The organism is Sorangium sp. So ce426 (genome assembly GCF_051475585.1).
Classification (GTDB): domain Bacteria; phylum Myxococcota_A; class Polyangia; order Polyangiales; family Polyangiaceae; genus Sorangium; species Sorangium cellulosum_B.
In genome coordinates this window covers 6,593,949-6,709,291 of the sequence record NZ_CP150341.1, presented here as the reverse complement: position 1 = coordinate 6,709,291, position 115,343 = coordinate 6,593,949, and the positions used below count along the sequence as shown (strand labels likewise).

The 115,343-nt window shown below is 72.0% G+C and carries 76 protein-coding genes and 1 pseudogene (2 of these 77 cut by a window edge); 34 read left to right on the top strand and 43 right to left on the bottom strand.

Going from position 1 to position 115,343, the window contains the following annotated elements; translation table 11 throughout:
• A protein-coding gene (locus WMF44_RS24855) for a serine/threonine-protein kinase (RefSeq protein WP_437292511.1) crosses the window boundary here: on the top strand, positions 1-812 show its 3' portion. Its footprint begins 670 nt before the window's first position; the window shows 812 of its 1,482 coding nt (coding positions 671-1,482); its start codon lies off the left edge, out of view; the stop codon is at positions 810-812.
• A 632-nt stretch (positions 813-1,444) separates the two neighbouring features.
• Positions 1,445-3,148, top strand: coding sequence for an alpha/beta hydrolase family protein (locus tag WMF44_RS24850; protein ID WP_437292510.1), 1,704 nt, complete (start codon positions 1,445-1,447; stop codon positions 3,146-3,148).
• A gap of 12 nt (positions 3,149-3,160) precedes the next feature.
• Here the strand turns inward: WMF44_RS24850 and WMF44_RS24845 are convergent, their stop codons facing one another.
• Positions 3,161-3,904 carry an SGNH/GDSL hydrolase family protein gene (locus WMF44_RS24845; RefSeq protein WP_437301607.1) on the bottom strand — a complete coding sequence of 248 codons (744 nt, stop codon included), beginning with the start codon at positions 3,902-3,904 and terminating at the stop codon, positions 3,161-3,163.
• Positions 3,905-4,442: 538 nt separating this feature from the next.
• Here WMF44_RS24845 and WMF44_RS24840 point away from each other — a divergent pair.
• Positions 4,443-5,108, top strand: coding sequence for a hypothetical protein (locus WMF44_RS24840; RefSeq protein WP_437292509.1), 666 nt, complete (start codon positions 4,443-4,445; stop codon positions 5,106-5,108).
• A gap of 112 nt (positions 5,109-5,220) precedes the next feature.
• Here WMF44_RS24840 and WMF44_RS24835 read toward each other — a convergent pair whose 3' ends face one another.
• The 4 genes from WMF44_RS24835 to WMF44_RS24820 form a co-directional block, all read right to left on the bottom strand.
• Positions 5,221-6,708: an amino acid permease gene (locus WMF44_RS24835; RefSeq protein ID WP_437292508.1), complete on the bottom strand. Its 1,488-nt coding sequence runs from the start codon at positions 6,706-6,708 to the stop codon at positions 5,221-5,223.
• Between the two features lie 320 nt (positions 6,709-7,028).
• Entirely contained in the window at positions 7,029-7,481 is a 453-nt protein-coding gene (locus tag WMF44_RS24830) for a multicopper oxidase domain-containing protein (RefSeq protein WP_437292507.1), read from the bottom strand.
• Positions 7,420-8,823, bottom strand: coding sequence for a hypothetical protein (locus WMF44_RS24825; RefSeq protein WP_437292506.1), 1,404 nt, complete (start codon positions 8,821-8,823; stop codon positions 7,420-7,422). Before WMF44_RS24825 ends, WMF44_RS24830 begins: the two co-directional genes overlap by 62 nt.
• An 806-nt stretch (positions 8,824-9,629) precedes the next feature.
• Complete coding sequence (locus tag WMF44_RS24820) at positions 9,630-10,505, bottom strand: hypothetical protein (RefSeq protein ID WP_437292505.1); 876 nt, start codon at positions 10,503-10,505, stop codon at positions 9,630-9,632.
• 488 nt (positions 10,506-10,993) lie between these two features.
• Between WMF44_RS24820 and WMF44_RS24815 the strand changes: the two genes are divergently transcribed.
• The gene (locus WMF44_RS24815; RefSeq protein ID WP_437292504.1) at positions 10,994-12,343 is read left to right on the top strand and encodes a hypothetical protein; all 1,350 of its coding nucleotides are present in this window, start codon (positions 10,994-10,996) and stop codon (positions 12,341-12,343) included.
• A gap of 130 nt (positions 12,344-12,473) precedes the next feature.
• On the top strand, positions 12,474-14,030 hold the full coding sequence (locus tag WMF44_RS24810; protein WP_437301606.1) for a tetratricopeptide repeat protein: 1,557 nt from the start codon (positions 12,474-12,476) through the stop codon (positions 14,028-14,030).
• A gap of 47 nt (positions 14,031-14,077) precedes the next feature.
• Here WMF44_RS24810 and WMF44_RS24805 read toward each other — a convergent pair whose 3' ends face one another.
• The gene (locus tag WMF44_RS24805; RefSeq protein ID WP_437292503.1) at positions 14,078-14,479 is read right to left on the bottom strand and encodes an RCC1 domain-containing protein; all 402 of its coding nucleotides are present in this window, start codon (positions 14,477-14,479) and stop codon (positions 14,078-14,080) included.
• A gap of 233 nt (positions 14,480-14,712) precedes the next feature.
• On the opposite strand from WMF44_RS24805, the gene WMF44_RS24800 reads away from it, so the two are divergent.
• From WMF44_RS24800 to WMF44_RS24780, 5 genes and pseudogenes are all read left to right on the top strand, one after another.
• Complete coding sequence (locus WMF44_RS24800; protein WP_437292502.1) at positions 14,713-15,666, top strand: hypothetical protein; 954 nt, start codon at positions 14,713-14,715, stop codon at positions 15,664-15,666.
• A complete protein-coding gene (locus WMF44_RS24795) occupies positions 15,660-17,234 on the top strand; it encodes a protein kinase (protein WP_437292501.1) in 1,575 nt (524 codons plus the stop codon). The genes WMF44_RS24800 and WMF44_RS24795 overlap by 7 nt, the downstream gene beginning before the upstream one ends.
• Before the next feature lie 54 nt (positions 17,235-17,288).
• Positions 17,289-18,149 (top strand): hypothetical protein, encoded by an 861-nt coding sequence (locus WMF44_RS24790; RefSeq protein WP_437292500.1) that lies wholly within the window; start codon positions 17,289-17,291, stop codon positions 18,147-18,149.
• 15 nt (positions 18,150-18,164) lie between these two features.
• On the top strand, positions 18,165-19,043 hold the full coding sequence (locus WMF44_RS24785) for a hypothetical protein (RefSeq protein WP_437292499.1): 879 nt from the start codon (positions 18,165-18,167) through the stop codon (positions 19,041-19,043).
• A gap of 107 nt (positions 19,044-19,150) precedes the next feature.
• Positions 19,151-19,742: pseudogene (locus WMF44_RS24780) on the top strand (Uma2 family endonuclease).
• 73 nt (positions 19,743-19,815) lie between these two features.
• Here WMF44_RS24780 and WMF44_RS24775 read toward each other — a convergent pair.
• A complete protein-coding gene (locus WMF44_RS24775; RefSeq protein ID WP_437292498.1) occupies positions 19,816-21,036 on the bottom strand; it encodes a serine/threonine-protein kinase in 1,221 nt (406 codons plus the stop codon).
• Between the two features lie 374 nt (positions 21,037-21,410).
• Here WMF44_RS24775 and WMF44_RS24770 point away from each other — a divergent pair, with 374 nt between their 5' ends.
• Positions 21,411-25,010: a DEAD/DEAH box helicase gene (locus WMF44_RS24770; RefSeq protein WP_437292497.1), complete on the top strand. Its 3,600-nt coding sequence runs from the start codon at positions 21,411-21,413 to the stop codon at positions 25,008-25,010.
• Between the two features lie 147 nt (positions 25,011-25,157).
• Here WMF44_RS24770 and WMF44_RS24765 read toward each other — a convergent pair whose 3' ends face one another.
• Positions 25,158-25,748: a Uma2 family endonuclease gene (locus tag WMF44_RS24765; RefSeq protein ID WP_437292496.1), complete on the bottom strand. Its 591-nt coding sequence runs from the start codon at positions 25,746-25,748 to the stop codon at positions 25,158-25,160.
• A 371-nt stretch (positions 25,749-26,119) separates the two neighbouring features.
• On the opposite strand from WMF44_RS24765, the gene WMF44_RS24760 reads away from it, so the two are divergent.
• The 4 genes from WMF44_RS24760 to WMF44_RS24745 all read left to right on the top strand — a co-directional run bounded on the left by WMF44_RS24760 (position 26,120) and on the right by WMF44_RS24745 (position 43,487).
• Positions 26,120-27,013, top strand: a complete 894-nt coding sequence (locus WMF44_RS24760) for a hypothetical protein (RefSeq protein WP_437292495.1) — start codon at positions 26,120-26,122, stop codon at positions 27,011-27,013.
• Positions 27,014-27,960: 947 nt separating this feature from the next.
• Positions 27,961-32,949: an nSTAND1 domain-containing NTPase gene (locus tag WMF44_RS24755; RefSeq protein WP_437292494.1), complete on the top strand. Its 4,989-nt coding sequence runs from the start codon at positions 27,961-27,963 to the stop codon at positions 32,947-32,949.
• Positions 32,950-33,258: 309 nt separating this feature from the next.
• Complete coding sequence (locus tag WMF44_RS24750; RefSeq protein WP_437292493.1) at positions 33,259-38,391, top strand: nSTAND1 domain-containing NTPase; 5,133 nt, start codon at positions 33,259-33,261, stop codon at positions 38,389-38,391.
• A 506-nt stretch (positions 38,392-38,897) separates the two neighbouring features.
• A complete protein-coding gene (locus WMF44_RS24745) occupies positions 38,898-43,487 on the top strand; it encodes an nSTAND1 domain-containing NTPase (protein WP_437301605.1) in 4,590 nt (1,529 codons plus the stop codon).
• A gap of 25 nt (positions 43,488-43,512) precedes the next feature.
• Here the strand turns inward: WMF44_RS24745 and WMF44_RS24740 are convergent, their stop codons facing one another.
• Positions 43,513-44,763 (bottom strand): MFS transporter, encoded by a 1,251-nt coding sequence (locus tag WMF44_RS24740; protein WP_437292492.1) that lies wholly within the window; start codon positions 44,761-44,763, stop codon positions 43,513-43,515.
• A 242-nt stretch (positions 44,764-45,005) separates the two neighbouring features.
• Between WMF44_RS24740 and WMF44_RS24735 the strand changes: the two genes are divergently transcribed.
• Both WMF44_RS24735 and WMF44_RS24730 read left to right on the top strand, forming a co-directional pair.
• On the top strand, positions 45,006-47,408 hold the full coding sequence (locus tag WMF44_RS24735; RefSeq protein WP_437292491.1) for a hypothetical protein: 2,403 nt from the start codon (positions 45,006-45,008) through the stop codon (positions 47,406-47,408).
• A 47-nt stretch (positions 47,409-47,455) separates the two neighbouring features.
• On the top strand, positions 47,456-49,675 hold the full coding sequence (locus tag WMF44_RS24730) for a hybrid sensor histidine kinase/response regulator (RefSeq protein ID WP_437301604.1): 2,220 nt from the start codon (positions 47,456-47,458) through the stop codon (positions 49,673-49,675).
• 102 nt (positions 49,676-49,777) lie between these two features.
• On the opposite strand, the gene WMF44_RS24725 is transcribed toward WMF44_RS24730, so the two are convergent.
• Genes WMF44_RS24725 through hisS form a run of 3 tightly spaced genes read right to left on the bottom strand, consistent with a single transcriptional unit; the run spans position 49,778 to position 53,456 of the window.
• A complete protein-coding gene (locus tag WMF44_RS24725; RefSeq protein ID WP_437292490.1) occupies positions 49,778-50,389 on the bottom strand; it encodes a COMM domain-containing protein in 612 nt (203 codons plus the stop codon).
• Positions 50,386-52,173 (bottom strand): hypothetical protein, encoded by a 1,788-nt coding sequence (locus WMF44_RS24720; RefSeq protein ID WP_437292489.1) that lies wholly within the window; start codon positions 52,171-52,173, stop codon positions 50,386-50,388. Before WMF44_RS24720 ends, WMF44_RS24725 begins: the two co-directional genes overlap by 4 nt.
• A complete protein-coding gene (hisS, locus tag WMF44_RS24715; protein WP_437292488.1) occupies positions 52,170-53,456 on the bottom strand; it encodes a histidine--tRNA ligase in 1,287 nt (428 codons plus the stop codon). The genes WMF44_RS24720 and hisS overlap by 4 nt, the downstream gene beginning before the upstream one ends.
• Before the next feature lie 114 nt (positions 53,457-53,570).
• On the opposite strand from hisS, the gene ruvX reads away from it, so the two are divergent.
• Entirely contained in the window at positions 53,571-53,993 is a 423-nt protein-coding gene (gene ruvX, locus WMF44_RS24710) for a Holliday junction resolvase RuvX (RefSeq protein WP_437292487.1), read from the top strand.
• A 7-nt stretch (positions 53,994-54,000) separates the two neighbouring features.
• Here the strand turns inward: ruvX and WMF44_RS24705 are convergent, their stop codons facing one another.
• The gene (locus WMF44_RS24705; RefSeq protein WP_437292486.1) at positions 54,001-55,569 is read right to left on the bottom strand and encodes a serine/threonine-protein kinase; all 1,569 of its coding nucleotides are present in this window, start codon (positions 55,567-55,569) and stop codon (positions 54,001-54,003) included.
• A gap of 355 nt (positions 55,570-55,924) precedes the next feature.
• Here WMF44_RS24705 and rpsO point away from each other — a divergent pair, with 355 nt between their 5' ends.
• The 5 genes from rpsO (at position 55,925) to WMF44_RS24680 (ending at position 63,811) form a co-directional block, all read left to right on the top strand.
• Entirely contained in the window at positions 55,925-56,191 is a 267-nt protein-coding gene (rpsO, locus tag WMF44_RS24700; RefSeq protein WP_012237174.1) for a 30S ribosomal protein S15, read from the top strand.
• 564 nt (positions 56,192-56,755) lie between these two features.
• Complete coding sequence (pnp, locus tag WMF44_RS24695) at positions 56,756-59,029, top strand: polyribonucleotide nucleotidyltransferase (protein ID WP_437292485.1); 2,274 nt, start codon at positions 56,756-56,758, stop codon at positions 59,027-59,029.
• Between the two features lie 288 nt (positions 59,030-59,317).
• Positions 59,318-60,745 carry a pyruvate kinase gene (pyk, locus tag WMF44_RS24690; protein ID WP_437292484.1) on the top strand — a complete coding sequence of 476 codons (1,428 nt, stop codon included), beginning with the start codon at positions 59,318-59,320 and terminating at the stop codon, positions 60,743-60,745.
• Positions 60,742-62,664: a serine/threonine-protein kinase gene (locus tag WMF44_RS24685; RefSeq protein ID WP_437292483.1), complete on the top strand. Its 1,923-nt coding sequence runs from the start codon at positions 60,742-60,744 to the stop codon at positions 62,662-62,664. Before pyk ends, WMF44_RS24685 begins: the two co-directional genes overlap by 4 nt.
• Positions 62,665-62,749: 85 nt before the next feature.
• Entirely contained in the window at positions 62,750-63,811 is a 1,062-nt protein-coding gene (locus WMF44_RS24680) for a hypothetical protein (RefSeq protein WP_437292482.1), read from the top strand.
• Positions 63,812-63,829: 18 nt separating this feature from the next.
• On the opposite strand, the gene WMF44_RS24675 is transcribed toward WMF44_RS24680, so the two are convergent.
• On the bottom strand, positions 63,830-64,588 hold the full coding sequence (locus tag WMF44_RS24675) for a class I SAM-dependent methyltransferase (RefSeq protein WP_437292481.1): 759 nt from the start codon (positions 64,586-64,588) through the stop codon (positions 63,830-63,832).
• A 96-nt stretch (positions 64,589-64,684) separates the two neighbouring features.
• On the opposite strand from WMF44_RS24675, the gene WMF44_RS24670 reads away from it, so the two are divergent.
• On the top strand, positions 64,685-65,182 hold the full coding sequence (locus WMF44_RS24670; RefSeq protein ID WP_272093455.1) for a hypothetical protein: 498 nt from the start codon (positions 64,685-64,687) through the stop codon (positions 65,180-65,182).
• Between the two features lie 64 nt (positions 65,183-65,246).
• Here WMF44_RS24670 and WMF44_RS24665 read toward each other — a convergent pair whose 3' ends face one another.
• Complete coding sequence (locus WMF44_RS24665) at positions 65,247-70,325, bottom strand: translocation/assembly module TamB domain-containing protein (protein ID WP_437292480.1); 5,079 nt, start codon at positions 70,323-70,325, stop codon at positions 65,247-65,249.
• 210 nt (positions 70,326-70,535) lie between these two features.
• Positions 70,536-72,242: a protein kinase domain-containing protein gene (locus WMF44_RS24660; RefSeq protein ID WP_437292479.1), complete on the bottom strand. Its 1,707-nt coding sequence runs from the start codon at positions 72,240-72,242 to the stop codon at positions 70,536-70,538.
• A gap of 329 nt (positions 72,243-72,571) precedes the next feature.
• Between WMF44_RS24660 and WMF44_RS24655 the strand changes: the two genes are divergently transcribed.
• Positions 72,572-74,095 carry a phytoene desaturase family protein gene (locus WMF44_RS24655; protein ID WP_437292478.1) on the top strand — a complete coding sequence of 508 codons (1,524 nt, stop codon included), beginning with the start codon at positions 72,572-72,574 and terminating at the stop codon, positions 74,093-74,095.
• Between the two features lie 181 nt (positions 74,096-74,276).
• Here WMF44_RS24655 and WMF44_RS24650 read toward each other — a convergent pair whose 3' ends face one another.
• Both WMF44_RS24650 and WMF44_RS24645 read right to left on the bottom strand, forming a co-directional pair.
• Entirely contained in the window at positions 74,277-75,569 is a 1,293-nt protein-coding gene (locus WMF44_RS24650; RefSeq protein WP_437292477.1) for a hypothetical protein, read from the bottom strand.
• Between the two features lie 449 nt (positions 75,570-76,018).
• Positions 76,019-76,612 (bottom strand): hypothetical protein, encoded by a 594-nt coding sequence (locus tag WMF44_RS24645; RefSeq protein WP_012237163.1) that lies wholly within the window; start codon positions 76,610-76,612, stop codon positions 76,019-76,021.
• A 525-nt stretch (positions 76,613-77,137) separates the two neighbouring features.
• Between WMF44_RS24645 and WMF44_RS24640 the strand changes: the two genes are divergently transcribed.
• Positions 77,138-77,650, top strand: coding sequence for a GNAT family N-acetyltransferase (locus tag WMF44_RS24640; RefSeq protein WP_437292476.1), 513 nt, complete (start codon positions 77,138-77,140; stop codon positions 77,648-77,650).
• A gap of 66 nt (positions 77,651-77,716) precedes the next feature.
• Here the strand turns inward: WMF44_RS24640 and WMF44_RS24635 are convergent, their stop codons facing one another.
• The 14 genes from WMF44_RS24635 to WMF44_RS24570 all read right to left on the bottom strand — a co-directional run bounded on the left by WMF44_RS24635 (position 77,717) and on the right by WMF44_RS24570 (position 92,443).
• A complete protein-coding gene (locus tag WMF44_RS24635; RefSeq protein ID WP_437292475.1) occupies positions 77,717-78,523 on the bottom strand; it encodes a ferritin-like domain-containing protein in 807 nt (268 codons plus the stop codon).
• Between the two features lie 70 nt (positions 78,524-78,593).
• Positions 78,594-79,631, bottom strand: a complete 1,038-nt coding sequence (locus WMF44_RS24630) for a hypothetical protein (RefSeq protein WP_437292474.1) — start codon at positions 79,629-79,631, stop codon at positions 78,594-78,596.
• A gap of 309 nt (positions 79,632-79,940) precedes the next feature.
• Positions 79,941-80,273, bottom strand: a complete 333-nt coding sequence (locus tag WMF44_RS24625; protein WP_437292473.1) for a cytochrome C oxidase subunit IV family protein — start codon at positions 80,271-80,273, stop codon at positions 79,941-79,943.
• Positions 80,274-80,299: 26 nt separating this feature from the next.
• Positions 80,300-80,962, bottom strand: a complete 663-nt coding sequence (locus WMF44_RS24620; RefSeq protein WP_437292472.1) for a cytochrome c oxidase subunit 3 — start codon at positions 80,960-80,962, stop codon at positions 80,300-80,302.
• Positions 80,937-82,595: a cytochrome c oxidase subunit I gene (locus WMF44_RS24615; protein ID WP_437292471.1), complete on the bottom strand. Its 1,659-nt coding sequence runs from the start codon at positions 82,593-82,595 to the stop codon at positions 80,937-80,939. The genes WMF44_RS24620 and WMF44_RS24615 overlap by 26 nt, the downstream gene beginning before the upstream one ends.
• Complete coding sequence (gene coxB, locus WMF44_RS24610; RefSeq protein WP_437292470.1) at positions 82,592-83,680, bottom strand: cytochrome c oxidase subunit II; 1,089 nt, start codon at positions 83,678-83,680, stop codon at positions 82,592-82,594. The genes WMF44_RS24615 and coxB overlap by 4 nt, the downstream gene beginning before the upstream one ends.
• On the bottom strand, positions 83,677-84,513 hold the full coding sequence (locus WMF44_RS24605; RefSeq protein ID WP_437292469.1) for an SCO family protein: 837 nt from the start codon (positions 84,511-84,513) through the stop codon (positions 83,677-83,679). The genes coxB and WMF44_RS24605 overlap by 4 nt, the downstream gene beginning before the upstream one ends.
• Complete coding sequence (locus WMF44_RS24600; RefSeq protein ID WP_437292468.1) at positions 84,513-84,905, bottom strand: hypothetical protein; 393 nt, start codon at positions 84,903-84,905, stop codon at positions 84,513-84,515. Before WMF44_RS24600 ends, WMF44_RS24605 begins: the two co-directional genes overlap by 1 nt.
• Positions 84,902-86,089 (bottom strand): hypothetical protein, encoded by a 1,188-nt coding sequence (locus WMF44_RS24595; RefSeq protein WP_437292467.1) that lies wholly within the window; start codon positions 86,087-86,089, stop codon positions 84,902-84,904. The genes WMF44_RS24600 and WMF44_RS24595 overlap by 4 nt, the downstream gene beginning before the upstream one ends.
• The gene (locus WMF44_RS24590) at positions 86,086-86,718 is read right to left on the bottom strand and encodes a c-type cytochrome (protein ID WP_437292466.1); all 633 of its coding nucleotides are present in this window, start codon (positions 86,716-86,718) and stop codon (positions 86,086-86,088) included. The genes WMF44_RS24595 and WMF44_RS24590 overlap by 4 nt, the downstream gene beginning before the upstream one ends.
• On the bottom strand, positions 86,715-87,257 hold the full coding sequence (locus WMF44_RS24585; RefSeq protein WP_437292465.1) for a DUF3341 domain-containing protein: 543 nt from the start codon (positions 87,255-87,257) through the stop codon (positions 86,715-86,717). The genes WMF44_RS24590 and WMF44_RS24585 overlap by 4 nt, the downstream gene beginning before the upstream one ends.
• Before the next feature lies 1 nt (position 87,258).
• Entirely contained in the window at positions 87,259-88,605 is a 1,347-nt protein-coding gene (gene nrfD / locus WMF44_RS24580) for an NrfD/PsrC family molybdoenzyme membrane anchor subunit (RefSeq protein WP_437292464.1), read from the bottom strand.
• Positions 88,602-91,637, bottom strand: a complete 3,036-nt coding sequence (locus tag WMF44_RS24575; protein ID WP_437292463.1) for a TAT-variant-translocated molybdopterin oxidoreductase — start codon at positions 91,635-91,637, stop codon at positions 88,602-88,604. Before WMF44_RS24575 ends, nrfD begins: the two co-directional genes overlap by 4 nt.
• 155 nt (positions 91,638-91,792) lie before the next feature.
• Complete coding sequence (locus WMF44_RS24570) at positions 91,793-92,443, bottom strand: cytochrome c3 family protein (RefSeq protein WP_437292462.1); 651 nt, start codon at positions 92,441-92,443, stop codon at positions 91,793-91,795.
• Positions 92,444-92,677: 234 nt separating this feature from the next.
• Here WMF44_RS24570 and WMF44_RS24565 point away from each other — a divergent pair, with 234 nt between their 5' ends.
• Positions 92,678-94,102, top strand: coding sequence for a PQQ-dependent sugar dehydrogenase (locus WMF44_RS24565; protein WP_437292461.1), 1,425 nt, complete (start codon positions 92,678-92,680; stop codon positions 94,100-94,102).
• A gap of 15 nt (positions 94,103-94,117) precedes the next feature.
• Here WMF44_RS24565 and WMF44_RS24560 read toward each other — a convergent pair whose 3' ends face one another.
• Both WMF44_RS24560 and WMF44_RS24555 read right to left on the bottom strand, forming a co-directional pair.
• The gene (locus tag WMF44_RS24560; RefSeq protein WP_437292460.1) at positions 94,118-95,206 is read right to left on the bottom strand and encodes a hypothetical protein; all 1,089 of its coding nucleotides are present in this window, start codon (positions 95,204-95,206) and stop codon (positions 94,118-94,120) included.
• Between the two features lie 10 nt (positions 95,207-95,216).
• Positions 95,217-96,707, bottom strand: coding sequence for a serine/threonine-protein kinase (locus tag WMF44_RS24555; protein WP_437292459.1), 1,491 nt, complete (start codon positions 96,705-96,707; stop codon positions 95,217-95,219).
• 290 nt (positions 96,708-96,997) lie between these two features.
• Between WMF44_RS24555 and WMF44_RS24550 the strand changes: the two genes are divergently transcribed.
• Positions 96,998-97,621 (top strand): TetR/AcrR family transcriptional regulator, encoded by a 624-nt coding sequence (locus tag WMF44_RS24550; RefSeq protein WP_437292458.1) that lies wholly within the window; start codon positions 96,998-97,000, stop codon positions 97,619-97,621.
• A 10-nt stretch (positions 97,622-97,631) separates the two neighbouring features.
• Here the strand turns inward: WMF44_RS24550 and gcvA are convergent, their stop codons facing one another.
• The gene (gene gcvA / locus WMF44_RS24545; RefSeq protein ID WP_437292457.1) at positions 97,632-98,567 is read right to left on the bottom strand and encodes a transcriptional regulator GcvA; all 936 of its coding nucleotides are present in this window, start codon (positions 98,565-98,567) and stop codon (positions 97,632-97,634) included.
• Between the two features lie 69 nt (positions 98,568-98,636).
• Here gcvA and WMF44_RS24540 point away from each other — a divergent pair, with 69 nt between their 5' ends.
• Positions 98,637-99,287 (top strand): glutathione S-transferase family protein, encoded by a 651-nt coding sequence (locus tag WMF44_RS24540; RefSeq protein WP_437292456.1) that lies wholly within the window; start codon positions 98,637-98,639, stop codon positions 99,285-99,287.
• Positions 99,288-99,444: 157 nt separating this feature from the next.
• Here WMF44_RS24540 and WMF44_RS24535 read toward each other — a convergent pair whose 3' ends face one another.
• The gene (locus tag WMF44_RS24535; RefSeq protein WP_437292455.1) at positions 99,445-99,987 is read right to left on the bottom strand and encodes a hypothetical protein; all 543 of its coding nucleotides are present in this window, start codon (positions 99,985-99,987) and stop codon (positions 99,445-99,447) included.
• A gap of 472 nt (positions 99,988-100,459) precedes the next feature.
• On the opposite strand from WMF44_RS24535, the gene WMF44_RS24530 reads away from it, so the two are divergent.
• The 4 genes from WMF44_RS24530 (at position 100,460) to lon (ending at position 106,403) form a co-directional block, all read left to right on the top strand.
• Positions 100,460-101,062 (top strand): RNA polymerase sigma factor, encoded by a 603-nt coding sequence (locus WMF44_RS24530; protein WP_437292454.1) that lies wholly within the window; start codon positions 100,460-100,462, stop codon positions 101,060-101,062.
• Positions 101,059-101,919 carry a tetratricopeptide repeat protein gene (locus WMF44_RS24525; RefSeq protein ID WP_437292453.1) on the top strand — a complete coding sequence of 287 codons (861 nt, stop codon included), beginning with the start codon at positions 101,059-101,061 and terminating at the stop codon, positions 101,917-101,919. The genes WMF44_RS24530 and WMF44_RS24525 overlap by 4 nt, the downstream gene beginning before the upstream one ends.
• Before the next feature lie 49 nt (positions 101,920-101,968).
• Positions 101,969-103,768 (top strand): hypothetical protein, encoded by a 1,800-nt coding sequence (locus WMF44_RS24520; protein ID WP_437292452.1) that lies wholly within the window; start codon positions 101,969-101,971, stop codon positions 103,766-103,768.
• 235 nt (positions 103,769-104,003) lie between these two features.
• Entirely contained in the window at positions 104,004-106,403 is a 2,400-nt protein-coding gene (gene lon, locus WMF44_RS24515) for an endopeptidase La (protein ID WP_437301512.1), read from the top strand.
• A gap of 563 nt (positions 106,404-106,966) precedes the next feature.
• Here the strand turns inward: lon and WMF44_RS24510 are convergent.
• The 3 genes from WMF44_RS24510 to WMF44_RS24500 form a co-directional block, all read right to left on the bottom strand.
• A complete protein-coding gene (locus WMF44_RS24510) occupies positions 106,967-107,302 on the bottom strand; it encodes a hypothetical protein (protein ID WP_437301511.1) in 336 nt (111 codons plus the stop codon).
• 216 nt (positions 107,303-107,518) lie between these two features.
• Positions 107,519-107,722 (bottom strand): hypothetical protein, encoded by a 204-nt coding sequence (locus WMF44_RS24505; protein ID WP_437301510.1) that lies wholly within the window; start codon positions 107,720-107,722, stop codon positions 107,519-107,521.
• 153 nt (positions 107,723-107,875) lie between these two features.
• Complete coding sequence (locus WMF44_RS24500) at positions 107,876-109,444, bottom strand: aldehyde dehydrogenase family protein (protein WP_437301509.1); 1,569 nt, start codon at positions 109,442-109,444, stop codon at positions 107,876-107,878.
• Positions 109,445-109,792: 348 nt separating this feature from the next.
• Between WMF44_RS24500 and glgB the strand changes: the two genes are divergently transcribed.
• Positions 109,793-112,039: a 1,4-alpha-glucan branching protein GlgB gene (gene glgB / locus WMF44_RS24495; protein ID WP_437301508.1), complete on the top strand. Its 2,247-nt coding sequence runs from the start codon at positions 109,793-109,795 to the stop codon at positions 112,037-112,039.
• A 90-nt stretch (positions 112,040-112,129) separates the two neighbouring features.
• On the opposite strand, the gene WMF44_RS24490 is transcribed toward glgB, so the two are convergent.
• The 4 genes from WMF44_RS24490 to WMF44_RS24475 form a co-directional block, all read right to left on the bottom strand.
• Positions 112,130-112,759 (bottom strand): hypothetical protein, encoded by a 630-nt coding sequence (locus WMF44_RS24490; protein WP_437301507.1) that lies wholly within the window; start codon positions 112,757-112,759, stop codon positions 112,130-112,132.
• Positions 112,756-113,322 carry an FMN-binding protein gene (locus tag WMF44_RS24485; protein ID WP_437301506.1) on the bottom strand — a complete coding sequence of 189 codons (567 nt, stop codon included), beginning with the start codon at positions 113,320-113,322 and terminating at the stop codon, positions 112,756-112,758. Before WMF44_RS24485 ends, WMF44_RS24490 begins: the two co-directional genes overlap by 4 nt.
• Positions 113,323-113,405: 83 nt before the next feature.
• Positions 113,406-114,779, bottom strand: a complete 1,374-nt coding sequence (locus WMF44_RS24480; RefSeq protein WP_437301505.1) for a protoporphyrinogen/coproporphyrinogen oxidase — start codon at positions 114,777-114,779, stop codon at positions 113,406-113,408.
• Between the two features lie 22 nt (positions 114,780-114,801).
• Positions 114,802-115,343, bottom strand: the final stretch of a protein-coding gene (locus WMF44_RS24475) for a hypothetical protein (RefSeq protein ID WP_437301504.1). 850 nt of this gene lie beyond the right edge of the window; 542 of the gene's 1,392 nt are visible here — the last part of the coding sequence; the start codon falls outside the window, past its right edge; it ends in the stop codon at positions 114,802-114,804.

Genomic DNA, 115,343 nt, shown 5'->3' with positions numbered 1-115,343 from the left:
TCCTCGGCGGCGCGGTGGACGCGCGCACGGACATCTACGCGGTGGGCCTGCTCGCCTACCAGCTCGTGACGGGCGAGCTGCCGTTCCAGGGCGCCGATGCGGTCGAGACCGAGGAGATGCACCTGCGCGCGCCGCCGCCCTGCCCGAGCGACCGCGCGCCCGTGTCGGCCGCGTTCGGCGCGGTGGTGCGCCGCTGCCTCGCCAAGGAGCCGGCGGACAGGTACGCGGGCGTGCCCGAGCTGCTGGCCGCGCTCCGCCAGGCGGTCGCCCGGGCGGTCGGCGCGCCGGGCCGAAAGACCGTGGCGCCCGCGGCGCGCTCGCCGCTCGACGCTCGCCTCGCGGGCGCCCGCGCGCAGGGGCCGTGCGCCGCGCTGCTCGTCGAGGCCCGGCTCTCGGCGCCGGACGAGGCCGGCGACGAGGCGCTCGCCGACGTGGAGCGCCTGGTCCAGGCGGCGCGCGCGGCGCTCGTCCGGCTCGGGGCGACGCTCGTCGTCGAGAGCGCCGACGCGCTGCTGGCGGCGCTGCCCGCGCCGTACGATCGCGCGCCGGAGCGGGCGCTCGGCTGGGCCCTCGAGCTCTGGGCGGAGCTCGGCGCGCGGGCCGGCGCGAGCCCCGAGGTCCTCCCGCGCCTCGCGCTGCACGCGGCCGAGCCCGAGGCGCTGCGCGGCTGGGCGCCCGCCTCGACAGGGGCGGGCGTGTTCGTGACCGACGCGTTCGCCGAGGGGCTCCCCGGGGAGGTCGGGGAAGGGGAGGAGAGCGACCGCGCGCCGCTCCGGGGCGAGGGCGGCGCGCTGCGCCGGGTGGTGCCGTGAGCGCCGCGGCCTGACGCGGACGCGCGCTGCCACAGGGTGTCACAGCGGCGGTGTGACAGGGGACAGCCGGGCTGTGGCAGGCGGGGCGCCCGCGCGGCGCGGAGCCGCAACGCCGCGGCCAACGTCACGAGGATGGCCGAGCCGCGTGCCATCGAGGTGCTTGGATACATACCGGTCAACACCGCCGATGAGGTCTTGCGCTGCAATGAGCGCTTCGAGCGCGTCAATGGCCGGGCGTCGAAGCGGCGTACATCCCGACAGGGAGGTTCGAGGCCGGGTAAGACGCCCGCGCACAGCCGGACGAACAGCGGATCGGCCGCGAGGGATTCAAGCCCGAAGATGTGGAGCTCGCCCACGACGAACAGGTCGATCCGTCGGCGGAGCTAGATGCCCGTGACGTAGACCGTCCTGTCGCCGATCTTGAGATCGGTTGAAGGGCTTCTGGATCACGCGATCGACGCCCAGCTTGTACAGCTGTCCCTCGCGAATTGGCGTTCGTTTACGCTGGTCATCTCCGTGTCGCCGGGAGGCGACCGACGGCGCTCTGGCTTGACGCGCTCGACGTCGGGCACAAGAGCGGATCCATGTTGGGTATTCGAGCGCGACAATGGCTGGGTCGAACGTGGCAATGGGTGGGCGTCGGCCTCCTCGCGGCGCTCATCGTCCTCGGCACACAGCTCCTCAAGCGGCGCGCTGGAGCCCGCTCCGTGGCCACGGTGACGTACGCCTGGATGCAGCGGCGGGGGCCACATGGGCCGAACGTCAGCGTCGATCTCTACGCGCCGCCGCGCGCGAGCAAGCGCGGCCCGCTGGTCGTTCTCTTGCAGGGGAACGAGCCCTCGCAGCCCGACGAGCGGCTCGCCTTCGCTGCAAACGTAGGCGACTCCCTACAGCGAAACGGGGTCGCCGCCGCGGCCGTCTCGTTCAACATCCACACCGGCTACACGCTGCGCGCGTGCGCGGCGGACGTCGCCCGGGTCTTGCAAGAGGTCACCAGCGCGCGCAACCCGACGCGCGTGGTCCTCGTCGGTCGCGGCGTCGGCGCGTGGATGGCGTCCCTCCTTGCGCTCGATCGGCGGCTCCTCCAGGGGGCCGGCATGGATCCCGGGCGCGTGGATGGCGTCATCCTGTTGCGCGGCACCTACGACCTCGGCGAGGCGGCGCTCGAGGGGCACCCCGACGCGGCGTTCTTCGCGGCCTCGGTCGAAGATCGCAGGGAGTCCTCGCCCATCACGTACGCGCGGTCCGATGCGCCGCCGTTCTTGATGCTGTTCGGCGCGGAGGACGACATCGGCTGGGCGCGTCTCGCTCGCCCCTTCGCGCGCGCGCTCCAGAATGCGGGCGCGCCCGACATCGACCATTTCGTCGTCCCCAGGCGCGATGCGCACAGCATCGTGCACTGGGGCGGAAGGGGAGACATGGTCGGCGATCTGGTGTTCCCCTTCGTCGCCTCGGGCCTCAAGGACCTCCCCATCGACAGCCCCTTCGGCGTGCTCCGCCGCTGGGGTGCGCGGCCGCCCCTCGACATGTCGGAGCTCCGCAAGGATCCTCGGGCCATCAGCACCTACCCGGTCGACGCCGCGCTGCGGGAGACGATAAGCGCCCTCTTCGGCAAGGGGGGCCTCGAGCGCTACCCCTTGCCCGGCAGGACGTATCAGGCCATCGATCTGCTCGCCTACCTGGCCGCGCGGCCGAAGTCCGAGGTGGGCGAAGGTGACTGGCTGGTGGTCTCGAACCTTCGGGGAGAGCAACAGTACTTCCCGCGCGAGGCGCTGAAGAAGGCGCAGGCGGTCATCGTGGTCGGACTCGACGACGAGGACAATCTCTACCGCATCGTCGATTTTTACCGGCTGAAGCGCGCCTACTCGTGGATCGAGGGCGAGGAGCCAATGCCAATGATGATCCGGCCGCTCGGCGCGTTCCTGCACTTCCGGACGCCGCTGCCCGCGGGCCTGGGGAACAAGACCTACGCGGCATTCGGGCTCGACGCGGCGAGCTTTCGCTGGGTAGAGAGCGATCCGCTCGCGCCGTTCCGCTCGCTCTCCGGCGGGCTGCGCGAGGCGCTGACCGGCGAGCAAGGGTGCGTCAAGTGCCACAGCTTCCGTGGCGTCAACGTACGAGCGCACCACGCGCTGGCGCTCGACGGCACGCCGTACGGGGCGTACGCGCTGCCGCTCGAGGAGTATCCGAGCGAGGTGCTGCGGCGCTTCTTGTTCGAGCAGGACGCGGTGGCAGCGAGCTTCGGGGTCATGCCGCTCCGGGTGGACGAGACCGTCGCGGGGCAGCTCCTCGATCTGGTGAACCACGAGAAGAACGAGAAGAACGAGGAGAAGTAGCGGCCCCAAACCTCAGGGGTCTACCTGTTCGTGGAGCGCCGCCGCCCACTCGGCGTGCGCGCGCGCCGAGGGGTGCAGGCCGTCGCTGGCGAGCATCTTCGCCTCCGCCTGCTTGTGCATGAGCGGATAGAGGTCCACGTAGCGCGCGCCGGCAGCTCCTGCCTCGTCGCGCAGGATGGTGTTGAAGGCGACGATGCCCGCGCCGATCTGCCGCGGATCTCCGAACGAAGCGGCGGCCGGAGAGAGCGACCAATCGGGCTGCGGGAGCGCCACGATCCGATCCGGCGCGACGCCAGCGTCGATGATCGCCCGGAGGAGCACCCGCACGCGCGAGCGGTAGACGTCCGCGCTAAATCGACGCACGTAGTCGTTGGCGCCCACCGCGAGCGTCACGAACGTGGGGCGAAATGGCGCCACCTCCGGGATCTCCCGCTCTTGCACGTCTTCGGTGGTGTAGCCGTTGACCGCCACGTTCTTGAGGGTCACGCGGCGGCCCTGCGCGCGCCAGAGGTCAGCGAGACGCGAGGGGAACGCGTCGGACGGCGGGTTCCCGGTCCCTGCCGTGAACGAGTCGCCGAGCGCCAGATAGCGGATCTCCTGGAGCCCGCGCGTGGGCGCGACATCCTCGCTGGCACCGGTGGTCGCGCTCCGTGGATAGCCCCCGAGCAGCGGCAAGGCGAGCAGGAGAATCCCGCCGAGCAGCAGCAAAACGGGCAGGAGAAGCGGGCGGATCCAGCGCATCAAGAAGGTTAGCATCACCTCATCACCGAGCCAGATATCCGTCGAATCGCTCCTCGCGGGCTGACCACGGGCCCAGCCAAGGGGCATGATGACGTGGACGATTCGTCGATTCGCGGCGCGCCGTCCGTCCGGACGTGGCAGCGACGCCACCCGCGAGCTGCGAGGTATCCATACAATCCGCCTCACGCCGCTCGCCGAGCTTCAGGCGCTCCCGAGGGACGGAAGCCCGTTGTCCTGTGAGACGAACGATCGGAATGAGGATTGGATCGATGTCCTGACGGGGATCCGACGCTCGGTCGACACGCTCGCAGGGCGAGTCAGCGCAATCAGCGCAATCAGGGCGAGTCAGCGCAATCAGCGCAATCAGGGCGAGTCAGCGCAATCAGCGCAATCAGCGCAATCAGCGCAATCAGCGCCAGGTGACGGGAAGGACGTGCCCATCGAGCGCGCTCCCGGGCCTATCTTTCCACGGCGGGATCGTGCATCATCGAACGATGGTGCCCTGCGGATACGCCGCGATCGCGTGGCGGGGTTGGACGGAGGACGTGAGCGCATGACGACCCCCCTCCGCCCCGAGGAAGCGCTCGCGAGCCTGCGCCGCGCGGGCCTCGCGACACAGATCGACGCCGCGGCCTTCGCGGCGGCGTGCGACCAGGAGCGAGGCGGCGCGCCGCTCGACGCCGAGATCGCGCTCTCGGCGCTGGCGTCGGTCTACGGCGTGCGCGGTCCCTCGGACGCGAGCGCCGTGGACCGCGCGTTCGTGGTGGACGAGCACGCCGCGGCCGACCCGGCGGTCCTCGGCGCCGCGTGGCTCGCGCTCGAGCGATGGCTGGAGCACCCGATCCCCGTCTTGGTGGCGACGGACCTCGACGAGCTCGTCTCGTATGCGGGCGACGTGTGCTTTCTTCGCCGGCACGCCGACGCCTCGGGCGAGGCGCCGTATCTCTTCTCCATCGACCTGTGGCGCGCGGGTGATGACACGCCTTACTCGCTTTACGTGCTGCGGAGCGACGGCGCGCCGCTTTATGCGCTCGGCGTGCCGGTCCAGCTCCACGTGCACCCGGACACGGAGGCCGCGGCTGCCGGCGTCTTCCGCACGGACGGCCTCACGCCGAGCTACAGCGAGCACGCGGCGGGGTGCGCCGCGTGCCGCGACGCGCTCCGGCGCGCCGCGGACCGAGGTGTCCTGCCCGACGTGTTCCGGCCGCTCCTGAGGTAGGGTACGGACAGGTGGCCTGGTAACGGTTCAGACCGGCAGCCTGGGTAGCACCTCGACGGACGAGGGATTTGATCAGCGGGTGGCTCTCGACGAACGTGAGCTGGGAAGAGCGTCACGGGCTCGCCGTCAGCGCGCTGTGCTTGCGGCTGTAGCCGAAGTAGATCGCGAACCCGAGGAGGAGCCAGGCGGCGAGGCGCAGCCAGTTCTCGGTGGGCAGCGAGAACATGAGGAGGAGACAGATCACGATCCCGAGGATCGGGGTGAGCGGGTAGAGCGGCACCCGGAACGGGCGCGGCGCGTCCGGCGCCGTCCGGCGCATGATCAGGACCGCCGCGCAGACGAACAGGAACGCAAGGAGCGTCCCGATGTTGACGAGCTCCGCGAGGATCCGCAGCGGGAGGAGCGCCGAGAGGGTGGCGACCACGAACCCGGTGAGCAAGGTGGACTTCCACGGTGTCTTGAAGACCGGGTGCACCGATCCGAAGAAGCGCCTGGGCAGGAGCCCGTCACGGGCCATGGCGAGCAGCACGCGCGGCTGGCTGAGCATGAGCACGAGCAACACGGAGGTGATCCCGGCGACCGCCCCGAGGGAGATGATGAACTGCGCCCACGGGAGGCCGACGCGCGCGAAGGCATCGGAGACCGGCGCGTCGATGCTCAGCTCGGTGTAGGGCACCATGCCCGTCAGGATCGCCGCGACGGCGACGTAGAGGACGGTGCAGATCACGAGCGAGGCCACGATGCCCGTGGGCAGATCGCGCTGCGGGTGCTTCGCCTCCTCGGCGTGGGTCGAGACCGAATCGAACCCGATGTAGGCGAAGAAGATGGTCGCGGCGCCGGCGAGCATCCCGAGCGGCTCTCCCCCTTTACCGGTCTCGCCGAAGACCGTGTGACCGAAGAAGCTGAGCCCCGCGAGCCCGAACGGCGCGAACGGCCGCCAGTTGTCCGGGTCGACGTAAAACGCGCCCACCGCGATCACGAAGAGCACGACCGCGAGCTTGAGCGCGACCATCACGGCGTTGAGCGTCGCGCTCTCGCGGATGCCCTTGAGCAGGATCACCGTGACCGCGATCGTCACGAGAGCGGCGGGGAGATCGATGATCGACCCCGTGGACACGAGCTCGCCGAGCGCTGGTTCGTAGTCGAACGGCGCGCTCCTGAGCTCTCTCGGCAGCTCTACCCCGAAGATCCCGATGAAGTCCTGGAAATAATGGGACCACCCGTGCGCCACGGTGGCGGCGCCGACGGCGTACTCGAGGACGAGATCCCACCCGATGATCCACGCCGGCAGCTCGCCGAGCGTCACGTACGAGTACGCGTAGGCCGAGCCCGCGACCGGCACCATCGCCGCGAACTCCGCGTAACAGAGGGCCGCGAACACGCAGGCCATCCCCGCGACCACGAAGGAGAGCATCAGGGAAGGACCTGCCTTGTCGTGCGCGGCCTGACCGGTGAGCACGAAGATGCCTGTCCCGATGATGGCGCCGATCCCGAGGCTCGTGAGCTGCAGCGGCCCGAGGATCCGCCGGAGGCGGTGCTCCCCCTGCAGCTCTTCTTTCATGACCGACAGCGGTTTGCGGACGAGCAGCCGGCTCCCCATGATCTTCGGTGTGCTGGCTTTGCGGCCCGGTCCCCGGCACGTCAAGCCGGAGGCCCGTCGGGTCAGGAGCGGCCCCGCGCCGCCGGACAAGCGGAGCCTGCCGCGCCGAGCGCCCCCGCGCCCGGAGACGGCCCCGTGCGGACTCCCTGGCCGCCAGGCGGGTCAAGGAGAAGAGCCTTGCCCTGAGGAACGTGGTGACCTTGTTCCCGGACGAAGGGGAGAAATACCTGAGCGAACGATGGTTCTCGCGATGAACCGCGGCGCTCTCGTCCTGCGATCCCGCGGCCGCGCGTGGAAGGCCTCGCCCCTCGTCGCGCCCCTTAGGTCGGTTGTCCCCGCTGGACGGGGCCGATGCGGTACGGCCGCATCATCTCGTTGTCTTCGTGTTCGAGGATGTGGCAGTGCCACACGTACTGGCCGGCGGTGGCGAAACGCGCCCGGATGCGCGTCACCTCGCCTGGATAGGCGATCACCGTGTCCTTGTAGCCCGTCTCCCACGGCTCCGGCGGACGTGCTGCGCCGACGAGCGGCGGCAGCTGCCCTCCCGGCGAGGCCTCGATGTCCAGGGCCTTCCGGTTGACCACCTCGAACAGGGTCTCGTGGATGTGGATGGGATGGGCGTCGCCCGTCAAGTTGTGGAGCTCCCAGACCTCCGTGTCCCCCACCTGCGGATTCTCGGTGACATCGTCCTCCCACGTCAGCAGCTCGACCTCACCGTCCCTGCTCCTCCCGAGCATCGCCGCCACCGGCGCATCGGCGGCCCTTCGGGACACGGCCGAAGTCGACGATGAGATCCGCGCGCTCGGCCGGCGCCATGAGCAGGCGGTTGCCGTTGGTCGCGGTGAGGTTCACGGGTGAATCCAGAAAGCCGCCCTCGTTTCCAATCATCCAGACTTCCACGGCCGGGATCCGATTGAAATCCAGGATCAAGAAACGCGACTGGCAGCCGTTGAGGAAGCGGAAGCGGTAGCGGCGCTGCTTGACCGCCAGGAACGGCCAGGTAGTGCCGTTTACCATGATCATGTTGCCGAAAAACTCGGGATTCCAGAGCGGCGGGACGTCGGTTTGCGGGATGAACGGACCCGTGATGCCGTCGAAGAAGGCCCGGGTGTCCGGGTAGAACAGCGACCCGTCCGAGTTGAACGAGCGATCTTGGATCGCGATCGGGATCTCGCGATAGTGGATGTCGGGGGCGTCGCCCCGCGAAGGGGCCGGACCGGGGAGCACGGCCGGCCTGTGGGTGCGCGCGTCGAGCACCAGGTCGCTCTGGCCGCCGCGGACCAGGTAGAAGCCCGCCGGACCGGCGTACACGTTCGCGCGCGTCATCCCGAGGGTGTGATCGTGATACCATTCGGTGGAGGCTCGACCCGCGTTCGGATACTGGGCGATCGCGAATCCAGGCCCCCAGGTCACGCCGAATTTGGCGAGCGCCTTCGCCGCGAAGAAATCGTACCAGGTCCCCCTGGTAGCAAACCCCGGTGGGATGTTGGCGGCGGCGGGCAGATACCACGCCTCGGGGTAACCGTCGCTCTCGTCGCCGACTCTCACGGCGCCGTGCACGTGGGTGACGATGGGCACGGGGCCGGTGTAAGGTCCCGGCGTCTCCTCGAGCTCTGGGCGCATGTCGCGGCCCGCCGTGCCTCCCGGCGGGTTCGCCCAGTGCAAGGTCTGGTCGACCGGCAAGAGATGAGGCAAGTAGTTGCCGCCGGCGTCCACCAGCTCGTTGATCCATTTGATCCGCACCGGTCGTTCGTATTCAGCCTCGATCGTGAGCGACGGCGCGTGGAAGATCCGGGGCTCGCCCTGGGCGACCTTCGGCCCGTATCCCCACACGGTCGTCGCCGGGTAGGAAGGAGGCAGGATCTGCTGCGCGAACTGCCGCACGGCGATCTCGTAGCAGTCGATGAACCGGCCGCCGTGGAGCGTGATCTCGCCGGCTCGCGGCATCGCGGGCGGGACGAGCAGCGGCGTCACGTACTTGTCGACGCCCAGAGGGTCGAGCGTGCCGCCGGGGATCGCCGCGCACGCCGTGCGAACGGAGCCGCCGACCCTGTCGAGGAGGAGGAGGGTCGTGCCCCCCGCCCCGATCTTGAAGAACTGACGTCGTGTGAACATCCCCCCACCCTCCGTGTCGAACGCTGGCCCGCAAGCATAGAGGCTGTTCGCTTCGACGCAACCACGGTGTCCTACCACGCGACTCTCGTCGTCGAGGCCGCAAGGCCGCCACCGACACCGATGTTTGCAAGGACACGCTCGCTCGGCGCCGTCGCGAGCGGCGGGCTTCGGGGCGTCGATGAAGAGCTCTGCCGAGCGCCGCAAGCCCGCCCGGCTCGCGTCATGATCGCCGGGGAGGGGTCCTGGCGGCAGGTGGATCCTGGACGAGCCGGGGCGCCTCCACCCCGGAGACGGGCATAGGCGTTCACCAAGCCTCGCGCCGCATTCTCCTACATCCGAACGTTTACGTGGATGTGGACGTTTACGTGGACGTGGACGTTTACGTGGTCGTGGTCGTGGTCGTGGTCGTGGTCGTCAACGATAGGTCGTGAACGGCCACGTCCACGGCCACGACCACGTCCACGTCCACGTCCACGTAAACGTTCATGTAAACGTTCACGTTGGTGGTCGAACGAGCTTGGTGAACGCCTATGCCCGGAGACGGGTGCGATCCGTCTTTTCTTGGAGACCCGTCCACCGGGAGACGGTGGGCACCATCTCGTGCTGGAGCCGTGTCCACCCCGGACATGGGTGCGACCCGTCTTTTGCTGGAAGCGTGTCCACCAGGAGACGGGCGCCACCCATCTTTTGCTGGAGGCGTGTCCACCTCGGAGATGACGGCGACCCGTCTTTTGTTGGAGGCGGGTCCACCGGGAGACGGGTGCCAGGCATCTCCCGCGTGGACGCGCCGGCTCACCCGGATGGGTTCACGGCGTACCGCCCGCCTCGACCGGAGGCGCCGAGACGGCTTCGGCCTTCCTGGCTGGGGCTCTCCGGCGGGATCTCGCGAGGTCGTCGACCATCTCGACGTAGGGCGCCAGCAGGAACGCGGCCAGCGCCTCGCTCCCCGGGATCTCCGGGTCGGCGTGGCTCTCCATCTTCTGGATCAGGCTCCGCAGCGCATCCCGGGCGGCGCTCCACTGCGGCCGGCCGTCGGTCTGCCCGCGCCCGCCCTCCTCGGCGGCGGCCACGGCCGTGAACCCGTACGCGTCGCCGAAGCGCGCGTGGGCGGCGACGAGCTGGCGGTGGTGCCGGGTGCCGCCGAACCCCTCGATCACCGCCTGCGCGCGCTGCTCCTCGAGCGTCTTCATCCGCTGCACCATCGCGGTCCACTGGACCCGGGGCCGGCGCGTGATGAAGCGAAGCCCATCGGGCGCCGGGAAGAGCTGCGCATAGAGCCAGCGCGCCTCGGACGGCGCCGGCGCCTCCCCGTCGTCGGAGAGCCCGGCGGCTCCCGCGTTCCACTGCTCGAACGCGCGCCACCGGTCGTCGCTGTCGATGTTCGCGGCGCTCCGCTCGGCCTCGCTCGCCGCCGCGTGGCGACGGTCGGCCTGCGCGCTCGCCCGCATGCTGCGGAAACCCTGAAGCTCTGTCGTGGCCGCGTCGAAGCGCTTCCAGGGCCTGTCGATGTGGGGCGGCAGCGCCGCGAGGAGCTCGACCCCCCTGGGCAGCGGCGCGTCGCCCTCCCTGCGCTTGCCGCTCTTGGGCCGGAGCACGGCCGCGATTCGCGCGCTCACCTGATCTCGGACAGCGATGACATCGTCGGCGACGAGCTCCGGGGGGAGGACGAGGGTCGAAAACATCGGTGATTCACTCACGGGGAAAACCTCCTGTGATGTCTGATGGGATCCGGCCTGCCGCCGTGGCGACACGCCGTGGTTTCGTTGCGGCGTTGCGGCATGGCAACACGTGTGCCGGTGCGAGGTGAGCCCGTGGCTCGGCGCTGCCGCGCAGGACGGAGAGGAGGGGGAGAGGAGGGGAGCGCAACGCCCTGCCGTGAACCGCAACGGATTGCGCCGTTGCGCAGCGGTTCGCTGGTTGAGAAAGCGGGGGCTTCTCGAGGATCGATCGCCCCGTCGAGGAGCGGTCTACCGAGGCAAGCGAGAAGAGCGCGCTGGATGCTCGTGCCGACGCAGCGATGCGCGGAGGGGGGTTCGTGCGGCTCGGGTGCTCGCGGCCGCGAATGCGGGTAAGCCGTGGCCGTCGCGCCGGCCCGGTGGGGGACGCGGGCGGTGGTGGCGCTGCCGCGCGGCTACGCTTGTGGTAGCGTCCGCCCCGGAGCTCCCGTGCCATGAGCAGCGCCCCGATCGCCACCCTCCGCGGCCACGCGGTGTCCAGCCGCGTGCTGACCCCGCCGCCCGCGCAGAACCTGGACGATGCCGTCCGCCTCTGCGACCCCTACTCGCCGCTGGACCCCCGGGAAGACTCGAGCCTGTTCGCCAACCTGACGGCCATCCGCGGCAGCGATCGCCTCGGCCGGATCGTCCGCAACATCCGCCGGTCCGGTGGGATCCCCACCCTCCACTTCGTCAGCGGTCACCTCGGGAGCGGGAAGACCACCGAGCTCCTCCGGATGAAGGTCCAGCTGGAGACGGCCGCTCACGGCGCGCCGCTCGCGACGGTCCTGTTCCTCGACGCCGACGTGATGCTGAACCGGACCGACATCGATCTGGAGGACATCCTCCTCGCGCTGTGGAAGCTCGTTGATGAGCAGCGGAAGGCGGCGGCCGTGAAGGTGCTCATGCCGCTGTGGAAGGACCAGATCAAGGGGGCGCTCAGCAAGACGATCACCAACCTTCCCGGCGACATCTCGGAGGCGCTCACCCGGATCCTCGGCGAGGTCCGCCTGCCCAGCGCGGAGCGCCGGAAGGATATCCGCACCGCCCTGCGTTCCACGACGGCCGTGCTGATCGAGGGGCTGAACAAGGCCTTCGCCGCGACCAGGGAGGCGCCGGATGACGGCGCGGGTCCGCTGGTGGTGCTCATCGACAACATGGAGAAGCTGAGCCAGGCACACCATGAGGGGGTGGAGCGGCTCTACCGGGAGCGGATGGGCGCCCTGAAGAGCCTCGACGCGCACCTCGTCATCACGGTTCCGCTGTATCTCTGTTACGCGCCGGCCGGCGCGGGGCTGAGCGGGCTCTACGGCGGCGAGATCGTCGTCGTGCCGATGATCGAGGTCCGCCGGCGCGCCGCGGAGGGCGGTGGGGACAACCAGGGCGGCGTGACCGCGCTGGCCGACCTGCTCAGGAAGCGAGTGCGGTTCGATCGTCTGTTCGAGGAAGGCGACAGGGCGGCGGAGCGAATCGCGCGCCTCAGCGGCGGCTGCATCCGGCACGCGCTCCACATGGTGCGGGCAGCCAGCAACGAGCACGATGACCCCCCGGTGACCGCGGCCTCGGTCGAGCGGGCCGCCGCCATCTTGCAGGCCGATTTCGAGCGGGCGCTGCCCGAGGGATATGTGCCGATCCTGCGCCAGATCGCCGAGACGAATCGATTTCCGGACCAGTGCGACGTAGGGGTGAAGCGCGACCTGCTGCTCAACCTGTTCGCCCTCGAATATCAGAACGGCGGTCCGGACCCGTGGCACGCGGTCCACCCGCTCGTGGAGCGGTGCCGGAAGTACCGTGAGCACGGGTGAACCCGCGGGCGGGGGGTCGTATTTGCCAGGGTCGGCTGGCGAGCCCATCGCCAGCCTGACCGACGAGTCCGAGGAGCGGCTCAGGGCGCTCCGCCGGGGACTGCGGCGCGCGGACCGCTTCGCGTTGTTCGTGGTGCTGGCGTCCGGCGCAGCGCGGGCCGAGGTGTTGCGGCGGATGCGAGGATGGAGCGGGCAGGAGGGGCTCCCGACGCTCCAGTTCCTGCCGGATGGAGCGCAGGGCGTGCGCGCCGTGGAAGAGCTCCTGGAGACCGCGGGGCCTGTCCAGCCGCTCCGGGGTGTCGTCGTGCCTGATACAGCGTCGTTGCTCGACGCTGCGGAAGGCCGCGCGATTCAGGCGCTCAACGTCGCGCGCGACACGCTGGCGCGCGTGATCGTGGGACCGCTCGTGCTGGTGCTTTCGCCGGACCGCGCGGCCGATCTGCCGCGGGTGGCGCCTGATCTGTTCGACGTGCGATCAGGGACATGCGAGGTGGAAGCGCTCCCAGGCGCCACGCTGGGCGATGCAGCGAGGCTGGCATCGCCGCCCGATGAAGCGGGACGCCCGGCGGGATCCACCGATGAGCTGGACGAGTTGAGGGCGACAGCAGCCCGGCTTCGCGAGGCGATGGCTTCGTCGGAGGCGCCGCCGCCGGCCGCGCTGGCCGATGCATGGCTGAATCTCGGGCAGAAGCTGCTAATTCATCACCATGCCCTCGACGAGGTGCTGGCTAGCTCAAGCGAGGCGAGGCGCCTGGCGGAGGGTATCGGCTATCACGGGGCAGTTGCCGCTGCCTTGGTCCTTGAAGGCATCGTGGCGATGCTCCGTGGAGATCGCGAGCGCTCAAGGAAGGCATACGAGCATGGCCTGGAGATCTCTCGAGCGGCCCAGGATCGCCTTGGCGAGGCCACCTGCCTGAAGAGCCTCGGCGACCTCGACATGCGCGTCGATGACCTCGATACCGCTCGCGCTTCCTACACCCTTGCTTTGCCCATCTTTCGCGAGATTCGCGATCGCCTCGGAGAGGCCAACTGCCTGAAGAGCCTCGGCGACCTCGACATGCGCGTCGACGACCTGGATGCCGCTCGCGCCTCCTACACCCTCGCTCTGCCCATCTTTCGCGAGATTCGCGATCGCCTCGGAGAGGCCAACTGCCTTCAGAGCCTTGGTCTCCTGGCGCTCGCGGCCGGAGAGCCCAGGGAAGCCTTTCAGCGCTTCCTGGAGGTGCTCGCCCGCCATCGCGAGATCCGGAATCGAGTTGGCGAGCAGGCTGCTCACGGCTACCTCGCACGCGCAGCCGCGGCTGTCGGCGCTCTGGACCAGGCGTTGATCCTCGTAGAGCGCTCTCTGGACATCGGCCGGCGGATACACGCTCGCTTTGGCCAGAGAATCACACTGGAGCTCCAGCTCCGGCTCTTCTCCAGCCTAAAGGACGACCGAGCGTTCCTCGCCACCGCCCTTCTGCTCCGGGATCTCTGCACCTCCCTCCGCGAGGTCGAGCGCGCCCAGGGCTACGCTGCCCTCCTTGAAGAGGCACAGCGCACGCTGCCCGCCGAGGCGTGGGCCGACCTCCAGCAACACGCCGAAGCCATCCGCCTGGCGGCCGTCGCTGCAGCGTCTCAGCGCCTCCAGGACGCCGGCCGCGACCCCTACGCCCTCCCCAGCCCTCCTGATGCCACGACTCCGTGACTCTTCAGCCGTTCAGGGCGCGTCGCGGCCTGTGTCCGCGAGAGCGCTCAGGGCGCCCGCTCCTCGACGGGGATCGCGGAGCTCGTCCCGGTGCCGTCGCCGAGCTGACCCAGGGTGCCTCTGCCCCAGCACAGGACCTGGCCAGGGCCCGTGGGGCCGCACGCCCCCTCGACGATCGCGCACGTGTGGAAGATGCCGGCGCTCACCGCGACGACCTTGGCGAGGGGTCGGAGCTGGCTGTCGATGGCGAAGGTCGCCTGCTCGGTCAACGCGATCTGCGTGATTGTCGCCGCGCCGAGCGACGCGGGAAAAAGCACGCTCATCGGCGTGCTCGAGGAGACCGCCATCGCGCGCGGAACACCCAGCTGGCCGAACGAGTTGTCCCCCCAGCAGGTGAGAGAGCCGTCATGCCGGATCGCGCACGTATGGCTGGCGCCCGCAGCCACCATGATTCCGTGCGCCTCGCCCCTCCGCGGCCATGGACCGCCGCGTGAGCCGTCACCCGTTGCTGCGCTTTTCTCGACTACAGATGAGAAATTTCGGCGCGTGCGCGCAATGCACGGATGGAACACGCAGCGCTTCTGCACGCTCGCCCGGGTCAGCGATGTGATATCAAAGGCAACGCCGCGCTGAACGGGTCAGCGCGGCGTTGTGGTCCCCCTCGTTTGCGCCGATGTGAACCGTGCGTGCGTCTAGTCTACGAGGCCATCTGTGGCAAGCGGCCGCCCTGGCAGCCGTCCTTGCCTCCACGTTCCAAGCCGCGGCCGCGGACCCTCCCCCGCGGTCCCGCGAGGTCCAGGAGCTCATCGACGAGGCGGAGAAGGCCGCCAAGCGGCTCGAGCTCGCTCGCGCTCGCGATCTCTGGGCGCGGGTCAACGCGCTCGAGCCCTCGACGATGGCCGTGTGTCAGCTCGGGGTGTTCGACTTGCGGCTCGAGCGCATCGAGAAGGCCGCGGAGGAGCTCACCGCGTGCGTCGCGCAGATGCCCGAGCCAACCAACGACGTCGAGCGCCGTCGCTACGAGGTGAGACGCGCCGATCTCGCGGCGGTGCGGCAACGCGTGGCCGAGCTCCACGTGAGCGCCCCGCGGGGCACGGCGCGGATCCTCGTGGACGGTCGCAGGGTGAGCGAGGGCCGTTCCGTCTTCGTCGCGCCCGGACAGCACGAGGTGACGGCGACCGGACCGCAGGGGCAAGAAGCCCGTGCGGCCGTGAAGGTGGCAGCGGGCGAGTCGCAGCACGTGTCGCTCGCCTTCAAGGCCACGAAGGCTGCCGCAAGTGCTCCAGCGCAGGCGCGCAATCCTTGGATCATCGGCTCCGGCGCGGCCGCATCGGCGGCCCTGCTCGGCGCCGGCGCAGGGCTTCACGTCGCAGGCGACTTCGCCGGGCGCGAAACCGTTGCCAAGGTGGCCCGCCTGAACGACGGCTCGATGCTCCACAGCAGCGCGGAGTACCGCCAGATCTATGACGAAGCGGATGCGGCCGACACGCGAGCGAGCCTGTTCCGTGGCCTGGGCTCGGCTGCGCTCGTCGCCGGCGCCGCGCTCGGTGCCGCGACGATCGTCTACGTCGTCTGGCCGCGGAAGGCCGAGATCCGCCCGCGAGGCGCCGGCGCGGAGGTCACGCTCGTATGGTAGCGGCGGGTGAAATCTGGGAAGGCCACGAGCTGCTCAACGAGGAACGCGGCCTGGTCCGTCATTTCCTCGCGCGGCAGGTCGGCGACAAAGGAGACCTCGTCTGGTTGCACGTCCACGAGGGCTCGGGCCTCGACGCGGGCGCGTTTGCTGAGGAGCTCGCGCGCCTGCAGCGCCTCTCCGACGATGTCCCGGAGATCGTCCGCGTGCTCTATGGGGGGGTGAGCGGCTCCGTCGCGTGGGCAGCGACCCCCGTGCTCAGCGGCGCGGTCCCGCTCCTCGACGCCATGCGGGGGCAGGACCTCGGCTCGGCCGCGCTCAAGGTGCTGATCGACCTTGGCCGCTGTCTCGAGCGCGCTCATGAGCTCTCCATGATCCATGGCGCCCTCAGTCCGGACCGTGTCTTCGTCGTGAGCGAGGGCCGGTACGCGATAACGCACTTCGGATTCGTTCGGCTCTTTCAGCTCGGCCCAGACGACGCTCTGCGCGATCCGTACGGGTACGCACCGCCGGAGCGCTTCTCCGGTGGACACATAGGACTTCGCGCGGATGTCTACGGCTTCGGCACCGTCATGTACGAGCTCTTGTGCCAACGCCCCCTCTCGATGTGGACCGAGCCCACGAGCTTCCCCGTCGGGATGCCTCCGATGCTTCGGATGATGATCAAGGGGGCCCTCGAGGAGAACCCCAAGCGACGGCTGGTGAGCGTCCGAAGGATGCTCCTTGTTCTGACGCCCTTCACCCGCGCGTGGGAAGAGCTCGGCGAGCCGCCGGAGCTTCCCCACGCGGACATCTTCGCCGCGCCGTCCGGCGCGCGGCGCAAGCTGGACGAAGAAGCGCCGATCTCGATGGAGGACGAGGCGGAACCGCTCGGCTCGGGTGAACAGGTGGGCCGAGCCAGCGCGGTCCCCACGCCGCGCCCCTCGGAAGCGCCCGAGACGGCCAGGAGCGCGCCGCCGCGGGACGCGCAGGACCACGCCACCCACGCGGCGCCGGTTGCACCGCCGCGCCCTCCCGATACGCCCGACACGCTCAGGAGCGCCGTCCCGCCGCGGGACGCGCAGGATCACGTCGCCCACGCGCCGCCGGTTGCGCCGTCGGCGCCTCCAGCGCCCGAGCTCCCGGACCTCGATCCGCGGCTGCCGGTAGCGTCGGCGCCTTCGATCGCTCCGCCTTCTCCGCTGCTGCCGGTCGCGCCGGCGCCCTCGACCCCTCGGGATTCAAGCACCACCCCGGAGCGACGCTCCCGCGCGCGCTGGTACGGTGCGGTGCTCGCGCTGGCGTTCGTGCTGGGCAGCGCGGCCGCGGTCCTCTGGCGCGAGCCCCCCCGCCGAGCCGCGCCACGCCTGGGGCCGGTGGTCCAGGCTGCTGCGGTTCGAGCCACGCCGCCGCCCTCCGTTCGACCGCTCGCTCGAGGCCCTGAGCCGCTCCCCGAGGCCGCGCCGCCGCCCGTCCCGCCGCGGCCTCGCGCGACCCGCCCCGCCGCTCCCGCACGGCAGGCCATGAAGACGCCGACCCAGGAGTTCGATCCCTGCGACGGCCTGATCCCTTGTCAGAAGGACTTTTACTGAGCGGCGGGAGGGGTTCTGATGCGGTCGAGCGCTTGTTTTGTAAGTGTCGCCGTCATGCTGACAGCGTGTGGAGACGGGCTCGATGCGTACGGTGTCTATGCCCCGCGGACGGACGACAACGCCGTATGGCTCTGGGTTGACGAGAGTCCCGATGCGCCAGCATGTCCGGGGCACCGGCTGGACTTCTGGGAGGGTTGGGCTGACGTGCGTGCCGTCGAGGAGTGCGGCGTGTGCACGTGCGGACCGGCCCTGTGCACGTTGCCGTCGAGCGTGACAGCACACAGGTCGCTGCGCTGTGGCGACTACGGAACCCAGATCGTCTTCGATGAGCAAGACGCGGACGAGGATCACGGGGGCATGTGCCGCAAGGCTGCCCCTCCTGTACCAAGCGAGGTATTCGCCTCGGTCACCTTCGATCCGCCGGCACTCGCTGCCGAGTGCGCCCCATCGTCGGCGTTCGACCCGCCGCCGATCTTCGGCAACTTTGCAAAGGCCTGTCCGATGGTATTAGGCATTCGACCAGAGCGTGAATGGCGAGCGTGCATCTCCCCCGAGTATGACGGATTGTGTCCGCCAGGATTCGATGTCCGACTGGAGTTCAAGGAGCGAATCGCAGACGCACGCACGTGCACTCCATGTTCCTGCGAGGCTCCGGTGGGTGGGAGCTGCGAGGCGGAATTCCTCGTGTATGCCGAAACCAGCTGCACTACCAAGATCATCGGTGGCGGGTTCGGCGTCGACCAGAACGACAGTCGGTGCACCGACATCGATCCCCTTCCGATCGCGGCGATGCGTGCGGTGCTAACCCATCAAAAGCCGGGCACGTGCGCGCCGACGTTGCACGTCTCCCAGGTAATCGGCGATCTTGTCAGCGGAGAACCGCGCGTTTTCTGCTGCTCCGACAAATTTAACTGAAGGGCGGTACCCACGATGCGATCAAATGCATCACTTGTCCTTGCAGTGTTCGCACTGCTCGGGTGCTACTCGATAGACCTTCCACCAGAGCTACCAAAGCCCGATCCGACCAAGGAAGTATTTGTCCTCGTGGAGGGCGCTGGCGCATTCAAGCAATGCGAGGCGTTCAACGATGAGCTTGCGTGGGAAGGGTACTTCGAAGCAGAGGGGTTCAGCGCGGAGGACAAGTGTGAGCCCTGCGAGTGTACGCCGGCCGAGTGCGAACTGCCGTCGAAGGTGACCGCCAGCGCGTCGGTCTGTTCTCGCGAGGACGCCGTCGGCACGCTCGACTTCGGCGCGTCATGGGACGGTTCCTGTTCAGCGGCCGAAGAGCCGATCCCGGGAGACGCCGTCGCTACAGTGACGTTCGAGCCGTCGACCCTCGCCCCGTGCGCTCCGGTGTCTCCGGTACCGAAACCGTCGATGGGCAGCCTACAGTTCGTCAGGGCCTGCAAGTCCGATCCTCCCGGGTACGCACCGACGCTCAGCATGACGTGCTACCCTCCTCAGGAAAACGGCGAGTGCTGGAAGGGTTACGACCGCAAGTTCGAGTATCCCATGCTCAACGACACCCGCGAATGCTCTCCGTGCTCTTGCGGCGCGCCGAGCGGCGGAAGCTGCACGGCGGAAGTCATGCTGTACCAGGATCCCGACTGCATCAGCGAGGTCGCATCCGAGTACACCACCAATCACAGCAACCCTGTTTGCACCAGGGCGACGAGCGCGTCGCTTGCGGCGATGCGCTCGGTGTTCTTGAAGAGCGAGCCTGGAACGTGCGCTCCGTCGACCGACTCCGAGATCGTGAGCGGTTCCCTGGAACGCGGCGTCACACACGTCTTGTGCTGTGATCGCTAGCGGTCGCCGTCGTGCCCCCGCGTCGATGAGCGCCCCGGCCGGCGCGCCGCCGGACCCCTGCACCTCGCCGCCTTGCCGCGCCGCTCGTCCCCGGGCAGGCTTCCGCCATGGGCCCGCCCGCCGCCAAGCAGCGCCGCGCGACGTACGCCGATCTCGAGGCCGTCCCGCCGACCAAGGTGGCGGAGCTCATCGCGGGCACCTTGCACGTGTTCCCCAGGCCGGCGCCGCCTCATGCACGCGCATCGTCTCGCCTCGGCATCGAGCTCGGCGGTCCGTTCGATGCAGGGAACGGGGGGGCCTGGCGGCTGGTGGATCCTGGACGCGCCCGAACTGCATTTCCCGGACCCAGCGGTGCCGGGTGAGGTGGAGGCGGTCGTACCGGACATCGCTGGCTGGCGTCGAGAACGCATGCCCGAGCTGCCGACGACAGCTTTCTTCCCGCTCGCCCCGGATTGGGTCTGTGAGGTGCTGAGCCCTTCGACCGAGGACGTGGACCGCGACGAGAAGATGCCGATCTATGCGCGCGAGGGCGTGCGGCACGTGTGGCTGGTCGACCCGCTCGCGCGGACGTTGGAGGTCTTCTCGCTCTCCTCGGGTCGGGGGTGGGGGCCCGCCGCCGTCCACCGCGACGCCGCTCGCGTCCGCGTCGAGCCCTTCGAGGCGATCGAGCTCGATCTCTCGGTCCTCTGGGCGAGGTAGCCGGCCACCGTCCCGAGCTCCTGGACGGCCCCGCCCGCGTCCTGACGAGGCGGACGCGGCGCGAGATCCGCGATCAGGGCGCTGTGCCCTGGCGTTCCAGCAGGCGCGCCGTCATCGCCTGCGCGGCGTCCGCGACCCGGGCGGCCGCGCGCGCCGTGTCGCGGACCACCTCGTCCACGCGGCGCGCGCCGTCGCTCCCCGCCGGCCCCCAGAGCAGCGCCGCGGGCAGCGCGATCCCGAGCGCCAGCGCCGCCCCGGCCGCCGCGACGCGAAAGCGCCGCCTCCGCGGAGCTGCCGGCGGCGCCACCGGCACCCCCGCCGCGGCCTCGAAGGCAGAGATCATCGCCTGGACGCTGGGGAACCGCTCCGACGGGCTGATGGCGAAGGCGCGCGCGAACCACGCCTCCAGGGCGGGCGGCGCTCCCGGGCACAACGTGGCCAGCGGGGGGCGCCCGCTGACCAGGATGGCCGCGAGCACCGCGGCCAGGTTGCGGCCCGGGAACGGCTGCCGCCCGGTCAGCGCCTCGTGCGCGACGACCGCCAGCGACCACATGTCGAGCTGCGGGCCGCCCAGGCCGTCACACGTGTGCTCCGGGCTCAGGTAGGCCGGCGTGCCCAGCACGACGCCGTCCGCGGTGCGGCGGCGGAAGTCGGCCGGCCGATCCTGGCCGACCCACTTGGCGATCCCGAAGTCGGTGATCTTGGCGCAGAGATGGCCGTCGCTCCCCTCCACAAGAAGGATGTTCGACGGCTTGATGTCCCGGTGCACGACGCCGAGGCCGTGCGCCACCGACAGCGCCTCTCCCAGCTGCCGCAGCAGCGACGCGAGCTCGACGGCGGGGATCGTCCCTCGCTCCTCCAGCAGCTGACGCAGCGACCTGCCGCGCACGTGCTCCATCACGATGTACGGGCCCGCCGCCAGGTCCTCGCCGGCGTCGAGCACGGCGACGACGCCGCGGGTCTTCTGTCCGAGCTGCGCGGCGACCCGCGCCTCCAGGCGGAACCGCTCGATCGCGTCGACGTTCCGCCCGCCCCGCGCCACCGTGAGGAACTTCAGCGCGACATCGGCGCGCCGGACGCCGTCGTGCGCGCGCCAGACCTCGCCCATCGCGCCGCGACCGAGCAGCTGATCGACCTGGTAACGCCCGTCGATGAGGCGGCCTCGCAGCCGTACGGAGCGGCGCGAAGAGGCTGGGCGGGAGTCCGCCGGCCGATCGGCGAGCGCGACCACTCCGCGCGCGCTGTCTCTCCTCTGGGAGTCAGGTTGTGAGTCGAACGAGGAAGGATGGAACACGATCGAGCACCTCCGTGCCGCCTCTGTGTCCCAGCCACGTCGGTGTCCTTTTCGGGCGACGCGCTGGGGTCAGGGACCGGGGCATGCCCAGAGCGTATCGCGAACATACGATCCTGGGAATCCTGGACTGCGCTCCTCCAGCAGAGCGCCAATCACGGATACGCGCTCACAAGGTCATACGGCCACGCTGGATGTCGGGTCGGGCGCGCAGCGCGGCGCAGAGCCGGCGCGTCGCCTCGCGCAGCTCGCCTTCGTCGAGCGACGCGAACCCGCGCCGCGCGGCGCCGCACCCTACAGCGCGCTCGCTCCCGGGGGCCAGCGCGCCGGAACCCCTTGAACCGGGCCCTCGCACCGACGACGTTACGCCGCCCGTCATGCCCGGCGACACCCAGGCCGTCCCCCCCGTTCCCCCCGTAGCCCCTGCGGCGCCCTTCGAGACCCGCGCGGCCCTCCTCGCCTGGCTCGCGCAGCACGGCGTCGCGCACCTGGCTCGGCTGAGCCTCGAGGCGGTCGCGCCGCGCGTCGACCCCACGCTCTGGCCCGAGCTGCAGCTCCTCGGCGCGCGGCGGCGCCTCATCGACCTCGCGAGCGCCGAGTCGCTCGCGGAAGCGCGCGCGTGGCTCGCGCCCTCGCGCCTCCGCGACGTCCTGCCGCCCCTCGTGGCTCGCTTCCTGGAGGACGAGCGCGACGACGCGGCGCTCGCGCGCGCCGCGGCGCCGTCGCTCCTGCGCGCGCCCGAGGAGCCGCGGGCCCTGCCGGCGCACGAGCGGCTCTGCGAGCTGCGCGCGCGCGTGCCGGACGCGGCGGCCCCGCGCCCCGAGCGGGCGCTCCGGGCCGCCGCGCTGCGGTTCGACGCCGCGCTCCCCGGCTTTCGCCTCGACGACCCGCGGCCCTTCGAGGCGCACCGCGCAGGCGCCGGCTTCGTCAGGCCGGAGGCGCGGCTGACCCTCGCGCCCGGGGCCCTCCGCGCCGAGTGCGACTGCGGCGCGGCCGGCTGCGTCCACGCGCTCGCGGCCATCGACGCCGCGCTGCTCTGGCTCCGCCAGCCCCCGAGCGCGGCCTTCTTCCAGGCGCTCGGCGAGCTCGGCCGCCCCGCCTGGGAGCGCGCCTTGCTGGCGCTCGACAGGGCCCTCGACGAGGGCCCCGGGGCGCGCGGCGGCGTCGAGCTCTCCTTCCGGCTGGACGTCGTCGAGGCGGCCGGCGTCGTTGTCGCGCCCTGGATCCACCGGATGGGCAAGAAGGGCCAGCGCGGCGCCGGGGCGCGGCTCGGCAAGAAGCGCCTCCTGCTGGAGCACGGCGGAAAGCTCTCCCCCGAGGACGCCCGCATCGCGTCCCTCCTGCCCGAGGGCAGCGCCTTCGCCTCGCGGGCGCTGCTCGACGCGCTCATCGGCCACCCGCGCCTCTTCGTCGACGAGGCGCCCGACGTCGCCGTGCGGATCGAGCGCGCGCCGGTGGGCGTCGTGGCCGAGCAGCGCCACGGCGCCGTGCGCGTGAGCGCCGGCGTCGAGGGTACGGCGCTGCCCCCTGCGCTGCTCGATCGCGCGCGCCGGGCCCGGCCCGAGGAGGTGCTGTTCCTCTGGGACTGGGACAAGGGCGCGCGGCGGCTCACGCTGCTCGACGTCAAGGCCGAGATCCGGGCGCTGCTCGACGTGCTCGCGCGCGAGGGCGACGTCTTCCCGCCCGAGAGCCACGGCGCGCTGCTCGCCGCGCTCTCGCGGTGGGCGCTGCGCGTGCCCGTGGCCATGCCGCGCAGCGTGATGGGCGAGTCGGTCCCGCCGGAGCTGCTCCCGGTGCTGCGGCTCACGGCCCAGCCCCGCGGCGCCGTGGAGGTCGAGCTGCGCGTGCGGCCGCTCGCGGACGCCCCGCCGCTCGTGCCGGGCGCGGGCGCGCGCGACGTCCACGTGCGGCGCGGCGACCGGGCCCTGCACGCGGTGCGCGACCTGCGCCGGGAGCAGGACTTCGCCGACGCGCTCGCCGCCGCGCTCCCGCTCGCCGGGGCCGAGCCGTTCGAGGATCGCCCGTTCCACTACCGCTTCGCCAGCGCGCAGGGCGCGCTCGATCTGCTCGCGGCCTGCGCGCGGCGCGAGCCGCCCCCGGAGCTCGAGTGGGTCAGCGAGCCCCTGCGCGTCGTGGGCGACGGCGGCCCCCGCGCGCTCAAGGTCGTCCTCGAGAAGCGGCGCGAGTGGTTCGGCGCCCTCGGCGGCCTGAGCGTCGCGGGGGAGCGCGTGGAGCTGGCCCGGCTGCTCGACTCGGCGCGCCGCCACGAGCGCTACGTGCAGGTCACGGCCACCACCTACGTGGAGCTGGGCGAGGCCCTGCGCGCCCACCTCGAGCGCCTGGCCGATCACGTCCACGACTCCCCGCGCGGCCTCTCGGTGGGCCCCTCGGCCGCCGCGGTGCTGTGGGAGCTCGAGCGGGCCGGCGCCGCGATCGAGGCGGACGGCGCGTTCCGGGGGCTCGTCGAGCGGGTCGTGGCCGCCGGCGAGCTCTGCCCCGCCGCGCCGGCGGCGCTCGCGGGTGAGCTCCGCCCTTACCAGCTCGATGGGTATCGCTGGCTCGTGCGCCTCGCGGCCTGGGGCGCGGGGGGCGTGCTCGCCGACGACATGGGCCTCGGCAAGACGGTGCAGGCGCTCGCCGTCCTGATCGAGCGCGGCGAGCGCGGGCCGGCGCTCGTCGTCGCGCCGACCTCGGTGGCCTTCAACTGGCAGGACGAGGCGCGGCGCTTCGCGCCCTCTCTCCGCATCACGCTCTACGCGGACGAGGCCGATCGCGACGACGCGCTCGCGCGGCTCGGCCGGGGCGACGTGCTGGTGCTCAGCTACGGCCTGCTCGTGCGCGACGCCGCGCGCCTCGCGGCGCGGCGCTTCGCCACCGTCGTCTTCGACGAGGCGCAGAGCCTGAAGAACGCGACCACCCAGCGCTTCCGCGCCGCGAGGGCGCTAAAGGCGGACTTCAGGTTCGCGCTCTCGGGCACGCCGATCGAGAACCACCTCGGCGAGCTCTGGAGCCTCTTCGCGCTCGTCTTCCCCGGCCTCCTCGGCGGCTGGGACGCGTTCCGCGACCGCTACGCCATGCCGATCGAGCGGCAGATCGACCCTGCCGCGGGGCCCGCGCTCGCGCGCGTGCTCGCCCCGTTCCTGCTCCGGCGGACCAAGGCGCAGGTGGAGGCCGAGCTGCCGGCGCGCACCGAGGTGCGCGTGCCGGTCGTGCTCTCGGGCGCCGAGTGGCAGCTGTACGAGGACGCGCGCCTCGCGGCGCTGTCCGACCTCGAGACGCCCCGGGCGGTCCGGCGCCAGCAGGAGCGGCGCGTCGAGGTGCTGGCGGCGCTCACGCGGCTCAGGCTGCTCGCGTCGCACCCGCGCCTCTACGACGCGCGCTCGACGCTCGACTCGTCCAAGCTCGCGCGCTTCCTCGGGCTCGTCGAGGAGCTGTGCGCGGAGGGGCAGCGGGCGCTCGTGTTCAGCCAGTTCACGTCGCACCTCGCGCTGGTGCGCGAGGCGCTCGAGGCGCGCGGCGTCGCGTACGTCTACCTCGACGGCGAGACGCCCCGGAAGGCCCGGGCCGAGCGGGTGCGCGAGTTCCAGGAGGGGTCGGCGCCGCTCTTTCTGATCTCGCTGAAGGCGGGGGGGTTCGGCGTCAACCTCACGGCGGCCACCAACGTGATCCACCTCGACCCCTGGTGGAACCCCGCGGTCGAGGATCAGGCCTCGGACCGGGCGCACCGCCTGGGCCAGCGGCGGCCGGTCACCATCTATCGCCTGGTGGCGCTCGGGACGATCGAGGAGAAGATGCTGTCGCTGCACGCGGAGAAGCGCTCGCTCGTGGCGCAGGTGCTCGGCGGCAAGGACACCGCCGGCAAGCTCTCGACGCAGGAGCTCGTCGGCCTGCTCTCGGCGCAGCTCCGGGGGCCGGACGGCGGCGAGGGCGGGGACGGCGAGCTCTCGGACTCAAGCCCTCCGAGTCGCGCTCTTTGACTCGGGCTCTCTGACTCGTGCCGTACCTCCGAGAAAATTGAACAGGGAGACGGGGAGACGGGGAGGGAAATCTTCAAAATACTCCCCGTCTCCTCGCCTCCCTGTTCAATTCCCCCGCTGAAAAGGGCTGCACAATGAGGGAGTTGTTCAGGTCGCCCAGAGCACGGCGAGATCGAGCTCGATGGCCTGGAAGGGCGTGGCGCGGACGCTCGCGGTGTCGCGGTGGGTGGCGATCGGCGCCCAGCTGCGGTCCGCGGCGAGCGTGAAGATCTCCAGGGTCCGCTGGAGGGGCGCGATCAACCAGACGTGCCGCACGCCCTCGCGCGCGTAGACGGGCATCTTCTCCTTGCGATCGTGCTGCTCGGTCGAGGGGCTCAGGACCTCGCAGATCCAGTCCGGAGCGAGCGAGAAGTAGGGCGTGTCGGGGAGCTCGGGCATGCGCTCCCGGCGCCACCCGGCGAGGTCCGGCACGACGACATCCACGTCGCCTGGCGAGGCCGGATCGGGGAAGTGGATCTCGGGCGCGTCCAGGATCCACCAGCCGCCCGGGCCGTTCTTGCCGTGATCGAAGGGACCGCCGAGCTCGATGCCCAGGCTCGACGCGGCGCGCGCGTGCCGCGGCGCTGGCCGGGGGAAGCGGTGAAGCTCGCCGCCGATGAGCTCTGCCACCTTGTTCGGCGGCGCCGCCTCGAGGTCGGCGTACGTCGCGCGTCGGCGCTTCTCGGCGGGATGGCCCATGGGTCCAGCGTGCCCTGGGGGGGGCGGCGACGCAAGCCCCAGGCCTTCGCGCAGGGCGGCCGGCGCGCAGGTGATGATGCCGTTGCTCACGAACGGTGAGGGCGAAGAACACGTGACACACGCCGACGGTAGGAAGGTCCGACTCTTGGGATGCTTCCTGTCGTCAGATCGGTTCCAAACGTTCCAATCGTCGATTGCATCAGGCTCCTCGCCTGGGAGCGGGGGAGACCGGCCTCGTGGTGGGCAGTCCAATCGCGGCGTAACGTGGCGAACGCGCGGCGACCGTCCATCCCGCTGGCGCGCAGCTTGCAATCGGCCGACGCCGCTGAGCGCTCCTGCGCTGTCCACGAGCGCCAGCGAGGAGAAACGACATGCCGAAAGCGAAGTCCGCGAGCGCTTCCTGGAACCCGGGAGCGCGGCCCGCGCCGTCCGGGCCTTCCGAGGCGTCCCTGCCGCTGGCGCTCACCGCGGCCGAGCAGGACCTCCTGGGTCGCGCTCTCCGGTTCCTCGTCAACGTCCAGGCCGCGCCGTTCATCGCGCGGGCGCGTCGCGAGGGCTACGCGGCAAACGAGCACCGCGAGGGGTGGCGGCTATTCAAGCTCGCCTCGGGCGAGCAGCGCCCGCTCGAGCACCTCTTCGCGGAGGTCGCGAGCGGCGGAGGCGTCGAGGGCGCCGAGCGGATGCAGCTGCTCCGGGAGGTCGACGTCTTCGAGAACACGTGGTTCCCGCGCACGCGCGCGATCATCCGCCGCGTGGTGCCGCGCGAGCGGCGCGACGGCTTCGAGGCCGCGTTCTTCAAGCACCTGGAGCCGCAGCCGCTCGGGTCGACGGTGACCATGTCGGTCGGGACGTACCTCCGCCGCCTCGAGGGGCTCGCCAGGAACAGCGATGGCGACGCGAAGAAGGTCCACAAGGTGCTCGCGGCGCGCGGGCTGACCGAGGCGAAGGTGCAGCAGGTGCGCGATCTGCTGGCGAAGCTCGAGGCCGGCGCCGGGGCGCAGGCGCAGCCGCCCCGGGTGCCGGCGGCCGAGCTGGCGAGGGCCTGGCGGGAGCAACGGGAGGGGATCGAGGGCCTGCGGGGCTGGTTCAACGACTGGGCGACGACGCTGCGGCAGGTCTTCCCGGTGAAGGCGCAGATCCAGCTCGGCCTCACGGCCGTGAGGCGCACGGCGGCCGCCGGAGAGGTGATCGAGGAGGAGGTGTCGCTCGACGAGGACGAGGGCGCCGACGGCGAGGTCACCGGCGCGGAGCCGCCGGTCGGCTGACGCTCTCCGGCCGCCGCGATGCCGGACCGGCGCCCGCGGCGCCCGCGCTGCCAGCGCAGATCCCGCGCGCAGGCCGCACAGAGGGTGGGAGATGGGAGCCCGCGCGGCGCCAGGCCGCGGAGGCGGCTACGCAACCGCTTGCTCTCTTCCGCAATGGTTTGCGGGATCCAGCAAAAGATCGCGCTCCGAGGGCCCCGGCGGAACGTCCCGCACGGCGCGGGCACGGCTGCGTGCGGGCGGCCGCGCTGCAAGAGAGACTCGCCCCGTCGACTGGGCTCGTCGTCCGAGCCACAGCCCGGCTCCTCGCCTGATTCTGAGCGATGACTGGGCTCCTCACCTGAGCGATGACTGGGCTCCTCACCCGAGCGATGACCGGGCTCGTCGCCTGAGCCTCAGGCCGGCTCCTCGTATGCCAGGTCTCGGCACCTGGGAATTGCCGCAATGCCGAGCGGCTCGAAATGGCGGAAGAACAGGAGGAGAACGACGGGAGCGCTGGTGCGAAGGAGAGGGGCTGACGCATCCGAGGCGCCGACACCGGACGATGTGGGGGGGTATGCTATAGAACCTCCCAACAGGCAGCGACGGTTGGCTGCTTGAGCATCGGTCCGGGTACGCCGTCGGGTTCTCTCGCCAGAGCGGCGCGACGAGCTCGACATTCGGGAGCGTTGCGTGTCGACAGGGGGTGGGGACGTTTCACCCGGAGCCGCCGCGCGGGCGTGGCAGCGATCGGAGGGGCCAGGATGAGCCGCGAGACCCTCGCGCCAGGGACGGTGTTCCAGGGTCGCTATGAGATCCTGTCCTGCTGCCGAGCGAGCGGCCGAACGGTCGTTTACAGGGGCCGGCGCATCGGGGGCGGTCGGCCGATCGTCCTCCAGATTCTCCGTCTGCCTCGCGAGGGAGACCGCAGGCACCCTGCGCGGCGCTCCATCTCGCGGTTCCTGCGGGAGATGCGCTCTGGCACGCGGCTCCACCACGCTCCGATCGTCCGGCCCGTCGACTGGGGGCACGCCGGCGAGGGGCGGCTCTATACCGTCTTCGAGCTCATGCCGGGACACACCCTGCAGGAGGTGATGCCCTCGCAGGACGACCTGCAGCAACACGCGCTCGGCGCGACCCTGCCGCAGGCGACGCTCGAGCTCAAGGAGACCCCGCGCCGCGACGCCGAGGCCCAGGAGCAGAGACAGCCGGACCGGTCGGGATCGAGCGGAATGCGCGGCGAGCGTGGCGAACCGGCCGAGACCACGCTCGCGCTCGCCGGCCTGGCCCCCACGGAGGCGTCGGCCGGCGTGACGCCCGAGGAGCGAGCGCGCGAGGCCGCAGCGCCGTCGGTACACGACGCGCTCGACGCGCACGGCGCAACCGCGGCGGGGGGAGCGGCGCCGACGGGGCGCGGTCCGGGCTCCGCGCTGCCGGACGTCGGCGGCACGATCAAGCATTACGAGATCATCCGCAAGCTGGGCCGGGGCGGCATGGGGATCGTGTACCTGGCCCGCGACACCAAGCTCGGGCGCCTCGTGGCGATCAAGCTGCTGCTCGAGTTCAGCGGACAAGGAAACGAGCGCTTCCTGGACGAGGCGCGGGCCACGGCGCGCTGCCGTCACGAGAACATCGTTGTGATCCACGAGGTGGACGAGATCCGCGGACACCCGTACCTGGTGCTCGAGTACATCAAGGGCCGCACGCTGAGCGAATGGCTGACCCAGCGCGAGCACCCGAGCGCGCCAGGGCCGCTCGCCGCGATAGGGCCGTCCGGCCCGATGCCGCCCGGCCAGGTGGTGGAGCTGATGATCCCTGTGGTTCGCGCGCTGGTGTGCGCGCACGAGCTCGGGATCGTGCACCGCGATCTGAAGCCCGAGAACATCCTCATCGACGACGCGGGGAGCATCAAGGTGCTCGACTTCGGGATCGCCAAGCAGCTCGACGCCAGGGTGATGTCGACGCTCACGGGCACGCAGGCGACGCTCGCGCGAGGCCACGTCGACGGCCACCGGAGCGGGCTCATCGGCACGCCGGCCTACATGTCGCCCGAGCAATTGCTGGGCGGGGACATCGATCCTCGCAGCGACCTCTGGGCCGTGGGCATCCTCCTGTACACGCTGCTCGTGGGGGCGCATCCGCTCGACCCGTTCTCGGTCGCGCGGCTCGCGGACATCGTGAAGCTCGATCTCCCCATGCCGCGCGTGAGCGCGCGGCGGCCGGACGTGGGCGCGCTCGGCGACCTTGTCGATCGGTGCCTGAAGAAGCGCAAGCACGAGCGCATCGGCTCGGCCAAGGAGCTGCTCGCGGAGCTGGAGGCGCTGCTGCCCGGCCGAAAGGCGCTCGAGCTGGGCGACGACGAGAGCCCGTTCGCGGGGCTGTCCGCGTTCCAGGAGTCGGACGCGGCGCGCTTCTTCGGGCGCGATCGCCAGATCGCCGCCACGACGACGCGGCTGCGCTACCAGCCGCTCCTCACGGTCGTCGGGCCGTCGGGGGCGGGCAAGTCGTCGTTCGTGCGCGCGGGGGTGATCCCTGCGTTGAAGCGCGGCAGCGAGCGGTGGGAGACGTTCATCGTGCGGCCGGGGCGCCGGCCGCTGTCGGCGCTCGTCGATGTGCTCGTGCAGGTGGCCGAGTCCGAGGTGGCCAGCGCGGGGTCCGGGTCGGCCGAGCTCGCCGACCACGACGGGATCGTGGCCACGCTGCGCGCGCAGCCGGGGCACCTGGGCGCCCGGCTGCGCGCGCGCTGCCGCCGCGAGGGGACGAGGCACCATGTCCTGCTCTTCGTCGATCAGTTCGAGGAGCTGTACACGCTCGGCGCCAGCCGCGAGGAGCGGGCCGCGTTCGTGGCCTGCCTGGAAGGCGTGGCCGACGACGCGTCATCACCCCTGCGTGTGCTGCTCGCCGTCCGCTCGGATTTCCTCGATCACATGGCCGATGATCACGATTTCGTGATCGACGTGACGCGCGGTCTGTCGCTGCTGCCGCCGATGGGGCGCGACGGGCTGCGCGACGCGCTGACGAGGCCGCTGGAGGCGGCCGGTCATCGCTTCGAGACGGCCGAGATGATCGAGGACATGCTGGGCACGCTGGAGAGCACGCGGAGCCCGCTGCCGCTCTTGCAGTTCACGGCCGCGAAGCTGTGGGAGGCGCGGGATCGCGAGCACCGGCTGCTGACGCGAGACAGCTACGAGAGGCTGGGCGGCGTGGCGGGCGCCCTGTCCGCGCACGCGGACGCGGTGCTCTCGGCGCTGCCGGTGCGCGAGCAGCGGCTGGCCCGCGCGGTGCTCGTGCGCCTGGTCACGCCCGAGCGCACGCGCGCGGTGGTCAGCCTGGAGGAGCTCCATGGGGTGGCGCAGAACGGCAGGGGTCCTGCGGGCGAGGCGATCGATCAGGTGGTCCAGCACCTGGCCGGCGCGCGGCTGCTGCTGATCGAGACCGGGGGCGAGCGCGAGGGCACGACGGTGGAGCTGGTGCATGAGTCGCTGATCGAGCGGTGGCCCAAGCTCCGGCAGTGGCTCGCCGAGGGCGAGCAAGACGCGCAGTTCCTGGCCCGGCTGCGCGCCTCGGCGCAGCAGTGGGAGGCGAGCGGCTGGGCCGAGGGGCTGCTCTGGCGCGACCGCGCGGCCCAGGACGCGAGGGCATGGTACGAGCGCCGGCGCGCCGCGCAGGGCGCCGACGGGCGAGCGGGGCTGAGCAAGCGCGAGGAGCGCTATTTGCTGGCCGTCGTGGAGCTCGCCGAGCGCGCGCGGCGCTTGCGACGGCAGTTCGCCGTGGGCGTGATCGCGACGCTCAGCGCGTTCGCGGTCATGGTGTCGTACCTGGCGATCCGCGCGCAGGCGGACGCGCTCCTGGCGCGCAACGCCACCCGCATGGCCGCGGCGCGCGAGCTGCAATCCGATCCCACGACGGTGCTGGCGCTCTTGCGGGAGGTCGAGCCGCCCGAGGTGCCGCGCGGGTGGGCCACCCTCGCGCGCTGGGCGCTGCACAGCTGGGTCGCGCGCGTGGTGCTCACCCACCCGGATTTCGTCATCCGGGCGGCGTTCAGCCCCGACGGCAAGCACATCGCGACGATCTGCGCGGACAGGGCCGTGCGGGTGTGGAACGCGGACGGCACGGGCGAGCCGCTGGTCCTTCGTGGCCACGACGCGCCGATCAACTCGGTGGCGTTCAGCCCCGACGGCGAGCGCATCGTGACGGCGTCGGACGACAGGACCGCGCGGGTGTGGCGCACGGCGGGTGCGGGCGAGCCGCTCGTCCTCCGCGGTCACGAGGACGGGGTCTATTCGGCGGCGTTCAGCCCCGATGGCGGGCGCATCGTGACGGCGTCGTTCGACCGGACCGCGCGGGTGTGGAGGGCGGATGGCACGGGCGAGCTCGCCGTCCTTCGGGGTCATGCGGAGCCGGTCTATTTCGCGGCGTTCAGCCTCGACGGCGGGCGCATCGTGACATCGTCGTTCGACCGGACCGCGCGGGTGTGGAAGGCGGATGGCACGGGTGAGCCGGTCGTCCTGCCCGGTCACGAGGATGCCGTCTACTCGGCGGCGTTCAGCCCGGATGGCAAGCGCGTCGTCACGGCGTCGTGGGACAAGACGGCGCGGGTGTGGAACGCCGATGGGTCGGGCGAGCCCCGGATCCTGCGCGGCCACGAGGATGTCGTCTACTCGGCGGCGTTCAGCCCGGATGGCGAGCGGATCGTCACGGCGTCGTGGGACAAGACGGCGCGGGTGTGGAACGCCGATGGGTCGGGGGAGCCTCGGACCCTGCGCGGCCACCAGGATCGGGTCTATTCTGCGGTGTTCAGCGCCGACAGCAGGCGCATCGTCACGGCGTCTTATGACAAGACGGCGCGGGTGTGGAACGCCGAGAGCACGGGTGAGCCCCTCAGCCTCCGTGGTCATGACGATTCGGTCTCCTCGGCGGCGTTCAGCCCGGATGGCAAGCGCATCGTCACGGCGTCGTGGGACAGGACGGCGCGGGTGTGGAACGCCGAGGTCGCGGGAGCGCCCGTGATCCTCCGTGGCCACGAGGGGGAGGTGTTCTCGGCGGCGTTCAGCCCGGATGGCAAGCGCATCCTCACCGCGTCCGACGACAAGACGGCGCGGGTGTGGAACGCCGACGGCTCGGGCGAACCGCTGGTGATCCGTGGTCATGCGGACCGGGTTCGCTCCGCGGCGTTCAGCCCTGACGGCGAGCGCATCGTCACGGCGTCCTTTGACAAGACGGCGCGTGTGTGGAGCGCCGACGGGTCTGGAGAGCCCGTGACGCTCCGTGGTCACGCGGACAGGGTGCGTTCGGCGGCGTTCAGCCCCGACGGCGAGCGCATCGTCACCGCCTCGTATGACAACACGGCGCGTGTGTGGAACGCCGATGGCACGGGCGAGCCCGTGGTCCTGCGAGGGCACGATCGTTGGGTCGTATCGGCGGCGTTCAGCCCGGATGGCGAGCGGATCGTCACGGCGTCGTGGGACAAGACGGTGCGGGTGTGGAACGCCGACGGCACAGGCAAGCCCGTGGTCCTGCGTGGTCATGAGCACCTGGTCAATGCTGCGGTGTTCAGCCCGGATGGCAAGTATGTCGTGACCGCGTCCGACGACAAGACGACGCGGATATGGAACGCCGACGGCACGGGCGAGCCCCTGGTGCTGCGCGGGTCCGATGCGTCCGTCAACGCGGTGGCGTACAGCCCCGATGGCAAGCGCATCGTCACCGGGTCCGACGACAAGGTCGCGCGGGTGTGGACCGACCTCGAGCCGCTCCGCGGCGTCGATGATCCGAAGCTGTGGACGGCGACGACCTACTGCATGCCTGTCGAGCGGAGGATCGAGCTCCTTCGTGTGCCCGAGTCGGCCGCCCGGGCGAGCCAGGAGGCCTGTCTGCGGCAGGTCGCCGCGGTTCGCGCGGCCGCGCCGAGGGGGCAGGCGGATTCGGGGGGCCGGCTGCGCGGCACGGCCGGCCGATGACGAGCGTCGCTGCGTCGAGCGCGTGAGCGCGTCGAGGAAGCAGCGGGCTCTGGCGCTGCTCGCAGGTCCATGCTGCGTCTCGCGAGGAATGCGCGAGAGCGGCGGCGGGCCGGAGATTGTCGGAAAGAGAGCCGTAGAGACGTCCGGAGCGTCGATGTCGGGCGATGCGTGGGGGCGGATGCTATAGATCATTGAGGACAGGCAGCGAGGCTGCCTGAGCATGGGATCGGGTACGGTGTCGAGCTCTCTCGTCAGACAGGCGGGACAAGCCCGGCCGTCCGGATCGCTGCTTGTCGATTCGGGGTGAGGATGTTGCGCCTGAAGCTGGCGAGCGAGGCGACGGCGAGTCGAGGAGCCAGGATGAGCCGGCGGACACTCGCGCCAGGGGTGGTGTTCCAGGGCCGCTACGAGATCTTGTCATGCTTCCGGGCGAGCCGCCGAGCGGCGATCTACAAGGGGCGGCTGATCGAGAGCGGTCAGCCGATCGTCGTTCAGATCCTGGGCATGGCGCCGGACGGAGCTGGCGCGCATCTGGTGCGGCGTGGCCTGGCGCGATTCCTGCGGGAGATGCGTTGTTGCACGCGGCTCCACCACCCCCGCATCGGCTGGCCCATCGACTGGGGGCACGCTGGCGAGGGGCGGCTCTATGCCGTCTTCGAGCTCGTGCCCGGACGTGCGGCCGGTGTGGAGGGCAGCGGGTGGGAGGGGCGGGAGCCGAGAGGAGCGAGAGGAGAGGACACGAGCGGAGATTCTGAGGTTCTGGTGCGGCGACAGCCGGACCACCGGAGCTCGATCAGCGCTTCTGTTGAAGAGGCCGTGTGCACGCTCGGTATCGCCGGCGTGGCGCCCACGGAGGCCGCGGGAGACCCTATGCCCGAGGAGCAGGCGCAGGAGGCCGCGCTCCTGCCAGCGCAGGATGCGAGGGCGCTGGCGGGAGCGACGGTGGCGGAGCGCGCTCCGGGCTCTGCGCTGGCGGACGTCGGCGGTACGATCAAGCACTACGAGATCATCCGCAAGCTGGGCCGGGGCGGCATGGGGATCGTGTACCTGGCGCGGGATACGAAGCTGGGGCGCCTCGTCGCGATCAAGCTGCTGAGCGAGTACAGCGGGCAGGGGAGCGAGCGCTTCCTGGCCGAGGCGCGGGCCACGGCGCGCTGCCGTCACGAGAACATCGTCGTCATTCACGAGGTGGACGAGATCCGTGGATACCCGTACCTGGTGCTGGAGTACATCAAGGGCCGCACGCTGAGCGAATGGCTGGCTCGGCGCGAGCACCCGAGCGCGCCGGGGCCGCTCGCTGCGATAGGGCCGACCGGCCCGATGTCACCCGGCCAGGTGGTGGAGCTGATGATCCCTGTGGTTCGCGCGCTGGTGTGCGCGCACGAGCTCGGGATCGTGCACCGCGATCTGAAGCCGGAGAACATCCTCATCGACGATGCAGGGAGCATCAAGGTGCTCGACTTCGGGATTGCCAAGCAGCTCGATGTCCAGATGATATCGACGATTACGGGGGTGCGTGCGGCGCTCGAGGGAGGCGGTGGTCAGGGCTATCGAAGCGCGATCATCGGCACGCCGGCGTACATGTCGCCCGAGCAATTGCTGGGCGGGGACATCGATCCTCGCAGCGACCTCTGGGCCGTGGGCATCCTGCTGTACACGCTGCTCGTGGGGGCGCACCCGCTCGACCCGTTCTCGGTCGCGCGGCTCGCGGACATCGTGAACTTGGACGTCCCGATGCCGCGCGTGAGCGCGCGGCGTCCGGACGCGGGTGCGCTCGGCGCCCTCGTCGACCGCTGCCTGAAGAAGCGGAAACACGAGCGCATCGGCTCGGCCAAGGAGCTGCTCGGGGAGCTGGAGGCGCTGCTGCCCGGTCGAAAGGCCCCCGAGCTGGGTGAAGGAGAGAGTCCGTTCGCGGGGCTGTCTGCGTTCCAGGAGTCGGACGCCGGGCGCTTCTTCGGTCGCGATCGCGATGTCGCCGCCATGACAGCGCGGCTTCGATACCAGCCGCTCGTGACGGTTGCCGGCCCCTCCGGGGCGGGCAAGTCGTCGTTCGTGCGCGCGGGGGTGATCCCTGCGTTGAAGCGCGGCAGCGAGCGGTGGGAGACGTTCGTCGTGCGGCCGGGGCGCCGGCCGCTGGCGGCCCTCGTCGATGTGCTCGTGCAGGTGGCCGAGTCCGAGGTCGCCGAGAACGAGGGCACCATCGCCACCTTGCGCGCGCAGCCGGGCCATCTGGGTGCTCGGTTGCGGGCGTGCTGTCGCCGTGAGGGGACGAGGCACCATGTCCTGCTCTTCGTCGATCAGTTCGAGGAACTCTTCACGCTCGGCGTCGCGCCAGAGGAACGGGCTGCGTTCGTGGCCTGTTTGGAAGGCGCGGCCGACGACGCGTCATCGCCCCTGCGCGTCCTCCTCGCGATTCGCTCGGATTTTCTTGATCGCATGGCCGGGGACCACCCCCAAATGACTGACGTGGCCCGTGGGCTCTCGGTTCTGCCACCCATGGGGCGCGAGGGTCTGCGTGACGCGTTGACGAGGCCGATCGAGGCGACCGGTCATCGCTTCGAGACTGCGGAGATGGTCGAGGAGATGCTGGGCACGCTGGAGAGCACGCGGAGCCCCTTGGCACTTCTGCAATTCACGGCCGCGAAACTGTGGGAAGCGCGGGATCGCGAGCGCCGGCTGCTGACGCGAGACAGCTACGTGAAGCTGGGCGGCGTGGCCGGTGCCCTGTCTGCTCACGCGGATGCGGTGCTCTCGGCGCTGCCGATGCGCGAGCAGCGGCTGGCCCGGGCGGTGCTCGTGCGTCTGGTTACGCCCGAGCGAACGCGCGCACTGGTGAGCTTGGATGAACTCCGCGAGCTTGCTCAGGACGCCGACGGGGGCACTGGCGAGGCGATCGCGCAGGTGGTCCAGCACTTGGCCGCAGCGCGCTTGCTGCTCATCGAGACCAGCGGCGAGCGTGAGGGAACGACCGTGGAGCTGGTCCACGAGTCCTTGATCGAACGGTGGGCAAAGCTCGGGCAGTGGCTTGCAGAGAGCGAGCAAGACGCGCAGTTCCTGGCCCGGCTGCGCGCCTCGGCGCAGCAGTGGGAGGCGAGCGGCCGCGCCGAAGGGCTGCTCTGGCGCGACCGCGCGGCGGAGGAGGCTAGAGCGTGGCGCGAGCGCCGGCGCGCCGCGCAGGGCGCGGAGTGGCACGCAGGGCTCGGCAGGCGGGAAGAGCGCTATCTCTTGGCCGTCGTGGCTCTGGCCGAGCGCGCGCAGTGCCTGCGGCGGCGGCTCGCCATGGGCGTCATCGCGACGCTCGGCGCGATTGCGCTCATGCTGTCGTACCTCGCGGTTCGCGCCGACCAGGAAACGGCCCGTGCGCAGGCCGAAGCCCGAGATGCGCGCAACGCCACCCGCATGGCGACGGCGCGCGAGCTTCAATCCGATCCCACGACCGTCCTCGCGATATTGCGGGAGGTCGAGCCGCCCGATGTCCCGCGAGGGTGGGCAGGCCTTGCGCGGTGGGCGCTGCACGGCCGGGTCGCTCTTGCGGTCCTCACGCATTCGGATGGGCTCCATTCGGCGGCGCTTAGCCCCGATGGCAGGCGCATCGTCACGGTGTCGTGGGACAACACTGCGCGGGTGTGGAACGCCGACGGCACGGGCGAGCCCCTGGTCCTTCGTGGTCACGAGGCTGGGGTCCGGAGCGCGGCGTTCAGCCCCGATGGCAGGCGCATCGTCACCGCGTCCTCGGACAAGACCGCGCGGGTGTGGAATGCCGATGGCACAGGCGAGCCGCTGGTCCTTCGGGGGCACGAGCAGCGGGTCCAGTCTGCCGCGTTCGATCCGGATGGCAAACGCATCGTCACTGCGTCCGCGGACAAGACCGCGCGGGTGTGGAACGCCGATGGCACAGGCGAGCCGCTGGTCCTTCGGGGGCACGAGCAGGAGGTCTACTCAGCGGCGTTCAGCGCCGACGGCAAGCGCATCGTCACGGCGTCGTGGGACAAGACGGCACGGGTGTGGAATACCGATGGTGCGGGGGAGCCCCTGATCCTTCGCGGCCACGAGGGAGGGGTATGGAGCGCAGCGTTCAGCGCCGACGGCAAGCGCATCGTCACGGCGTCGTGGGACAAGACGGCACGGGTGTGGAATACCGATGGTGCGGGGGAGCCCCTGATCCTTCGCGGCCACGAGGGAGGGGTATGGAGCGCAGCGTTCAGCCCCGACGGCAAGCGCATCGTCACGGCGTCGTGGGACAAGACGGGACGGGTGTGGAATGCCGACGGCACGGGCGAGCCCCTGATTCTTCGCGGTCATCAGGATGGGCTCTGTTCGGCGGCATTCAGCGCCGATGGCAAGCGCATCATCACGGCGTCGTGGGACGAGACTGTACGGGTGTGGAATGCCGAGAGTACGGTTGGGCCCCTGGCCTTTCTTGGCCATGAACTTGGGGTCTATTCGGCAGCATTCAGCGCCGATGCCAAGCGCATCGTCTCCGCATCGTCTGACAGGACGGCGCGTGTGTGGAACGCCGACGGTACGGGCGAGCCGCTGGTCCTTCGGGGGCACGAGCACGAGGTCTTCTCCGCGGCATTCAGCGCCGACGGCACGCGTATCATCACGGCATCGTGGGACAAGACGGCGCGTGTGTGGAACGCCGACGGCACGGGCGAGCCGCTGATCCTTCGGGGACACGTGCGCGAGGTCGTCTCGGCGGCGTTCAGCCCCGACGGTAAGCGCATCGTCACCGCGTCCTGGGATAAGACCGCGCGGGTATGGAATGCCGACGGTACGGGTGAGCCCCTGGTCCTGCGGGGGCACGATGGTCGCGTCAATTCGGCCGCATTCAGCCCCGACGGCAAGCGCATCGCTACCGCCTCCCACGACAAGACGGTGCGGGTATGGAATGCCGACGGTACGGGCGCGGCCCTGGTCCTCCAGGGGCACGAGGCTCCGATCATGTGGGCGGCGTTCAGCCCCGATGGCAAGCGCATCGTCACGGCGTCGTGGGACAAGACCGCGCGGGTGTGGAACGCCGAAGGTACGGGCGAGCCCCTGATCCTGCGGGGGCACGGGCACTGGGTCCTGGGGGCGGCGTTCAGCGCCGACGGCAAGCACGTCGTCACCGCGTCTCAGGACAGGACGGCGCGGATATGGAGTGCCGATGGCACGGGGGAGCCTCTGGTCCTGCACGGATCCGATTCACCAGTCAATTCGGCGGCGTTCAGCCCGGATGGTAAGCGAATCGTCACGGCGTCGGACGATAACGCCGTGCGGGTATGGACCGACCTCGAGCCGCTCCACGGCGTCGATGACCCGAAGCTGTGGACTGCGACGACCTTCTGCATGCCCGTCGAGCGGAGGATTGAGCTCTTCCGCGTGCCCAAGGCCACCGCTCGAGCCCACCAGCAGGCCTGTCTGCGCCGGGTCGACGCAGCCCGCGCGGCTGCTCCTTGAACTCGGCTGGACTCGGCCGTCGGACCACGCGGCACGCCCGACCGATGACGAGCGCTGTTCCCCCGCGTCGTACATGCTGCCAGGGCGGGTCGGCACGCAGCGCAAGGTCGCGGTCTGCCCGGCGGTCAGGTTGCTCACCCGAGGTGCGACTGCAATAACAGGGTACCACAACCAACAAGACCATTGCACGGAAATCGCTGGAACGTCGAGCGAACTGAGATTGTGGGGAAGAGAGCCGCCCGGGCATCCAGAGCGGCGATGCCGGACGGGGCGGGGGGACGATGCCGTCGAGCAAGGATAGGCAGCAAGGCTGCCTGAGCGTCGAGCCCGACGCGCCGTCGAGCTCTCTCGTCTCGCGCAGCGCTCCTGGTGAAGAGGCGGCGCGCACGCTCGTGCTCCCCGAGCTCGCGCGCGCGGAGGACGTGGTCGGCCGAGTGCCCGAGGACCGAGCGCAAGAGACCGCGGTCCGGCCATCGCCGGCGTCGACGACGCTGGCGGGCGCGACGATGGCGTACCGCGCTCAGGGCTCGACGCTCGTGGAGGTCGGCGGGACGATCAAGCATTACGAGATCATCCGCGAGCTGGGGCAAGGCGGCATGAGCATCGTGTACCTGGCCCGGGACACGAAGCTCGGGCGCCTCGTCGCGATCAAGCTGCTGCTCGAGTACAGCGGGCAGGGGATCGAGCGCTTTCTCGCCGAGGCGCGCGCCACGGCGAGCTGCCGGCACGAGAACATCGTGGTGATCCACGAGGTGGACGAGCTCCGTGGACACCCGTACCTCGTGCTCGAGTACATCAAGGGTCGGACGCTGAGCCAGTGGCGAGCCGAGCGCGAGCGCTCCGGCGCGCCGGGCCCGATGCCGGTCGGGCTGGTTGTCGAGCTGATGATCCCGGTGGTCCGCGCGCTGGTGTGCGCGCACGAGCTCGGGATCGTGCACCGCGATCTCAAGCCGGAGAACATCCTCATCGACGACGCAGGGTGCATCAAGGTGGTCGACTTCGGGATCGCCAAGCAACTCGATGCCAAGCTGCTGTCGACGCTCACGGAGGCGCGGGGGGAGCTCCCGGGAGAGGATGAACAGAGCTTTCGGAGCGCGCTCGTCGGAACGCCGTCCTACATGTCCCCCGAGCAACTGCTGAGTGAGGACGTGGACGCGCGCAGCGACCTCTGGGCCGTGGGCATCCTCCTGTACACGCTGCTCACGGGGGCGCACCCGCTCGACCCATCGCAGATCGAGCGGCTCGCGGACATCGTGAGCTTCGATGTTCCCATGCCGCGCGTCGGCGCGCGGCGCCCTGATGCGGGCGCGCTGGGCGCCCTCGTCGACCGGTGCCTGAAGAAGCGGAAGGACGAGCGCATCGGCTCGGCCAGGGAGCTGCTCGCCGAGCTCGAGGCGCTGCTGCCCGGTCGCAAGGCGCCCGGGCTCGGCGAGGACGACTGTCCGTTCGCGGGGCTCTCCGCGTTCCAGGAGTCGGACGCCGCGCGCTTCTTCGGCCGCGATCGGGACGTGACCGCCTTGACGGCGCGGCTGCGCTACCAGCCGCTCGTCACGGTCGCCGGCCCCTCCGGGGCAGGCAAGTCGTCGTTCGTGCGCGCGGGGGTGATCCCGGCGTTGAAGCGCTCCAGCGACCGCTGGGAGACGTTCACCCTGCGCCCTGGGCGCCACCCGATGGCGGCGCTCGTCGATGTGCTCGCGCAGGTGGCCGAGTCCGAGCGCGCGGGCGCGCCGGCGGGCCCGGTCGAGCTCACCGGGAACGGTGGGCTCGTCGCCACCTTGAGCGCGCAGCCGGGCTACCTGGGCGCGCGGCTGCGCGCGCGCTGCCGCCGTCAGGGGACGAGGCACCATGTCCTGCTCTTCGTCGATCAGTTCGAGGAGCTGTACACGCTCGGCGCGAGCCGCGAGGAACGGGCGGCGTTCGTCGCCTGTCTGGAGGGCGCGGCCGACGACGCCTCGTCGCCCCTGCGGGTCCTGCTCGCCATCCGCTCGGACTTCCTCGACCGCGTCGCCGATGACTACGAGTTCATGACCCACGTGACGCGTGGTCTCTCGTTGCTGCCGCCCATGGGGCGCGAAGGCTTGCGTGAAGCCCTGATGAGGCCGCTCGACGCGGCCGGTCTTCGCTTCGAGACCGCCGAGATGGTCGAGCACATGCTGGACACGCTGGACAGCACGCGGAGCCCCTTGCCGCTCTTGCAATTCACTGCCGCGAAGCTGTGGGAGGCGCGGGACCGCGCGCGCCGGCTGCTCACCCGGGACAGCTACGAGCAGCTCGGCGGCGTGGCCGGGGCGCTGTCCGCGCATGCGGACGCGGTGCTCTCGGCGCTGCCGGTGCGCGAGCAGCGGCTGGCTCGGGCGGTGCTCGTACGCCTTGTCACGCCCGAGCGCACGCGCGCGGTGGTCAGCCTGGACGAGCTGTGTGAGCTCGCACAGGACGGCGAAGACCACGCCGGTGAGGCGATCGCGCAGGTGGTCCAGCACCTGGCCGGGGCGCGGCTGCTGCTCACCGAGGCCGGCGGCGAACGCGAGGGCACGACGGTGGAGCTGGTTCACGAGTCGTTGATCGAGAGGTGGGCAAAGCTCCGGCAGTGGCTCGCCGAGAGCGAGCAAGACGCGCAGTTCCTTGCCCGGCTGCGCGCCGCGGCCCAGCAATGGGAGGCGAGCGGTCACGCCGAGGGGCTGCTCTGGCGCGATCGTGCGGCGCACGAGGCGCGAGCGTGGCGTGAGCGCCGCCGCGCCGAGCAGGGCGCCGAGTGGCGCTCCGGGCTTGGCCAGCGCGAGGAGCGCTATCTCCTTGCCGTCGTGGCCCTCGCCGAGCGCGCGCGGCGTGTGCGGCGGCGGATCGCCATGGGCGTGATCGCGACGCTCACCGCGATCGCGCTGATGGTGTCCTATCTCGCGATCAGCGCCGACCGGCAAGCCAGGCGCGCCGAGCAGCAAGCCGCGCGCGCCGACCAGGAAACGGCCCGTGCACAGGCCGAAGCCCTGCAAGCGCGCAACGCCACCCGCATGGCCGCGGCGCGCGAGCTGCAGGCCGACCCCACGACCGCGCTCTCGATATTGCGCGAGGTCGAGGCGCCCGACGTGCCGCGAGGGTGGGCCGTCGTGGCGCGCGGGGCGCTGCACAGCTGGGTCGCTCGGGCGGTGCTCACCCATCCAGGCGGCGTCATGGGCGCGAGCTTCAGCCCCGACGGCAGATACATCGTCACCGCGTCGTTGGACATGAACGCGCGCGTGTGGAAGGCCGATGGCACGGGCGAGCCGCTGGTCCTCCGAGGTCATGAGAACGGGGTCAGCTCCGCGGCGTTCAGCCCTGATGGAAGGTGGATCGTCACGGCGTCATGGGACGGGACCGTACGTGTGTGGAAGGCCGATGGGACGGGCGAGCCGCTGGTCCTCCGGGACCATGGGGGGCGGGTCAATTCGGCGGCGTTCAGCCCCGATGGCCAGCGCATCGCCAGCGCGTCCCACGACAGGACCGTACGTGTGCGGAAGGCCGATGGGACGGGCGAGCCGCTGGTCCTCCGGGGGCACGACGCTCCGGTCTATGCGGTGGCATTCAGCCCTGACGGCAAGCGCATCGCGACCGGATCGTACGACCACACCGCGCGCGTGTGGAGCGCGGATGGCACCGGCGAGCCAGTGGTTCTTCGCGGCCATGAGCACGAGGTTCAGGGGGTGGCGTTCAGCCCCGATGGCAAGCAACTCGTCACGGCGTCGTCGGACAAGACCGCGCGTGTGTGGAAGGCCGATGGGACGGGCGAGCCGCTGGTCCTCCGGGGTCACGAGGCGCCGGTCTATTCGGCGGTATTCAGCCCCGATGGCCGGCGCATCGTCACCGGGTCCAGGGACAAGACGGCGCGGGTGTGGAAGGCCGACGGGACGGGCGAGCCCCTTGTCATTCGTGGTCACCAGGATGCCGTCTGGGCGGCGTTCAGCCCCGACGGCGAGCGCATCGCGACCGCATCGTACGACAACACCGTGCGCGTGTGGAGCGCGGATGGCACGGGCGAGCCGCTGGTCCTTCTCCGTGACAAGGAGCCGATCGCTTCGGTGGCGTTCAGCCACGACGGCGGGCACATCGTGACGGCGCCCGAGGACAGGACCGCGCGCGTGTGGAACGCGGATGGCACCGGCGCGCCCGTGGTCCTTCGCGGTCACAGGGACGCGGTCCATTCGGTCGCGTTCAGCCCTGATGACAAGCGCATCGTCACGGCGTCGTGGGACAGGACGGCACGTGTGTGGAACGCGGATGGCACCGGCGATCCAGTGGTCCTTCGCGGTCACGAGGCTCAGGTCTGTTCCGCAGCGTTCAGCCCCGATGGCGAGCGCATCGTCACGGCGTCGTGGGACAGGACGGCGCGTGTGTGGAACGCGGATGGCACCGGCGATCCAGTGGTCCTTCGCGGTCACGAGGCTCAGCTCTATTCAGCGGCGTTCAGCCCCGACGGCAAGCGCATCGTCACCGTGTCCTTCGACAAGACGGTACGGGTGTGGAACGCGGATGGCGAAGGTGAGCCGCTGATCCTTCGCGGTCACGAGGATGTCGTCTACTGGGTGGCGTTCAGCCCCGATGGCGAGCGCATCGCTACGGCCTCCTGGGACAAGACGGCGCGCCTATGGAAAGCGGATGGAGCCGGTGCCCCGGTGGTTCTTCGTGGTCATGAACACTGGGTTCTGGGGGTGGCGTTCAGCCCTGATGGCAAGCGCGTTGTCACCGGGTCCCAGGACGGAACGGTACGGGTATGGAATTCCGATGGTACTGGCGAGCCGTTGGTTCTTCGCGGCTCCGAGTCTCCGGTCAACAGCGTAGCGTTCAGCCCCGACGGCATGCGCATCATCAGCGCGTCGGATGACAGGGCCGTCCGGGTGTGGACCGATCTGGAGCCGCTCCACGGCGTCGATGACCCGAAGTTGTGGGCCGCGACGACCTACTGCATGCCGATCGAGCGGCGGATAGAGCTTCTCCGTCTGCCAGAAGCCCTGGCCCGGACCCATCAGGAAGACTGCCTGCGCCGCGTCGCGGCGGCCCGCGTGGCCGCCCCCGGGTCCCAGCCAGGCTCGGCTGCCCGACCGAGCGACACCGCCGATCGATGACGAGCACCCTCCATCGAGCGCGCCCTCACCCCGCCCGCAGCCTCCACACCGCGGGCCGCAGCAGCAGCAGCGGCGCGGCAAAACCCGCGATGACGAACGCCCAGACGGTCGCCTCCACGCCGATCCGCCCCGCGAGCCAGCCGGCCGCCAGGGTGCCCGCCGGCAGGAGCGCCCCGGTGAGCACATGGAGCGTGGCATCGACCCGGCCGAGCACGTGCAACGGCAACATGGATTGCCGGGCGCTCACCGCGTGGATCATGAACGCCATGAGGAACGCGTCCCCCACGAGCTGGTGCACCACGAGCGCAGGGACCGCGAGCCGCCCGAGCTGCGCCGCCAGCGGGATGAGCGCGCAGCCGGCCTGGCTCATGAACAGGCTGACGATCATCGCCGGCCCGGCGCCGAGGCGTCGGCCGAGCCAGCCCGCGAGGAAGCTGCCGCCCAGCGCGCCGATGCCGCCCACGCTGATGATCAGCCCGACCGTTGTCGTGTCCAGCCGCAGATGCTCCAGAAGAAAGAGCATGTACAGCGCGGAGAAGGCCCCGCCGAGCAGGAGGGCGTGGGCGCCCATCGCCAGGAACGTCGCCCCGACAACGGGGTGGCCCAGGCCGTGGCGCAGCCCCACCCGGAGATCCTCGACCAGCGAGGCGCCCCCATCGCCTCCGCCGCCCGCGGGGACGGCCGGCGCCTCCGTCGCCCGGATGCGCCCGAGGAGCGCCGCCGACACGAGGTACGACAGCGCGTCCACCACCATCGTCACCGGCGCCGTCAGCGCCTGGATCAGGATGCCCGCGGCGCCGGGGCCGGCGATCTCCGCGGCGGCCTCGGTCCCCTCCAGCCTGGCGTTGGCCTTGACCAGGTGCTCCTGCCCCACGAGCGCCGGCAAGTAGGCGTTGTCGGCGATCTGGAACAGCGACGTGGCCATGCCCACCAGCGCGGCCACCACGGAGAGCTGGAGCAGGGTGAGCGTGCCCGTCCAGGCCGCGATCGGGACCGAGAGGATCAGCGCCGCGCGCACGAGATCCGCGCCGACGAGGAGCGGCCGCTTGCGCGAGCGATCGACGAGCCCGCCCGCGAAGAGCCCCACGAGGACGCCCGGCGCGGTGGACACGGCGGAGAGGAGCGCCACGCCCGACGCGTCGGCCCCGAGGCTCACGATGGCGATCACGGGCAGCGCCGTCCGGCTGATGCGGCTGCCCACGGCGCTCACCGCCTGCGCCGCCCAGAGGCGCAGGAAGTCGGGGTGACGAGAGAGGCCGGCGGGGGGAGGGGACATCGTCTGGGGCGTGAGCAGAGCAGAAAGAAGGAGGGAAGGAGAAGCGCGCATTGTCGAACGCGGCGGATCGGCGGCCATGCGATGACCGCTCACGGCCTCGTCGGGTTCTCGGAAGACACCGCCCTCCTCCCCGGACCGTCCACCGAGAACGCAACCCGCTGGATTGCGTCGGGGCGCCCGCATCCCGCTCGCCTCTCCGGGCAGGCGCGGCTACGAAGGCAGCCCTGGAGTCCCACGCGACCATGCCCACGCTGCTGCGTTCACCGGCCACCAGGCTCGGCGCCGCGCTCGTCGCCATCGCGATGGCGCTCGTCGGCTTCCTGCCCCTCTTCGACGGCCCCGGCTACGAGAGCGCGCTCGCCGCCGGCCTGATCGTCCCGGGCGCCGCGGCGATCGTGACCGCCCTCGACGTCGCCGCGCATCGGCCGCCGCCTGTCGAGGCGTTCCGCCGCGGCGTCGCGAGCGGCGCCCTGCTCGCGGTCGTCGCGTACGCCACCACGCTGGCGCACGGCCTGCGCGCCGGCTTCTGCGATGTGCTCGGCGGCTCGGCGCACTTCGCCCTCGGGCCCGGGATCGGCGCGGCGCTCGGCGGCGCCTGGGGCGCGGTCGCGGGCGAGATCGCCGCCGGCATCCGCCGCGACGACGCCGCGCCTCCCCGCCCGGCGTGGCGGCGCCGGCTCATCGCCGTCGTCGCGGCGCTCGCCGCCCCCCTCGGCGCGATCGGCGTGAGCGCCGTCCGCTTCTACACGAGCCCGATCGTCTTCGCCTACGACCCCTTCGCCGGCTTCTTCAGCGGCACCCTCTACGACACGGTCGTCGACGCGTCCGGGCTGCTGACGTACCGCGCGGGGACGCTGGCCACGCTTTTCGCGGCGTCGGCGCTCGCGCAGCACCTCGTGCACGACGCGGGCGGGCGGGTGTCGTTCCAGTCGCAGGGCCGGCCCGGGCTGCTCCTGCTCGGCGGCGTGAGCGCCGCGCTGAGCGCCGCGACCGTCCTGGAGGGCGCGCGCCTCGGCCACTTCCAGACCTCCGAGACCATCGCGGCCGAGCTCGGCGCGCTCTCGAAGGGCCAGCGCTGCGAGGTCGTCCACCCGCGCGGCATGCGCGAGGCCGACGTCCAGCGCTTCGTGCGCGAGTGCGACGCCCACATCGAGGCCGGCGAGCGCTGGCTCGGGGCGCCCGCGGTGGTCGACGGCCAGCCGCTCCGGGTCCGCGCCTACCTGTTCGAGAGCGCGGCGCAGAAGGGCGCGCTCATGGGCGCGTCGCGCACGTACGTCGCGAAGCCGTGGCGCCGCGAGGTGTACCTGCAGGCCGCCGGCTACCCGCACCCGACGCTCGGGCACGAGATCATGCACGTGCTCGCCGGCGCCTTCGCCCGCGGCCCGTTCAAGGTCGCCGGGCGGCTCGGCGGGTGGCTCCCCGACCCGGGGCTCATCGAGGGGATCGCCGTCGCCGGCTCGCCCAGGGAGGGCGAGGACCTGAGCCCGCGCGCGTGGGCCAAGGCGATGAAAGATCTCGGGATCCTGCCGCCGCTCGCGCGCCTGTTCGCGCTCGGCTTCCTCGCCGAGAACTCGTCGACCGCCTACACCGTGAGCGGCGCGTTCGTCGGCCACGTGCGCGCGACGTACGGCGCCGACGCGGTGCGCGCCTGGTACGGCGGCAAGGCGCTGCCGGAGATCACCGGCGCCTCGTGGGCCGTGATGGAGCGCGCGTGGCACGCCGATCTCGACGCGCTCACGCTCCCCGACGCGGCGAAGGCGCAGGCGAAGGCCCGCTTCGATCGGCCGGCGCTCTTCGAGCGTCGCTGCCCGCACGTGGTCGACGCGTGCACCCACGAGGCGGAGGCGCTGCGCGCGCGCGGCGACCACGAGGGCGCCATCGCCGCGTACCGGCGCGTGCTGTCGCTCGACCGGAGCCCCGCGCCGCGCATCGCCATCGCCGAGACGCGGCTCGCCAGCGACGCGCCCGGCGAGCGCAGCGAGGGGATCCGCGAGCTCGAGGGCATCGCCGGGGACGGGTCGATCCCGCGCCACCTGCGCGACCGCGCGGCCGAGCGCCTCGGCGACGTCGCGCTCGCCGCGGGCGACCGGGAGCGCGCGGCGGCGCGGTACAGCGAGGTCGCCGGCCGGCTCGTCGACGAGGATCGGCTCCGGACGCTCGACGTGAAGATGGCCGCCGCGAACGACGAACGCGCCCGCGCGGCCATCGTCGAGCTGCTGATCGGCACGCGCGGCGGCGCGCCCGACAGGATCCGCGCGGCGGAGCTCCTCGGCGCGTGGGCCGCGCAGTCCCCCGGCGACGGCCTGCCGAACTACCTGCTCGGCCGCCATTACCTGGGCGACGGCCGCTTCGATGAGGCCGCCGATCGCCTGGATCGGGCGCTCGCGGCCCACCTGCCCGTCCAGCGGGTCTGGATCGAGGCCGAGCGGCTGCGGCTCGTCGTCGCGTGCGGCGTCGAGGACGTCGAGACCGCCCGCAGGATGTTCGCCCAGTACGCAGCGCACGACGGGGCCGCCGGCACGGGGCCGGCCGTGAGCGAGGAGCGCCGGGACGCCGCCCTCCGCCTGCTCGAGCGCTGCGCCGGCGCGGCGGCCCGGCCTACGTCCCCGGCGACCGCGGGCGACCCGCCGGCCGGAGAAAAGTGAAGAATGCCTCTCGTCCCTGCGCGCTGACGTGGTGAGATGTCGTGGAAATGCACGCTGAGCCTGCGAGCGAGAGGGTTGGCCGCCTCGTCGCGCTGAACGCCGTCCTCACCGTCGTGGCCCGCCACTCGAACCTGCTCCTGCCGAGGCCGTTCGAGGAGCTCGCCGGGGCCGTCGGCCGGTTCGCCGCGTTCCAGGTCTTCGCGGTGGTGTTCCCGGAGCCGGAGGGCGGGCTCCGCGCGTACGCGGTCTTCCGCGGCGACGCGCTCGCCGCCGCGCCGTTCGGCGCGCGCCTGCCGGCGCCCGCGGCGCTCTTCCGGCGGGTGTTCGCCGAGGGCGAGCCGTTCTCCTGCGACGACGCCCGCGCGGGGAACGCCCTCGCCCAGATGGGGGCCGGCGAGGGGTGCCTCTCGTACGTCGCGCTCCCGGTGCGGGCCGCGCCTCCGGGCGCCGAGCCCGGCCACCCCGCCGCGCGCTCCGGGCCGGCCGGCGCCGCGGCCGGCGGCTTCGGCTGCCCGATCATCGCGGCGCTCGTCGTCGGCTACGGAGACGCCGGCGCGGCCGCCTCGGCGCCGATCCCGCTCCTCGAGGAGATCGCCGACGCGCTCGGCGCCGGCCTGGATCGCTCGCTGCGCGTCGTCGCCGGGGAGCGCGAGGCCGCCGAGCGGCTGCTCAGGATCCGCGAGCTCGAGGAGCAGCACCGGAACCTCCTCGACAACGCGCCGCTCATCATCTTCCGGCTCGATCCCGAGTCCGGCGAGCTCTCTTTCCTGAACCGGCACGCCGAGCGGCTCCTGGGCGTGCCGGTGGCCGAGGCGCTCAGGACGCCGGGCTTCCTCGGGGAGGCCCACGCCGACCCGGAGGGCGTGATGTGCTTCGAGGACGCGGTCGCGCGGGCCAAGCTCGGGGCCCCGTCGGCCTCCTACGAGGCGCGCCTGCGGCGGCGGGGCGGCGACGCGATCACCGCGCGCGGCACGGTGTACCCGCTCGTCTCGGATCGCGGCCGTGTCGTGGCGATCGAGGGCGTCCTCGCGGACGTGAGCACCGAGCACGCGGCGCGCACGCGGCTCATCCAGGTCGATCGCCTCTCGACGCTCGGCACGCTCGCGGCCGGCGTGGCGCACGAGATCAACAACCCCGCGGCGTTCATCCTGCTCGGCCTGGACATGCTCGACCGCCTCCTGCGCGGCCCGAACGTGCGCATGGAGGGCAGCGCCGCCTCCAGCGCGTCGGAGCTCGTGAAGGAGCTGCGCGACTCGATCAAGCGCATCGTCGACATCGTCCGCGATCTCAAGCTGTTCGCGAGCCCGCCGCAGCCCGAGGGCTCGCGGCGCACGCTGACGGACGCGAACCGCACGGTCGAGTCCGCGCTGAGCCTCACGCGCGGCCAGATCATCGAGCGGGCGCAGATCGTGAAGAACCTCTCCGAGGTGCCGCCGATCCTCATGGATGACGGCCGGCTCGGCCAGGTCATCGTGAACCTCCTCGTCAACGCGGCCCAGGCGATCCCGAAGCCGGGCTCGAAGCACGAGCCCCGCGACCAGACGGTGACGGTCGAGACGCGCAGCGACGGGGAGACGGTCGAGATCGTGGTGAGCGACACCGGCGCCGGCATTGCGGAGGAGAACCTGCCGCGCATCTGGGCGCCCTTCTTCACGACGAAAGGTCCGGAGGTCGGCACGGGGCTCGGGCTGTCGATCAGCCGCGAGATCATCGAGCGCGCGGGCGGGCAGATCACGGCGGAGAGCCCCGTCCCGGGGCGCGTCCCGCCGGGCGGCGCGCGGTTCATCATCTCGCTGCCCGCGGCGGGGCGGACGGACGAGGCGACGCCGAGCGTCTCGCCTGTGCCGCGGCTCGTCTCGAAGCGGGTGCGGGTGCTCGTGGTGGAGGACGAGGCGTCGCTCGCCCGCGCGCTGTCCGATCAGCTGGGCCGTGTGCACGAGGTGGCGCTCGCGCCGAGCGCCGACGCCGCGATGGGGATGCTCGCGGGCGGGCAGCGCTTCGACGTGGTGCTCTGCGATCTGCGCATGCCCGGCATGTCGGGCGACGTCTTCTACACGCGGATCCGCGAGAGCGATCCTGTGCTGGCCCAGGGGTTCATCTTCATGACCGGCGTGGGCTTCGGCGCGGACGTCGAGCGGTTCCTCGCCTCGTCGGGCCGCCCGCTCCTGGAGAAGCCGTTCTCCGCCGAGGACGCGCTCTCCGCGATCGCCGAGGTCGTCTCCGCGAACTCCGCGCCCCGCCCGGAGGCGCGCGACAGCAGCAGGTGAGAGGCGCCCGCGCTGTCGCCAGCGGGGCCTCGCCGCCGTGCACGCCGCGCGCTCGCGATCGGTGGCCGGCGCGCCCGCTGGAGCGCGCTGGTCACGGACAGATCAGCCGAGGAGCTGCGCGCAGATCTGCTGGAGCTCCCGCAGCACGTCTGGGGTGGCCTGCAAGGTGATCCGGGAGCGGTGCTCGCCCTCCTGGTAGCTCAGCGTGAGCAGGACGACGGGCGCCGCGATCTTCGCCCCGCGGCTCGCGGCCGCGATCGTGTCGACGCGCCAGTCGACGCCGGTGAGCAGCTTGCCGTGGTCGAGCAGCGCGCCGCGCACGATCTCCCGCCGCACGACCGCTCGTGCCTGGTCGTAGCCGGCGAGCAGGATCGCCTGGAGCTCCTCGGCGCCGTCGCCCGGCGCGAGCGCCGCGAGGTCGGCCGCGAGCGCGGCGCGGTCGAGGTCGCGCTTGCTCGCCTCGCGGACGAGGAACCGGCACGCCTTGAGCACGCGCGCGAGCGCCTCGGAGCCGACCTCGTGCCGGCGGCAGAACGCGTCGAGGAGCCGCTCGACGGCGGCGGGCACCGGCTCGCCGAGGCTCGGCCCGAGCGCCTCCCAGAGGCGCTGCCGCGCGCCCTCCGGCAGCTCCAGGAGCCGGCGCAGGTCGACGGCGAGCTCCGGGGGCGGCGGCGCTCCGCCGAGGCAGCGGAGCTCGGCACCGCGCGGGCTCATTGGCTCAGCTTGATCGGGACGTAGAGCGCCCGCATCGTCGCCGCCGTGCCCGCGCGCGTGTACCCGGCGAGGCCGAACAGGACGTTCCACCAGTGACCTTCCGGGGTCTCGCCGTACGAGAACAGGGGGACGAGGTGGAACTCCCACTCCTTGCCGTTCCGCACCCGGTGCTCCCGGTACACGGTGTTGAGCGCGACCTGCGTCACGGAGTTTGGATCCGCGAACCGGAAGAAGAACGGCAGGGCCACCGTGGTGCGCGACGTCGGCGACGCGAAGTCCCAGAGGAACGGCGCGACGACGAGGTGCGTCGAGTCGCGGTTCCTCCCCGAGTAGAAGAACGGATAGATGTCCGTCTCCCAGCCGGTGAGATCCCGCGTGTGCCGCACGAGCGGCGTGAGCCACGTGGTGTCGCTCAACCCGTGGCGCTTGAAGCGGCCATAGAACGGGAAGAGGACGAGATCATCGCTGCGCGGCGAGGTGTTCCGGTAATAGAACGGGAGCAGGAACGTCCGCTCGAGATCGATGGCCGGATCCCGGTATTGCCAGAAGAGCGGCGTGATCATGTCGAGCTCCGTCCGCCCTCGGTAGCGAGCGTAGCCCCAGGTCGCGAAGGTGCTCTCCCCCTCCTCGCCGCGCGCCTTCAGGAAGAGCGGCGTGACGAGCAGGCTCTTGTTGCCCTCGTACCCGTAGTGGAAGAACGGGAACAGCGTCGTGCGATCGTGGTTCTTGCCCCAGCTGTGCCAGTAGAAGGGCATGATGTTGAACACGTCGCCCTTGCGGGAGTGCTGCCACATCAGCGGGCCCCACACGTTCGTGGAGCGGTCTCCGACGTCGCTGTAGTGGTAGTAGTGCAGGAGCGGCGGGATGACCTCGTACTCGCTGCTCTCGTCGTGGCCGTAGAAGTAGAGGGGGGCCAGGCCGAGATCGATCTTGTCGGCGGAGCGCGTGTCGCACGCGGGGCCGCCCTTCCAGCTGCAGAAGAGGGGGCCGATCAGGTTGAAGCCGCTCTGCGCCGTGTGATGCGTGAAGGTCAGCAGCGGAGGGATGTGGAAGTAGCCGCTCCCGTCGTCGCGCTTGCCCTCGAAGAAGAGCGGCGCGAGCCAGTTGTCGTGCCGGCCCGGCTCCGCCTTCCGCCCCGGGCTCGCGGGGCGCCCCTCGGACTCGCGGTGCATGAACGGGCCGACGATCGTCGTGTACGTGTTCTCGTCGCGGAGCTTCCAGAAGAAGGGGAAGAGCACGTCGGCGTCGACGTCCTTGCTCCGGCGGTTGTAGTAGAGCGGCGTCACCATCGTGGCGCGGTCGCCGGGCATCCGGCGCTCCGCCCACAGGGGGAAGACCGTCCTGAACTGGTAGCTGCCGCTCCGCTCGCTGTAATAGGGGCCGTACCAGTCGCGCTGGATCTCCTCGGCGCGCCCGCGCTCCCACTCGCCGACGTCGTTCGTGCCGATCTGCTTCTTGACCGCGGGCGGCACCGCCAGCGGGTCTTCCGGCAGGGTCGGCTCCTGGGTCTGGATCGGGCTCTCCTCGGACGTCGGCGCCGCGTGCGTCTCCGGCGTGCCGGGCGGCGGCTTCGACGGCGCGCTCGCGGGCGGCGGCTGCGTCATGCCGGGCTGGCCGAAGCCGAGCTGCGCCGCCGCGACGGACGGCGCGGCGAGCGCGGCCAGCGCCGCGGCGAGCGACAGCGCCGATCCCGCGCGGCGAGCGCGGCCCCGCCCCTCGCCCGCCGGCGCGCCGCGCGCCCCTCGCGAGCAGCCCCGCGCTCCCATCGCTTTGGAGGAGGTCAACGCGCTCCCCGCTGGCCGCCGGGCGACGCCTCTAGGGCCCGATCCGCGAGCACGCGCGCCGCACCCTCCAGCGGGATCTCCTCCTGCACGTGCGCCACGAGATCCTTGATCTGGAGCACGCCGCGCTCGATCTCCGCGTCGCCCAGGATCACGCAGAGCCGCGCGCCGAGGGAGTCCGCGCGCCGGAGCATCGCCTTGAGCCGCCCGCCGCGCCCGTCGAGCTCGACCGGGACGCCGAGCGCGCGCAGCTGCTTCGCCAGCACGAGCGCCTGATCCGCGCCGCTCTGGCCGAGCGGGGCGAGGAAGCAGCCAGGCCTCCGGCGGGGCGAGGCGCCGGGCATCATCGTGAGCAGCCGCTCCATCCCCATCGCGAAGCCGATCGCAGGCACGCTCGGCCCGCCGAGCCCCGCGACCATGGCGTCGTAGCGGCCGCCGCCCGCGAGCGTGCTCTGGGCGCCGAGATCGCCCGCGGTCGCCTTCACCTCGAAGAGCGTGCGCGTGTAGTAGTCGAGCCCCCGCACGAGCGATCGATCGACGACGTAGTTCACGCCGAGCACGTCGAGGCAGCGGCGCACGCCCTCCCAGTGCGCCCGGTCCGCGTCGTCGAGCAGATCGAGGATCGACGGCGCGTCGCGCGACACCTCGTGATCGCGCTGGTCCTTCGAGTCGAGGATGCGCAGGGGGTTCTTCTCGAGGCGGCGCTGCGAGTCCTCGCTGAGCTCGGCCTTGCGCGGCGTGTAGTGGGCGAGCAGCGCCTCGCGGTAGCGCTCGCGCGTGCCCGCGCTGCCGAGCGAGTTCACGTGGACCACGAACTCGCCGACCCCGATGCGCTGCAGGAAGCCGGCGACGAGGTCGATCGTCTCGGCGTCGCAGAGCGGCCCGGGATCGCCGAAGAGCTCGCAGCCGGCCTGGTAGAACTGGCGGTAGCGCCCCTTCGCCGGCCGCTCGCCGCGGAACATCGGGCCGAGGTAGTACCAGCGGGTGACCGGCTCCTTCGCGTGGACCGCGTGCTCGACGTAGGCGCGCGCGGCGCCCGCGGTGCCCTCGGGGCGGACGGTGAGGTGATCGCCGTGGCGTTCGAAGGAGTACATCTCCTTCTCGACCACGTCCGTCGTCTCCCCCATCTGGTGCCGGAAGAGCTCCGTCGGCTCGAGCAGCGGCGTGCGCACCTCGGCATAGCCGTGGAGCTCCGCGTGGAGGCGGAAGGCCCCCTCGAGCTTGTGCCAGCGCTCCACCTCTTCGGGGAGGATGTCGTTCATCCCCCGTACCGCGCGCAGTTCCATCGCGCGGCGCTTATGGTCGGTGCTGGCGAGCGGGTCAAGCCGGTCGGATGCTTCCGGGTTACGCTCGGGTCTCGCCGGCGCGTCGCCCGAGGACTATGGGGTCTTTCCAGAGGCATGGCGAAGGCGAAGACACGCGCTGCGGCGATCGATCTTGGGAAGGCCCGCGTGGGCGTGGCCGTGACCGACGAGCTCGGGCTCTACGCGCACCCGCGGCCGCTGCTCGACGGGCGGAACCGGAAGGCGCTCCTGGAAGCCCTCGCGGCGCTCGCTCGGGACGAAGGCATCACCCGGTTCCTCGTGGGGCTGCCGCTCGAGATGAACGGGGACGAGGGGCCCGCCGCGCGGCGGGCGGTGGCCTTCGCGCAGGCGCTGGCGGACGCGGCCGGCGTCGAGGTGGAGCTCGTCGACGAGCGGCTGACGACGGTCGAGGCGGCACGGCGGCTGCGCGACGGGGGCGTCTCGGGGCGGAAGAGCAAGGAGCGCGTCGACGGGGCGGCGGCGGCGCTGCTGCTCCAGGCGTGGCTGGACCGGCGCTAGGGCGGGGCTACCGGCTCTCGCTGCGGAGCAAGAGGTACGCGCCGGCGGCGCCGACCGCGCCGACCGCGAACAGCACGACGTCCCACATGGGCCACGCGACGCCGGCCGCGCGCCGGAGGACGACGGCCTCCACCACCCGCACGAGCAGCGACGCGAAGCCGTACGCGCACAGGCCGACCACGATCGGCCGGCGCAGGTTGTCGGCCAGATCGACCGCCTTCATGCTGTTGTTCCAGACGGTCTTGCGCACGTGGCTCGCGCTGATCAGCGCGGGGGTGATCAGCGCGAAGCCGATCCCGGACGCGAGCAGGACGGCCTCGAGGCCCGTCAGGTTGTCGGTCACCTGGCCGCCGCGTGACAGGCGGATGATCGCGGTGACGAGCGTGATCAGGCTGCCGGCGACCCAGAAGAGGCCGAGCGCGAAGAGCAGCAGGATGAGCGGCCTCGCCATGGTCACCTGCTGCGCCTGGCGGAGCTGCATCGTCGGCGCAACGCGCGGCGCCGACGGCATCGACACGCGCGGCCCGGGCAACCCGGGGGCGTCGAGCTCCTTGGGCTCGGCCTCGCTCGTGTCGTAGAGCGCGAGCTCCGCGTCGAGCTCCTCCATCGTCTGGTACCGATGGCCGGGCTCCTTCGCCATGGCCCGCTGGATGATCATCTCGAGCGGCTCGGGGATGCTCGGCTCGAGCGAGCGCGGGCGGGGCGGCTCCTCGGTGAGCACCGCGGTGAGCGTCGCGGTCGGATCGTTGCGGTCGAACGGGCGGCTGCCGGTGAGGGCGCAGTAGAGGATCGCGCCGACGGCGTAGATGTCCGCCCGGTGATCGACGCGCTCGCCGCGGGCCTGCTCGGGCGCCATGTACGAGGGCGTGCCCATGATCATGCCGGTCTGCGTGAGCGCGGCGCCCGGCGCGTCGTCGACCTTGGAGATGCCGAAGTCGATCACCTTGGCCGTCGGCATCGCGAGGTCGCCGGTGAGGAACACGTTCTCCGGCTTCATGTCGCGGTGCACCACGCCCTTCGCGTGGGCCGCGGCGAGCGCCTTGCAGATCTGCCGGACGATGCGCACGGCGGGGCCGGTCTTCATCTTGCCGGCCTCGTTGAGGTAGTCGGCGAGCTCCTTGCCTTCGAGGAACTCGTTCACGAGGAACGGACGGCCCTCCGCGGTGCGGTGGACGTCGAAGACGGTGACGACGTACGGGCTCTGCACAGCGGCCGCGGCCTCGGCCTCGCGCTGGAAGCGCGAGATCACCTGGGGCTGCCGCGCGAACTCCGGGTGCAGCATCTTGATGGCGAACCGCTTGCTGGCGATCCGCGTGTGGCGCGCCTCGTAGACGCGCCCCATGCCGCCCTCGCCGACGACGCGCACGACCGTGTACGTCTCGTTGAGCGTCTTGCCGACGAGATCGTCGCGGAGCGCGTCGTCCTCCGACTCGTCGAGCGTCGCGGCGTCGCGCGGGCAAACCCTGAACTCGGCCGGGTACCGGACCCCGCAGGTGGGGCAGACCTTGGGGGTCGAGTTGTCGCTCCCGGGGGTCGGGAGCGCCGTGGCGGAAGCGGAAGAGGAGAGGCTCGTCATCGCGGTCGCGATATGAAGGTCCGACTGCGAGCCGCGCGCGTCCGACTGCGGTCGGGAGGCTTCGTCAGGGGGCCGGATGGTGCCGGGCATCGCCGACCGAGGGTAACCAATCGGCCGTTCTGGGGGTGACAAATCGCGCGGCCGTGTCGACCGCGTTGACGGACCGAGGCACCTGCGTATACTCGCGCGCTCCTCAGCTCACTGGCCTGAACTTCGCGGGCTCCCGCCACTACGGGCGTGGGGCTCACATTCAGGCGTCACTTGGCCAGCCGCCGGTCCCGTTCTTCCGTTTTCGGGGAAGACGAGCCGGCCCGGACGCTCGGTAGCGCACCGGCAGGGCCATGGAGAGCCAGCCATGCTGCACTCGGTTCAGAAGACGGACATCATCCAGAAGTACGCGATCCACGACGGCGACACCGGGTCGCCGGAGGTCCAGATCGCCCTCCTCAGCGAGCGGATCAACCAGCTGCAGGAGCACTTCCGCACGCACCAGAAGGACCACCACTCCCGCCGCGGCCTGCTGAAGCTGGTGAGCCAGCGCCGCCGGCAGCTCGACTACCTGAAGCGCGTCGACATCGAGCGCTACCGCAGCCTCATCAACCGCCTCAACCTCCGCAAGTAGCGCGATAAGTAACGCGATCCTCGGGCCGATCGGGCCTGAGGTCCCGGCGCGAGGCGTGCGCCGCACGACCGCGCTGCGCGAGAGCAGGCGACCTCGCCTGCCGTCGGCCTGCCGGGCCTGTCTGTCCCACCTGCTGCTTCACCCCACCGCCGGCGGTTCCTTCAGCGGCCCGTCCGCGTGTGATCGATCCTGCTCGCGGCCAGCACGCGCGCGGTCCGCCTCATCCGCGGTTCCGCGCGCCTTTCTGCACAAGCGCCCCTCTGCGCGCGGCCGTTCCGGTCCCTTCCGTTCGGGAGGTTTTGCGAGACGCACCCCTGAACGCCTGCGTTTTGCGCTGGCGAGAGTGGAGCGGACGCTCTAAGGAGGTCACTCATTGACCACGGACCGGCGGGGCGATCGGGCCTCGCCGTTCCCGAGCGCGGGCTCCGCGCGTCTTCGTCTTCGCTTCGTGCGCAGCAGGTCGGCTCCTGCGCAGGAACCGAGGAAGAAGAGCAGCCCCTCGCGCTCGGCGTAGCGCCGCACGCAGCGGCCCTCGCGATCGCGCGAGAGAGAGCTGAAATCCCAATGTTCGTTCGTGAATCCGTCATGGTGGGCGGCCGTGCCCTCACCCTCGAGACAGGCCGCCTGGCCAAGCAGGCCCACGGGGCCGTGCTCGTCACCTACGGCGATACGATGGTGCTCGTGACCGCCGTCTCGCAGGACGAGCGGCCGGGCCTCGACTTCTTCCCCCTCACCTGCGAGTTCGTCGAGAAGACGTACGCCGCCGGCAAGATCCCCGGCGGCTTCTTCAAACGTGAGGCGCGCCAGCGCGAGGAGGAGATCCTCTCGAGCCGCCTCATGGATCGCCCGCTCCGCCCCCTCTTCCCGGAGGGCTTCAAGCGGGACACGCAGATCATCGCGACCGTCCTCTCCAGCGACAAGCAGAACAAGGCGGACGTCCTCGCCCTCACGGGGGCGAGCGCCGCGCTGCACATCTCGGACATCCCCTGGCAGGGGCCTGTCGTGGGCGTGCGCGTGGGCCGGCTCGACGGCGAGTTCGTGGCGTACCCCACGGTCGCCGACATCGAGCGCTGCGACATCGACCTCGTCGTCGCCTGCTCGCGCGACGCGATCGTGATGGTCGAGGGCGGCGCCGCGGAGGCGACCGAGGCGGAGATCATCGACGCGCTGATGTTCGCGCACGAGACCGCGCAGCCGGTGATCGATCTGATCGAGAAGATGCGCGCCGCGGTGGGCAAGCCGAAGCGCGAGTTCGTCGCGCCGGCGCTGCCGGAGGAGATCAAGCGGCGCGTCGCCCAGATCGTCGACGAGGACCTGAAGGCCGCGACGAAGGTGACCGACAAGAAGGCGCGCTACGACGGCTACAGCTCGCTCAAGAAGAAGCTGACCGAGACGCTGAACGCCGAGCTCGGCGCCGAGAAGCTCCTGCCCCTCCAGGGGCTCGTGAAGGCGGAGTTCGAGGAGCGCAAGGCGCACGTCGTCCGCACCTACGTGACCGAGGAGGGCAGGCGCATCGACGGCCGCGACGGCAGGAGCATCCGGCCGATCATGTGCGAGGTCGGCCTGCTGCCGCGCGTGCACGGCAGCGCCCTGTTCCAGCGCGGCGAGACGCAGGCGATCGTCACGACGACGCTCGGCACCTCGACCGACGAGCAGAAGATCGACGGCCTGATGGGGGAGACGTGGAAGCGCTTCTACCTCCACTACAACTTCCCCCCCTTCTCGACGGGCGAGACGAAGCCGCTCCGCGGCCCCGGCCGGCGCGAGATCGGCCACGGCGCGCTCGCCGAGCGCGCGCTCTCCCGGATGATCCCCGCGCCGGATCAGTTCCCGTACACGATCCGCATCGTGTCGGAGACGCTCGAGTCGAACGGCTCGTCGTCGATGGCGGCCGTCTGCGGCGGGTGCCTCTCGCTCATGGACGCGGGCGTGCCGATCAAGTCGCCCGTCGCGGGCATCGCGATGGGCCTCATCATGGAGGGCCAGCGTTACGCGGTGCTCTCGGACATCCTCGGCGACGAGGATCACCTCGGCGATATGGACTTCAAGGTCTGCGGCACGGCGCGCGGCGTGACCGCGATCCAGATGGACATCAAGATCGCGGGCCTGAGCCGGCAGATCCTGGCGCAGGCGCTGGATCAGGCGCGCGAGGGGCGGCTCCACATCCTGGGCAAGATGCTCGAGACGCTGCCGACCACGCGGCCCGAGCTCAGCCAGTACGCGCCGCGGATCACCACGGTGCGCGTGAAGCCCGACCAGATCCGGCTGATCATCGGCCCCGGCGGCAAGACCATCAAGGGCATCGTCGACCAGACCGGGGTCGCGATCGACGTCGAGGACGACGGCACGGTGAACGTCGCGTCGGCCGACTCCGACGCGGTGAAGAGGGCGCTCGACATCATCAAGGGCCTGACGGCCGAGCCCGAGGTCGGCGCGACCTACAAGGGGACGGTCAAGCGCATCACCGACTTCGGCGCCTTCGTCGAGATCCTCCCGAACACCGACGGCCTGCTGCACATCTCGGAGATGGCCCACACGCGCGTCGAGCGCGTCGAGGACGTCGTCAAGGAGGGAGATTCGCTCGACGTGAAGGTGCTGAGCGTCGATCGCGAGGGGAAGATCCGGCTGAGCCGGCGCGAGCTGCTCCCGCTCCCGGAAGGCGAAGAGGGGGATCGGGCGCGCGAGCGCATGGCGCAGGCGCGCGACGCCGGCCCGCCGCCGCGGCGCGATGGACCGGGCGGGCGGGGCGGCGATCGCGGCGGCGATCGCGGATCGCGGCCCGGCCTGGAGCGCGATCGTGGCGGCCCGCCGCGTGAGCGCCGAGAGCGCCGCTCCTAGTAGATACAAGCCCCCAGGGCGGGACCTCATGCCGCGCTGCGGCGCGCGCCCGAGCCGTCCCGCCGCTCACTCGCCCTCCGAGAGATCTCCGATTCGCAGCGATCCGCGGCCGTGCGCGCGGATCGCCGCTGCGCACGGCCGGGCGCCGCGCTGCTGCGTTGACGCGCGCGTGCGCCGCGCCGCGCAGCGGCTCATCCCCCAGCTGCTTTGTTGGAATCCGGTGAAGTCCGCATGGCCCGTTCACAATCAGGGTAGTGTCGCGACCCCTGCTCGTGGCATGCTCCGCCCGTGCTCGTACGCAGAGCGAAAATCGTCTGTACCATTGGCCCTTCGTGTGACTCTCAAACGACGCTGGAGCAGCTCATCCGCGCCGGTATGGATGTCGCTCGACTCAACTTCTCTCACGGCTCGCATGAGGATCATGGCAAAGCAATCGCCACGGTCCGTGCGGCTGCGGAGGCATGCGGGAAGCCTGTGGCTATCCTGCAGGACCTCTGCGGCCCGAAGATCCGAGCCGGTCGCTTCCCCGGCAACACCTTCGAGGTGGCTGACGGGGCTACCGTTTGGCTGACCGAGGCGAACAGGGACAGCCCTGTCGCGACGCCCGGCGAGATCCCGATCCTCTACGAGGGGCTCGCGTCCGATCTGCAGCCGGGTGACGTCGTCCTGATGGACGACGGCCGCGTCGTCGTCACCGTGACCAAGGTCGAAGGAGACCGCGTCCAGGCCGGCGTGACGCAGGGCGGACGTCTGCGCGATCGCGTCGGCGTCCACCTGCCCGCCAGGCGTGTGCGCATCTCCGCGCTGACCGAGAAGGACAAGGCCGACCTCAGCTTCGGCCTCGCGCAGGGGGTCGACTATGTCGCCCTCTCGTTCGTCCGCAACGCGGACGAGGTCCGTCACGTCCGCGACATCTGCGAGGCCTGGGGTCGCCCGACGCCGATCGTCTCCAAGATCGAGACGCCAGGCGCCATCGACAACCTCGAGGCGATCATCCTCGCCTCGGACGGGGTGATGGTCGCGCGCGGCGATCTCGGCGTGGAGTTCAACCCGGAGCGGGTGCCGATCATCCAGCGCGAGATCCTCGGCCTCGCCCGCGTGCACCAGAAGCCGGTCATCGTCGCGACCGAGATGCTCCAGTCGATGGTGACCGCGACGCGCCCGACGCGCGCCGAGGCGAGCGACGTGGCGACGGCCGTCTTCGACGGCACCGACGCGGTCATGCTCTCGCAGGAGACCGCGACGGGCGCGCACCCGCCGCTCGTCGTGCGGATGATGGCCCGCATCGTGACGGAGGCCGAGCAGAGCTCGTTCTACCGTTATCTCTCGAGCGAGCAGCCCGGCCAGCGCGCCAACGTCCCCGAGGCGACCGCGCGCAACGCGTGCGACATCGCGCGGGACATCGGCGCGAAGCTGATCGTCGCGTTCACCGAGAGCGGCCTCACCGCGCGGTACGCGTCGAAGGCGCGCCCCGTCGTGCCGATCGTCGCGTTCTCGCCGAACGACACGACGCGCCGGCGCCTCGCGCTGCTGTGGGGCGTGGTGCCGCTCCCGATCGACGCGCTCATCAACTCGGACGAGATGATCGAGCGCGCCACCGGGTACCTGCTTGCGAACGGCCTCGTCTCGCCGGGCGACAAGCTCGTCACCATCTTCGGCGCTCCTGTCGGCGTCTCGGGGTCGACCAACACGATTCGGGTGAAGGTCGTTGAATGAGCCTGCCCGCCCGCGATAGGGGCTCGTCGGGCGAGCAGGAATCCCTCTCCAGAAACGCGGGCGCAGAAGTCCTCCCGAAGCTCGAGAAATACGAGCTGATCGAGGAGCTAGGCCACGGCGGGATGGCCACGGTCTACCGCGCCCGCGACCCGCGGCTCCGCCGCGAGGTCGCCGTCAAGATCATCCACAAGCACCTCCGGGAGAACGCGGAGGTCGGCACCCGCTTCGTCGCCGAGGCGCGCGCGGCGGCGAAGCTGCGCCACCCCGGCATCGTCGAGGTGTACGACGTCTCCAGCGAGCAGGACCGCGAGCGCTACCTCGTCGTCGAGCTGCTCCGCGGCGCCACGCTGCGCAAGATCCTGGGCGCCCACCGCGAGATGCCGGCCGAGATCGGCGCCGCGGTGGTGCTCGAGCTCTGCGACGCGCTGGAGCACGCGCACGCGTCGGGGATCATCCACCGCGACGTGAAGCCGGAGAACGTGCTCGTCGAGCTGCCCTCCGACCGCGACGGTGAAGGCCGCCGGGACGGCGCGAGCGTGGTGATCAAGCTCACCGACTTCGGCATCGCCAAGATCCTCGACGCTCAGGGCGTCACCTCGACGGGGCAGGTGCTCGGCTCTCCGGCGCACATGGCGCCGGAGCAGATCGAGGGCGGCGAGGTCGACGCGCGCACCGACGTGTTCGCGCTCGGGGTGCTCTTCTACGAGTGTCTCGTCGGGCACCTGCCGTTCGAGGGCAAGAACCCGGCGCAGGTGCTCCGCAAGGTGCTCGAGGGGATCTACCCGGAGGCCGAGCGCGAGCGAGCCACCGTGGGCGCGCGCTGGAGCCGGATCGTCGCGGGCGCCCTCGCGCACGACATCGCCGCGCGCCCGGCGAACCCCCGCGCGCTCGCGGATCAGATCAGGGCCGAGCTCACGGCGCTCGGGATCGCGGAGCCGCGCGCCGAGCTCGCCGCCTACTTCGCCGACCCGGCAGGCTACGCCGAGCGGCACGTCGCGGGGCTCGTCCCGCGCCTCGTGGCGCGCGCGGAGGCCGGCCGCAAGCGCGGCGACGTGCCCGGCGCGGCCGCCGACTACAACCGGGCGCTGGCCCTCGCGCCGAACGACCTCACCATCCTCAAGCGGCTCGCGAAGCTGAACGCGAGCCGCAACCGGCAGAAGCTCGCGCTGCGCGCGCTGCTCGTCGCGCTCGGGTCGGTGGCGCTCGGCCTCGCCGCGTTCACGATCGCCCGCGCGCTCCGCGACCCGCCGCCGGTGGACGTGGACGCGCTCGCGGCGGCCGAGCCGCCGCCGGCGCCCCCGACGCCGCCGACGCGCATCGACGCCCTCGTCCCGTCGCCGAACGTGCGCGCCGTCGCGCCGAGCGCCAGGGAGGTCGCGAGCGCGCCGCGGCCCCGCGCGCGGCCACCGTCGCCGCACATCTCGCCCTCGCCCGCGCCGACGGAGGACGTTCCGGCGGTGCGCGACGTCGTCTTCCAGATCGTCCCGAGCGGCGCCAGGCTGGTGCTCGATGGCGTCGAGATCAGCTGGTTCGGCGCGAACAAGGTCACGCCGCTCAAGATCGGCACACACACCGTTCACATCAGCGTGCCCAGCTCGCGGTGCTGCAAGCCGTACGCGGGTGTCATCTCGGTCGTGGCGCCGAAGCCCGGCGTCTCCGCGCCGCAGCGGATCATCCACAAGCTGGAGATCCTGCCCAGCACGGTCGTCCTGAGCGGCGCGCCGCCGAGCGCGCAGGTCGCGTGCCCGCAGATCGGCCTGATCGGCTACGCGGGCACCCCGCAGGCCGTGACCTTGAACGACGTGTCCTGGAGCGGGAGCTGCCTCTTCACGCCCGCGACGCCGGAGGCCGCGCCGCGCGTCGGCAACGTGACGCTGGTGGCCGGCGAGCCGAACACGGTTTCCTGGCCGTCCGGCTGACGGCATCGCCGTCATTGTGGCGTCCGCTCCGGAATTCTCAGCATCCCCGTCCAAACTCCGCTACATCACGGCGCACCCCTTCCGCATGGCTGCGCGAACTCCAGGCAGGAGATCTCCCGGCGCTCGCTTCCCATCGGTCGGGGGCTGCCGCGCCCTGCGCGCGCCGCGGCGCCTCGCGGCGGCGGCCGCCGCCGCCCTCGCGCTCTGCTTCGCGGCGCCGGCGCGCGCCGACGACGTGCAGCAGTTCGAGCTCGCCAAGACGCGCTTCGACGCCGGGCACTACGAGGAGGCCGTGAGCCGCTTCGCGGCGATGCTCGATCCCGCGAACGCGCTTTGCGAGCGCGGCCCGATCGAGGCGGAGGGCAAGCCGTGCAGGATCTCCGAGCCCGGCCTGGTCGAGCGGGCGCGCGGCCTCGCCGCCGCGGCGCTCGTGGCGCTGCGGCGCACGAGCGAGGCCGAGGCGTACATCGAGAAGATCCTCCTCGACAACCCGATGTACTCGCCGAACCCGGCGGTGTTCCAGCCCGAGGTCATCGATCGGTTCACCGCGGTCAGGGCGCGCATCCGGGCGCGCATCGAGGAGGTGACGCGGCAGAAGGCCGAGGCGCAGCGCGCGGCGCGGCTGCGGGTCGAGCGGAGCCGCGAGGACGAGCGCCGCTGGGTCGCCGAGCTCCATCACCTCGCCGGGCGCGAGCGCGTTGTGGCGCAGAACTCCCGCTGGACCGCGATGCTGCCCTTCGGGGTGGGGCAGTTCCAGAACGGCGACGATGGGCTCGGCTGGTTCTTCCTGGTGAGCCAGGCCGTCGCCGGCGGGACCTCGATCGTCTCGGCGATCGCGCTGGCCAGCTACGAGAACGTCGACGTCTCGCCGAGGTCCTCGGGGCAGGGCGGCGGCCCGGTGCAGCGCGTCGACATCGACGCGCTGAACAGCCGTATCGGGACCGCGGCCGCCGTCAACCGCGTGGCCTTCGGGGCGTTCGCGACGCTCGTCGCGGCCGGGATCGCCCACGCGCAGATCACGTTCGTCCCCGAGCGGGTCTCCTTCCGGACGCGCCCCGTGCCGCCGCCGCCGCCGAGCTTCACCGCCGCGCCGACGATCTCCGTCGTCCCCGGCGGCATGATCGCGGGGCTCACCGGACGGTTCTGACCGGGGGCGCCGCGCGGCTCACGCCTTCCGCGCGGCGGCGATCCAGAACCCGCCGAGCTGGGCGAGCGGCGTGTCGCACAGCGCCCACTCCGCCCTGTGCAGGAGGCGCCCGAGGCCCGGCACGCGCATCGCGGCCGCGAACGGCGTCACGATGCGCACCCCGCGCGAGGCGACGACGCGCACGCCGTCCGGCATCAGGGCGGCGGCGGCGCTCGGCGCGTCGAAGCGCGTGAAGACGGCGCTCTCCCGGGTCCTGTCGCTGATGGCGCCCGCCGGGCCGAGCCGCTTCACGAGCCCGCGCAGGCTGTAGGGGTTGTAGAACTCGGCGATCACGTGCCCGCCGGGCCGCACCACGCGCGCCATCTCCGACAGCGCGCGACGGATGTCCTCCACGTGGGCGAGCACCTTGAACGAGCACGCGACGTCGAAGCTCTCGTCGGCGAACGGCAGGTCGGTCGCGCTCCCCTCCACGACGTCGAGCCCGCGCTCCCGGGCGCGCTCGAGCATGCCGGGCGAGAGATCGACCCCGCGCGCGGCGCGCGCGAACGCGCCGATCCGCGCGAGCAGGAGCCCGGTCCCACACCCCACCTCGAGCACGTCGCGGCCCTCGCCGAAGCGGCGCACGAAGTCGACCTCGAGCGCGTCGACGAGGTCGTGGTAGCCCCCGGGATCGCGCCCTCCGCGCCGGGCCTCGTAGCGCGCCGAGAACTCGTCGTAGTACGCCCGCGTCGCGCGCAGGTGCTCGTCCGTGCCGACCTCTACCGTCTGGGCTCCCATGGGCCCGCTATAGTACTCCGCGCCGCGCGCTGCCCGCGCTCGTTGCGCTCCTTGCGATTCACCGCGCCGGGCCGCATCTCTCCTGCGAGGTGACCGATGAAACCCGGCGACCATCCCGATTTCTTCCGCTTCGCGCCGCCCCCAGGGACCTCCCGCGAGAGCTCGATCCGGCTCGATCGCGAGGGCCGCTTCTGGCACGACGGCGCCCGGGTCGACCATCCGGCGATCGAGCGCGGGCTCCGGTCCTGGATCGGGCGGCACCCGGACGACGGCCGGCCGATCCTCACGAACGGCTACGACTGGTGTTACTTCCAGGCCGACGACGCGCCGCTCTTCGTCGACGCGCTCCGGATCGGCGAGGGCGGCGCGGTCTCGCTGCTCCTGTTCGACGGCACGGAGGAGCCGCTCGATCCGGCGACGCTCTCCCTCGGCGAGGACGGCGTCGTGTACGCGCGCGCCCGGAGCGGCGCGCTCGAGGCGCGCTTCTCGCGCCACGCGCAGACGCAGCTCGCCCCGCTGCTCGTCGAGGCCGAGCCGCCGACGCTCCGCGTGGGCGGGCGCGAGGTCACGCTGCCCCCGCGGGCCGCGCGCTAGCCCCGCGCGCCGGAGATCCAGGGGGGGATCGCCGTCGCGCGGGGCCGAGGCGGCCGCGCTCGGCTCAGTACCGGTACTGCCAGAGCAGGTCGAGCATGCCCGAGGTCGCCTGGCGCGCGTCGACGCCCACCGTGCCGCGGAGCGTCCAGTGCTCGCTGAAGCGCCAGTCGATGGTGACCTCGGTCCGCGTGCCGCGCTCGCTCGCCGTCCCGCCGGGGGTCGGCCCGCTCGAGCCCGTCGCGGCGCTCTGCTGCGCGCCTTCCTGGAAGGTGGCCTGCGCCGTCAGGTTGTCGCTCAGCCGGTAGACCAGGCTCGTCCGCAGCGCGCCCTCCGAGGTCGTCCCGAACCGCGTCGTCAGCCCGCGCAGCGGCGCGATGCCGCTCAGCAGCGCGTTGAACTGCGCCGACGCGATCTCGCTGCCGACCGACGCCGCGACGCCGCCGGCCGCGAGGCCCGCGGGCGTCTGGGAGCCCGCGGCCTGCGCGCCCTCCGAGAAATCGGCGCCGAACAGGAGCCGCGCGAGGATGTCCTGCTGCGAGCTCGGCGGGCTCGAGGTGAAGCGCAGCGACCTGTCGGTGATGGGCCGGAGGTTGCCGTTGAAGGCGACGTGGATGCGCGTGCCGTCGGGGGCGTCCCAGTGCGCCGTGGCGTTCAGGTGCGGGTTCGACGCGTCCTCCTCGCGCAGGCGCACGCGCCCGCCCTCGATCTCGAACGCCTTGCCGTAGATCTCGAGCTCGCCCCGCGTGATCTCGATGCCGCCCGACACCCGCGTGTCCTCTCCGATCACGACGCGCGGCGGCGCGTCCTCGGCGCTCTGGAGGCGCAGCCGCAGCCCCGCGCCGCTGACGAACGCGTCGCGCACGTCGAACGTCGCGGAGTAGCGGAGCGCGTCCGCCGCGCGCCGCTGCTTCTCCGGCCCGAGCGGGTGCGAGACGGAGATGTCGGGGTTGTCGCCGAGCGGCTGGACGTCGCGGCTGCTCGTCGCCGGCAGCGAGACGCGGAGCGTGGGGACCGTCGCGTACAGGGCGAGCTCGCCCGGCTTCTTCTCCGCGATGAACGACAGCGCCCCGGAGGCGGTCCCGAGCGGCACCCCCTCGAGCGTGAGCGGGAGGGCCTGGTCCTCGGCGATCGTCAGCGCCCCGGCGCCGTCGCGCAGCGAAAGCCCGGCGAGCCGGAACAGGGCCCAGCCCTGCGCCATCCCGGTCGTGCCCGCCGCGCGGAAGCCCTCGAGCCGGACGACGCCGCCCTCGGCCGTGACGCGGGCGGCCACGTCGCGCAGCTCCTGCCCGAGCTCCGGGATGTGCACGACGCCGTCCCTGACCTCCAGCTGGGCGCGGAGGTTGCCGTCCGCGTCGGACGGGCCGCCGAGCTCGATGCGGAGGTCGCCGTCCAGCGTCCCATCGACCTTGCTCAGCAGGCCGCCGACAAGCGGCTGGAGCGCCGCGAGCCGGAAGCGCTCCGCGGAGATGGCGAGGTCCGTGCGCTCGCCGTCGAGGACCGGGATGAGCCCGCCGCGGAAGCGCACGCTGGCGAAGGCGTTCGCGCGGATCTTGCCGCCGCGCCGGCCCTCGAGGGCGAGCTCGGTGACGCGGAGGTGCCCGCGCCCGGCCTCGCGCATCGGGTCGATCCGCAGCGCGAGCACGCCGCGCTCGAAGGCGAGGTCGCTCCCGAGCGTGACGCCCGGCACCGTGAGGCGCGCCTTGAGCGACGGCGCGATGTTGAGGCCGCGCATCTCGATCTCGCCGCTCACGCGCCCGGCGATGCCGCTGTCGGCGAGCAGGGGGATCTCGCCGAGCGGGACCTCGCGCAGCGTCGCGCGGAAGGAGCCGGTCCACGCCGGGGGCGGAGGCGCGCCTTTGAGCGCGCGCGCCGGGACGTCCGCGAGCAGGCGCTCGAGCGGCGCGAGCACCTCGGCGCTCACGGTCGCGATCTCGGCCGCGCCGCGCGTGACGTGCGCGTCCAGCGTGGCCTTCTCGCTGTCGTACGTGAGCCAAGCGTCGAGATCGGTGGGGAACAGGAGATCCGTCGCGCTCGAGGCGCCCGGCGGCGCATAGGTCAAGCCCCACCAGAGGGTGCGCGCCGTCAGGAACGGACGCTCGATCGTGCCGTTTGCGTACGCGTCGATCCGCACCTCGCCGGCGAGCGGCGGGAGCGCCTCGCGCACGAACGAGGGCAGCGTGGCGAGCTGGTCCATCCCGCGCCGCGGGATGGAGGCGTGCGCGGCGATGGGCGAGCGCAGGAGCGACGACCAAAGGGCCGCGGGCGGCCCCGTGAGCGCCTCGAGATCGAGCTCGATCGCGCCGGAGACGTCGGCGAGCAGCCCGCCGTCGTACAGGGTCAGCGCGGCGTCCGCCTTGCCGGTCGCGCCGCTGAACGAGCCCTTGAGCTGCGCGTCGACGAAGCGCGACTCCCAGGCCGGGCGCTCGGCGCCCAGCCGATGAGGCCCGGCGACCGCGAGGCCGTGCGTCCGCACGAGCACGTCGTGCAGCGAAGGCAACGGATCGCCGGCCGCGCGCGACACCCCGAAGCTGGTCGTGAGCTTGCCGCGCACCTCGCTCACGATGTGCCCGATCGGCATGAGCTGCGCGAGGCAGCCGAGGTCCCAGTCGTCCGCGGCGACCTCGGCCTTCCCGACCAGGGTGGCCCAGGTCTCCGCGCGCAGGAGGGGCCCTTCCAGCGTGCCCTCGGCGCCGGACACACGCACGCTCGCGAGGGTGCCGGCGCACCGCGGCGGGGCGTCGTTCCAGGCGCCGTTCGGCGGCTGCCCGCCGTTCCCGTTCGGCTGCGGCGACTTCGCGTCGATGCGCACGGATCCGTCGGCCTTGACCTGGTCGCGCTCGAACGTCGCCGTGAGCTGCGCGGAGATGCCGGACAGGAACGCGATCTCGCCCCCCGTAAGGCCGAGCCGTACGTGGCCCGAGCGCCCGGTCTCGCGGTCCCGATCGAGCGCGACGTCGACCTCCGCGCGCCCGCGCACGCGGATCGGGATCCCGAAGATCCGGGCCAGGCGGCCGACGTCGATGCCGTCGCCCTGGAGGCGCCCGGTCACGTCATCGCCCCGCACCGCGAGCCGGCCCTTCAGCGAGCCGAGCTCGGCCGAGGAGAGATCGAGCCCCTCGACGGCGAGCCCGCCGGCCGAGGAGGTGATCGCCGTGATCTTCCCCGCGACCGCGGCGCCGTCGCGCTTCAGCTGGAGCTCGACGTCGCGGAGGGCGAGGGGCGTGGAGCTCAGCCGCGCGGAGGCGCTCAGGGCGTCGTCGCCGTCGGTGAGCGTCGCGCGGAGCCTCGGCGAGGCGAGCGGGCCGGAGATCTGCGCGGTGACCTCGTCGACGGTGTGGCCGCCGGCGAGCGCCTCCTTCCCGGAGAGCGAGGCGTCGATCGAGAGCGCGTCGATCGGCCCGGAGACCCGCCCCGCGACGCGCGCGCTGGCGAGCGCGACGTCCTGGCCGACCCGGAGCCCGGCGAACGCGCCTTCGACGCGCGCGTCGAGCGCTCCCCCGCGCAGGCTCCCCTCGACGCGCACGCGGCCGGCGCCGTCGACGGGCCCGGCGAGACGCGGCGCCGCGGCGATCGCCGGGATGTCGGCCGTCGCCGCGAAGCGGAGGCCCTGCCCGCCCGGCAGGAGGGAGACGGCGGCGTCGATCGGCGCGCCCGGCTCGTGGAGGTGCGCGCGCGCGTGGAGCTCGCCGCGGTCGAGCACGAGGTGGACGTCCGCCGCCGGCACGCGCTGCCCGAGCAGCGCGGTGGGCTCGGTCCGCGCCTCGACGGAGAGCCGGAGCAGGTCGCCGAGCTCGACGCGCACCCGGCCGTCCGCGGTGATCAAGGGCGCCGGATCGGAGCCGCGCTCCGGCGCGGGCTTCGCCGCGGCAGCGCGGAGCCGGGCGGGCGCAACGCGGGGCAGGGAGGGCGCGGCGTGGGTCGGGGTGGGTACGGCGCGGGGCCGGGCGGGCGCGGCCGGTGCGGGCGCCGCGCCGGCCGGTGCGGGCGCCGCGCCGCTCGCCGCATCGGGCGAGAGGCGCACGCCGAAGAGCCGCAGATCGACGTCGCGCGCTTCGACCTCCGCGTCGAGCCGCACGGGCCCCGCCACGTCGAGCCGCCCGGTGAGGGCGAGGCCGCCGCCCGCGGGGCCGGCAGGATCCGCCGAGGCCGACGCCACCACGTCGAGCCGAGGGAGGTGGCCGTTCACGGCCACGCGCGCGGAGATGGGCTCGGTGAGGGGGTGATCCGGGAGGAGGCTCCGCAGCTGCTCCGGCGTGGCGCGCGGGACGCTCGCCTGCGCCTCGAGGTGCTCCCCGTCGAGCACGGCCCGCGCGGTGACCTCGACGTCGGCGAGCCGACCGGCGAAGCTGCTCCACATCCGGACCTCGGCCCCGGCGCGGAGGTGGTAGTTCGCCGTGCCCGCCGTCCTGGCCGGCAGGAACGCGCGATCCACGAGGCCCGTCTGATCGACGTCGACCGCGACGCCCTCCGGGCCGACGTGCACCGACCCGAAGAGCCGGCTGACATCGGCGTCCAGGGCGCGCGGCGGAGCGACCTGCCCGTGGACCCACCCGCGCCCGATCTCGACGTGCGAGAGGGCGACGACGACGTCGCGCGGAGGCCCCTCGGGCCTGGACGAGGGCGGGCTTCGCGGCGGCAGCGGCGTGAACGTGTCGCCGAGGGTGACGCCCCCCGCGCCGTTGTCCTGGACCAGCACGTCGGCCTGCTCGACCCGGATGTACGGGACCTCGATGCGGAGCGCGCCCGCGCCGAAGAGCGCGCCGCGGAGCATCGCGAGCACGTCGGCGCGCGCCTCGAGGCCGCTCGCGCGGATCACCTTGTTCCCGCGTGGATCGAGCGCGACCGCGGATCGGATCCGCACGCCGCCCAGGCCGAGCGCGTCGATCTCGTCAGCGACGATCCGCCCCTGGAACAGCGAGCCGAGGAGCCGGTTCGTGGCGTCGCGGGCCACGCGGCGCGCGGCGGGCGTGTCGAGGTGGAGCGCGACGCCCACGGCCGCGGCGCCCGCGAACGTCAGCGTGAGCCCGAGCGCCGCCGCGACGGCGGACGCGGCGCGGCGCGCGCGTCCCGGCGCGCGCGGCGGGCGCGGTGGGCGCGTCGGCGAGGAGCGCCGCGCCTCGTCGGGTGCGGGGTCGGGCGTCACGGCGGGTAGCTTAGTACGCACGGGGCGCGGCGACCGTGCTGGCGCGCGGCGCGACGGCTGGCGGCGGAGGAACGCCGCGCCGCCGGGTCGAGCTCCGCGGGGGCGCGTCCGAGCCGGATCCACGCGCGCCGCAGGGAAGTCCTCGCCGGAGCGCCGCGACCTGCGACACGCCGCCACGATGTGCGCCCGGGGCGCGCCGGAGCGGAGCGGTCAGCCGGCGAGCCGCTCGAGCTCCACGAAGAGCGTGCCGAGCTCCGGCTTCGATCGGAGCGGCGCGCAGAAGCGGCTGGCCAGGTGGAGCAGCTCGGCGTCGAGCTGATCGACCCTCCGCCCGATCTCGGCGATGCGCTCCTGGGACTCCCGGCGCCGCGCCTCGAGCTGCCGGTCGAGCTCTTCGAGGCGCTCGCGCAGCTTCTTGATCTGCGCGTCCACCTCGGCCACCTCGTGCTCGCGGGCGATCGCCTCGCTCTCCGCCTCGTAGTCCGCCTTGCGCGACGCGTACCAGCCCTCGACGAGCTCGGCGAGCTTGCGGTAGCTGGCGGCGAGCTCGAGGTAGGGCTCGGCGAACCCGCACCGGCCCTCCCAGCGCACGGCCTCCTTGTGCGCGATCAGCACCTCGGGGACGAACGCCTGCGTCGCCGCGCTGAGCGGCGCCACCCTGGCGCGGAACGACCGCGCCTCCTCGCGCGTGAGCGAGGCGTCGACCGTGAGCGCGTCCATCGCCCGCCCGATCTGCATCCGGCCGTCGCGCCACTCCTCGGCGACGCCCTCGAGGCGCCGCTGCTCGTCGAGGGCCCTCGAGCGGAGGTCGGCGTGCTCCCGCACGACGCCGCGCAGCGCCTCGAGCTGCCGCTGGATCTCCCCCGGCGCCGACGCGCCGAACGCGCGGGCCGTCATCCGCTCGAACAGCTCGAGCCGGCTGACCCAGGGATCGCGCCCGGCGCCCCTCGAGCGCACCGCCGAGTCGCGCGGCATCGCCTCCGGCGGCGGGGGGAGCGCGATCCGGCCCGCGGCCGCGATCTCCTCGAGCTCCGCGAGCACGCGGTACGCGTCGACGGGGCGCTCGGAGGGCTCCTTCGCCATCAGGGCGCTGACGAGGCGGTCGAGCGCGTCCGGCATCTCCGGAGCCAGCTCCTTGAGGTGCGGCGGCTGCTCGTTCATGTGCTTCAGGATCCAGCTCGCCGGATCCGGGGCGTCGAACGGCAGCCGCTGCGTGATCATCTCGAACATGATGACCCCGAGCGAGTAGAGGTCCGCCGGGGGGCCAGCGTCGATCGTCGTGCTGCGCTCTGGCGCCATGTACTGCGGTGTGCCGAAGATCTCGCCGAGGTTCGTGAGGCGCGCGTCCTGCGCGCAGCGGGCGATGCCGAAGTCGAGGAGCTTCACCCAGTCGCCCTTCATCAGGAACACGTTCTCCGGCTTGAGATCGCGGTGCACGACGTCGAAGTCGTGCGCTCGGCCGAGGGCGCGCGCCATCTGCACCCAGATGGGCAGGGCCCGCGCGAGCGGCACCCGGCTGCGCTCCACGACGTCGGCGAGGCTCGTCCCCTGGAGCAGCTCCATCACCAGGAAGGGCAGCCCGTCGTCGGTGTCGCCCTGATCGAAGATCTCGATGATGTTCGGGTGCGCGAGGCGCTGCGCGTGCCGCGCCTCGCGCCGGAAGCGCTCCCGCGTCGTCGTGTCCTGCGCGAACTCGCGGTTCAGGATCTTGATGGCGCACGGGGTGCCGATCAGCTTGTTGTATGCCCTGTAGACCGTGGCCATCCCGCCGATCCCGAGGCCCTGCTCGATGACGTACCGGCCAGCGATCGACGTCCCGATGCGGGGATCCTTCTCGGAGACGAGCGACGAGCCGTCGATGAAGCAGAAGGCGCTGTCGGCCGGGTAACGCTGATGGCACTGCGGGCAGGTCTTCATAGCGGGCACGTCGGCTGCAAGGCTACACTCTACGGGGGGCCGCTCTCGAGGGTCAACGCTCGGCGCGCGCCTCGGCGCTTTGTCGATCGTGGTGTGCTGCGCCGCCTTGCCCTGCGTGATTCCGCGTAGCCCGGTGTCTCCTCGCGCGGCCCCGCGTCCTCCCACGTGGCTCACGCGCCTCCTCGCATCCCGCGGCCTCCCCTCGCGTGGCCTCGCGCCTGCCAGCGTCTCCTGGCGCCTGCCAGCGTGATTCCAGCGCGGTTTCCGCGTGATTGCCGGTGGCGCGGCGCGCGCCGCGCGGGCTCTCCGCGATATGTTCTCGTGACGTCATGGACGAGGCTCCCTTGCGCGCGGTGGTGATCGGCTCTGGCGTCGGCGGCGCTGCCGCGGCGCTCCTCCTTGCGCACGCCGGCATCCCGACCCTGCTCGTCGAGAAGGAGCGCCGGCTGGGCGGATCCTCTGCCGCTTACGAGAGGGACGGCTTCCGTATCGACACAGCCACGCACATGCTCGGCTGCGGCGAGCAAGGCCCGCTCGGCGACGTGCTCCGCCGCGTGGGCCAGGGCGACGCGGTCACCTTCCAGCAGAGCGACGAGCCGGCGGCGCTCTGCTTCACGGGCGCCCGCGCCGGGACCGCGCGCGCTCGCCGCGTCGTCCTGCGGGCAGATCTCCTCCGGCTCGCCGGGACCGCCCTGGATCTCGCGCGCGGCCTCGACCTCACCCCGCTGGAGGCAGCGGGCGCCGCGCGTCTCTTCGCGCACGCGGCGGCGATGCGCGACGTCGATCTGGCCGCGTGCGACGACGTGACGGCCGAGGCGTACGTGGCCCGCTTCATCCCGCGCGCCGCGGCCGCCGCTCGGCTCGGCGGGCTGCTTGGCCTGCCGCTGCTGCTGCCAGGAGCCGAGGCGTCCGCGGGCGAGGCGCTGTTCTCCTTGCGCCGGCTCGCCCGCGCCGGCCGGCAGCGTTATCCCGAGGGAGGTGCCTCGCGGATCCCCGAGGTCTTCTGCCGCCTGGCCCGGGAGCTCGGCGCTGCCGTGTGGACGGGCGCGACCGTGCGCCGCGTGCTGGTGCGCGATCGTCGCGTGCAGGGCGTCGAGCTCGAGGACGGAACGGCGCTCCCCGCGCGCATCGTTGTGAGCGCGGCCGGGCTCCTGCGCACCGTGTCGGGTCTCGTTGGCGAGCCGCACTTCCCCGACGCCTACGTGGCGCGCGTCCGTGCGATCGCGCCTCGGCCGAGGCTGGTCGAGGTCAAGATCGGGCTGCGCAGGCGGCTCGCCCCGGCGGGCGCGCTCGCCGGTCTCGCCGGCGGCGCCGGCGCGCCAGCGTTTCCGTTCTACTGCCTCGCGCCGACGCGCTTCGACCCGTCGCTTGCGCCGCCTGGGCATGAGCTCCTCTGCGCGTGCGCCGTACCGGGGGGGAGCGGCGGCGCCTCGCGCGGCGGACCCGGCGCGACGGTCGACGATCTCTTGCGCGCGCTGTCGGCGGCGGTGCCCGGCGTGCTCTCCCAGGCGATCTTCGTCGACGGATCATCCCCGGACGGAGGCGGAGATGCGTGCGCTCCGGGCGGCGAGCTCGCGTCGGGGACGGCGCAGACGCCTGGCCAGGTCGGCCGCGCGCGGCCGGCGGTGTACACGCCCGTGAGGGGGCTGTACCTCGCGGGGCGCGCGGCCGGCGGGCGCGGCGCGGGGATGGATCTCGCCGCCTCGAGCGCGATGGAGTGCGTCGACCGCATCCTCGTCGATCTCGGCCGCGATCTCGGCGCGCCCGCCCCGCCCGCGCTGCTCGACATCGCGAGCGATCTGCTCGGGCGCGCCGCGGGCTCCGCCGCATCGTGGCTCACCCGCCCCCGCTAGAGCGAGCGGCGGTCACCCGCTTCGGATACGGGCCCATCTCGGCGTTTTCGGTGCTCAGCGCACAGGAGTGCGCTTCCGCGCCGAAAACGCCGATCTGGGCCCGTCTCCTGTGCGGGTGACCGCCGCTCTGCTGTCGCTCTGCTTGGTGAAGAGGGGGGCGGAAGACGCGCTGGGCCGCGGTTCAGCGCGTGGTCGTGGTGCCGCGGTTGCTCCGCGCGAGCGCGTCGAGCGGCAGCTTCTGATCCTCGAACACGGCATCTAGCTCCTCGCTGCCCCGCTCTCGCACGCCGGAGCGCGGCGACAGCTCGGGGCGCACCGAGGACGCCGGGGCCATCCGCGCCGACAGGGGGCCCATCGTCTTGATCGACGGCGGGGGCTCGGCGCTCGAGGGCGTGCCGGGCGGGACGGAGCGCACCGAGGGGGGCGAGCTCGCCATCGTGCGCAAGGACGGCGGGCTCGGCAGGCTGCGCCTGGAGGACGGCGGCCCTGCCGGCGCGCTCGACGGCGTCGGCGTGGGTCGACGCGCCGCAGGGCCCCCTGGCAGAGGGCGCGACGAGGGGACCGGCGGCACGCTCGGCTGCGCGCGCGTCGACGGAGGTGGACCCGACAGGAGCTGCGAGCGCATCGACGGAGGCGGGCTCGACAGGGGCTCGGGGCGCGACGACGGAGGCAGGCTCGACAGGCGGCCGCCCCCGGCGCCCTCCGCATACGCATAGGCGGGGCTCGAGAGCGGGCGGGCGGAGGGCGGCGGTGCCGATGGCGACCCGCCCGGCGCGAACGCGCTCGGCTGCGTGCGCGCCAGCGGCGGCGCGGAGGGCACCGACGGCGGGGAGCGGAACGAAGGCGGCGCGCTCGACGGGGGCACCGGCGTGAGCGCGTGGCTCGCGAGGGGCCCCCGGGCCGACAGCGGAGCGGCGGAGCGCGCCGATGGCGGCGGCAGCGTGCTCTGGCTCGTCGACCTGTCGCGGACCTGCGGCGCGAGGCGAGAATCCGCGCTCGCGCCCGCCCGCTGCGGTGCGCGGGAGTCCGCGCCCGAGGCCGCCTTGTGGCCGAAGGTCTCGCTGCGCTGCGCCCCGATCATCGTGTAGCGCCCGCCTCCCTCGTCGCGCCGACCCGCGTCGCGCTGCGCGTTCATCTCGCGCGTCTCGCGCAGCGCGCCGTGCAGCATCGCCTCGAGCTCTCGCTCGCTGACCTCCTCATCGAGCCGCAGCAGCGTCGAGTGGACGTCCCGGGCGAGCGCCTCGAAATCGGCAGGATCCCTCGCGTAGATGCTGTTGGACAGGAGGATCGCGAGCGGCCGCCGCTCGGCGGCGATCGTCGCGGCGGTGGCCGCGTCGCAGCGGTGCAGGAGCACCCCGCAGCCCGGCGCCACCGCGAGGCACAGGCTGAAGAGCGCCGGCCACGCGGGATCAAGGACCACAAGAATGCTGGGCACATGAAGCGGGGTTGCGGTGATCTGCGCGCGGCGGTCCATGGCAGCCCGAGGATAAACGAAACTGCCCGAGCGATCGTAGTTCTCTTTCTCTGAATCGGTCATTTTTACTCTGCTTGTACGTTCCGCGTACGTTCCGCGTACGTTCTGCGATGAGGCCAGTGGCGTCGATCTCCTACAGCTCGATTGCGTGTGCGCCATTCATTGCGGCGTCGCGTCATCACGTCGTCGCGTCGTCGCGTCGTCGCGTCGTCGCGTCGTCGCGTCGTCGCGTCGTCGTCGTGACATCGACCTTTCGGCTCCCGCGTCCACCCGGTGCGCGTCCTGCTCCGGGCGGGGCGCGCGCGCCGCGCTCCCCCGCCCGGTCGAGCGGCGGAGGGCGCGCGGCGCGGCAACGCCGGTATCGCGGTGGGCGTCGTGGGCTCGGTGGACGCCGGGAGACGACGTGGTGTGATGTCTGCGCGGCGCCGCCCCGCCCGGCGGCGCCGCGATCACAGCCCGGTATAGATGGTGGCGAAGGAGGCCGCCTCGCCGCGGAGGAGCAGGCTGAGCCGCGGGTTCGGCACCTTGAAGGTGTGAATCTTGGCGTTCCGCACGTCGAGCACCGCGAAGGCGCCGCCCGGCGTGCTCTCCGCGAGCCCGTTCATGAGCAGGTTCAGCACGACCGAGACGCGCTTGGACGACAGGGGCTCCCCGCGGAAATACATCTTGATGACATGCGGCGTCCCATCGATGACGAGCCCGAGCTCCGGGTTGACGTTGATCTCGAGATCGCCGAGGCGGTACGTCGACGCCGGCGGCTCGAACCACGTCATCCTCGTCGAGGCGAGGAACTTGCGATATCCGTTCACCACCGACGGGTAGATGCGGCGGCGCCGCTCGTCGTGCTGCGCGGCGAGGAAGCCGTCGAGCACGCTGGTGGGCTTTCCGCTCCTGTGCATGTCGACGATCGCCTCTCGCACCTGCCTGTAAAAGTCCGTGTGGAGCTCGTCCTTCCGCTCCTTGAACTCCCTGACGCCCGTCAGCTTGGGCGTCCCGGCCTTGAGAACGAAGTCGACAAAGTACGTGAGCGAGATCTTTTCCATGAAGTCTCCTCCAAAACGAAGCATTCGGGCGCGCCATTTACACGCTCGTGCGAGAGACACGCCGTCGCGCCGCGTTCTTGATGTCTACCATGGATAGTCATCTTCGACCCGTCGGGAAAGGGATCGATCGGACGGACATTGTCCCAACCCGTCAGGGGCGGACGGCGGTGCCTGTGACCGTGATAATCATTGTAATTTCGTATGTTTACGTGTGTCGCCGGGCGCCGGTTCACCCTGCGGCGCGGCGTTCCGCTAGGCTGTGCGAATGGCCATGACGAGACGCGGCGCGCGCGGCGAAGGTAATCGACAGAATCCAGCTGTCGTCCAGGGGATGTCCTGTGGAGAACGCCTGTGGAGAACTGGAGAGCAAGGGGCGTTATCGAGGTGTCGACCCGGTGGGACATGGTCTGTCATAACCGCGCCCTCCCTGGCGCTTGACGCGGCTCGCGGGCGGGGGATCGCGCCGGACGCTGCCCCTCGCGCAGGCCGATCAGCGGAGCGGCGCCGGCCCGGCGGGGTGCGTCGATGATGCACGTCAGGCCGGAGCGCGCGGGCGATGAAGCGGGGATCCGCGCCGTTCACCTCGCCGCGTTTCCCTCGACGCTCGAGGCGGATCTCGTGGACAGGCTGCGGGACGCGGGGCGCGCGGCCGTCTCGCTGGTCGCGGAGACGGACACCGGCATCGTCGGACATGTCCTGTTCAGCCCCGTGACGATCGCCGGCGACGGCGTCCCCGGCAAAGGCGTCGGCCTCGCGCCGCTCGCGGTCTCGCCTGCGCTCGCGGGCCGCGGCATCGGCTCCGCGCTGGCGCGGCGGGGGATCGCGGCGTGCAGGGACGCCGGCTTCGCGTTCGCCGTCGTCCTCGGAGCGCCCGAGTACTACGCTCGGTTCGGGTTCGAGAAGGCCAGCCTGTACGGCCTCGGCAACGAGTACGCGGCGGACGAGGCGTTCATGGCGATCGAGCTCGCGCAGGGCGCGCTGGAGCGCGCCCGAGGCGTGGTCATCTACAGCCCCGAGTTCGGCGTCTTCACGACCTGAGCCCGAGTCCGGTCTTCACGGCCTGAGCTCGCGTCCTCTCCGCCGGATCGCCCGCCGCCGTCCGGCTCAGGGGGGCGCGGCGGACCTGTCCGGCGCTGTCGCCGCGCGCCACGCGGCGACAGCGTCGAGGCCGTGCTCGCCGAAGCGAGGCGCGTAGTCCCGCTCCACGGCGCGCTCGAGGATCTCGCCGTACCGCGCGGGCGGCATCAGGCCCCAGGCGCGGTCGTCGTCGGACATCGCCGCGCGCCTCGCGCCGCCAGGGGGCATGTAGCTCCTGCGAAGCCGCGTGAACATGGCGTGGAGCTCGCGCTCGACCAGCTGCCGCACGGCCGGCGCGCACGGCTGCTCGAGCAGGTAACGGAGCAGCGTCCAGCCGAAGTCGCGGTGCCGCACCTCGTCGCGCAGGATGCGATCGAGCGCCCGGCGCGCGACAGGCACGGTGCACCCCTCGCGGAGCACCTTGAAGAGCGGGACCGCGACCGTCTCCCCCAGGCAGAACACCTCCACGCCCGCCCGGGCGACGGACATCTCGAGCGGCTCGTCTCCGCTGCTCCTGAGCCCGAGCGTCTCGCGGCGGAGCGCCGGCAAGGCGCCGCCGCCCGCGCGGGCGTGGACGCGATGGCTGAGGCGCGCGTGCGCGAGCTCGTCCTTGACGATGCGGAGGCCGTCGTCGATGAGATCCGGCGACGCGCCCATCTGGATCAGCCAGAGCGTGAGGTGCTGCGTGATCGCCGCCGAGCGGTACTCGGCCTCGACGCGCCGCCCCCACTCGGCGCGCACCGCGTCGCTCGCGGGAGGGAGGGGGGCGCGCTGCCCGCGCGGCGCCTCCGCGTCAGCGTCGCTGTCCTGCTCTGCGTCGGAGGCGTCCGTCATGGGATCACGCTAGGCGGGGAGTCCGGGGGCGGCAAGACGGGAGACGGGCGCTCGCCGCCCCTGGACGAGCTCACGGCGACGCGCTCGGGCGCCCGCCAGGCGGCGCGCACACCTGGATGGTCGAGCCGCACGCGTCACAGGCCTGCTTGTAACAGGGGTTGATGACGAGCTCCTGGCAGCGCGTCCCGCCCGGACACGCCTCGTCGACCTCGCAACCCTGGCTCGGGAAGCAGCCTGCCTCGGCCAGCACGGGTGTCGTCGACGCGTCGCCGCAGCCCGGCGTGAGCCAGCGACACGCCGGCCCGAGGTTTTCGCACGCGTCCTCGGTGGCGGCGTTGAGACAGACGGCGGGGGGCGGCGGGTTGCAGAAGACCTCGGCCACCTGCCAGCTCCAGGTGTCCTTCTGCTGAACGCACATGGCCTGGGTCGGCATCGGGCCGCAGCCGGTCATCATCTCGTAGGGGCAGGGCCCGCTCGCCGCCGCGCAGGGATCCCCGTCCGTCGGCATCACCTCGGGACACACCGGCGCCGGCGGGTTGCAAGCCGCCGAGATCGGTTCGGACCACGTGCCGTCGTCACCGCAGCTCACCACCGCAGGGCAACCGGTGGCGTCATAGTGGCAGGTCGTCCCGGGCTCCGCGCAGGCGCCGCCGGCCTTCGGCACCTCCACGGGGCACTCCGGCGGCGGCGGGTTGCAGGCCGGCGAGATCGGCTCGGACCACGTGCCGTCGTCACCGCACGTCACCACCGAGGGGCAACCGGTGGTGTCATAGTGGCAGGTCTTCCCGCGCTCCTCGCAGGCGCTGCCGGCCTTCGGCACCTCCGCGGGGCACTCCGGCGGCGGCGGGTTGCAGGCCACCGTGGGTCCCTCAATCCACTCCCCGCTCACACACGTGCTGTCGATCGGGAGGCCGCACGACTCCTTACCATAGTTGCACGTGAGGCCGTCGTCCTCGCAGCTCGAGCCGACCTCCGGCGCCGACTCGGGACAGCTGCCGCTCGTCACCGTGGGATTGCACCCCGGCAGGGCCACCGCGCCCGCGAGCGAGGCCGCCGCGGCGACGGTCACGATGAACGGCGCCTTCAGCACCTTTCGCTTCTTCTGCATGGCCATGGTTCGATCCGTCCTTTCGTTTGGCACAGGTTGGCGCAAGGTTCCGTTCTCGCGCGCTCCACGGCTGGTCGAGCAAGCGAGGTGCCAGGGCGATCCATGGCGGGCCCGGAGGCGAGGTTTGTCAGCAGGAAAGGAAAATGACGTTCCGGGTGTGTGTTTTCACAACGCTCGTGGGAGCCCGCGAGCGCTCTCGCGCTCGGGCCATGAGCCGATTCAGCGGCAGGCGCTGATGCGACGGCGGCCCGCTACGGCCCCCGCCGGCGGGCGCGCTCGCGCGACGGACGGATCACCGGGGCGCGGCCGTCATCGAGGCGTGGCCGCGGGCGGCCGGGGCAGCGGGGTCGGCCGCTGCATGATCGCCTGGCGGCTCGTCACGTCGCTGAGCATCAGCGTGAGCATCAGGCCGACGAGGAGCGCCGCCACGATCATGGGGAGGGCGTTCGTGAAGCGCTGCTCGATGAGGTGCATGAAGAAGAGCAGCACGAGCAGCGTCTTCACCGTGGCGATGAGCAGCGCCGCGACGACGTCGGCCGCGCCGAGGTGGGCCAGCGAGAGGAGGTACGACGCGAGCGTCAGCCCCATCAGGAGGAGCCAGACGATCACGTAGGTCCGCGAGGAGAGGTGCTTGACGGTCATGGGCGCAACGTGCCGTTAGCGGTGCATCAGTGCATCAGGTAGAGCATCGGCCAGAGGAATATCCAGATCACGTCGACCAGGTGCCAGTAGAGGCCGCCGAGCTCGATGTGCGTGTCGTTGCCCGCGCCGTACCGGCGCCGGAAGCACCCCCACGTGAGCCAGCCGAGGACCACGAGCCCCGCCGTGACGTGGATCGCATGGAGCCCGGTCGTCAGGAAATAGAGGGTGAAGAACATCTTCGCGCCGGCATACGGGAGCTCCTCGAAGCGGTAGGCCGCGCCGGGGAAGATCCCCTCGTGGAAGTGCTGGGTGTACTCGACGCCCTTCAGCGCGAGGAAGGCGAGGCCGAGCGCGATGGCGCCGAGCAGGAGGCGGCCGGCCATCGTGGGCCGGTCGAGGCGCACGGCGTAGACGCTCAGCGCGACGAGCAGGCTGCTCGTCAGGAGGATCGCGGTGTTCGCGGTCCCGATGACGGCGTTGTTGTGCGCGACGCCGGCGCTGAACTCGTGGCCGAAGACCGCGCGGTAGGAGGCGTAGAGGGCGAAGAGCCCGGCGAAGAGCAGGACCTCGCTGGCGAGGAAGATCCACATGCCGAAATGCGCGGCGTGGGTCTGCTTCTCGAGATCCTCGAACTGCATGGCCAGCCGCGCCGGCGCGAGCTGCTCAGCGGGCGGTTGAGACTCGGGCATGGGCTTCCTCTTCGGTCAGGTGGTAGTCGTACGGGCCGCGATCGATGACCGGCGTCACGGGGAAGTTGTGCTCCGGCGGGACGGGCGGCGTCATCCACTCGTAGCTCCGGGACCTCCATGGATTGGCGCTGGCGCGCGGCCCCCAGCGCAGGGCGATGAGGAGGTTCACCAGCGCGAGCACGAGCGCGCCCGCGAGCAGGTAGGCCCCGCCCGTCGAGAGGACGTTCAGCCACTGGTACTCCGCCGGATAGCTGTAATAGCGGCGCGGCATCCCGGCGTTGCCCGCCAGGAACTGGGGGAGGAACGTCAGGATGAACCCAAGGAACACCCCGAACGACGTGAGCAGCCCCATCGGCTCCGAGTAGGCGCGGCCGAACATCTTGGGGAACCAGTAGTGCGCCGCCGCGAGGAACGCGGTGAGCGTGCCGCCCACCATGATGAAATGGAAGTGGGCGACGACGAAATAGGTGTCGTGCCAGTGGACGTCGAGCGACTGCGTGGCCACGGCGACGCCCGTCATGCCGCCGAAGACGAAGAGGAACAGGAACCAGAAGAAATAGAGCATCGGGGTGTTGAACTGGATGGCCCCCTTGTGCAGCGTCGCCACCCAGGTGAAGACCTTGATGGCGGAGAAGATCGCGATGAACATCGAGAACGCGCCGAAGATCCCGGCGTCGAGCTCGCTCATCCCGGCCACGAACATGTGGTGCCCCCACCCCGCGAACCCGATCAACGCGATGCCGAACGACGAGAGGGCGATCGCCCAGTAGGACGCCGGCTGCCGCTGCGCGAAGGTGCAGACCACCTCGCTGATGACCCCGAGCGCCGGGAGCACCATGATGTAGACGGCAGGGTGGGAGTAGAACCAGAACAGGTGCTGGAACAGCACGGGATCGCCGCCGAGCGTCGGATCGAAGACGCCGAAATGGTAGATGTGGTCCAGCCCGACGAGCAGGATCGTCAGGCCGAGGACGGGCGTCGCGAGCAGCATGATGATGCTCGTGCTGTAGATGGCCCACACGAAGAGCGGCACGCGTCCCCAGCTGATCCCGCGGGCGCGCATCGTGTGGGTCGTGGCGATGAAGTTCACCGCCGTCATGATCGACGAGGCGCCGAGGATGAAGATGCCGATCACGACCGGGAGGACGCCCGCGGGCGTCGTCGTGCTGTACGGCGGGTAGAACGTCCAGCCGGTGTCGGCGCCCCCGGCGATCGTCGCCGCCAGCGTGATGACGGCGCCGATCGCGTAGACGTAGAGGCTCGCCAGGTTGAGGCGCGGGAAGGCGAGATCCTTGGCGCCGATCATGAGCGGGAGGACGAAGTTCCCGAAGATGTTCGGGATCGACGGGATCATGAAGAGCCAGACCATGACCACGCCGTGGAGCGTGAACATGCGGTTATAGACCGCCGCGCTGATCACGGTGGGCCCGGGGGTCAGGAGCTCGGTCCGGAGGACCAGCGCGAACGCGCCGCCGAGCAGGAGCATCAGCGCCACGAGCACGTAGAACATGATCCCGATGCGCTTGTGATCGGTCGTGAGCAGCCACGACCGCACGCCCGCGCCGGCGCGGAGATAATCGACCTCGTGCGCGCCGTGGACGGGCGCTGTCCCCTCGACCTCGTGGGCGATCATGGCGCTACCCCCTCCGGCGTGACGCTGCTCCCAGGGACCCCGCCGTCCCACGGCACGTCGGGGCCGTGAGGGACGTCGCGGATCGATTTCATGAGCTCGATGATCGCGGCGACGTCGGGCGGCGCGATCTGTCCGAGATAGGACGGCATGACCGGCGGGAACCCGCGGTGCAGCGCGGCGAGCGGATCCATGATCGACTCCGTGATGTAGGCCTCGTCGGCGGCGCGCTCGCCGCCGGACTCGAGCGGCACGACAGCGCGGTAGAGCCCGGCCCAGCTCGGGCCGACGTGCGGTGTTCCGTCGAGGGTGTGGCAGCGGAGACAGCCGTGCTTCGCGGCGGCGCGCTCGCCGCGGCTCGGCATCGTCGGCTCCGCCTCGGCGAGCTCGTTCTCCGCCTCGGCGGCGGCCTCCTGCGCGAACGCCGGGGCGCTCGCCAGGCCGCCCGCGAGCCAGCGCTCGTAGTCGACCGGGTCGAGCGCGATCACCTGGCCGCGCATCTCGGAGTGGCTCGTGCCGCAGAACTCCGTGCAGAGGATGGGGTAAGCGCCGGGCTCGTTCGCCTCGAACCAGGCCGTGGTGTACCGGCCAGGGATGACGTCCTGCTTGATGCGGAACGCGGGCACGTAGAAGCTGTGGATGACGTCGCGCGACGTCATGATGAGCCGGACCGGCCTGTGCGCGGGGACGTAGAGCACCGAGATCTCGCTGTCTCCCCCCGGATAACCGAACTTCCACATCCACTGCTTCCCCGTGACATAGACGTCGAGCGCGTCGTCCGGCGCCGTGCGCAGGTCGGCGAACTGGCGCGTGCCGATGGTCCAGAACGTGAGGAAGAGGAAGCCCAGCGCGAAGAGCGACACCGTCTCGAGGAAGAGCGCCGGCCGCGCGAACACCCCGGGGTGCGGCCGCGGCGTGTCCTGGAGCCGCCGGCGATAGCGGATCAGGAAATACCCGCCGATGAGCGTGATGAGGGCGGCGCCGCCCATCGTCACCAGGATGACGAAGTAGTGCAGCCCGTCGATCTCGCGGGCCAGCGAGGAGCGCTGCTCGGGCAAGAAGAGCAGCTGGCGCAAGAGTTCGTTCATCGCGCGCGCTCCTGTCTCCTGCGCCGCCGCCCTTGCCAGCCGAAGAAGGCGACCACCGCGGCGACCCAGGTCAGGATGGCGGCCCCGCCGAGCCTCAGGAAGCCGGCCACATAAGGGCCGTATCGGCGGCTCGCGGGGTCGTAGCGATAACACGTCATGAGCACGCGCTCGAGCGGGGTGCCTATCTGCCCCCGGCTCGCCTCGAGGAGCGAGAGGCGGAGATCGAGGGGGGAGAACTCGATGCCATAGAGGATCCGCGAGATGCGGCCCTCGGGCGTGAGGACGAAGACGGCGGCGGGGTGCGCGTACTGCTCCGTCCGGGGGTCGTACGCGAACCGGAAGCCGAGATCGCCGGCGAGCGCGCGGATCTCGGGCAGCGCGCCGGTCAGGAAGGGCCAGGTCTCCGGCGTCGGCGCGCCGGCCAGGCCGAGGGCCGACAGCGCGGCTGTCCTCTTCCGAGCCGCCGTGGCCGGGGTGTCCCGCGGATCGAAGCTCACCGTGAGCGCGCGGTAGTCCTCGCCCAGCCGGTAATCGAGCTTCGCCATGCCGGCGACCAGGCCGCGCAGCACGAGGCCGCAGAGCGTCGGGCAGCGGTAATAGGCGAGGACCAGGAGGACCGGCCGCCGCCCGTCGAAGTGCTCGGCGAGCGGGGCGCGCCGCCCGTCCATGTCGGTGAAGTGGAGCGCCGTGTCGATGGCGCTCCCGAGGCGCTCCTCGATGTCGGCCTCGCGCGCGGCGGGCGGGAGCGACGGCGGATCGGCGGCGGCCGCGATCGGCGCGCGCGCGAGCACGAGCGCGAGGAACGCCGTCGTGGACAGGTGTTGCATCCTCATCAGCGGCTCTCCTCCACGACGAGATTCATCGCGTCCTCGATCGGGATCTGCGCGAGCCCGCGGCTGCGGTCGACCCAGCCGAAGCGGCCGAGCTCCTCGCGCTTCCGGCGGTTCAGCGCCGTACCGACGCCCTCTTCGCCCATCTCCTCGCGCCGGAAGATGCGCTGATCCACCCCGGCCACCTCGCCGCGCGGCAGGGAGATCTCACGGCCGCGCTCGGCGCTCCTCCCCGCGGGGCGGAGCTCCGCCTCGCGCCCGCGCATGAGCATCCAGGCCCAGAGCCCCAGGACGATGAAGATCACGACGACGGCGAGCGCGACGGCGAGGATCGTCTTCCACTGGACGACATCCTCTTCCTGGTGCACGTCGGGGCGGCGATAGTTGGACGTCATACGCTCTCGTAGCGGAAGGCGGCCGGCAGCGCCGGGTCGTTGACGGGGACGAGCGGCTTGCCGCGCACCCGCAGCACGGTGAACGCGACGCACGAGCCGACCACGGCGAGGAGCGCCGCCGCGTCGAGCCAGTGGAATGGCGCGCGAGCGCCGGGCGCCTCGGGCGCGACGAGCCAGTGCATGTCGAGGTAATGCGCGACGAAGATCCAGGCGGCGACGGCCGACAGCCAGGCCGGGCGCCGCTTGATCCTGTAGTTGAGCAGGATCAGGAAGGGGATCACGAACCGCGTGAGCACGAGGATGAGAGACACGACCGCCCACGGGCCGTGGGAGCGGAGGACGTAGAACTCCACCTCTTCGGGCCTGTTCGCGATCCATATCAGCAGGAGCTGGAAGAACGCGGCGTAGGCCCAGAAGATGGTGAACGCGAGGAGGAGCCGGCCGAGCGCGTAGTAGTGCGACGCGTTCAGCCCGGGCAGGAGCCCGGCGCGCTCGGCGGCGAACGCGAGCACCGTGAGCAGCGCGATCGACGCGACGAAGCCGCCGGCGAACACGTAGACGGGGAACATCGTCGACACCCACGTCGGCGCGAGGGACATGAGCCAGTCGAAGGCCGCGAACGAGAGCGTGAGCGCGACGGGCGGGAGGCCGGCGACGCTGATCACGCGGAGACGCCGGCTGTCCGCGAGCGCCGGGGTCGCGTCGCCCTGGATCGAGCCGCGCCGGAGCAGGGCGCCGAAGACGAGCCACACCGTGAAGTAGATCCCCGTCCTCACGAGGAAGAAGGGGAGGTTCAGGTAAGGCGTCTTGTGGAGCACGATGGATCGGACGTGCTCGTCGGGGATCGACTCGGGGCGGAGCCACTCCCCGTAGAGCGCGCCGAGGCCGAACAGGAGCGGGACGAACAGCGCGCAGAGGAGCGGCAGCGTCCCGACGATCGCCTCCGCGAGGCGGCGGACGGCCACAGGCCATGTCGCGGCCATGGCGTGGCAGATCATGAGAAACAGGAGCGCCCCGACCGCCGTGGTCACGGCGAAGGCGTAGGCCGCGAGGTAGGCGTAGAAGAGCCGCTCCCGGTCCACGAACGCGCCGACGACGAGGAGCAGGGCGCCGAGGAGCGCGAGGCCGAGGGACCTCGACACGATCGCGCGGCCGCCCCGGAAGATGGGGAATCGCCGGTTCACTGGAGCTCCTTCCGGGCGCGCTCGCGGAGGGGCGGGGGGAGCGCGTCGAGCGCGGTGGCGCGGCTCTTCCCGAGTGCCTTCACATAGCCCACGATCGCCCAGCGCTCCATCAGCGGGACCTGCGTCTCGTACGAGCGCATGAGGCCGTAGCCCTCGACGATGACCCGGTAGATGCGGCCGGGCGGGAACGCCTGCACGCGCGGGTCGACGAGGGACGGCGGGCGCCGCAGCGTCATGTTGCGCGCGACCTCCGACTCGCCATCTCCGGCGACCCCGTGGCAGGCGGCGCAGTGGATCTCGAAGCGCTCCTTCCCGTACTGGAGCAGCTCGATGGTCACCGGGACCGGGATGCGCGCCACGTACGTTTCGCCCGTGAACCCGTGGGTGAGCCCGGGAGCGCCGGTCACGCGGTCGCTCGGCACGGCGCCCGCCGGCGGGTGGCGCATGGCCGAGCCGTCGTCGAAGAGGTCTGTCGGCTGGTAGGGCGCGAAGCGCCGCTGCCTGAGCATGCGCTCGAGATCCAAGAGGTCAGCGTCGCCGGGCTCGGCGTCGGCGGTGGTCACCGGCGTGCACGAGAGGCAGAGCGCCGCGGCCAGGCAGGAGAGCGAGAGGAGCCGTCCGCGCGTCATGAGCGCTCCTTTCCGTTCTTTCCGGCCCAGGCCACGGTGACGGCGCCGAGATCGGTGAGATCTCGCTCGGTGATGGGGCTGATGAGCGCTGGATCGCGGGCGTCGATGCCGACCCAGAACCGATCGATGGAGGCGCGCTCGAACCCGGGGACGTCGAACACAGGGTGCCAGAGCTCGGGCAGCCGCGAGAGGACGAGCAGCACGACGAACCCGGTGAGGGCGGCCGAGAGCACCATCATCTCGAAGGTGATCGGTATGAAGGCCAGGGCCGCGTGCGCGGGCCGCCCGCCCACGATGAGCGGGTAGTCGAACGCATTGCAGAACCACTGGACGAGGTAGCCGCCCGCGGTGCCCGCGAGCGCGAAGGGCAGGATGATCCAGTTGAGCGGCGAGCGGCGGAGCCCGAGCGCCTCGTCGATGCCGTGGATCGGGTACGGCGTGAACGCGTCGAGCCGCCGGTATCCCCGGCTCCTGAGCTCCGCGATCGCCCGGAGCATCGCCTCGGGCGTCTCGAACTCGGCGAGCAATCCTCTCCTCATCTCAGTGATCCTCCTTGTGGCTGAGCTCGTGGTTCAGCTCCTTGACCTCGGCCACGGGGATGAACGGGAAGAGGCGGAGGAAGATCAGGACGAGCAGCAGGAAGAAGCAGATCGTCCCGATGAACATCGAGATATCGACGAACGTCGGGTGGTAGGCGTGCCACGCCGACGGGATGAACTCGCGCTGCAGCCCCATGACGATGATCACGAACCGCTCGGACCACATCCCGACGTTCACGAGGATCGAGATGACCCAGAGCAAGGGCATGTTCCTCCGGACCCGCGGGAACCAGAGCAGCTGGGGGACGAGCACGTTGCAGATCATCTGCGCCCAGAAGATCGCGGCGTTCGGCCCGGCGGGGCGCGCGACGAAGAACTGGTGGATCTCGTACGCCGATCCGCTGTACCAGGCGGCGAAGAGCTCGATGATGTACGCGTAGATGACGATCCAGGCGGTGACGAGCGCCAGCTTGCTCAGGTTGTCGATGTGGCGCTGGGTGACGACGTTCCCCAGGTGGAAGATGCGGCGCGCCGGGATGAGCAGCGTCAGCACCATCGCGAACCCGGAGAAGATGGCCCCGGCGACGAAGAACGGGGGGAAGATGGTCGAGTGCCAGCCCGGGACGAGCGCCATCGCGAAATCGGTGCTCACGATCGAGTGCACCGAGAGCACGAGCGGCGTCGCGAGCCCGGCGAGCAACCCGTAGAGGAGCCGGTAGTGACGGAAGGTGGCGGCGGAGCCGCGCCAGCCGAGCGACAGGACGCCGTAGACGACCCGGCGGAGGCGGTTCGGAGCCCGGTCGCGGAGGGCCGCGAAGTCGGGGACGAGCCCGATGTACCAGAAGACGAGAGAGACAGTGAAGTACGTGAACACGGCCGCGGCGTCCCACGGCAGCGCGCTCTTGAACTGGGGCCATACCCTCAGGGTCGCGGGGTAGGGGACGAGCCAGTAGGCGAACCACGGCCGGCCGAGGTGCAGGAGCGGAAAGAGGCCCGCCTGGACGACGGCGAAGAGGGTCATCGCCTCCGCGAACCGGTTGATGCTCGTGCGCCAGCGCTGCTCCAGGAGGAGCAGGATCGCGGAGATGAACGTCCCCGCGTGGCCGATGCCGATCCAGAACACGAAGTTGATGATCCCGAACGCCCAGCCCACCGGGATGTTGTTTCCCCAGACACCGATGCCGGTGGTGACGGTGTAGAGGACGGCGAGCGCGAGCACGACCGTCCCGGCGCCGGTCAGGGCGAACGCCGCCCACCACAGCCTGGACCGCGGCTTCCAGACGACCGACAGGAGCTCTTCGGAGAGCTGCTCGTCGGTCGGCCGGCCGAGGATGAGGGGCTCCGTCACGGCTCGTCGAGCTCCGGGTTCTTGTTGTCGACGCGCGCGAGGTACATGGTCCTCGGCCGGGTGCCCTGGTCGTGGAGCACCGCGTAGCTCCGCGGCTCGCCCCGCCACGCCACCATCGCTGTCTCTCCGTGCGCGAGGGAGCCGAACTGGATCGCCTGCGTCGGACAGGCCTGCTGGCACGCGGTGACGACCTCTCCGGGGCGGATCGCGCGGTCTTCCACCCGCGCGGCGATCTCCGCCCGGCGGATCCGCTGGACGCAATAGGTGCACTTCTCCATCACGCCGCGCTCCCGCACCGTCACGTCGGGGTTGCGCTGGAGCTTCGTGAGCCCCGTGTTGTACGCGCGGAGCTCGCCGTAATCGAACCAGTTGAAGCGGCGGACCTTGTACGGGCAGTTGTTCGAGCAGAACCGCGTCCCGACGCAGCGGTTGTACGTCATCTCGTTGAGCCCGTCGGGGCTGTGCGTCGTCGCGTTCACGGGACACACGTACTCGCACGGCGCCTTCTCGCAGTGCTGGCACAGCATGGGCTGGTGGACGACGGCCGGGGCGCTCGGGTCTCGCGGGTTGTCCACCACGTACGTGTCGATGCGGAGCCAGTGCATCTCGCGGCTGTTCAGGACCTCCTCCTTGCCCACCACGACGACGTTGTTCTCGGCCTGGCACGCGGCGACGCACGCGCTGCAGCCGGTGCAGATCGTGAGATCGATCGTCATGGCCCATTGGTCCTTCGGCGCCCCGGGGGGAGGCATCGGGGGCATGAGGGACGGCTGTGGCCCCTTGAGCGCCTCCGTGAAGCCGGGGTGCTCGCGGTAGACGGCGAGGGGGACCGAGAGCGCTATGGGGCGCCCCTCCAGGCTCCAGTGCCGCTGCGTCAGGGCGAGCTTGTGCTTCTGGTCCGGCCGCTTCGTCACCGAGACGCCTGCCGCGAAGAAGGGCGCGGCCGTGGTGCGGAGCCGGTACGCGTCGGACCCCACCCCCGCGGCGATCGACTCGGCGCCGCTGCGCCCGTAACCGAGCGAGAGCGACACCGTGCCGTCGGCGTGCCCCGGCGCGACGAGGACCGGTATCGACATCGTTCGCCCCCCGAGCTCGAGATCGACGACATCCTCGCTCTCGAGGCCGAGCGCCTTCGCCGTCGCCGGGCTGAGCAGCGCGGCGTTGTCCCAGGTGAGCTTGGTCATGGGATCGGGCAGCTCGAGGAGCCACGGGTTGTTGGCGAACCGGCCGTCATAGACGCTCGCGTCGGCCGAGAAGGCGACCTCGATGGCGTCCGCCTTCGGCGGGGCCGCCGCCACGAGCTGCGCGAGCGCCGCGGTCACCCCGTCGAGCCGCAGCTTGGCGTCCTCGCGCGGGGCCGCGGTGCCCTCGACGAGCCCGCGCCGGAGCGCGTCCTCCCAGAACGCATCGAAATCGGCGCCGCCCCGGCGCGCGGCCCAGGCGTCGCGCACGAGGTCGCGCGCGCTCTTCTGCGTCTCGCCCGCGAACACCGCGAGCACCTCGGCGGCGGTCCTGCCCTGGAAGAGCGGCTCGATGAGCGGCTGGATCAGCGAGCTCGTGCCGTCGTACGCGCGCGCGTCTCCCCAGGCCTCGAGATCGTGCGCGGCGGGAACGAACCAGTCGCAGCCCGCGGCGGTCTCGTCCTCGTAGAGCCCGAGGTAGACCCGGCTCGGGACGGAGGGGAGCCGCGCCGCGAGCTCGAGATCCGCGGGCGCCGTGTACACCACGTTGCTCTCGAGGAGCACGAGGGTATCGACGGCGCCGCGGCGGAGCTCCTCGGCGAGCGCCATGAGGTCCTGCTCGGCGGCGCCCGCCGTGATCAAGGTCCCCGCGGTGCTCCAGGCCGCGCGGTCGTTGCCGAGCGCCGCGTTCATGAGGTGCGCGAGCGCGTGCACCCCGGGAGGCTGCCGCTCCCCCGCGACGACGACGCTCGCCGCGCCCCCGCGCGCGAGGTCGCGCGCCACCGCCCGGGCGAAGCGCCTCTCCGCCTCGCTGACCCGCGCCCGGAGCGGATCGAGCGCGCCGAGCGCCTGGGGAGGCATGAGCCCCGGGCGAGCGCCCCCGCTCAGGAGCAGCTCGGCCGCGATCGCCGCGGCGATCGCCGGCACGTCGCTCGGCCGCTTGCGCAGGCGGTGATCGGCCATGCTCCCCGTCGGGGTCAGCCCGGGCTCGATCACATAGAGCCGGTTCATGGTGCCTGTCGGCGAGCCGATGCGCCTGCGCTCCGCGAACTGGCGCGAATACCGCACGCTGAACGGCATCGACGCGAGGAAGTCGGCGTCGAGCGCGAGGATGACGTCGGCTGTCCGGAAGTCGTACTGCGCCTGGAGCGGAGCGCCGAAGGCGAGCTCGGCCCCGCGCGCCGGGTGCGCCGACCGAGCGGGCGCGTGGAACGTGAACCGGGCCGCCGGATAGCGCGCCTTCACGCGGCCGATGAGGTCGAGGAGGAGCGGAGAGCCGGTGGGCCGAAGGACGAACCGGAGCCCGGCGCCGCGATCGCTCCGGGCGCCCTCGAACTGCTGGACGAACGCGCGCCACGTCGCCGGGGCCGCGCCGCGGCGCGCCGCGCGCGCGCGGTGCTGATCGTAGAGGCCGAGCACCGACGCTTGCTCGTAGACGCCGGTCGCGCCGAGGCTCGCCGGGTGCAGCGGATTGCCCTCGACCTTCGTCGGCCGCCCCTCGTGGCTCTCGACGAGGACGCCCGTCGCGAACCCGTCGAGATCCAGGCTGGTGGCGTAATACCGGAGCACGCCCGGCGTCACCTCGGGCGGCGTCGTCACGTAAGGGACGATGTTGTCCCCAGCCCTCGCTCTGCACCCGGACACGCCGGCGAGCGCCATGCTCGCGCCGAGGAGCTCGAGCCAGCGCCGCCGGCTCATCGTGGCCGGAGCGCCCGCGCCCGCCGGGAGCTCCCGCGCCGCGGCCTCGAGGAGCTCTGGTGACTCGAGGAGCTCCGCGAGGCTGCGCCAGTACGCTTTACCCGTCTTGCCGTCGAGCGCGGCGCTCCACGGGATCTGTTTCTGATCAGCCATCGTCCCTCTTCAGGTCATCGTTGGATCCGCGCCGCCGCCCTGACGGCGCTCCGCTGCTGGCCGCCCATGGCCCCTCGTCCTCTCGCGCTCTCGTAGGTGTCCTGGTCGCTCCTCGATGATCCCCTGTGTGTCGCTCCGTTCGCGCCCGCGCGCGCTCACCTGTGGCAGGCCGAGCAGTGGACGAGGTGCCGCACGCCGAGCTGCTGCGCGATCTGCCGGCCGATCCGCTCCGCGTCGGGGCCGGGGTCCCAGTCCATGTCCGTGATCGCGGAGAGCGGGCGGAGGTGGCGCTCCGGCGCCCTGTGGCACTCGAGGCACCAGCCCATCGTCATCGGCGTCACCTGGCGGACCTCGGGCATCTGATCCACGCGGCCGTGGCACGTCACGCAGCCGACGCCCTTGTTCACGTGGATCGCGTGGTTGAAATAGACGAAGTCGGGCACGTCGTTGACGCGGTTCCAGACGATCGGCGTGTCCGAGAAATAGCTGTTCCGGACGAGCTCGAGCTTGGGGCTCTGATTCCAGATCTGGCTGTGGCAGCCCATGCAGTCCGCTGTCGCCGGCATGCCCGCCGTGGCCGTCCGTTCGACCGTGTGATGGCAGAACCGGCACTCGATGGCGTCGTCCTGCACGTGGTGCCTGTGGTCGAACTGCACGGGCTGCTGCACGGGCAGGTGCCGCCCGGTGTTCCAGTCCGAGCGCACGTAGATCATCGGCGCTGACACGGCCGCCGCGCCGCCGAGGAGGACGGCGGCGATGGCGAGTCGGAAAGCGGTGTTGCTCCAGCGCGGAAAAACGGATGCCATGCTCTCGTGTGCTCGGCCTCGCTCGAAGTGCGGCGATGGGGCCAGCTCCATCGATATCGATGCGTGAATCGCGGGGCTCGTTTCGCGATCTCGCCACGCCCCGAACGCCGGCACAGGCGCGTCAGGGGGGGCCGCAGCGGCGCCGTCCGGCGTGCGCGCGGCGGGCGGGGCGCGCGGGTGCCTCCAACACCGTATCTCCGCCGCCCTGGGCTTCGATTACGATATCGTCCGACCATGAGGCCGTCGAGCTCAGCCCTGTCGCCCCTTCCGATCCTCGCGCTTTCTCTGGCGGTCGAGCTCGCGTTCATCGCCTGCTCGCGCGAGGAGTCGATCTCTCCGCTGCCGCCCGGCACGACCGGCGGGACCTCGTCGGCCGCAGCCGGCGGAGCAGGCGCGAGTGGGGGTGGCGGCAGCGGGGCTGGCGCGAGCGGCGCTGGCGGCAGCGGGGTGGGCGCGAGCGGTGCTGGCGGCAGCGGCGGCACCGGCGCTGGCGGCGGCGGCGGCGGTGAGCCCGCGGCGGGATTCAGCTGTGCGCCGCCGAGCGAGGACGAGGGCGCGCTGAAGCTCACGACGGTCGTCTCCGGCCTCGATCACCCGCTCCTCGTGAAATCCGCGCCGGGCGACCCCACGCGGCTCTTCCTCCTGACGCAGCCTGGTCAGATCCTCGTCCTCGACGACGGAGCGGCGGAGCCCAAGGTGTTTCTCGATATCCGGGATCGCGTCCTGTTCAATGACAACGGCGAGCGCGGTCTGCTCGGGCTCGCCTTCCATCCGGATTACGAGGACACCGGTCGCTTCTTCGTCCACTACACGGACAAGGCGACGGGCGGCAACGCGCTTGTGGTCGAGTTCGCGCGGGGAGAGGGACCGGACGTGGCCAGTCCAGACCCGGTGGCCACGTACCTCGAGGTCGTGGATCTACATCGGAACCACAACGGCGGTTCGCTCGAGTTCAGCCCGATCGACGGCTTCCTCTATCTCGGGCTCGGCGACGGCGGGGACAACAACGACGCCGGCCCCAACCATGCCGACATCGGCAATGGCCAGGCGCTCACGACGCTGCTCGGGAAGATCCTTCGCCTCGACGTCTCGACACACCCGTACGGCATCCCGGAAGGGAACATGACGGGCGAAGGCGTCCTGCCCGAGATCTGGGACTATGGCTTGCGGAACCCGTACCGCTTCAGCTTCGACGCGTGCACGGGCGATCTCTACATCGCGGACGTCGGTCACCGCCTCTGGGAAGAGATCAACATCGAGCCGGCCGGGCAGGGACGGAGGAACTACGGCTGGCGCCGGATGGAGGGCGCGCACTGCTTCATCCCCGCGGAGAGCTGCGATCTCGAGGGGACCATCACGCTCCCTGCCGTCGAGTACGGCCACGCCGGGCGGGTCATCGAGGATTGCTCGGTCACCGGCGGCTACGTCTACCGGGGCAGCAGGATCCCGTGGCTCCGGGGGAGCTACTTCTACGGTGATTACTGCAGCGGCAGGGTCTGGACGCTCACCTATGAGGGCGGGGTGGCCTCCGCGCCCGTCGACCGGACGGACGATCTCGGGTCGTTCGGCTACAGCATCGCCAGCTTCGGGCAGGACGGCGCCGGCGAGGTCTACGTGGTCGATCTCGGCGGCGCCGTGTACCGCATCGATCCGGAATGAGCGCTCGCGGCCCCCTCACATGGACCAGCGGAGCCCGGCGTAGCGCGGGCCGATGACGAGCTCGGGCGGCGGCGCCGGCGTGGAGGCAGCCTGCTTCTCGGGCTGCACCGGCACCTTGCGGCCGCCGACGATGGCGAGCGGGATGCCGACGCCGGCGAGGACGAGCCCGCCGACGACGAGCCCGACCCCGGCGCCTTCCGCGCCGTCCTCCTCGTAGCCCGCGTCATCGGAGAACGGGTCGCTGGAGGGGTCGTACTCGCAGCCGTCGCCGGAGCACGAGGGGGTGGAGGCGATCACAAGACCCCCGCCCAGGAGGGCGATGGTGCCGAGGCTCGTCAGGACGATGCCGGTGACCATCATCCCCTTGTTGCGGCGCTTGGTCAGCGGCGCGGCTGGGGGCGCCGGCGCGTGCGCGGCGACCGGCGCGAGCGGGGCGCCGCTCGGAGGGGGCGCGGCGGCGCCCGCAGGCGCGGCGGGGCCGCTCGGCGGGAGCGCTGCGTCGCGCGCCGGCGCACCCGCGGGCAGCGGCGGGATGGCCAGCGTCTCCGAGGCGCCCGCCCGGGTGAGCTCCATGGATCTCGCGAACGGCGCTCGGCCGGCGGCGGAGGCCTCGACCGTGTGCTTCCCGGGATCCACGGGCACCGGCGTGCCCCACTGCGCGCGCCCCACGAGGGCGCCGTCGCGCTTCACCTGGAGGTCGGCCGGGGAGTCGGCCGGCGCCGTGATCGTCAGCCGGATGAGCCGCGGCTCGAGCGCGGCGGCGCGCTGCCGCGCGACCTTCTCGCGCTCCAGCTGGCCGGCGGCCCTCGACGCGCCGGCCACCTCGAGGAACATCGACCAGGCGCTCGCCGTCCGGCCGATCTGCTCGTAGCAGGCAGCGAGGTTGAACTGCGTGCCGATCCCCGGGTCGAGCCGCTGGCTCTCCTCGAGCTTGGGGCACGCGTCGGCGTATTTGCCCTGGGCCATCAGCTGCTTGGCCGCGTCGAACAGGGCCTGCGCGGCCGCCGTGTCGGCCCTCGCGTCGCGGCCGCCCGAGAGGAGGGCGGCAAGGAACATCGCGAGCGCCAGCAGGCGCCCGAGGTGCTTCACGGGCAGGCTCGTCATGGTGGTGTCCTCACTTGCGATCGTCGAACAGGTTGCCGCCGGACGGCGCGGCGGCCGGGGCGGCGGGCGGCCGGGTGGCCGGAGCCTGCTGCGTGGCGTGCGTGGGGGCCGGAGGTCGCGGTGCGGCGCTCGGCCTGCGCGGCGCCGCGGGCTTGCCGCTGGCCGGCGCCGCGGGGGGCGCAGGGGCGATCTCGGCCGGGCCCGGCGCCGCCGTGCGGTCGTCCACCGGCGCGGGGGCCTCGGCGCCGCCGGGCGTGACGGTCGGTGAGAGCGACGCGGGCGCGGTCGCCGGCTGTGCCGCGGCGTCCGCCGGCGACGGCGCGGCCGAGGCGCTGGCGGCCGCCTCCGTCGCCGCGCCGTCGCCGCGCGAGCGGGACGTCAGGAACGCGAAGGCCGCGACCGCGGCGATCAGCGACACGAAGGCGCCGGCCGCGACGGCGAGCCCCACCGGCCGCTTTCGCGTCACGACCGTCCCGCTCCACGTCGGCGAGGTGTTGAGCGACGTGTTCACCACGGTCGGCGAGGTCACCCCGCTCGCCGAGGGGAGCTCCGGCCGCGGGGGCCCCGAGCTCCGCGAGATCCCGCTGATCCGGTCGACGGAGAGCCGGGCCCGCCCGGTCGCGAACGGCGCGAGCGCCTCCGCCAGCTCCCCGACGTGGCGGTAGCGCTGCTCCGGCAGCTTCTCCAGGCACTTGCGGATCACCGCCTCGAGCGCCGGGGGCACGTCGGAGCGGAACGCGGCGAGGGGGCTCGGGATCCCCTGCATGATCGCCACGCAGAGCTGCGGCATCGTCGCGCCGTCGAACGGCGGCGCGCCGGTGAGCAGCTCGAACAGGATGACGCCGAGCGACCAGATGTCGGTGCGCGCGTCGACGTCGCGCGAGGACTTGAGCTGCTCGGGCGACATGTAGAGCGGCGACCCCATGATGGCCTTCGTGTCGGTGATCCGCGGGTCGGAGCCGCCGGTCGCCACCTTCGAGATCCCGAAGTCGAGCACCTTCACGCACGGGGAGCTGTCCGCGCGCCGCGTGAGGAACAGGTTCGCCGGCTTGAGGTCGCGGTGGATGATGCCCGCGGCGTGCGCCTCGGCGAGCGCCTCGCAGGCCTGGAGGACGTACTCGACGGCCGCCTGCGGGGTCATCGGCCCGCCCGCGCGGAGCGCGTCGGCGAGGTCGCTGCCCGACAGGTACTCCATCACCATGTACGGCGTGCCGGAGTCGAGCGTCCCGACGTCGGTCACGCGCGCCACGTGCTCGCTCTTGACCTTCACCGCGGCGCGCGCCTCGCGCACGAAGCGCTCGGCGAGCGTGCGCGACTTCGCCGCCTCGGGCAGGAGCAGCTTGATCGCGACCCGCTCCTCCAGCTGGAGGTGGGTCGCGGCGACGACGACGCCCATCCCGCCGGCGCCGATCACCCGCTCGACGCGGTACTTCTCGGCGATGACCTGCCCCGGTCGCACCAGCCCTTCGGCTTCGTCGTGTGTCGGCGCGGTGCTCGTCATGGCTCGGTCCCCTCGCACGCCGGACCGTGGATCCCGTGAACAGCGCGATCTTCGCGGAAAATCCGGTGCAAAGCCAGCCCACGATAGCCGCCGGGCGTACGGCGATCAATCTCGGGGCTGGGCTCCGTCGCGCCGGCGCGGCCCGCGCGCCGTCGGGTTCGTGCGCCATCGCCAGCGGCCAGCGCGCGGCCCCGCCCGTGCCCGCGCGCCGTGGCGTCCCCATGGTCCCTGCCGGCCGCCCGCTAGGACGCTTCCCCCGGCCGTGAATCCGGGAGAACATCGCTCACCTCATGGAGCACGGTTACCCCGGCGGCGCCACTGAGCGGCGCCAGCGGATCCTCGAGGCGACGGAGCGGCTCCTCCGCCGGTACGGGCCTGCCAAGACCACCGTCGCCGATATCGCGCGCGAGGCGGAGATCGCGGTCGGCGCCGTGTACCTGGAGTTCGCCTCGAAGGACGCCATCGTCGAGGAGCTCTCCCAGGGCGAGCACCGCGCCGTCATGGCCGCGATGCGCGCCGCAGCGGCCAGGGACGACGTACCCTTTTGCGACCGGCTGCGGGCCGTGTTCGACGCCCGCGCGTGCGCCTTCCTGGAGCTCGCCGGCTCGGGCGCGCACGCGTGCGATCTCGTGCATTGCCAGAGCCGCGCCGTGAAGGCCGCCCACGCCCGCTTCCTCGACGAGGAGCGCGCGCTCCTCCGCGATCTCGTCGCGCGCGGCGCCGGCGCCGGCGAGCTCGACGCCGCCGACCCCGAGCTCACCGCGCGCGCCCTCCTGCGCGCCTATGCGAGCTTCGCTCCTCCGTGGCTGTTCCAGGGCTCCCGCGAGGAGGTCGAGGCGATGCTATGCGCGGTCCACCGGATCGTCCTTTATGGCCTCGTCGGCCGCGGGCCCGCCCGCGAGCCGGGGGGCTGACGCCGCGCCGTCAGCCGCCGGGTCTGCGCAGGCTCGCGGCCTCGGAGACGACCCAGTCCCTGAAGGCGGCGACCGGCTTGCGCCGCAGGCTCGCGCGCGTGGTCGTGAGGTAGTAAGCGAGGCCCGTCGGCAGCGCCGGGAGCCTGGGAAAGAGCAGCACCAGGCGGCCGAGCTCGAGCTCCGCGGCCGCGAGCGACCAGCGCGCGAGCGCCACCCCCTGACCGCGCACCGCCGCGTCCACCAGCATCGACGAGTCGGTGAGCTGGCTCTGGCGGACCCGGGCCGGCAGGCGGCGCGAGCGCTCGCGAAACCAGCGGCCCCAGGCGTCGGGGTGGTCGTCCCCGAGCAGCACCTCGTGGCTCAGGTCCTCGACGCGCCAGCGCGCGCGCTTGCTCGCGACGCTCGGCGCGGCGGCCACGATCAGGGCGTCGTCCGCCAGCTTGACGGTCAGGAGGCCCGGGTAGCTGCCGAGTCCATAACGAATGCCGATGTCCACCGGCTCTCTCGCGAGATCGACGAGGCGCTCGGTGGCGGAGATGCGCACGTCGACCTCCGGGTGGCTCACAAGGAACTGCCCGAGCCGCGGCACGAGCCAGCGCGCCCCGAACGACGGCGTGACGCTGACCGACACGGCGGGCCGCGCGTCCGCGGCGGGCCGCCGCAAGCGGGCGTTCGCCTCGCGCAGCCTGGCGAACACGACGCCCAGCTCCGCGGCCCAGCGCTCGCCGTCCTCCGTCAGGCTGATGCCGTGCGGCGCGCGGCGAAACAGCGCCGTCTCCAGCGTGTCCTCGAGGGCGCGGATCTGGTGGCTGACGGCGGCCTGGGTCACGCCCAGCTCGCGCGCCGCGCGGGTGACGCTCGAGTGGCGCGCCGCGGCCTCGAACGCCTGAAGGGCGGTGAGCGACGGCAGAGGCGGAGGGCGATCCCCCGGGGCGGGGCTGGTCATGAGAATTTCTCATGTACCATGGAAAACATTCGTTCGCTCGTCCAGGCGCGCCGCGGTATCCCGGGAGTCATGAAGCTCTACCGACTCCGATATAGCCCCTTCGCCCGCAAAGTTCAGATGCTGCTCGACCTCCTGGGCCGCCCGTACGAGCTGGTCGAGGTGCCGTACGATGATCGCGACGAGCTGGCCCGCGTGACCGGCGGCTACATCTACGTGCCGGTGCTGGTCGGCGACGACGGCCGGGTGACGGTCGAGTCGCGGCGGATCTGCGAGCTCCTGCTCGAGGACCCTGCCGCCCGGCGCTTGACGCTCGACGTCCTCGAGGGCCCGGTCTGGGCGTACGCGGACTTCTGCGACGGACCGCTGGAGGACGTGCTGTTTCGAGTCGCGTCGCCGCGCATCCGCGACGCCTGGGAGCGGCCGGGCCAGCGCGCCCTGTACACGCTGATCAAGGAGCGCAAGTTCGGCGCTGGCTGTATCGAGCAGTGGGAGCGCGACACCCCGGCGCTGCTCGAGCGCGCGAAAACCCTGCTCGCGCCGACCGTCCGGACGCTGAAGCGATCGCCGTTCCTGTTCGGCGAGGCCCCGAGCCTCGCGGACGCGGCGCTCTACGGCAACCTGGCGATGTTGTTCGAAGCGGACCGGGCGCTGCCCGGAGCGCTGGCGGTGGAGCTGCCGGGGTACATCTCCCGGCTCGAGCGGCTCATCCCGTCGCGGTGAGCCTGGGCTCGCCGCCGCGCTGATTGCCCCGCTTCGCGGAATTCACCAGTTCGGCGGTCAGGAGTCGGGCTGTGAGGTAGGCGCGCAGCTTCACGAGACGCACGATACGGCGCGCTTCGAGCTCAGCGCTCTGCGCGCCCGGAGAGCGCGCCGCGGCTCAGGTGCAGACGCCCTCGACGCACGCGTTGCCGCCCGGGCAGTCGCAGTCCGCCTCGCAGGAGATGGCCGGCTCTGGCGGCGGCGCGCAATAGCCGCCTTCGCACGACTCGCCCTCGGCGCAATCGCACGAGGCCGCGCACGGCGTCTTGCAGATCCCCTCGACGCACGCGTCGCCGCTCGGGCAGTCGCACGCCGCCTCGCAGGCGATCGCTCCCCCTGAGGAGCTCCCGCCCGCGCCGCCGCTGCTCGCGCTGCTCTCGCCGCCGCCGCTCGCGCTGCTCTCGCCGCCGCCGCTCGCGCTGCTCTCGCCGCCGCCGCTCGCGCTGCTCTCGCCGCCGCTGCTTGCGCCTTCCTCACCGTCGTCGTCATCGGTGTCCTCGTCATGATCCGGGCGCTCGAAGTCGGGACCGTCGGGCGCGTCGATACAGTCGTCGTCCCAGTCGCAGTCCTCGCCAGTCTCGATGTAACAACCGACCGTCGTCATCGAGAAGAAGGACAAAGAGAGACCGAGACCCCACTCGAAGGCCGTGCGCATGCTCATATGTCATCACTCCTGATCAGCGATGGATCCAGGGCAGCGGCGCGGCGCGTCGGCGCGGCGCCCTCTGCCCACTCGGAGCTGCGTGCCCGCTGCCGCGCGCTCCGTTCAACGGGTCGCGCGCCTGCGCACGATCTCGACGGCCGAAGGTCCGGACCTCCCGGGCGGCGGGGTGGACCCCCGGCGGTCGATTTCGCCGACCGGGGTTGAACGTTCCCGGCCCCTCCGGGCACGAAACCGACGCGCCGACCATGAACGCTCTCCTCCACGCCGGGCACGACGGGGTGTGCCTCACGCCGACCCGGGCTCTCCGACGCTTGTTGATGGCAAACGGGCAACGCCGCCGAGCGCGTTCGGGTGTAACGATGATGGCGCAGGGATGGACCGAGATGGAACGGAGCGAGCAGCGGGTTTTCCGGGGACAGAGCCGTCCGGCGACGTCGAGCCCCCGCGCGCCGGGGAGAGGTGGCGACCGATGAAGACCATGGCGCTCCTCATGCCGTTCTTCTTCGCCCGCGGCGCCGAGCGCGCGCAGGACGCGGAGGAGGAGCTCGTCGAGCGGCTGCGGCGCGGGGACGCCGCGGCGGTCGGCGAGGCGTACGACAGGCACTACGGCGCGGTGCGCGGGTTCGCCCGCCGCCTCACCGGCGACGACGCGTCCGCCGAGGACCTGGCCCACGACGTCTTCATCAGCCTGCCGCAGGCCGCGCAGCGGTTCCGCGGCGGCTCGTCGCTCAAGACGTTCCTCATCGCGATCGCGGTCAACCACGCCCGCCACCACCTCCGCGCGGCCGCGCGGCGCCGCGCCGCCATGGAGCGGCTCGCCCTGGAGCCGGACGAGGAGCACGCGTCGAGCCCCGAGCGGGAAGCCGGCCGCGCCGCGCTCGCCCAGGCCCTGAACCGCGCCCTCGACGCGCTGCCGACGGCGCAGCGCGTGGCGTTCGTGCTCTGCGAGGTCGAGGAGCGCAGCGCGCGAGAGGCCTCCGAGATCATGGGCGTGCCCGAGGCCACCGTGCGCACGCGGCTGTTCCACGCCAAGCAGAAGCTCCGGACGCTGCTGGAAGAGAGGGCGCCGTGAAGGAGAAGGACGACGTGCTCCGCGAGGCCGCGCGCGCGCTGCGCGCGGAGGCAGACGCGTCGCGCGCCCGCCGCGACGCGACGCGCGCCCGCGTGATGAGGAGCCTGAAGGCCCAGCGCGCCCGCCGCCTCGCGATGGTCCGCGTGGTGGTCCCGCTGGCCGCGGTGCTCGTCGGATCGGTCGCGTGGGCCTCGGCCGCGCGCTGGTTCCCGGGCGGCTGGGACGACGTCGCGTCGCGGCTCGGGCTGCGCGTCTCCGAGGCGCCCACCATGCCGCCCGCGCCGCCGCCGCAGCGCGCGCTGTCCGGGCCGCAGCGCGCGACCGAGGCGCCCGCGCCGCCCGAGGCCGAGGCCGAGGCGAGCGCGGAGGCGGCCGCGCCGGAGCCGCCGCCGCTGCCTGCGCCGATCGCGGAGCCCCCGATCGCACCCGCGCCGCCGCGCGCGCCGGTGCTGGCGGTCGCGCCGGTCCGGTCGGCCTCGCGCCCGGTCGCGGCCGTCGCGCCGAGCTCCGCGCGCCAGCCGACCGCGCCGCGGCCGGCCGCGGGCGATCCGCAGGCCATCGAGCGCCCGCCGGCCGGCCCCGACGTGGACGCGCTTTATCAGGCGGCGCACCGCGCGCACTTCGTCGAGCGCAACCCGGCGGCCGCGCTCGACGCGTGGAACGCGTACCTGGCCGCCGCCCCGCGCGGCCGCTTCGCGGTGGAGGCCCAGTACAACCGCGCCCTCTGCTTCGTTCGCCTCGGCCGCAAGGACGAGGCGCGGCGGGCGCTCGAGCCGTTCGCGCAGGGCGCCCTCGGCGGCTACCGAAAGGACGAGTCGCGCTCGCTGCTCGAGGCGATGCGCAGCGCGGACGAGTGAACGTCGCGGCGCGTGAACGAACGCGCGGCGAGCGGGCACAGCACGGTCGATGAACGCACCCGCCCTCGCACCTCTCCCCGCGCCGCCGCGGGGCTCACCGCGCCGTGATCGGAAGACGTCCGCGCGCGGCGCGGCCCTCCGCGCGGGCGTCCTCCTTCTGCACGCGCTCGCGGCCGCGGGCGCCCTCGCCGCGGTCACCGCGCCTCCCGCGCCTGCCCTCGCCGAGGAGCCGAGCGCCGCGGGCGTCGATCTCGTCGTCGACGGCGCGCCGTGGACGCTCGATCCCGACGCGGTGCGCGCCGCCATCGGGCGCGAGCTCGGCGCCGACGTCACGCTGGCCCGCGCGGCGACCGCCGGGCGCTCCACGCTGGTCCTCCGCGGCGAGCCCGACGGCCGCGTCACGCTGAGCTACAGCGCCGCGGACGGCCGCCGCATCGAGCGCACCATCGACGTCCCGGAGGATCCCGATCGCGCCGCCGAGGCGATCGCCCTGCTCGCGGGCAACCTCGTCCGGGACGAGGCCGCGGAGCTCGCGGCGGCGCTCGGCAAGCGCTCGCCCGAGGCGCCGGCGGCGGCGCAGCCAGCGCCCGCGGCGCCGCCCGCCGCCGGCAGGCAGGCGCCACCTCCCCGCGCCGCGCGCCCCGCGAAGGCCGCGCGCCCCGCCCCCGCGCCGCCGGAGCCGCCTCCGTGCGCGTCCCCCGGCGCGACGAGCGTCCTCTTCGGCGCCGACGTCCTCCCCCTCGTCGGCTCCTCGACCTCCACCGGCACGAACGTGGTCCGCCGCTACTCGCTGAGCCTCATCGCCGGGTACACGGCGGGCACCACGGGCATCGAGCTCAGCGCGGGCGCCAGCCTCTCCTCGTCGTTCCTGTGCGGGGCGCAGCTCTCGACCGCGGCCAACCTCGTGTTCGGTCCGGCGCGCGGCGTGCAGGTCACGACCGGCGTCAACGTCGTCGGCTCGCTCCGGGGCGCGCAGATCGGCGCGATCAACGCCGCCGGCGGCCAGGTCGCGGGCGCGCAGGTCGGCGTGCTCAACGCCGCCGCCGGTCAGATCGACGGAGCCCAGGTGGGCATGGCCAACCTCGCCGTGGGAGCGTCGATGGATCTTCAGATCGGCGTGGCCAACGTCGCAGTGAGCAAGGCGACCGACGTCCAGATCGGCCTGGCCAACGTCGCCGTGGGCGAGGCGACGGACGTGCAGCTCAGCCTGGTCAACGTCGCGGCCGGCGGGTCGGCCGATCTGCAAGCCGGCCTGACCAACGTGGCCGCTGGCGAGTCGGCGGACGTGCAGATCGGGCTCCTCAACATCGCCACCGGCAAGGTGGGGAGCGCGCAGATCGGCCTCGTCAACTACGCCGACGACTCGCCGTTCTCGCTCGGTTTGTTCAACTTCATCCGCAAGGGCCGCCTGCACGTGGACGTCTGGGGGCTCGAGTCAGGCATCGTGGTGGCCGGCGTCAAGCACGGGAGCGAACACTTCCACAACATCTACGGGATCGGCCTTCGCACGATCGGCAATCGCCCTCTCCTGGTCTCCGCGCTCGGCCTGGGCGGCCGCTTCTCCATCCACCAGCGCGCCTATGTCGATCTCGACGTGCTCGGGTACACGCTCCACGAGCCCTCGACGCTCGAGGCCGCGGCCACGATCGCGCAGGCGCGCGCGCTCCTCGGCTTCCGCCTCTTCCCGGAGCTCGCGATCTTCGGGGGCCCCAGCTTCAACGTCTCGTTCAGCCGCACCCCGAAGGACGCCCAGCTGAGCCCCTACGGCAGCGCCCCCCTCGGCGCCGACGACGCCAGCAGCACCGAGCGCGCCTGGCCCGGCCTCGTGCTCGGCGTCCAGCTGTTCTGATCCCGCCGTCGCGCTCGCCTGCGGGGCGGGTTGACGGATGCGTGAACGAATTTACTTTTCGTTCATCGATTCATGGAGCTCGCCCGAGCGGTTGCTCGCGGCGGTCTACGTGAGCCCAACCGCGCGCTGCGCCGCCCTGACGGGCGGAGGCGCGGCGCGCTGTCCACGCAGTCCACCTGACCTTCGACCGATCCGGCACGGATGGCGCGAGCCGACCGCTGCCACAGGAGTTCGCATGAGCCAGCTTCGCAGCGGCGCCAGCGCGCCTCGTTCCCCCTTTCCCCTGCTCCCGCTCCGCACCGGCGTCCTCTTTCCCGGCACCGTGCTGACGCTCCCGGTGGGGCGCCCCCGCTCGGTGGCGCTGCTCAACGCCGTCCACGCCGGCGACGTGATCGGCGTCATCGCGCAGCGCGATCCGAAGCGCGAGGATCCGCGGCGCGAGGACCTCCACGACATCGGCACGTTCGCGCGGGTCGTCGACATCTCGCGCGTCTCGAACGGCTACCGGCTGGTGCTCGAGGGGCTCGATCGCTTCGCGCTCTCGGCCCTGGTCGAGACGGAGCCGACGTGGCGGGCCGAGGGCACCCTCGCGCCCGAGTTCCTCGGCGAGGCCGAGGAGGCGCGCCTGCTCGCGGCGTCGCTGCGCGAGCGCGCCCGCGAGGTCGGCCCGAAGACGGGGACCAACCTCGCCGAGATCGCCGCCACGAGCCGGGCGGAGCCGGGCGTCTTCGCGGATCAGGTCGCCGGCGCGCTCGGCCTGAGCACCGAGAAGGAGATGGAGGTGCTCTCGGAGCTCCGCGTGGTGCCGCGGCTCCAGCGGGTCGCCGGCCTGCTCGCCGAGGCGTCCGCGCTGGCGGACCTGAAGAAGAAAATCGACGGCGACGTGCGGCGCGAGCTCGGCAAGGGCCAGCGCGAGGTGATCCTCCGCGAGCAGCTCCGGGCGATCCAGAAGGAGCTCGCGGGCGGCGAGGAGGGCGAGGACGAGCTGTCGGCCCTCCGGCGGCGCCTCGACGAGGCCGGGCTCCCCGAGGAGGCGCGCGCCGTCGCCGATCGGGAGCTCCGCCGGCTCGAGTCGGTCGGCCCGCAGAGCGCGGAGCACAACGTGATCCGCACGTACCTCGAGTGGATCGCGGACCTGCCGTGGAGCGCGAGGGCAGAGGTGAAGGACGACCTCGACGCGGTGAAGGCGAAGCTCGACGAGGATCACCGCGGCCTCGACGACGTGAAGCGCCGCATCCTGGAGCACATGGCGGTGCTCAAGCTGACCGGGAAGGCGCGCGCGACGATCCTGTGCTTCGCGGGCCCGCCCGGCGTGGGCAAGACCTCGCTCGGCCAGTCGATCGCCGACGCCACGGGCCGCCCGTTCGTGCGCATCTCGCTCGGCGGCGTGCACGACGAGGCGGAGCTGCGCGGCCACCGGAGGACGTACGTCGGCGCGCTGCCCGGCCGGATCGTGCACGCGCTGAAGAAGGCCAAGGTGAAGAACCCGATCGTGCTCCTCGACGAGGTCGACAAGCTCGGCGCCGGGTGGCGGGGCTCGCCCGAGGCGGCGCTGCTGGAGGTGCTCGATCCGGAGCAGAACCGGACGTTCGTCGACCACTACCTGGAGCTCCCGTTCGATCTGTCGGAGGTCGTCTTCCTCTGCACGGTGAACGATCTCGGCGCGCTCTCGGCGCCGCTGCGGGACCGGCTCGAGGTCATCGAGCTGTCCGGCTACACGCCGGACGAGAAGATCGCGATCGCGCGGTCGCACCTCGTCCCGAAGCAGCTCAAGGAGCACGCGATCGACCCGGGGTCGCTGTCGATCACGGACGAGGCGCTCGCGGCGATCGTGCGCGACTACACGCGCGAGGCCGGGGTGCGGCAGCTCGGCCGCGAGATCAAGAAGCTCTGCCGGGCGGTCGCGCTGGAGATCGCCCGCGCGGCGGACGGCAAGGCGCCGCGCGTGGTGGTCGAGGCGAGCGATCTCGGGACGTACCTTGGCAAGGTCCGGTTCTTCAGCGACGTGGCGGAGCGGACGAGCGTCGCCGGCGTCGCGACCGGGCTCGCCTGGACGCCGGTGGGCGGAGACATCCTGTTCATCGAGACGTCGCGGATGCCGGGGAAGGGGAGGGTCGAGATCACGGGTCAGCTCGGCGACGTGATGAAGGAGTCGGCGAAGGCGGCGCTCACCTACGTGCGCAGCCACGCCATCGAGCTCGGGGTCGACACGGCGAAGCTCGAGGCGGAGGACCTGCACATCCACGTCCCTGCGGGCGGCGTGCCCAAGGACGGGCCGTCCGCGGGCGTGACGATGTTCACGGCGCTGACGTCGCTCCTCTCGGCGCGGCGCGTGCGCTCGGACACGGCGATGACGGGCGAGTGCACGCTGCGCGGGCGGGTGCTGCCGGTCGGCGGGATCAAGTCCAAGGTGCTCGCGGCGCACCGCGCCGGGATCAAGCGGGTCGTCCTGCCGCAGAAGAACGCGCGTGACGCCGAGGAGATCCCGAAGGAGGTGCGGGCCGAGCTGGAGCTCATCTTCGTCGAGGACATGAGCCAGGTGATCGCGGCGGCGCTGGAGGAGGCGCCCATCGATGCCGCGGGCACGGGCGGCGCTGCGGGGGTGGCGGCGGGGGAGCCGGCGGCGGCCGCGTAGCGGAGAGGGGCTGAGCCGAGCCGCCGCGCCGGCGGGGGGCTGTGCGCGGCGGCGCGCGGGTGGGCGCTCGGCCATCCGCCAAGACCGGGGCGGGAGAGCTTGCGCCGAGAACACCGCCCGGCATGTCTCACTTCGGGCCATGCCTTCTGAGACGTTCCGTCGCGCGCCACACAAGGCGCGCCTGGGACGTGGAGCCTCCTGGGACCTTATGGCACCTCGTTCGGTGCTCGCCGCGCCCACCCGCGCGCCGCCGCGCACAGCCCCCCGCCGGCGCTCCCGTTGTCTCGGGGGCATCATTATGTCCGGCGAGACGTCCGCCGAACGCCACGATTTCGACGTAGCGATCGCCTACGACCGAAGATCGCTGACATACAAGGACCACAGCTGGGTGCGGCCGTATCATGCTGCCCGTGCGGTTCGAGCGGGGCTTGTCGTGACGTTCAGGATGCATGACCGCGGCGGGTGGCTCGTCGTCGCAGCCGCGCATTGGCGGTCGAACCTGGGAGATACGGCGGACGCGGACGCGCGGAGGGCGCGCTCCGCCGAGGCACTGCGCGACGCGATCATCGCGAGCGCAGGCCGTCGGCGAAGACGTTCCCGCCCTCATCCTCGGCGACTTCAATGCCGAGCCGCTCGAGAAGCAATTCGACGCGAGCCTTCCAACGGCGCGGTCGCGGGCCGCGGTCCAGCGGCATCGGCCCCGCTCGCCGTCGGATCTCCTTTTTTACAATGCAGCGTGGCGCTGGCTTGGCGAACGCCATGCCTGGGATGGTGAGCAGCAGCCAGCGACGCTCGCCGGTACGTTCTGTTCGAGAGGCGCTGTCGGACAGACCTCCTGGCGGACCTTCGATCAGGTGCTCGTCTCGCCATCGCTGCTTCGAGGCTACGGGTGGTCGCATCCAGCTCCTCGACACGGCGAACCTCTGGTGGACGAGCCGGCGCCGCTCGAACCCACGCCCGCCCACTCCAGGCCCGCCGAGCCCGCGCCTCCCACGCGAGCTCGCCTTCGCCCGTCTCCGCGAAGCGAACGACCGCCCGGTCGATCATGAAGGCCGAGTGCATCGGCAGCCTGTAGAACGTGACCAGCGCAGGGAAGTTCCAGACGACGCGGAAGCTCATCCGCCTTGCTCGCGGGCCAGCTCCTCCAGGGCCCGCGGCAGATCCTCGTGAGCGACGAGGCGCGCACGGCCCGCCGCGATGTCGGCGAGGTCCCGATCGAGCTCGGCGCGCTGCTCCGGCGTGAGCCTCTGCACACGCGCCGCGCGATCGATGGCCGCGAGGATGGGGTCGCTCGGCAAGGAACCGGGCCGGGTAGGCATGGGTTCAGCGTGGATCAGAAGGGGGCAGGGATGCAAGAGCGCACGCCTCTGGCGCGAAGCGCAGGATCTGTGCCCGCCCGGCGGCCGTCCATCCGGCGCCTTGTCTGCCGACGTTCTCGAGGCTTCCCGCCGCCGCTGTCGACAGCGCCCGCCCTAGAACAGCTCCCCGATGCGCCGCAGGAAGCCGCCGCTCGAGAAGAGCGCCCGCATGCCCCGCTTGAACCAGCTGTACGACGACGCCGTGTAGGGGAACCAGGTCGGGTCCTTCGACCCCAGCGCGATGCGGTCGGCGTTGATGTGCTTGACGTCGCACATCTGCCGGAGCCCGTCCTCGCCCATCACCCGGCCGAAGCCGCTCTGCTTGACGCCGCCGAACGGCGCGTCGGGGAGGGCGCCGTTCATGAGCACGTCGTTCACCAGCACGCTGCCGGCCTGCAGGCGCTCGGCGAGCCGGCGCGCGTGATCGGTGTCCTCCGAGAAGACATAGGCGTTGAGGCCGAGGTGCGACTCGTTCGCGAGGCGGATCGCCTCCTCCTCGGTCGCGACCTGCATGAACGGCACGACCGGCCCGAAGATCTCCTCGGTCATCACCGTCATCGCATGATCGCAGCCGGCGATGATCGTCGGCTCGAAGAACTGGCCCTGCCCCGGCGCGCGCTTGCCGCCGGCCTTCACGGTCGCCCCCTTGTCGATAGCGTCCTTGATGTGCCGCTCGGCGACGTCGATCTGCGGCGGGAAGATGATCGCCCCCACGTCGACGAACTCCTTGCCCGGATCACCCTGGTTCAGCCCCTTCGTGATCTCGACGGTGCGATCGAGCAGGCGATCGTGGATCTCGCGGTGCGCATAGACCCGCTCCACCGCGACGCACACCTGCCCCGCGTTCGCGAAGCCGCCGAAGACGATCGCCTGCGCCGTGCGCTCGATGTCCGCGTCCGCGCAGGCGATGAGCGGCGCCTTGCCGCCGAGCTCCATCACGCACGGGATGAGGCGCTCGCCGCAGGCGGCGGCGACCTTCCTCCCGGTGCCGACGCTGCCGGTGAACAGGAGCATCTGGATGCCGCTGTCGATGAGCGCCGCGCCGGTCGGCCCGTAGCCGGTGACGACCTGGAACAGATCCTCGGGCATGCCCGCGCCGTCCCAGATCTCCTTCTGCTTGAGCGCGATGAGCGGCGTCACCTCGCTCGGCTTGAGCACGGCGGCGTTGCCGGCGACGATCGCCGCGAGCACGTCGCGCAGCGCGAGCTGGAACGGGAAGTTCCACGGCGAGATCACGCCGACCACGCCGCGAGGGACGTAGTGGACCCAGCTGCGCCTGTGCTTGAAGAGGTGGAGCTTGATCTCGTGCGGCTCGAGCGCCTTCGGGGCGACCTGCGCGAAGTACGTCGCCATGTCGGCCGCGACCAGGACCTCGTGCAGCAGCGCCTCGTGGCGCGGCTTGCCGCACTCGCGCGAGAGCAGATCGACGATCTCGTCCGTGCGATCGACGATGGCGTCGCGGAAGCGCAGGACACGCTGGCAGCGCTCCTCGACGGGCAACGCGCCCCACGCCTCCTGCGCGCGCCGCGCCCGGGCGACCGCGGCACGCACCTCCTCGGCGCTCGTGTTCGGGGCCTCTCCAAGGAGCTCCCCGGTCGCGGGCGCGTAGCTGCGGATCGCCGCGCCTCCGTGCCCGTTCACGCCAGGACCGCTGCCATTGCCCCCGATCGGGCGTTCGCTCACCACCTGACCCATGTTCGATCCCTCCGCCTGTCGAGCCCGCGTCGCTTGCCGGATGGCCTCCGTGGCTCGCTGCTCGACGCCGGGACCCTACCCTTCCCGAGAAGGTACAGCAAATGAGCATTTGCGCTGTTTCCCGATGAATCCCGACGATTCTCGGCGTGCTCGCGGTCGATCCGGCCCACCGACATCCGCTGTTGCGCTGCGGACAAATGGTGAGCACACCGTGGTTGCGCCAGGGGGGACCGGCGCCGCAGGCCGCGCCGGTGCGCCCGGGTGAGCCTGGTCGGCGTCTCGGGCGGACTCTCGGCATGACGTCGGCGAGTGGAGCCGCTATAGGCGGACCCCGACATGTTGGAACAACGAGAACTCGATCTCATCGCGGCAGTCGAGCATCCGGATCCGCACCACGTGCTCGGCGCGCACGAAGACGAGGACGACCTGGTGGTCCGCGTCTTTCGGCCGGACGCCACCGAGATCGCGGTGGTCCCGGGCGACCCCAGGCTCCGGAGGCAGCCGATGGAGCGCGTCCACCCCGCGGGCCTCTTCGAGGCGCGCTTCCCCGGCGTGTCCTACCCCGCGGACGGACGCTTCCCGTACCAGCTCGAGCTGCGCTTCCCCGACGGCAACTCCTCGGTGGAGCTCGACCCGTACGCGATGCCGCCGACGCTCGGGGACATCGATCGCCACCTCCTGGCCGAGGGGCGGCACTGGGAGCTCTACCGCGTCCTCGGCGCGCACGTGCGCGAGGTGGACGGGGTCTCCGGGACGTCGTTCGCGGTCTGGGCCCCGAACGCGCGGCGGGTGAGCGTCCTCGGCGACTTCAACCACTGGGACGGCCGCCGCCACGCGATGCGCCGGATGGGCGAGGGCTTCTGGGAGATCTTCATCCCGGGCCTGGGCGAGGGCGCGCTCTACAAGTACGAGATCAAGACGCCGGAGGGGCACATCACGGTGAAGACCGATCCCGTCGCCCAGGCGATGGAGCTCCGGCCGGCCACCGCCTCGCGGGTCTACACGAGCCGCTACGCCTTCCAGGACGGCGACTGGATGCAGGAGCGCGGCAAGGTCGACTCCCGCAAGAAGCCGCTCACGATCTACGAGGTCCACGCCGGCTCCTGGCGGCGCGTGCAGGGCGAGGGCCCGCCGTACGAGGGCGGGATGCGCTGGATGACGTACCGCGAGCTCGCCGACCACCTCGTCGAGTACGTGGCCGAGCTCGGCTTCACGCACATCGAGCTCATGCCGGTCATGGAGCACCCCTTCGACGGATCGTGGGGTTACCAGGTGGCGGGCTACTTCGCCCCGACCAGCCGCTTCGGCGATCCCGACGACCTTCGCTACTTCATCGACCGCTGCCACCAGCGGGGGATCGGCGTGATCCTCGACTGGACCCCCGCGCACTTCCCCAAGGACGCGTGGGCGCTCGGGCGGTTCGACGGCACGGCGCTCTACGAGCACCTCGACCCGCGCCTCGGCGAGCACCGCGAGTGGAACACGTACATCTTCAACTACGGCCGCCACGAGGTGCGGAACTTCCTTGTGGCCAACGCGCTCTACTGGCTCGACGAGTTCCACATCGACGGCCTGCGGGTCGACGCGGTCGCCTCGATGCTCTACCTCGACTACGCCGCGCAGGGCGGCGACTGGGTGCCGAACCGGTATGGCGGCCGCGAGAACATCGAGGCCATCGACTTCATCCGCGAGCTGTCGAACCGGGTGCACGAGCGCTGTCCGGGCGCGATCCTCTGCGCGGAGGAGTCCACCGCCTGGCCGTCGGTGACCCACGCGACGTACGTCGGCGGGCTCGGCTTCGACTTCAAGTGGAACATGGGGTGGATGCACGACACGCTCGACTTCTTCAAGCACGAGCCCATCCACCGCGCCTTCCACTACCACCAGCTCACGTTCGGGCTCATCTATGCCTTCTCCGAGAAGTTCCTCCTGCCGCTGAGCCACGACGAGGTCGTGCACCTCAAGCGGGCGCTGCTCTCGAAGATGCCCGGCGACTACTGGCAGATGCTGGCGAACCTGCGCGCGCTCTACGGCTACATGTGGGCTCACCCGGGCAAGAAGCTGCTCTTCATGGGCGGTGAGATCGGCCAGTTCGCCGAGTGGAGCGAGAAGACGGAGCTCGACTGGGGCCTGCTCTCGGTGCCCGAGCACGCGGGGCTCAAGCGGCTCGTGACGGAGCTCAACGCGCTCTACAAGAAGTATCCGGCGATGTACGAGCTCGACGACGAGCACCACGGCTTCCGGTGGATCGACTGCACGGACCACATGCAGACCGTGATCTCGTTCATCCGCTACGGCGACGGCGCGGGAGATCAGATGTCGCCCTCGGGCACGCACGTCGTGTTCATCGGCAATTTCACGCCGGTCCCGCGCCATCCGTACCGGATCGGCGTCCCGCGGCGCGGCGCCTACCTGGAGGTGCTCAACACCGACGCGGTCCAGTACGGCGGCAGCGGCGTGGGCAACCTGGGTCGCGTCGAGGTCGAGGACGTCCCGAGCCACGGGTTCCCGCAATCCATCGTGCTCTCGCTCCCGCCGCTCGGGGTGCTCTGGCTCATCCCCGAGCAGGACGCTCCGGGCTGAGGCCTCCTCCGGCGCGCTGCTAAGCAGGTCCCCCCAGGGCGCCTTCGCTCGTCGGGGCGAGCGCGCTCCGCGCGGGGCGCGCGCGGCGGTTTACTGAGCCTGGGCCTCGTCGGCCGGCGCTGCCTCGCCTCGCCGCGAGCGCCTCGGCAGCCACATGTCCACCGTCGAGACGATCGCCATGGCGCCGAGCGACAGCAGCATCGCCACGCCGGAGATGGGCATCAGCGCCGCGGCGCCGGGCGCGCTCCGGAGGAGCCATGGCGCCGCGATGTGCAGCCCGCTCGTGACGACGGCCGCCGCGACGCCTGCTGTGTGGAGCCATGACGGCAGGCGCGCGAGCAGCCAGAGGTGCGCGAGGATCAGCACGTAGACCGGCACCGAGAAGAGGTGGAAATGCGTCACCTCGAGCAGCTTCCGCTCGGAGATCTGCTCGACGAGGACGCGCGGCGCCTCCGGCGTCCCGGGGAGATCGAGCTCCGGGCCGAGATCGAGCGCGGGCCCCTCGGCCGCGGCGGGCGCCTGGGCCGGGGCAGGCGGCGGCGCGGCGACGGCCGCGCCCGCGTAGTACGCGGCGGCCCCCGCGTCCTGCACCATCGCCCCGTAGAGGCGCCACGACACGAGCAGCCCGATGACCGACGCGAGCGCGAACGCCGAGTAGAGGAGCTTCGCGCCGAGCGAGAGCGACCTCAGCCGACCGGCTGAAGCTGTGAAATCCCTCACAGAGCGCCGCGCTTCAGCGCGAGCTGGAGGACGAGCGCGTCGCGCTTGACGCCGAGCGCCACGGAGCGGGACGAGATGGATGCGCCCGACACGATGTCGATGTCCTTGCCCGCGGTGATCGGGTCGCCCGCCGTCTTGCCGCGGAACTGGGCGCGGAAGCGATCGCCGCGGACCTCGTCGCCGTACGCCTCGCGGTACTCGAGGATCTCGATGCGCTCCACCGCGCCGGCCGTCGAGAACTGCACGGCGAAGTCGATCGGCTCGTGCATCCCCTTCTCTTCGTCCTTGATCGCGTAGCCGTCGATCTTGCCGTCGGACTCCGCGACGTACACCACCCACTCGCGCTTGACCGGCGCGCCCAGCTTCTTGCCGAGCTCCTGCGCCTCCGCGTCGCCGAGGACGACCTTGCGATAACCGACCTTCTTCGAGCTCGCGAAGAAGCTCTTCAGGACAGCAGGGACCGTCCAGTACGTCGCGCCGTGGGCGGGCAGCGCCGCCAGGATGAACGTGAGCGCCGCTGCTGCAGCGAAGTGGGCGGTGCGGAGGTCACGAGAAGGACGCATCAAGCTCCGACGAAGCTGTCATTCGTGAAAGTCAAAGTCAACGGCGTTTGGGCCGCGGATTTGCGGCGCGGGCGTCAGTCGCGTCAGTCGCGCACTTGTACATCCAGGTAGCGCTCGGCGTTCAGCGCCCACGCTTCCGGGCTGCGGCCGGCCTCGACGTGCGCCACCGCGTCGGCCGCGATCGCGGCGCAGTGATCGAGGTTGCAGTGAAGGAAGAGCGCCTGCCGCCCGAAGGGGACCACGCCGAGCGCGGCGGCGCGGCGCATCGCGGCCCGCCAGTCCCGCAGCCAGCCGCGCCGGTAGAGCGGGTACACGCGGGGCACGAAGCGCTGCCGGGCTTCGATCGGCGCCACCCCGCGCGGGGCGATGCCCGCGCGCACGAGCTGGTCGAGCAGCGCCTCGAGCGGCGGGCCCGAGGCGAAATCGCGCCCGCGCCCCCAGGCCCCCTCGGGGATCTCGACGCACAGCACCGTCTCGCCGGGGCGGCGGAGATCGGGCGCGTAGTTCTGCAGCTCGGAGACGCGGCCGAACCAGAAGCGCGGGTCGGGGCAGTAGTACGTCTCCGGGGCGCCGAGCCGCGCGCGCGGGTACGCCAGGTAGACGAGGTAGAGCCCGCGGTGCTCGAGCGGCGTGTCGGGCACGAGATCCGCGAGATCGCCGGCGAACAGGATCGGCGCCGCGCCGGCGCGCGCGCCCGCCACGGCCAGGCCGAGGGTGGTCCCGCACTCGGCCACGACGCCGGCCTCCGCGAGGCGCGCCTCGAGGTACGTGACGAGCGACGAGATGCCCGCCGGCGGGTAGATGAACCGCGCGAGATCCGCCGAGGCGCCGCCGCGACCGCGGGTGAGCCCCTTGAACAGCGCGAGCGGGCTCGTCGTGCTGATCCGCTTCTTCGCGACGGTCTGGGAGAGCTCCGACGGCGGGATGCCCCAGACCTTCTCGGCGTAGGGCCGGTAGAACGACGCGTAGGCCGCCGCGCCGACGCGGTCGCGCACGAACCGCTCGAAGCCGACGTCCTCGCCGGCGAGGGCGCGGTCGTGCTCCCAGCGGGCGAAGGCGGCGCGGCGGCCGCGCTGCGCCACGAACCCGAGGCCCATGGCGGCGCCGGCGCGGAGGCCGAGCGCGCGGAGCATCGAGGGCGCGCTCGGCGGGTAGGGGACGTGGCGGCCGCCGAGCACGAGCACCCCGCGGCGCGGGCGCGAGAGGAACGGGGAGCGCGCGTGCACCTCGCGGAAGAGCGGCTGATCGAGGGCGGCCGGGTGGAGCCGGTGCGAGCCGAGATCACACGGCAGGCCGCGGAACGTCTCGGCGCCCGCGAGCCCGCCGGCCCGCGCCGCGCGCTCGAGGAGGCGCACGCGCCGGCCGGCCCGCGCGAGCAGCAGCGCGGCGTAGAGGCCGGAGATGCCGGCGCCGACCACGAGGCGCTCGGGCCCGGCGTCGTCTGGGCGGAGTGACATGGTGTGCCCGCGTCCGGCGCGCTCAGTACATGAAGCCGAGGCCGAAATTGAGCTGCGTCTGGTCGAACCCGAGGGTGCGGTCGCGCAGCTGGTAGTCGGCCTTCACGACGACCCCCTGGGTCGGCCGGTACGAGGCGCCGAGCGTGAGCTCGCGGACGCCGTACGAGGCGTTGGCCTTGTAGCCCTCGGGCACCGCGGACTGCGTGTCGTACGCCTCGACGCGCGCGAACGGCAGGAGCTCGTGGCCCACGTCGAGCGGGCGGAGCACGTCGAACGCGGCCTCGACATAGCCGCCGCGGATCCGGGAGGCCACGGGGCTCGTGGGATCGATGAAGTTCGGCGCGCCGCTCTCGTTGAACGAGACCATCAGGGCGCGCGCCTCGGGGAGGTGCCACTCGGCGAACAGGACCCGCGTCTCCAGGCCGCTCCTGCGCCAGCGCGCGTCGAGCGACCAGCCGAGGACCGGGACCGACAGATCCACCGGGGTGCCATCGCGAAGGAAGAATTTGCCCTCGCCGTTCGGGCCGGCGTCGCTCGCGTACACCGACGCGCCCGCGACGACCC

Bases quoted from the DNA above. Each gene is read 5' to 3' on its own strand.
- WMF44_RS24575 (WP_437292463.1), bottom strand. From the start codon at position 91,637: ATGGCTGATCAGAAACAGATCCCGTGGAGCGCCGCGCTCGACGGCAAG.
- ruvX (WP_437292487.1), top strand. From the start codon at position 53,571: ATGGCGAAGGCGAAGACACGCGCTGCGGCGATCGATCTTGGGAAGGCC.
- glgB (WP_437301508.1), top strand. From the start codon at position 109,793: ATGTTGGAACAACGAGAACTCGATCTCATCGCGGCAGTCGAGCATCCG.
- WMF44_RS24670 (WP_272093455.1), top strand. From the start codon at position 64,685: ATGAAACCCGGCGACCATCCCGATTTCTTCCGCTTCGCGCCGCCCCCA.
- WMF44_RS24740 (WP_437292492.1), bottom strand. From the start codon at position 44,763: ATGTCCCCTCCCCCCGCCGGCCTCTCTCGTCACCCCGACTTCCTGCGC.
- WMF44_RS24645 (WP_012237163.1), bottom strand. From the start codon at position 76,612: ATGGAAAAGATCTCGCTCACGTACTTTGTCGACTTCGTTCTCAAGGCC.
- WMF44_RS24765 (WP_437292496.1), bottom strand. From the start codon at position 25,748: ATGGGCCATCCCGCCGAGAAGCGCCGACGCGCGACGTACGCCGACCTC.
- WMF44_RS24605 (WP_437292469.1), bottom strand. From the start codon at position 84,513: ATGAGGATGCAACACCTGTCCACGACGGCGTTCCTCGCGCTCGTGCTC.
- WMF44_RS24550 (WP_437292458.1), top strand. From the start codon at position 96,998: ATGGAGCACGGTTACCCCGGCGGCGCCACTGAGCGGCGCCAGCGGATC.
- pnp (WP_437292485.1), top strand. From the start codon at position 56,756: ATGTTCGTTCGTGAATCCGTCATGGTGGGCGGCCGTGCCCTCACCCTC.
- WMF44_RS24840 (WP_437292509.1), top strand. From the start codon at position 4,443: ATGACGACCCCCCTCCGCCCCGAGGAAGCGCTCGCGAGCCTGCGCCGC.
- WMF44_RS24750 (WP_437292493.1), top strand. From the start codon at position 33,259: ATGTTGCGCCTGAAGCTGGCGAGCGAGGCGACGGCGAGTCGAGGAGCC.
- WMF44_RS24790 (WP_437292500.1), top strand. From the start codon at position 17,289: ATGCTGACAGCGTGTGGAGACGGGCTCGATGCGTACGGTGTCTATGCC.
- WMF44_RS24640 (WP_437292476.1), top strand. From the start codon at position 77,138: ATGATGCACGTCAGGCCGGAGCGCGCGGGCGATGAAGCGGGGATCCGC.
- WMF44_RS24520 (WP_437292452.1), top strand. From the start codon at position 101,969: ATGAACGCACCCGCCCTCGCACCTCTCCCCGCGCCGCCGCGGGGCTCA.
- WMF44_RS24620 (WP_437292472.1), bottom strand. From the start codon at position 80,962: ATGCCCGAGTCTCAACCGCCCGCTGAGCAGCTCGCGCCGGCGCGGCTG.
- WMF44_RS24745 (WP_437301605.1), top strand. From the start codon at position 38,898: ATGGCGTACCGCGCTCAGGGCTCGACGCTCGTGGAGGTCGGCGGGACG.
- WMF44_RS24785 (WP_437292499.1), top strand. From the start codon at position 18,165: ATGCGATCAAATGCATCACTTGTCCTTGCAGTGTTCGCACTGCTCGGG.
- lon (WP_437301512.1), top strand. From the start codon at position 104,004: ATGAGCCAGCTTCGCAGCGGCGCCAGCGCGCCTCGTTCCCCCTTTCCC.
- WMF44_RS24825 (WP_437292506.1), bottom strand. From the start codon at position 8,823: ATGTTCACACGACGTCAGTTCTTCAAGATCGGGGCGGGGGGCACGACC.
- WMF44_RS24565 (WP_437292461.1), top strand. From the start codon at position 92,678: ATGAGGCCGTCGAGCTCAGCCCTGTCGCCCCTTCCGATCCTCGCGCTT.
- WMF44_RS24505 (WP_437301510.1), bottom strand. From the start codon at position 107,722: ATGCCTACCCGGCCCGGTTCCTTGCCGAGCGACCCCATCCTCGCGGCC.
- WMF44_RS24725 (WP_437292490.1), bottom strand. From the start codon at position 50,389: ATGAGCCCGCGCGGTGCCGAGCTCCGCTGCCTCGGCGGAGCGCCGCCG.
- WMF44_RS24770 (WP_437292497.1), top strand. From the start codon at position 21,411: ATGCCCGGCGACACCCAGGCCGTCCCCCCCGTTCCCCCCGTAGCCCCT.
- WMF44_RS24630 (WP_437292474.1), bottom strand. From the start codon at position 79,631: ATGCAGAAGAAGCGAAAGGTGCTGAAGGCGCCGTTCATCGTGACCGTC.
- WMF44_RS24615 (WP_437292471.1), bottom strand. From the start codon at position 82,595: ATGATCGCCCACGAGGTCGAGGGGACAGCGCCCGTCCACGGCGCGCAC.
- rpsO (WP_012237174.1), top strand. From the start codon at position 55,925: ATGCTGCACTCGGTTCAGAAGACGGACATCATCCAGAAGTACGCGATC.
- WMF44_RS24735 (WP_437292491.1), top strand. From the start codon at position 45,006: ATGCCCACGCTGCTGCGTTCACCGGCCACCAGGCTCGGCGCCGCGCTC.
- WMF44_RS24705 (WP_437292486.1), bottom strand. From the start codon at position 55,569: ATGACGAGCCTCTCCTCTTCCGCTTCCGCCACGGCGCTCCCGACCCCC.
- WMF44_RS24635 (WP_437292475.1), bottom strand. From the start codon at position 78,523: ATGACGGACGCCTCCGACGCAGAGCAGGACAGCGACGCTGACGCGGAG.
- WMF44_RS24650 (WP_437292477.1), bottom strand. From the start codon at position 75,569: ATGGACCGCCGCGCGCAGATCACCGCAACCCCGCTTCATGTGCCCAGC.
- WMF44_RS24530 (WP_437292454.1), top strand. From the start codon at position 100,460: ATGAAGACCATGGCGCTCCTCATGCCGTTCTTCTTCGCCCGCGGCGCC.
- WMF44_RS24845 (WP_437301607.1), bottom strand. From the start codon at position 3,904: ATGCTAACCTTCTTGATGCGCTGGATCCGCCCGCTTCTCCTGCCCGTT.
- WMF44_RS24805 (WP_437292503.1), bottom strand. From the start codon at position 14,479: ATGGTGGCTGCGGGCGCCAGCCATACGTGCGCGATCCGGCATGACGGC.
- WMF44_RS24535 (WP_437292455.1), bottom strand. From the start codon at position 99,987: ATGAGCATGCGCACGGCCTTCGAGTGGGGTCTCGGTCTCTCTTTGTCC.
- WMF44_RS24815 (WP_437292504.1), top strand. From the start codon at position 10,994: ATGAGCAGCGCCCCGATCGCCACCCTCCGCGGCCACGCGGTGTCCAGC.
- WMF44_RS24755 (WP_437292494.1), top strand. From the start codon at position 27,961: ATGCGCTCTGGCACGCGGCTCCACCACGCTCCGATCGTCCGGCCCGTC.
- WMF44_RS24485 (WP_437301506.1), bottom strand. From the start codon at position 113,322: ATGCGTCCTTCTCGTGACCTCCGCACCGCCCACTTCGCTGCAGCAGCG.
- WMF44_RS24795 (WP_437292501.1), top strand. From the start codon at position 15,660: ATGGTAGCGGCGGGTGAAATCTGGGAAGGCCACGAGCTGCTCAACGAG.
- WMF44_RS24835 (WP_437292508.1), bottom strand. From the start codon at position 6,708: ATGGGGAGCCGGCTGCTCGTCCGCAAACCGCTGTCGGTCATGAAAGAA.
- WMF44_RS24555 (WP_437292459.1), bottom strand. From the start codon at position 96,707: ATGACGAGCACCGCGCCGACACACGACGAAGCCGAAGGGCTGGTGCGA.
- WMF44_RS24585 (WP_437292465.1), bottom strand. From the start codon at position 87,257: ATGAGGAGAGGATTGCTCGCCGAGTTCGAGACGCCCGAGGCGATGCTC.
- WMF44_RS24625 (WP_437292473.1), bottom strand. From the start codon at position 80,273: ATGACCGTCAAGCACCTCTCCTCGCGGACCTACGTGATCGTCTGGCTC.
- WMF44_RS24510 (WP_437301511.1), bottom strand. From the start codon at position 107,302: ATGCGACCACCCGTAGCCTCGAAGCAGCGATGGCGAGACGAGCACCTG.
- WMF44_RS24600 (WP_437292468.1), bottom strand. From the start codon at position 84,905: ATGACGTCCAACTATCGCCGCCCCGACGTGCACCAGGAAGAGGATGTC.
- WMF44_RS24480 (WP_437301505.1), bottom strand. From the start codon at position 114,779: ATGTCACTCCGCCCAGACGACGCCGGGCCCGAGCGCCTCGTGGTCGGC.
- WMF44_RS24560 (WP_437292460.1), bottom strand. From the start codon at position 95,206: ATGACGAGCCTGCCCGTGAAGCACCTCGGGCGCCTGCTGGCGCTCGCG.
- WMF44_RS24730 (WP_437301604.1), top strand. From the start codon at position 47,456: ATGCACGCTGAGCCTGCGAGCGAGAGGGTTGGCCGCCTCGTCGCGCTG.
- WMF44_RS24660 (WP_437292479.1), bottom strand. From the start codon at position 72,242: ATGAAGACCTGCCCGCAGTGCCATCAGCGTTACCCGGCCGACAGCGCC.
- WMF44_RS24655 (WP_437292478.1), top strand. From the start codon at position 72,572: ATGGACGAGGCTCCCTTGCGCGCGGTGGTGATCGGCTCTGGCGTCGGC.
- gcvA (WP_437292457.1), bottom strand. From the start codon at position 98,567: ATGACCAGCCCCGCCCCGGGGGATCGCCCTCCGCCTCTGCCGTCGCTC.
- WMF44_RS24540 (WP_437292456.1), top strand. From the start codon at position 98,637: ATGAAGCTCTACCGACTCCGATATAGCCCCTTCGCCCGCAAAGTTCAG.
- WMF44_RS24570 (WP_437292462.1), bottom strand. From the start codon at position 92,443: ATGGCATCCGTTTTTCCGCGCTGGAGCAACACCGCTTTCCGACTCGCC.
- hisS (WP_437292488.1), bottom strand. From the start codon at position 53,456: ATGGAACTGCGCGCGGTACGGGGGATGAACGACATCCTCCCCGAAGAG.
- WMF44_RS24760 (WP_437292495.1), top strand. From the start codon at position 26,120: ATGCCGAAAGCGAAGTCCGCGAGCGCTTCCTGGAACCCGGGAGCGCGG.
- coxB (WP_437292470.1), bottom strand. From the start codon at position 83,680: ATGAACGAACTCTTGCGCCAGCTGCTCTTCTTGCCCGAGCAGCGCTCC.
- WMF44_RS24685 (WP_437292483.1), top strand. From the start codon at position 60,742: ATGAGCCTGCCCGCCCGCGATAGGGGCTCGTCGGGCGAGCAGGAATCC.
- WMF44_RS24680 (WP_437292482.1), top strand. From the start codon at position 62,750: ATGGCTGCGCGAACTCCAGGCAGGAGATCTCCCGGCGCTCGCTTCCCA.
- WMF44_RS24820 (WP_437292505.1), bottom strand. From the start codon at position 10,505: ATGTTTTCGACCCTCGTCCTCCCCCCGGAGCTCGTCGCCGACGATGTC.
- WMF44_RS24675 (WP_437292481.1), bottom strand. From the start codon at position 64,588: ATGGGAGCCCAGACGGTAGAGGTCGGCACGGACGAGCACCTGCGCGCG.
- WMF44_RS24590 (WP_437292466.1), bottom strand. From the start codon at position 86,718: ATGACGCGCGGACGGCTCCTCTCGCTCTCCTGCCTGGCCGCGGCGCTC.